100 protein-coding genes (2 of these 100 running past the window's edge) are annotated in these 115343 nt (G+C 71.3%); 47 read left to right on the top strand and 53 right to left on the bottom strand.

Going from position 1 to position 115343, the window contains the following annotated elements:
- From IDM40_RS11265 to IDM40_RS11255, 3 genes are all read right to left on the bottom strand, one after another.
- On the bottom strand, positions 1-556 hold the start of the coding sequence (locus tag IDM40_RS11265; RefSeq protein ID WP_193121904.1) for a serine/threonine-protein kinase. 1148 nt of this gene lie to the left of the window's left edge; only the first 556 of its 1704 coding nucleotides appear in the window; its start codon is at positions 554-556; its stop codon lies beyond the left edge, outside the window.
- A gap of 69 nt (positions 557-625) precedes the next feature.
- Entirely contained in the window at positions 626-2533 is a 1908-nt protein-coding gene (locus tag IDM40_RS11260) for a serine/threonine-protein kinase (RefSeq protein WP_193121903.1), read from the bottom strand.
- Positions 2534-2636: 103 nt separating this feature from the next.
- On the bottom strand, positions 2637-4397 hold the full coding sequence (locus IDM40_RS11255) for a serine/threonine-protein kinase (RefSeq protein WP_235997500.1): 1761 nt from the start codon (positions 4395-4397) through the stop codon (positions 2637-2639).
- Between the two features lie 648 nt (positions 4398-5045).
- Here IDM40_RS11255 and IDM40_RS11250 point away from each other — a divergent pair.
- The 7 genes from IDM40_RS11250 (at position 5046) to IDM40_RS11220 (ending at position 8809) form a co-directional block, all read left to right on the top strand.
- Positions 5046-5444, top strand: a complete 399-nt coding sequence (locus IDM40_RS11250) for a DUF3054 domain-containing protein (RefSeq protein WP_193121902.1) — start codon at positions 5046-5048, stop codon at positions 5442-5444.
- A gap of 36 nt (positions 5445-5480) precedes the next feature.
- A complete protein-coding gene (locus IDM40_RS11245) occupies positions 5481-5870 on the top strand; it encodes a hypothetical protein (RefSeq protein WP_193121901.1) in 390 nt (129 codons plus the stop codon).
- 21 nt (positions 5871-5891) lie between these two features.
- Positions 5892-6620, top strand: a complete 729-nt coding sequence (locus IDM40_RS11240; RefSeq protein WP_193121900.1) for a TrmH family RNA methyltransferase — start codon at positions 5892-5894, stop codon at positions 6618-6620.
- Positions 6621-6703: 83 nt separating this feature from the next.
- Positions 6704-7333: a GNAT family N-acetyltransferase gene (locus tag IDM40_RS11235; protein ID WP_193121899.1), complete on the top strand. Its 630-nt coding sequence runs from the start codon at positions 6704-6706 to the stop codon at positions 7331-7333.
- A 113-nt stretch (positions 7334-7446) separates the two neighbouring features.
- Positions 7447-8088: a GNAT family N-acetyltransferase gene (locus tag IDM40_RS11230; protein ID WP_193121898.1), complete on the top strand. Its 642-nt coding sequence runs from the start codon at positions 7447-7449 to the stop codon at positions 8086-8088.
- A gap of 125 nt (positions 8089-8213) precedes the next feature.
- A complete protein-coding gene (locus tag IDM40_RS11225) occupies positions 8214-8414 on the top strand; it encodes an Arc family DNA-binding protein (protein ID WP_193121897.1) in 201 nt (66 codons plus the stop codon).
- Positions 8411-8809: a type II toxin-antitoxin system death-on-curing family toxin gene (locus tag IDM40_RS11220; RefSeq protein ID WP_193121896.1), complete on the top strand. Its 399-nt coding sequence runs from the start codon at positions 8411-8413 to the stop codon at positions 8807-8809. Before IDM40_RS11225 ends, IDM40_RS11220 begins: the two co-directional genes overlap by 4 nt.
- Positions 8810-8877: 68 nt before the next feature.
- On the opposite strand, the gene IDM40_RS11215 is transcribed toward IDM40_RS11220, so the two are convergent.
- From IDM40_RS11215 to IDM40_RS11205, 3 genes are read right to left on the bottom strand one after another with little or no spacing between them, the layout of a single operon-like run.
- Positions 8878-9624, bottom strand: a complete 747-nt coding sequence (locus IDM40_RS11215; protein WP_193121895.1) for a succinate dehydrogenase/fumarate reductase iron-sulfur subunit — start codon at positions 9622-9624, stop codon at positions 8878-8880.
- Entirely contained in the window at positions 9621-11567 is a 1947-nt protein-coding gene (locus tag IDM40_RS11210; protein WP_193121894.1) for a fumarate reductase/succinate dehydrogenase flavoprotein subunit, read from the bottom strand. The genes IDM40_RS11215 and IDM40_RS11210 overlap by 4 nt, the downstream gene beginning before the upstream one ends.
- Positions 11568-12218 (bottom strand): succinate dehydrogenase cytochrome b subunit, encoded by a 651-nt coding sequence (locus tag IDM40_RS11205; protein WP_328806999.1) that lies wholly within the window; start codon positions 12216-12218, stop codon positions 11568-11570.
- Positions 12219-12349: 131 nt separating this feature from the next.
- Here IDM40_RS11205 and IDM40_RS11200 point away from each other — a divergent pair, with 131 nt between their 5' ends.
- The 5 genes from IDM40_RS11200 (at position 12350) to IDM40_RS11180 (ending at position 18625) form a co-directional block, all read left to right on the top strand.
- Positions 12350-13351 carry a LysR family transcriptional regulator gene (locus IDM40_RS11200; RefSeq protein ID WP_193121892.1) on the top strand — a complete coding sequence of 334 codons (1002 nt, stop codon included), beginning with the start codon at positions 12350-12352 and terminating at the stop codon, positions 13349-13351.
- A 205-nt stretch (positions 13352-13556) separates the two neighbouring features.
- On the top strand, positions 13557-14375 hold the full coding sequence (locus IDM40_RS11195) for a hypothetical protein (RefSeq protein ID WP_193121891.1): 819 nt from the start codon (positions 13557-13559) through the stop codon (positions 14373-14375).
- Positions 14376-14416: 41 nt separating this feature from the next.
- Entirely contained in the window at positions 14417-16300 is a 1884-nt protein-coding gene (locus tag IDM40_RS11190; RefSeq protein WP_193121890.1) for a fumarate reductase/succinate dehydrogenase flavoprotein subunit, read from the top strand.
- Positions 16297-17091 (top strand): succinate dehydrogenase/fumarate reductase iron-sulfur subunit, encoded by a 795-nt coding sequence (locus tag IDM40_RS11185; protein ID WP_193121889.1) that lies wholly within the window; start codon positions 16297-16299, stop codon positions 17089-17091. Before IDM40_RS11190 ends, IDM40_RS11185 begins: the two co-directional genes overlap by 4 nt.
- A 412-nt stretch (positions 17092-17503) precedes the next feature.
- Positions 17504-18625 (top strand): DNA alkylation repair protein, encoded by a 1122-nt coding sequence (locus tag IDM40_RS11180; RefSeq protein WP_193121888.1) that lies wholly within the window; start codon positions 17504-17506, stop codon positions 18623-18625.
- 12 nt (positions 18626-18637) lie between these two features.
- Here the strand turns inward: IDM40_RS11180 and IDM40_RS11175 are convergent, their stop codons facing one another.
- From IDM40_RS11175 to IDM40_RS11160, 4 genes are all read right to left on the bottom strand, one after another.
- Complete coding sequence (locus tag IDM40_RS11175; RefSeq protein WP_193121887.1) at positions 18638-19273, bottom strand: MBL fold metallo-hydrolase; 636 nt, start codon at positions 19271-19273, stop codon at positions 18638-18640.
- Between the two features lie 347 nt (positions 19274-19620).
- Positions 19621-20622 (bottom strand): adenylate/guanylate cyclase domain-containing protein, encoded by a 1002-nt coding sequence (locus tag IDM40_RS11170; protein WP_193121886.1) that lies wholly within the window; start codon positions 20620-20622, stop codon positions 19621-19623.
- 99 nt (positions 20623-20721) lie between these two features.
- Positions 20722-21243, bottom strand: a complete 522-nt coding sequence (locus IDM40_RS11165; RefSeq protein WP_235997499.1) for a PH domain-containing protein — start codon at positions 21241-21243, stop codon at positions 20722-20724.
- Between the two features lie 79 nt (positions 21244-21322).
- Entirely contained in the window at positions 21323-22177 is an 855-nt protein-coding gene (locus tag IDM40_RS11160) for a biotin--[acetyl-CoA-carboxylase] ligase (protein WP_193121884.1), read from the bottom strand.
- 130 nt (positions 22178-22307) lie between these two features.
- Here IDM40_RS11160 and IDM40_RS11155 point away from each other — a divergent pair, with 130 nt between their 5' ends.
- Complete coding sequence (locus tag IDM40_RS11155) at positions 22308-22916, top strand: Uma2 family endonuclease (protein WP_193121883.1); 609 nt, start codon at positions 22308-22310, stop codon at positions 22914-22916.
- Positions 22917-22975: 59 nt separating this feature from the next.
- On the opposite strand, the gene IDM40_RS11150 is transcribed toward IDM40_RS11155, so the two are convergent.
- Positions 22976-25537 carry a phosphoenolpyruvate carboxylase gene (locus IDM40_RS11150; RefSeq protein ID WP_193122000.1) on the bottom strand — a complete coding sequence of 854 codons (2562 nt, stop codon included), beginning with the start codon at positions 25535-25537 and terminating at the stop codon, positions 22976-22978.
- Positions 25538-25888: 351 nt separating this feature from the next.
- On the opposite strand from IDM40_RS11150, the gene IDM40_RS11145 reads away from it, so the two are divergent.
- The 3 genes from IDM40_RS11145 (at position 25889) to IDM40_RS11135 (ending at position 29574) form a co-directional block, all read left to right on the top strand.
- A complete protein-coding gene (locus tag IDM40_RS11145; RefSeq protein WP_193121882.1) occupies positions 25889-27499 on the top strand; it encodes an acyl-CoA carboxylase subunit beta in 1611 nt (536 codons plus the stop codon).
- The gene (locus tag IDM40_RS11140) at positions 27496-27726 is read left to right on the top strand and encodes an acyl-CoA carboxylase subunit epsilon (protein WP_193121881.1); all 231 of its coding nucleotides are present in this window, start codon (positions 27496-27498) and stop codon (positions 27724-27726) included. The genes IDM40_RS11145 and IDM40_RS11140 overlap by 4 nt, the downstream gene beginning before the upstream one ends.
- Positions 27727-27807: 81 nt before the next feature.
- Entirely contained in the window at positions 27808-29574 is a 1767-nt protein-coding gene (locus IDM40_RS11135; protein ID WP_193121880.1) for an acetyl/propionyl/methylcrotonyl-CoA carboxylase subunit alpha, read from the top strand.
- Positions 29575-29626: 52 nt separating this feature from the next.
- On the opposite strand, the gene IDM40_RS11130 is transcribed toward IDM40_RS11135, so the two are convergent.
- Positions 29627-30253 (bottom strand): Uma2 family endonuclease, encoded by a 627-nt coding sequence (locus tag IDM40_RS11130; protein ID WP_193121879.1) that lies wholly within the window; start codon positions 30251-30253, stop codon positions 29627-29629.
- 500 nt (positions 30254-30753) lie between these two features.
- Between IDM40_RS11130 and IDM40_RS11125 the strand changes: the two genes are divergently transcribed.
- Together IDM40_RS11125 and IDM40_RS11120 are read left to right on the top strand one after the other, a co-directional pair.
- Positions 30754-32247 carry a dicarboxylate/amino acid:cation symporter gene (locus IDM40_RS11125; protein WP_193121878.1) on the top strand — a complete coding sequence of 498 codons (1494 nt, stop codon included), beginning with the start codon at positions 30754-30756 and terminating at the stop codon, positions 32245-32247.
- 186 nt (positions 32248-32433) lie between these two features.
- Positions 32434-33717, top strand: coding sequence for a chemotaxis protein CheA (locus tag IDM40_RS11120; protein ID WP_193121999.1), 1284 nt, complete (start codon positions 32434-32436; stop codon positions 33715-33717).
- Positions 33718-33903: 186 nt separating this feature from the next.
- Here the strand turns inward: IDM40_RS11120 and IDM40_RS11115 are convergent, their stop codons facing one another.
- The gene (locus IDM40_RS11115) at positions 33904-35286 is read right to left on the bottom strand and encodes an NAD(P)H-quinone dehydrogenase (RefSeq protein WP_193121877.1); all 1383 of its coding nucleotides are present in this window, start codon (positions 35284-35286) and stop codon (positions 33904-33906) included.
- Positions 35287-35487: 201 nt separating this feature from the next.
- Here IDM40_RS11115 and IDM40_RS11110 point away from each other — a divergent pair, with 201 nt between their 5' ends.
- Complete coding sequence (locus tag IDM40_RS11110; protein ID WP_193121876.1) at positions 35488-36312, top strand: purine-nucleoside phosphorylase; 825 nt, start codon at positions 35488-35490, stop codon at positions 36310-36312.
- A 492-nt stretch (positions 36313-36804) separates the two neighbouring features.
- On the opposite strand, the gene IDM40_RS11105 is transcribed toward IDM40_RS11110, so the two are convergent.
- From IDM40_RS11105 to IDM40_RS11085, 5 genes are all read right to left on the bottom strand, one after another.
- Complete coding sequence (locus IDM40_RS11105; protein ID WP_193121875.1) at positions 36805-37434, bottom strand: PH domain-containing protein; 630 nt, start codon at positions 37432-37434, stop codon at positions 36805-36807.
- Positions 37431-38531 carry an adenosine deaminase gene (locus IDM40_RS11100; protein ID WP_193121874.1) on the bottom strand — a complete coding sequence of 367 codons (1101 nt, stop codon included), beginning with the start codon at positions 38529-38531 and terminating at the stop codon, positions 37431-37433. Before IDM40_RS11100 ends, IDM40_RS11105 begins: the two co-directional genes overlap by 4 nt.
- Positions 38532-38656: 125 nt before the next feature.
- Positions 38657-39895 carry an amidohydrolase gene (locus IDM40_RS11095; protein WP_193121873.1) on the bottom strand — a complete coding sequence of 413 codons (1239 nt, stop codon included), beginning with the start codon at positions 39893-39895 and terminating at the stop codon, positions 38657-38659.
- A gap of 41 nt (positions 39896-39936) precedes the next feature.
- Positions 39937-41097: a glutamate--cysteine ligase gene (locus IDM40_RS11090; protein WP_193121872.1), complete on the bottom strand. Its 1161-nt coding sequence runs from the start codon at positions 41095-41097 to the stop codon at positions 39937-39939.
- Between the two features lie 175 nt (positions 41098-41272).
- Positions 41273-42385: a YihY/virulence factor BrkB family protein gene (locus IDM40_RS11085; RefSeq protein WP_193121871.1), complete on the bottom strand. Its 1113-nt coding sequence runs from the start codon at positions 42383-42385 to the stop codon at positions 41273-41275.
- Between the two features lie 443 nt (positions 42386-42828).
- On the opposite strand from IDM40_RS11085, the gene IDM40_RS11080 reads away from it, so the two are divergent.
- Both IDM40_RS11080 and IDM40_RS11075 read left to right on the top strand, forming a co-directional pair.
- Positions 42829-43950 (top strand): galactokinase family protein, encoded by a 1122-nt coding sequence (locus tag IDM40_RS11080; protein ID WP_193121870.1) that lies wholly within the window; start codon positions 42829-42831, stop codon positions 43948-43950.
- Positions 43951-44122: 172 nt separating this feature from the next.
- Positions 44123-45388: an LCP family protein gene (locus IDM40_RS11075; RefSeq protein WP_193121869.1), complete on the top strand. Its 1266-nt coding sequence runs from the start codon at positions 44123-44125 to the stop codon at positions 45386-45388.
- Positions 45389-45947: 559 nt separating this feature from the next.
- On the opposite strand, the gene IDM40_RS11070 is transcribed toward IDM40_RS11075, so the two are convergent.
- Both IDM40_RS11070 and IDM40_RS28810 read right to left on the bottom strand, forming a co-directional pair.
- Positions 45948-47165, bottom strand: a complete 1218-nt coding sequence (locus IDM40_RS11070; protein WP_193121868.1) for an NADP-dependent isocitrate dehydrogenase — start codon at positions 47163-47165, stop codon at positions 45948-45950.
- Between the two features lie 186 nt (positions 47166-47351).
- Positions 47352-47813: a DUF3017 domain-containing protein gene (locus IDM40_RS28810; protein ID WP_193121867.1), complete on the bottom strand. Its 462-nt coding sequence runs from the start codon at positions 47811-47813 to the stop codon at positions 47352-47354.
- 342 nt (positions 47814-48155) lie between these two features.
- Here IDM40_RS28810 and IDM40_RS11060 point away from each other — a divergent pair, with 342 nt between their 5' ends.
- A complete protein-coding gene (locus tag IDM40_RS11060) occupies positions 48156-48863 on the top strand; it encodes an FHA domain-containing protein (protein WP_216630625.1) in 708 nt (235 codons plus the stop codon).
- Positions 48864-48947: 84 nt separating this feature from the next.
- Here IDM40_RS11060 and IDM40_RS11055 read toward each other — a convergent pair whose 3' ends face one another.
- Genes IDM40_RS11055 through purN form a run of 3 tightly spaced genes read right to left on the bottom strand, consistent with a single transcriptional unit; the run spans position 48948 to position 52038 of the window.
- On the bottom strand, positions 48948-49805 hold the full coding sequence (locus tag IDM40_RS11055) for a bifunctional methylenetetrahydrofolate dehydrogenase/methenyltetrahydrofolate cyclohydrolase (RefSeq protein ID WP_193121866.1): 858 nt from the start codon (positions 49803-49805) through the stop codon (positions 48948-48950).
- Between the two features lie 29 nt (positions 49806-49834).
- Positions 49835-51406: a bifunctional phosphoribosylaminoimidazolecarboxamide formyltransferase/IMP cyclohydrolase gene (gene purH / locus IDM40_RS11050; RefSeq protein WP_193121865.1), complete on the bottom strand. Its 1572-nt coding sequence runs from the start codon at positions 51404-51406 to the stop codon at positions 49835-49837.
- Positions 51403-52038 (bottom strand): phosphoribosylglycinamide formyltransferase, encoded by a 636-nt coding sequence (gene purN / locus IDM40_RS11045; RefSeq protein WP_193121864.1) that lies wholly within the window; start codon positions 52036-52038, stop codon positions 51403-51405. The genes purH and purN overlap by 4 nt, the downstream gene beginning before the upstream one ends.
- A 364-nt stretch (positions 52039-52402) precedes the next feature.
- On the opposite strand from purN, the gene IDM40_RS11040 reads away from it, so the two are divergent.
- From IDM40_RS11040 to IDM40_RS11030, 3 genes are all read left to right on the top strand, one after another.
- The gene (locus tag IDM40_RS11040) at positions 52403-52795 is read left to right on the top strand and encodes a DUF4190 domain-containing protein (RefSeq protein WP_193121863.1); all 393 of its coding nucleotides are present in this window, start codon (positions 52403-52405) and stop codon (positions 52793-52795) included.
- 215 nt (positions 52796-53010) lie between these two features.
- On the top strand, positions 53011-54975 hold the full coding sequence (locus IDM40_RS11035; protein WP_193121862.1) for a hypothetical protein: 1965 nt from the start codon (positions 53011-53013) through the stop codon (positions 54973-54975).
- A 58-nt stretch (positions 54976-55033) separates the two neighbouring features.
- The gene (locus IDM40_RS11030) at positions 55034-56260 is read left to right on the top strand and encodes a phosphotransferase (RefSeq protein WP_193121861.1); all 1227 of its coding nucleotides are present in this window, start codon (positions 55034-55036) and stop codon (positions 56258-56260) included.
- Between the two features lie 259 nt (positions 56261-56519).
- Here IDM40_RS11030 and IDM40_RS11025 read toward each other — a convergent pair whose 3' ends face one another.
- From IDM40_RS11025 to IDM40_RS11010, 4 genes are all read right to left on the bottom strand, one after another.
- Positions 56520-57680 (bottom strand): S8 family peptidase, encoded by a 1161-nt coding sequence (locus IDM40_RS11025; RefSeq protein ID WP_193121860.1) that lies wholly within the window; start codon positions 57678-57680, stop codon positions 56520-56522.
- 389 nt (positions 57681-58069) lie between these two features.
- On the bottom strand, positions 58070-59338 hold the full coding sequence (gene cysN / locus IDM40_RS11020; protein ID WP_193121859.1) for a sulfate adenylyltransferase subunit CysN: 1269 nt from the start codon (positions 59336-59338) through the stop codon (positions 58070-58072).
- 101 nt (positions 59339-59439) lie between these two features.
- Positions 59440-60372 (bottom strand): sulfate adenylyltransferase subunit CysD, encoded by a 933-nt coding sequence (gene cysD, locus IDM40_RS11015; protein WP_193121858.1) that lies wholly within the window; start codon positions 60370-60372, stop codon positions 59440-59442.
- A 50-nt stretch (positions 60373-60422) separates the two neighbouring features.
- The gene (locus IDM40_RS11010; RefSeq protein WP_193121857.1) at positions 60423-61214 is read right to left on the bottom strand and encodes a 3'(2'),5'-bisphosphate nucleotidase CysQ; all 792 of its coding nucleotides are present in this window, start codon (positions 61212-61214) and stop codon (positions 60423-60425) included.
- 326 nt (positions 61215-61540) lie between these two features.
- On the opposite strand from IDM40_RS11010, the gene IDM40_RS11005 reads away from it, so the two are divergent.
- Positions 61541-62650: an endo-1,4-beta-xylanase gene (locus IDM40_RS11005; protein WP_193121856.1), complete on the top strand. Its 1110-nt coding sequence runs from the start codon at positions 61541-61543 to the stop codon at positions 62648-62650.
- A 16-nt stretch (positions 62651-62666) separates the two neighbouring features.
- On the opposite strand, the gene pth is transcribed toward IDM40_RS11005, so the two are convergent.
- From pth to glmU, 4 genes are all read right to left on the bottom strand, one after another.
- Complete coding sequence (pth, locus tag IDM40_RS11000; RefSeq protein ID WP_193121855.1) at positions 62667-63287, bottom strand: aminoacyl-tRNA hydrolase; 621 nt, start codon at positions 63285-63287, stop codon at positions 62667-62669.
- 71 nt (positions 63288-63358) lie between these two features.
- Positions 63359-64003, bottom strand: coding sequence for a 50S ribosomal protein L25/general stress protein Ctc (locus IDM40_RS10995; RefSeq protein ID WP_193121854.1), 645 nt, complete (start codon positions 64001-64003; stop codon positions 63359-63361).
- A gap of 368 nt (positions 64004-64371) precedes the next feature.
- Complete coding sequence (locus IDM40_RS10990; RefSeq protein WP_193121853.1) at positions 64372-65340, bottom strand: ribose-phosphate diphosphokinase; 969 nt, start codon at positions 65338-65340, stop codon at positions 64372-64374.
- A gap of 16 nt (positions 65341-65356) precedes the next feature.
- Complete coding sequence (glmU, locus tag IDM40_RS10985; RefSeq protein WP_193121852.1) at positions 65357-66820, bottom strand: bifunctional UDP-N-acetylglucosamine diphosphorylase/glucosamine-1-phosphate N-acetyltransferase GlmU; 1464 nt, start codon at positions 66818-66820, stop codon at positions 65357-65359.
- Positions 66821-67370: 550 nt separating this feature from the next.
- On the opposite strand from glmU, the gene IDM40_RS10980 reads away from it, so the two are divergent.
- From IDM40_RS10980 to IDM40_RS10965, 4 genes are all read left to right on the top strand, one after another.
- Complete coding sequence (locus IDM40_RS10980) at positions 67371-68333, top strand: acyl-CoA desaturase (RefSeq protein ID WP_193121851.1); 963 nt, start codon at positions 67371-67373, stop codon at positions 68331-68333.
- 14 nt (positions 68334-68347) lie between these two features.
- On the top strand, positions 68348-69007 hold the full coding sequence (locus tag IDM40_RS10975) for a TetR/AcrR family transcriptional regulator (protein ID WP_193121850.1): 660 nt from the start codon (positions 68348-68350) through the stop codon (positions 69005-69007).
- An 86-nt stretch (positions 69008-69093) separates the two neighbouring features.
- Positions 69094-69603 (top strand): MarR family winged helix-turn-helix transcriptional regulator, encoded by a 510-nt coding sequence (locus tag IDM40_RS10970; protein ID WP_193121849.1) that lies wholly within the window; start codon positions 69094-69096, stop codon positions 69601-69603.
- A 91-nt stretch (positions 69604-69694) separates the two neighbouring features.
- Complete coding sequence (locus IDM40_RS10965) at positions 69695-70660, top strand: GDSL-type esterase/lipase family protein (protein ID WP_193121848.1); 966 nt, start codon at positions 69695-69697, stop codon at positions 70658-70660.
- Between the two features lie 67 nt (positions 70661-70727).
- On the opposite strand, the gene IDM40_RS10960 is transcribed toward IDM40_RS10965, so the two are convergent.
- Positions 70728-72068 carry an MFS transporter gene (locus tag IDM40_RS10960; RefSeq protein ID WP_193121847.1) on the bottom strand — a complete coding sequence of 447 codons (1341 nt, stop codon included), beginning with the start codon at positions 72066-72068 and terminating at the stop codon, positions 70728-70730.
- Positions 72065-73288 carry a M20 metallopeptidase family protein gene (locus IDM40_RS10955; protein ID WP_193121846.1) on the bottom strand — a complete coding sequence of 408 codons (1224 nt, stop codon included), beginning with the start codon at positions 73286-73288 and terminating at the stop codon, positions 72065-72067. Before IDM40_RS10955 ends, IDM40_RS10960 begins: the two co-directional genes overlap by 4 nt.
- Before the next feature lie 127 nt (positions 73289-73415).
- On the opposite strand from IDM40_RS10955, the gene IDM40_RS10950 reads away from it, so the two are divergent.
- The gene (locus tag IDM40_RS10950; RefSeq protein ID WP_193121845.1) at positions 73416-74438 is read left to right on the top strand and encodes an Lrp/AsnC family transcriptional regulator; all 1023 of its coding nucleotides are present in this window, start codon (positions 73416-73418) and stop codon (positions 74436-74438) included.
- Between the two features lie 220 nt (positions 74439-74658).
- Positions 74659-76035, top strand: a complete 1377-nt coding sequence (locus tag IDM40_RS10945; protein WP_193121844.1) for an SLC13 family permease — start codon at positions 74659-74661, stop codon at positions 76033-76035.
- Positions 76036-76051: 16 nt separating this feature from the next.
- Here IDM40_RS10945 and IDM40_RS10940 read toward each other — a convergent pair whose 3' ends face one another.
- Positions 76052-76762 (bottom strand): FadR/GntR family transcriptional regulator, encoded by a 711-nt coding sequence (locus tag IDM40_RS10940; protein WP_328806992.1) that lies wholly within the window; start codon positions 76760-76762, stop codon positions 76052-76054.
- Between the two features lie 127 nt (positions 76763-76889).
- On the opposite strand from IDM40_RS10940, the gene IDM40_RS10935 reads away from it, so the two are divergent.
- Entirely contained in the window at positions 76890-78110 is a 1221-nt protein-coding gene (locus tag IDM40_RS10935) for a CaiB/BaiF CoA transferase family protein (protein ID WP_193121843.1), read from the top strand.
- The gene (locus IDM40_RS10930) at positions 78107-78946 is read left to right on the top strand and encodes an enoyl-CoA hydratase/isomerase family protein (protein WP_193121842.1); all 840 of its coding nucleotides are present in this window, start codon (positions 78107-78109) and stop codon (positions 78944-78946) included. The genes IDM40_RS10935 and IDM40_RS10930 overlap by 4 nt, the downstream gene beginning before the upstream one ends.
- A 60-nt stretch (positions 78947-79006) precedes the next feature.
- Here the strand turns inward: IDM40_RS10930 and IDM40_RS10925 are convergent, their stop codons facing one another.
- Positions 79007-79984 (bottom strand): NAD(P)/FAD-dependent oxidoreductase, encoded by a 978-nt coding sequence (locus IDM40_RS10925; RefSeq protein ID WP_193121841.1) that lies wholly within the window; start codon positions 79982-79984, stop codon positions 79007-79009.
- 81 nt (positions 79985-80065) lie between these two features.
- Here IDM40_RS10925 and IDM40_RS10920 point away from each other — a divergent pair, with 81 nt between their 5' ends.
- Complete coding sequence (locus IDM40_RS10920) at positions 80066-80656, top strand: helix-turn-helix domain-containing protein (protein ID WP_193121840.1); 591 nt, start codon at positions 80066-80068, stop codon at positions 80654-80656.
- Between the two features lie 3 nt (positions 80657-80659).
- Here IDM40_RS10920 and IDM40_RS10915 read toward each other — a convergent pair whose 3' ends face one another.
- The 3 genes from IDM40_RS10915 to IDM40_RS10905 form a co-directional block, all read right to left on the bottom strand.
- A complete protein-coding gene (locus IDM40_RS10915) occupies positions 80660-81142 on the bottom strand; it encodes a GNAT family N-acetyltransferase (RefSeq protein ID WP_193121839.1) in 483 nt (160 codons plus the stop codon).
- Complete coding sequence (locus tag IDM40_RS10910; RefSeq protein ID WP_193121838.1) at positions 81142-82905, bottom strand: ABC-F family ATP-binding cassette domain-containing protein; 1764 nt, start codon at positions 82903-82905, stop codon at positions 81142-81144. The genes IDM40_RS10915 and IDM40_RS10910 overlap by 1 nt, the downstream gene beginning before the upstream one ends.
- 143 nt (positions 82906-83048) lie before the next feature.
- Positions 83049-83858, bottom strand: a complete 810-nt coding sequence (locus tag IDM40_RS10905; protein WP_193121837.1) for a VanZ family protein — start codon at positions 83856-83858, stop codon at positions 83049-83051.
- A 650-nt stretch (positions 83859-84508) separates the two neighbouring features.
- On the opposite strand from IDM40_RS10905, the gene IDM40_RS10900 reads away from it, so the two are divergent.
- The gene (locus tag IDM40_RS10900; RefSeq protein ID WP_193121836.1) at positions 84509-84832 is read left to right on the top strand and encodes a hypothetical protein; all 324 of its coding nucleotides are present in this window, start codon (positions 84509-84511) and stop codon (positions 84830-84832) included.
- 26 nt (positions 84833-84858) lie between these two features.
- Positions 84859-85164 (top strand): type II toxin-antitoxin system PemK/MazF family toxin, encoded by a 306-nt coding sequence (locus IDM40_RS10895; protein WP_328806991.1) that lies wholly within the window; start codon positions 84859-84861, stop codon positions 85162-85164.
- Positions 85165-85173: 9 nt separating this feature from the next.
- On the opposite strand, the gene IDM40_RS10890 is transcribed toward IDM40_RS10895, so the two are convergent.
- The 3 genes from IDM40_RS10890 to IDM40_RS10880 form a co-directional block, all read right to left on the bottom strand.
- On the bottom strand, positions 85174-86073 hold the full coding sequence (locus IDM40_RS10890; protein WP_193121995.1) for a transketolase family protein: 900 nt from the start codon (positions 86071-86073) through the stop codon (positions 85174-85176).
- A gap of 80 nt (positions 86074-86153) precedes the next feature.
- Positions 86154-86864 carry a thiamine pyrophosphate-dependent enzyme gene (locus IDM40_RS10885; RefSeq protein ID WP_193121835.1) on the bottom strand — a complete coding sequence of 237 codons (711 nt, stop codon included), beginning with the start codon at positions 86862-86864 and terminating at the stop codon, positions 86154-86156.
- A 47-nt stretch (positions 86865-86911) separates the two neighbouring features.
- Positions 86912-87931 carry a sugar-binding transcriptional regulator gene (locus IDM40_RS10880; protein WP_235997512.1) on the bottom strand — a complete coding sequence of 340 codons (1020 nt, stop codon included), beginning with the start codon at positions 87929-87931 and terminating at the stop codon, positions 86912-86914.
- Positions 87932-88132: 201 nt separating this feature from the next.
- Between IDM40_RS10880 and IDM40_RS10875 the strand changes: the two genes are divergently transcribed.
- Genes IDM40_RS10875 through IDM40_RS10860 form a run of 4 tightly spaced genes read left to right on the top strand, consistent with a single transcriptional unit; the run spans position 88133 to position 92338 of the window.
- Entirely contained in the window at positions 88133-89143 is a 1011-nt protein-coding gene (locus IDM40_RS10875; protein WP_193121834.1) for a zinc-dependent alcohol dehydrogenase family protein, read from the top strand.
- Between the two features lie 20 nt (positions 89144-89163).
- Complete coding sequence (locus IDM40_RS10870) at positions 89164-90522, top strand: ABC transporter substrate-binding protein (RefSeq protein WP_193121833.1); 1359 nt, start codon at positions 89164-89166, stop codon at positions 90520-90522.
- Positions 90519-91481, top strand: coding sequence for a carbohydrate ABC transporter permease (locus IDM40_RS10865; protein ID WP_193121832.1), 963 nt, complete (start codon positions 90519-90521; stop codon positions 91479-91481). Before IDM40_RS10870 ends, IDM40_RS10865 begins: the two co-directional genes overlap by 4 nt.
- Positions 91478-92338, top strand: a complete 861-nt coding sequence (locus IDM40_RS10860; RefSeq protein WP_193121831.1) for a carbohydrate ABC transporter permease — start codon at positions 91478-91480, stop codon at positions 92336-92338. Before IDM40_RS10865 ends, IDM40_RS10860 begins: the two co-directional genes overlap by 4 nt.
- Before the next feature lie 58 nt (positions 92339-92396).
- On the opposite strand, the gene IDM40_RS10855 is transcribed toward IDM40_RS10860, so the two are convergent.
- On the bottom strand, positions 92397-93347 hold the full coding sequence (locus tag IDM40_RS10855; protein ID WP_328806990.1) for a 4-(cytidine 5'-diphospho)-2-C-methyl-D-erythritol kinase: 951 nt from the start codon (positions 93345-93347) through the stop codon (positions 92397-92399).
- 259 nt (positions 93348-93606) lie between these two features.
- Between IDM40_RS10855 and IDM40_RS10850 the strand changes: the two genes are divergently transcribed.
- The gene (locus tag IDM40_RS10850) at positions 93607-95586 is read left to right on the top strand and encodes a serine/threonine-protein kinase (protein WP_193121829.1); all 1980 of its coding nucleotides are present in this window, start codon (positions 93607-93609) and stop codon (positions 95584-95586) included.
- 84 nt (positions 95587-95670) lie between these two features.
- Here the strand turns inward: IDM40_RS10850 and guaA are convergent, their stop codons facing one another.
- The 4 genes from guaA to IDM40_RS10830 all read right to left on the bottom strand — a co-directional run bounded on the left by guaA (position 95671) and on the right by IDM40_RS10830 (position 101716).
- The gene (gene guaA, locus IDM40_RS10845) at positions 95671-97251 is read right to left on the bottom strand and encodes a glutamine-hydrolyzing GMP synthase (protein ID WP_193121828.1); all 1581 of its coding nucleotides are present in this window, start codon (positions 97249-97251) and stop codon (positions 95671-95673) included.
- 92 nt (positions 97252-97343) lie between these two features.
- Positions 97344-98372 carry a UDP-glucose 4-epimerase GalE gene (galE, locus tag IDM40_RS10840; RefSeq protein WP_193121827.1) on the bottom strand — a complete coding sequence of 343 codons (1029 nt, stop codon included), beginning with the start codon at positions 98370-98372 and terminating at the stop codon, positions 97344-97346.
- Positions 98373-98507: 135 nt separating this feature from the next.
- On the bottom strand, positions 98508-101048 hold the full coding sequence (locus IDM40_RS10835) for an ABC transporter permease (RefSeq protein ID WP_193121826.1): 2541 nt from the start codon (positions 101046-101048) through the stop codon (positions 98508-98510).
- Complete coding sequence (locus tag IDM40_RS10830) at positions 101045-101716, bottom strand: ABC transporter ATP-binding protein (protein ID WP_328806989.1); 672 nt, start codon at positions 101714-101716, stop codon at positions 101045-101047. The genes IDM40_RS10835 and IDM40_RS10830 overlap by 4 nt, the downstream gene beginning before the upstream one ends.
- A 213-nt stretch (positions 101717-101929) precedes the next feature.
- On the opposite strand from IDM40_RS10830, the gene IDM40_RS10825 reads away from it, so the two are divergent.
- Together IDM40_RS10825 and IDM40_RS10820 are read left to right on the top strand one after the other, a co-directional pair.
- The gene (locus IDM40_RS10825) at positions 101930-102112 is read left to right on the top strand and encodes a hypothetical protein (RefSeq protein WP_193121824.1); all 183 of its coding nucleotides are present in this window, start codon (positions 101930-101932) and stop codon (positions 102110-102112) included.
- Positions 102113-102197: 85 nt separating this feature from the next.
- Entirely contained in the window at positions 102198-102923 is a 726-nt protein-coding gene (locus IDM40_RS10820; RefSeq protein ID WP_193121823.1) for a polyamine aminopropyltransferase, read from the top strand.
- A gap of 57 nt (positions 102924-102980) precedes the next feature.
- Here IDM40_RS10820 and IDM40_RS10815 read toward each other — a convergent pair whose 3' ends face one another.
- A complete protein-coding gene (locus tag IDM40_RS10815) occupies positions 102981-104924 on the bottom strand; it encodes an endonuclease/exonuclease/phosphatase family protein (RefSeq protein ID WP_216630623.1) in 1944 nt (647 codons plus the stop codon).
- A 360-nt stretch (positions 104925-105284) separates the two neighbouring features.
- Here IDM40_RS10815 and IDM40_RS10810 point away from each other — a divergent pair, with 360 nt between their 5' ends.
- Entirely contained in the window at positions 105285-105521 is a 237-nt protein-coding gene (locus IDM40_RS10810; RefSeq protein ID WP_193121821.1) for a hypothetical protein, read from the top strand.
- A gap of 39 nt (positions 105522-105560) precedes the next feature.
- Here the strand turns inward: IDM40_RS10810 and IDM40_RS10805 are convergent, their stop codons facing one another.
- A complete protein-coding gene (locus tag IDM40_RS10805) occupies positions 105561-106385 on the bottom strand; it encodes an alpha/beta fold hydrolase (protein WP_193121820.1) in 825 nt (274 codons plus the stop codon).
- 285 nt (positions 106386-106670) lie between these two features.
- Here IDM40_RS10805 and IDM40_RS10800 point away from each other — a divergent pair, with 285 nt between their 5' ends.
- Positions 106671-107030, top strand: a complete 360-nt coding sequence (locus tag IDM40_RS10800; RefSeq protein ID WP_193121819.1) for a hypothetical protein — start codon at positions 106671-106673, stop codon at positions 107028-107030.
- 75 nt (positions 107031-107105) lie between these two features.
- On the opposite strand, the gene IDM40_RS10795 is transcribed toward IDM40_RS10800, so the two are convergent.
- On the bottom strand, positions 107106-107897 hold the full coding sequence (locus IDM40_RS10795) for an SAM-dependent methyltransferase (protein ID WP_193121818.1): 792 nt from the start codon (positions 107895-107897) through the stop codon (positions 107106-107108).
- Between the two features lie 104 nt (positions 107898-108001).
- Here IDM40_RS10795 and IDM40_RS10790 point away from each other — a divergent pair, with 104 nt between their 5' ends.
- Positions 108002-108565 (top strand): NADAR family protein, encoded by a 564-nt coding sequence (locus IDM40_RS10790; protein ID WP_193121817.1) that lies wholly within the window; start codon positions 108002-108004, stop codon positions 108563-108565.
- Positions 108566-108585: 20 nt separating this feature from the next.
- On the opposite strand, the gene IDM40_RS10785 is transcribed toward IDM40_RS10790, so the two are convergent.
- The 4 genes from IDM40_RS10785 to IDM40_RS10770 form a co-directional block, all read right to left on the bottom strand.
- A complete protein-coding gene (locus IDM40_RS10785) occupies positions 108586-111168 on the bottom strand; it encodes a polynucleotide kinase-phosphatase (protein ID WP_193121816.1) in 2583 nt (860 codons plus the stop codon).
- The gene (locus IDM40_RS10780) at positions 111165-112604 is read right to left on the bottom strand and encodes a 3' terminal RNA ribose 2'-O-methyltransferase Hen1 (RefSeq protein ID WP_193121815.1); all 1440 of its coding nucleotides are present in this window, start codon (positions 112602-112604) and stop codon (positions 111165-111167) included. The genes IDM40_RS10785 and IDM40_RS10780 overlap by 4 nt, the downstream gene beginning before the upstream one ends.
- Positions 112605-112703: 99 nt before the next feature.
- A complete protein-coding gene (locus IDM40_RS10775; protein WP_216630621.1) occupies positions 112704-113744 on the bottom strand; it encodes a hypothetical protein in 1041 nt (346 codons plus the stop codon).
- Between the two features lie 174 nt (positions 113745-113918).
- Positions 113919-115343, bottom strand: partial view of a TRAP transporter permease gene (locus IDM40_RS10770; RefSeq protein ID WP_193121814.1) — the 3' portion only. It continues 786 nt past the right edge of the window; the window shows 1425 of its 2211 coding nt (coding positions 787-2211); its start codon lies beyond the right edge, outside the window; the stop codon is at positions 113919-113921.

Here is a 115343-nt window from a genome sequence, read left to right as displayed (position 1 = left end):
GCCCGCTGTCCGCGAGGGCTTTGGCGATCCCCAGGTCGAGCACGCGGGGGCCGTCCGGAGCCAGGACCACGTTGCCGGGCTTCAGGTCGCGGTGGACCACGTCCGCCGCATGGATCGCCACGAGCGCCTCGGCGGCCCCGAGCGCGAGACCGGCCACGTCCGCCTCGTCGAGCGGGCCGCGGTCACGGACCGCGGCGGCAACGGTCGGTCCGGGCACGTACTCGGTCGCCAGCCACGGGACCTGGGCCCGCGCGTCGGCACCCACGAACGCGGGCACCGCCGCCGACCGCACCCGCCGCACCACGGCGGCCTCGCGTGCGAAGCGGGCCCGGAACTCGGGGTCGCGGGCGTACGCGCGGTGGGCGCACTTGACCGCCACACGCCGGTCGGCGTCGTCCAGCGCCGCGTACACCACACCCATCCCTCCCGAACCCAGGCGCCCCACCAGGCGGAACGGCCCCACCCGGCGCGGGTCGCGCGCGGTGAGCGGCTCCACCCCGGGCGGCAGGGGCGGGGGCGCAGGGTCGGTGTCCGTGGGGGACGGTCGGGGGATCATTCCGGAACCGATCGGTCACTCGGGGGCAGGGGGTCCGTCCTGTCGGACGCGTGGGTGCGGCGTTCGGTTCTAGGGCGTCTCCTCGGTCTCCGGCGCTCCCTCCCCGCCCGGGATCCCCGACTCCGGGGGCTCACCGACCTCGGACTCGTCGGGCACCTCGATCTCCACGGGCTCACCGAACTGCACGAAGAAGACCTGCTCACCCATGGCGTCGGCGGGGATGTCGAGCTCCGGCACCGCCTCGTCGGGCCCGCCGGACTCCATGATCCGCTCGTACCGCAGCGGGTACCCCTCGTCGTCGATCCACAGGCCGAACTCGACCTCCTCCTCGACCTCGGCACCCTCGGCGTCGATCGCCCGCCCTTCGGTGAAGGTGCCGGTGTAGTAATGGCCGCTGCGGCCGCTCAGGTCCATGTCCATGCCCTCGACCTCGGGCTCGTCGCCGCTGGTCACCTCCTGTTCGCCCTCGTAGGTGAGGTCGTCGGCCTCCGCGACGGTCTCGAAGTCCTTGTAGAAGTTGTCGCCGCCCAGGTACCCCTCGTCGCGTGACGGGTCGCGGAACCACTGGGCGTCGCCCGCGATGGTGTCGTGCTGGGGGATCACCCGGTACAGGAAGTCCGCCGGGTCGGGGTCCTCGCCGACCTCCAACCGCTCGTGGTCGGTCGGACCCTGTTGGGAAGCGGTCTCGCGCACCGGTTCGGGGTCGGAGGTGAAGCGGTAAGTGGTGTGGTAGTTGGCCGGCGGCACACCCGTGAACTGGTGGACCGCCTCGCCGCTGTCGGCGGACTCGATGAGCTCGACCGCCTCCGACACGACGGCTGCCCCGTTCTCGGGGTCGGACTCGACCGCGAGAGTGTCGTCCTCGGCCGTGTTCCCGCCGTCCCCGCCGGGACCGGGCTCGGGCTCGTCCCCGCCGCCCCCGGGCAGAAGTCCGGGGCGCACGTAGAGCAGCCCGGCGACCAGGGCGGCGACGAGCACCACCGCGGCGCCGGCCCACACGAGCGGGTGCGGGCCGCGGCGGACCCGGCGGGCGGCAGGTGCGGACATGCCCCGCCATTCACTCGCCAGCAGGGCGGGCACGACCTCGGTGGGCTGCTCGGCCACGACCGGCTGGACGCGGGTCGCGTTCCACCCCTCGGTCAGCTCGGCGAGGGCCTGCTCCGCGGCCGGGCGCTCCGCCTCTTCCTTGGCCAAGGACCGGCGGACCAGCGGGAGGAGGTCATCGGGCACCCCGTCCAGATCCGGTTCCTCGTGGCGGGCACGGTGGGTGACCGCGTCAACCGCCCCGCGGCCGAAGGGGTCGCGCCCGGTCGCGGCGAAGGCGACGAGCCCGCCCCAGGCGAACATGTCGGAGCGCCCGGTGGCGTCCTGGCCGAGGTAGCGCTCGGGCGCCACCCAGCCGGGGGTCCCGACGAGGCCGCCGGTCGCGGTGAGCGCGGTCTCCTCGGCGGCGCGGGCGATGCCGAAGTCCAGCACCTTGGGGCCGTCCGGGGCCAGGATCACGTTGCCCGGCTTGAGGTCGCGGTGCACCACACCCACCGCGTGGATCGCCACGAGAGCCTCGGCCAGACCGGCCGCCAGCGCGGTCAGCACCCCGCCGGTGAGCGGGCCGTGGGTGCGCACGTACTGGCGCAGGGTCAGGCCCGGAACGTACTCGGTCGCCAGCCACGGCGTCGACGCGTGCACGTCCGCGCCCATGAACCCGGGCGCGCAGGTGGCGCGCACGCGCGAGACCAGGTCGACCTCACGGGCGAAACGGGACCGGAACTCGGGGTCGGTGGCGTACTGGGGATGGATGACCTTGACGGCGGCGCAGGCGCCCTCGGCGGTGAGCCCGGCGTAGACCGCGCCCATACCGCCGGCACCGATGCGGCCGACGACCTCGTAGGCGCCGATCCGGTCGGGGTCGTCGGGGCCGGGGCCCTTGACGCCGTCGGGCAGGCGGTCGCGGGCGAACGGGGGGTTGTGGGAGCTCATGGCTGGGGCCTTTCGGTGTGTGGAGGGGGTCGTCGGGCGGGCGTCGGGCGTCACTCGCGGGCGGAGCGCCGCGGGGCCGACCGTCGGGGGCGGCGGGGGTCGGTCACGCACCGCCCTGCGGGTCGTAGGCGCAACTGTCGGCCGGGACCCCGTCGGTCAGGGTCCCGTCGTGCGGTTCGAACACCGTCAGGTCGGCGGCGTCCGGCTCGGGCAGGCAGAACGCGCCGGGTGCGTCGACCGGCCACTGCCCGTCCCCGTCCCGGACCTCCTCCGGCGCGTACAGCACGGCGCTGAAGGGGTCGACGCCGTTGGTGCGGAACACGACGGTGAAGGTCTCGGAGGGTGTGGACGGGTCGAGCCGGGCCAGGGCGCCGGGGCTGTCCGGGGACTCGGGCTGCACCTCGGCCCCGTCCCCGATCGTGGCCAGGGCGCCGAACGCGTCGCTGTGCAGGGTGAACTCCCCGAAGTCCGGCAGGTACTCGGCGGTGGCCCCGACGATGACCATCCCGAACTCGCCGTAGGAGACCTCGTCGAAGGTGATGCGGACCTGGTCCAGGCCCTCGCCTCCGCCGTCGGCCGGGGCCAGGGAGTGCACCACGGTGGCGCCGTCCCCGTCGTCCTCTCCCCCGCCGTCGGCCGCGACCTCGACCGTGCCGTCGGTGTAGAGGCCGTGGTACTCCTCGGGCACGTCCTCGGGGATCCCGGCGGTGTCGGCCGCCTCGCCCCCGTTCTCACCGGGTTGCGGGAGCGGTTCGGGCTCGCCGCTGCCGCCCTGCAGGGTGAGGAACGCGCCCCCGCCGACCAGAACGGCGAGCGCCGTCGCGCCCGCGCCGATGGACAGGGCTCTCCCGTGGCGGCGGACCCACGGTCGCCGGGGCGGGGCGTGGGCGGCCCAGGCCCCGGTTCCGTCGTCGACCGCGTCGGGGGCCGACCAGGCGCCGTGCATCACGGCCGTGGCGTCGACACCGCCGCCGTCGGTGCGGACGCCGGCCCCTTCGGGCAGGAGTTCGGAGGCCGCGCTCAGCAGTTCGCCGGCGCCGGGGCGTGCGTCGGGGTCCTTGGCCAGGGCGCGTTCCAGGAGCACCGCGAGCGGGCCGGGGACGCCGCCCAGGTCCGGCGGATCGTCCAGGACCCGGGCCACCAGGGTGTCGGTGTTCCCGCTGCCGAACGGTCCGCGTCCGAGGGCGGCGAAGCACACCAGCCCGGCCCAGGCGAAGACGTCGGAGCGGTCGCTCGCCGGGCTCCCCCGGTACTGCTCGGGCGAGATCCAGCCCGGGGTGCCCACGAGCCCGCCCGTTCGGGTCAGCGCGGTCTCCTCGACGGCGCGGGCGATCCCGAAGTCCAGCACCTTCGGCCCGGCCGGCGACAGGATCACGTTGCCCGGCTTCAGGTCGCGGTGCACCACACCCACCGCGTGGATCGCCGAGAGGGCCTCGGCCACCCCGAGCGCGAACGCGACCAGCGAGGGCCCCGTCAGCGGTCCCCGGTCGCGCACGTGCTCGCGCAACGTCGGGCCCGGAACGTACTCGGTGGCCAGCCACGGGACGTCGGCGCGGGTGTCGGCGCCCACGAAAGCGGGGACACACGCGGCCCGGACCCGCCGCACCATCGCGACCTCGCGGGCGAAGCGGGCCCGGAACTCCTCGTCCCCGGCGAAGGGCGGGTGCACACGTTTGACCGCCACGCGCCGGTCGGCGTCGTCCAACGCCGCGTACACCACACCCATGCCGCCCGCGCCCAGGCGCCCGGCCACCCGGAACGCACCGATCCGCCGCGGCTCCCCGGGTTCCGGCGCGGCCAGGCCCGGGGGCATGGGCGGGTCGGCGGGGAGCGGGGTTCCCGAGGGATGCGGAGGAGGGGTCATGCCGCTGCCGTTCTCTCACAGGTGGTCCGGATGGTCGGAGCGCCGGGTGGGACGCCCGAACACTCGGATGTACCCGCGGCCCGATCGGTTCACCTCACCCGCCCCGGAGATCGGCAAGGACCGCGCATGCTGTCGGCGCTCTCCGCCGGTCAGGCGCCGACCGGCCCCGCCGGAGCAGCCCGGTCCGGAAGGACGCTGCCCTCCACCCCGGCCACACCACCGGCCCGAGCATCCCGTACCCCCTCGGGCACGGCCCGGAGGGCCGTACCACCGCGTCGGGTCCGCCGGGCCCGAGCCCGCTCGCCGGAAGCGTCCCCCATGCCCGCCACCTGTGTCGGGCCGGGCAGAGCCCCGCCGACCCCGCGGCGAGGTCGAAGCCACTCGCCGAAGGTTCCCGTGAGGCCGTGTCGTCCACGTCGGACCGGGTGGAGCCCAGCAGCACCCGGCCCAGGCCCCAGCCCTCAGAACCTCCACCGGCAGCGCATGCCGTCCTTGTTCCGCTCCGGACAGGTCGGTACGCCCTCCGGCGCAGCCGGAGAGCCCGGACGGCCCCGGGCACGAGCGGTCCGCCCCCTCCCTTCGGGAACGGCTCGCAGAGCACACCGACCCCGGGGCGGGGCTCCGCGGGAGGGGTCCTAGCCTGGGCGTATGCGTTCGTATGCGGCGCCGCTCGCCTTCGCGGCCGATCTCCTGTGTGTGCTCGTCTTCGTCGTGGTCGGCAAGATCGACCACGAGACCGGGACGGCCGTCGCCGCGGTCGCGGGCACCGCCTGGCCGTTCCTGGGCGGGCTGGTCCTCGGCTGGGCCGTCACCCTCGCCTGGCGCACCCCTGTCCGGATCTGGCCATCGGGTGTGTTCATCTGGGCGATCACGGTCGCGGGCGGCATGGTGTTGCGCCTGCTCACGGGTGAGGGGGCCCCGACGAGCTTCGTCGTGGTCACCGCCACGTTCCTCGCCGTGACCCTCCTCGGGTGGCGGGCGATCGCACACCTGATCTCCCGCAGGCGCCACAGGGCCACACTTTCCGGGCAGACTGGGGTGGGCTGACCCCCGACCCGAACCCCCGACCCCCTGGAGGAGACCGTGTCCGACCCGGCAGGCATCGCCATCGTCACCGCCCTCGCCACCGGCGCCGTCCAGAAGATCAGCGAGACCGCGACCGACGACACGATCACCTCCTTCAAGGAGTTGTGCAAGCGGGTCTTCGCGCGCTTCCGCGGGACCCCCGAGGCGCAGGAGGCGCTCGACGACGCGCGTGTGGAGAGCGACGACACCGCCGCCCTGGAGAAGGTCGCCGTCCACCTGCACCGCGCCGAGCAGGAGGACCCCGAGATCGCCCGCCTCATGGCCGAACTCCGCCGCGCCGCGGAGCCCGGAACCGGCGGGTCGGTCACCAACACCATCCACGGCGACGTCTCCGGCCGCGCCCGGGTCGTGCAGGCCCGGGACATCGACGGTGACGTACGGCTCTGAGCTGTCCGTAAGCTGGATGTGATGAACGAACGACCCGCGCCCGGGAGCGACCCGATCCCCACGGCCAACGGTGAGGACGAGGCCCGTGAGGTCGGTGTGGGCCCGTGGGTCGGCCCCTGGCCCGAGGGCGAGCACTACGACCCAGAACTCCTGGCACAGGGCGACCGCCGCAACGTCGTCGACCGGTACCGGTACTGGCGGCGCGAGGCGATCGTGGCCGACCTCGACACGGTGCGCCACCCCTTCCACATCGCGGTGGAGAACTGGTCGCACGACTTCAACATCGGTTCCGTGGTGCGCACCGCGAACGCGTTCAACTGCGCGGGTGTGCACATCGTCGGCCGCCGGCGTTGGAACAAGCGCGGTGCGATGGTCACCGACCGCTACCAGCACGTGCACCACCACCCCGACACCGCGGCCCTGCTCGAGTGGGCGCACGAACGCGGGATCCCGCTCGTGGGCGTGGACAACCTTCCGGGCGCCGTGCCGCTCGAGAGCCACCCCCTGCCCCGGTCGGTCGTGCTCGTGTTCGGGCAGGAGGGGCCTGGGCTGTCGGAGGAGGCGCGCCGCGACTGCGAGGCGGTGCTCTCCATCGCCCAGTTCGGGTCGACGCGCTCCATCAACGCCGGCGCGGCGGCAGCCATCGCCATGCACGCCTGGGTGCGCGCGCACGTGTACGACCAGCCCGTCGACGGCCCGATCCTGCGCACGGAGGGCACGGGACACGCGGAGTACCCGACCCTGTCGTGACACCCGCGCCTTCCGTGACACCTTCGTGATCTAAGATGGGCGCGTCCCCCGAACGCGTCCACCCCCGAACCGGAAAGGCCCGTATGAGCGCCACCGTGCCCGCGTCCGCCCGCCCCGCCACGACCGACGACGTGAGTTCGGTGGCCCGAGTCCTGAGCCGGGCGACCCACGGAGACCCGCTCTTCGGATGGCTGTTCCCCGACGAGCAGACCCGCATGGCCAAGATCCGCCGCTTCTACGCCATGGCCGCGGGTTTCGGCTACGTCCCCCACGGCGACACCCGCGTCACCGAGTCAGTGGGGTCCACCGCCGGCGCACCCGTGGTCCGGGCCGCGGCCCTGTGGGCACCGCCGGAGAGCAACCCGGAGGGCCCGCTCGTCTCGCCCCGCCTGTGGCCGCACTGGGGCCCGCTGCTGGGACGCGGCCGCATCAGCCCGTTCGTCCGGGTCTTCGCGGAGTGGAAACTGGCCGCCCCGCAGGAGCCCCACCTCTACCTCGCCGCCCTGGGTGTGGACCCCGCCGTGGCCGGAACCGGTGTCGGCGGCGCCCTGCTCTCCGAGGGCCTCGACCGCGCCGACGGCCAGGGGCTGCCGGTCTTCACGCAGACGATGGACGACAAGGCGGTCGGGTTCTACGAGCGCTTCGGCTTCGAGGTGGTCCGTGAGGTCGACCACCTCGAGGACGGCACGACACACTTCCTCCGGCGCGGGTGAGCTGCGACGACGCACCGGTCCCGGCGCACCGCGCGGAAACCACGGCCGCACGGCGCTGACCTGGGCTGATCTACCATGAAGGGCACGATCCCCACGCCTGAGAGGTGCCGTTCATGAGCCCCGAAGCGCCGGCCCGTACCGTACGTTCGGCGACGATGGAGGACGTGCCCGGTGTGGCCCGGTCCCTCGGCCGCGCCTTCTGGGACGACCCGCTGTACCAGTGGCTGTTCCCGGACGTCATCACGCGTCGGGCCCGCACCCTGCGGTTCCACGCGGTCTTCGCCGGGTTCGCCTACGTTCCGCACGGCGTCGTCGACGTGGTCGAGGACCTCGTGGAACCGCCGCCGCGGCCGGTCGTGCGCGGGGCCGGTTGGTGGGACGCCCCGGGCCACGAAGCGGAGTCCCGTCCCTCGTTCCTGCTGCGCAGCCTGCCGCACCTGGCGGGGATGATCGGTGCGTCCCGCCTGCCGGAGGTCTCCCGCTTCTTCGCGCGCGTGGGCGACGCGCGCCCGCTCGAGCCGCACTGGTACCTCGCGGCCGTGGGCGCCGACCCGGTCGCCCAGGGCACCGGGGTGGGTTCCGCGCTCATGCGCACCGGCCTGGAGCGCGCCGACGCCGACGGTGTGCCCGTCCACCTGGAGACGATGAACGCCGACAACCTCGACTTCTACGAGCGCTACGGGTTCCGGGTCACGAAGGTGATGGACGAGACCGGCACCCCGACCACCTACAGCATGCTCCGCCCCGCCGGCTGATCCTGCCCGGCCGACCATGACGAAGGGCCGCGTCCCCCGCAGGGGGCGCGGCCCTCGTCAGAGCGGGCTCGAAACTTCGAGCCGATCCACCACTTTTTGGTATCAAAGATCGGTACCATCGGGCCATGAACATGAACCTGCGCCTGCCCGAAGACGTGCATGCACGCCTCAAGGCAGCAGCCGACGAGGACGGTACAAGCACCAACTCGGAGGCCGTCACCGCCATCTCCGACTACCTGGACCGACGGCAGACGAAACAGGTGAGCGATCTGGCCGGCGAGATCGCGCGCGAGGACGCCGAGCTTCTCGCAAGGCTCGCGGAGTGAGCGGCGAGGCGGTCCGCTACCTGACCAGGAACGATTTGCTGGCCGTCATCGAAGCCGCGCTGCCCGCGTCCACCCGGCTCAGGGACCCCGGCCAGCTCCAGTCAGCCATGGTCCGGCCACAGACGACCGCGTTCGGGGAGGACGCCTACCCGGACCTCTGGGAGAAGGCAGCTGCCCTCATGCAGTCGCTCCTCATCGGGCACCCGCTCAACGACGGGAACAAGAGGTTGGCCTGGGTCGCGGCCAAGACCTTCCTCCGCCTCAATGGCACGAAAACGGGAGCTGCGCCGACCGACGCCTCCTACGACCTGGTCATCTCCGTGACCACCGGAGAAATCATGGACGTCCCTACGATCGCTGCAGAGTTGAGGACACTTCTGAGCACAACCGAGTGAGGCCATGACGAAGGGCCGCGTCCCCCGCAGGGGGCGCGGCCCTCGTCGTGTCCCTATGGGTGCCGGTGTCAGCCGACGCCCTTGCTGAGCGAACCGAGCAGGTCGGTGTTCAGCTGGGAGATCGTGTCCAGCGGGATGCCCTTCGGGCAGACCGCGGCGCACTCACCGATGTTGGTGCAGCCACCGAAGTCCTCCTCGTCCTGCTGGTTCACCATCTGCACCACGCGGGCGGCCCGCTCGGGCTGGCCCTGCGGGAGCATGCCCAGGTGCGTGACCTTGGCGGCGGTGAACAGCATGCTGGAGGCGTTCGGGCAGGCCGCGACGCAGGCGCCGCAGCCGATGCAGGTCGCGGCGTCGAACGCGCGGTCGGCGTCCGGCTTCGGGATCGGGTTGGCGTGGGCGTCCGGCGCGGTACCCGTCGGGGCGCTGATGTAGCCGCCCGCCTGGATGATGCGGTCGAACGCACCGCGGTCCACGACCAGGTCCTTGACGACCGGGAACGCGCTGGCCCGCCACGGCTCGACGGTGATCGTGTCGCCGTCGTTGAAGCTGCGCATGTGCAGCTGGCAGGTGGTCGTGCGCTCCGGACCGTGCGCCTCGCCGTCGATCACGACACCACACGCACCGCAGATGCCCTCGCGGCAGTCGTGGTCGAACGCGACCGGCTCCTCGCCCTCCAGGGTGAGCTTCTCGTTGAGAACGTCGAGCATCTCCAGGAAGGACATGTCGGCCGAGACGTCCGTGAGCTTGTAGGTGACCATCCGGCCCTCGTCGTCACGGCCCTTCTGACGCCATACGCGCAGAGTGATGTTCACTTGTAGCTCCGCTGCTTCATCTCGACGTACTCGTACTCCAGGTTCTCCTTGTGGAGCACGGGCTTGCTGTCATCGCCGCCGAATTCCCAGGCCGCGACGTAGGCGAACTCGTCGTCGTGACGGAGCGCCTCGCCGTCCTCGGTCTGGCTCTCGGCGCGGAAGTGTCCGCCGCAGGACTCGCGGCGGTGCAGGGCGTCGATGCACATGAGCTCGCCCAGCTCGAGGAAGTCGACCACACGGCCGGCCTTCTCCAGGGCCTGGTTGAGCTCGTCGTTGGTGCCGAGCACCTTGACGTCGCGCCAGAACTCGTTGCGCAGGTCGCGGATGAGCTCGATGGCCTTGCGCAGGCCCTCCTCGGTCCGCTCCATGCCGCAGTACTCCCACATGATGTGGCCGAGCTCCTTGTGGAAGGAGTCGACGGTGCGGGAGCCCTGGATGGACAGGAGCTTGTCGATCCGGGAGGTGACCTCTTCCTTGGCCGCCTGCGCGTCCGGGTGGCTCTCGTCGATCTTCTCGAACGGGCCGCTCGCCAGGTAGTCGTTGATGGTGTTCGGCAGGACGAAGTAACCGTCCGCCAGACCCTGCATCAGCGCGCTGGCACCCAGGCGGTTGGCGCCGTGGTCGGAGAAGTTGGCCTCACCGGTCACGAACAGGCCCGGGATCGAGCTCTGCAGGTCGTAGTCGACCCACAGCCCACCCATGGTGTAGTGCACCGCCGGGTAGATGCGCATCGGAACCTCGTACGGGTTCTCGCCGGTGATGCGCTGGTACATGTCGAAGAGGTTGCCGTACTTGGCCTCGACGGCGTCGCGGCCCATGCGGCCGATGGCGTCGGCGAAGTCCAGGTACACACCCAGACCGCTGGAGCCGACACCGCGCCCCTCGTCGCACACGTTCTTGGCGGCGCGGGAGGCGATGTCACGCGGCACGAGGTTGCCGAAGGCCGGGTACTTGCGCTCCAGGTAGTAGTCGCGCTCGTCCTCGGGGATCTCGCGCGGGTCGCGCTTGTCGCCGTGTTCCTTGGGAACCCAGATGCGGCCGTCGTTGCGCAGCGACTCGCTCATCAGGGTCAGCTTGGACTGGTAGTCGCCGCTGACCGGGATGCAGGTCGGGTGGATCTGCGTGTAGCACGGGTTCGCGAAGTGCGCGCCCTTGCGGTGCGCACGCCACGTCGCGGTGACGTTGCTGCCCATGGCGTTGGTGGACAGGAAGAAGACGTTCCCGTAACCACCGGTCGCCAGGACGACGGCGTCGGCGAAGTGCGTCTCGATCTCACCGGTGAGCATGTCGCGCACGATCACACCGCGGGCCTTGCCCTCGGAGATGATGAGCTCGAGCATCTCGTGCCGGGTGTTCATCTGGACGCTGCCGGCGGCGATCTGCCGCTCCAGGGCCTGGTAGGCGCCGATCAGCAGCTGCTGACCCGTCTGGCCGCGCGCGTAGAAGGTACGCGAGACCTGCACACCGCCGAAGGAGCGGTTGTCGAGCAGACCGCCGTACTCACGCGCGAAGGGCACACCCTGGGCGACGCACTGGTCGATGATCTCGACACTGGTCTGGGCCAGGCGGTACACGTTCGACTCGCGCGAACGGAAGTCGCCGCCCTTGACGGTGTCGTAGAACAGCCGGTGGATGCTGTCGCCGTCGTTGCGGTAGTTCTTCGCCGCGTTGATACCGCCCTGCGCGGCGATGGAGTGCGCGCGCCGCGGGCTGTCCTGGTAACAGAACGAGGTGACGTTGTAGCCCGCCTCGCCCATGGTCGCGGCGGCGGCGGCACCGGCCAGGCCGGTCCCGACGATGATGACGGAGAGCTTGCGCCGGTTCGCGGGGTTGACCAGCTTGGCCGAGAAACGGCGCTTGTCCCAGCGCTCGTTGATCGGCCCCTCAGGGGCCTTCTCGTCCCGGATCGGGGCGCCCTCGATGTAAAGGTCGTTCTCAGACAATTAACCCACCAGTCCAAAGGTGACCGCCAGCGGCGGAAGCAGGAAGCCGACGGTCACGATCAGCGCGATGCCCACTGCAGCAGCGTTGATCTTGCCCTGGCGGCTCGCCTTGTTGAGGCCCAGCGTCGCCATCCCGCTCCAGATGCCGTGCCGCAGGTGGAAGCCCACGGCGATGACGGCCGCGACGTAGAAGAGCGTCACGTACCAGAACTCGGGCTGGAAGCCGTTGACGAGCCGCTCGTAAGGGCTGTCGGAGGCACCGCCCGGAGCGATGGCGTTCACCGTCAGGTGCAGGATGTGGAAGACGACGAAGAGCGCGATCAGCACGCCGCCCCACCGCATGGTGTAGGAGGAGTAGGTGCGCTGCACCCGCTTCGTCACCACATAACGCTGCGTGCGTGCCTTGCGCGCGCGGATCGTCAGGACCGCCGCGGAGTAGATGTGGATCAGGACGCTCGCCAGGAGGACGAGGCGGAAGACCCACAGGAATCCTTCTTCGGGCAGCAACGGGTAGCCCAGCTCGCGGAGGCCGTGGGCATAGCCGTCGAAGGCCTCCTGGCCCGAGAAGACTTTCAGGTTGCCGTACATGTGCGCGATCAAATACAGCACGAGGACCGCACCGGTGACAGCCATCGCTGACTTGAGCGCCACCGTGGACCCGTAGGCCGTAGACCGCTTCTTGGTCAAGGTACTGTTCGCCACAGCCTGCCACTTTAAATTCGAGTTAAGACCGACGTCCAAGTCATCAGGACCCTGGTGTCCATAGCCGTAAGCTATGGAGCATGCAGTTCCAACAGCTCTCGTACTTCGTCGCTGTGGCCCGCACGCGCCATTTCACCCGCGCAGCCGAGCTTTCACGCGTCGCACAGCCGAGCTTGAGCAAACAGATTCGTGCCCTTGAGCGCGAGTTGGGTGCGCCGTTATTCAGTCGTGCCAGGGGGAACATCACACTCACGCCGGCCGGGGAGGCCTTGCTTCCCCTGGCCCAGCGCATGCTGACCGACCTGGAGACGGCCCGCCGCGAGGTGGCAGAGCTGGCCGGCGTGCGCCGCGGGCGGGTACGGCTCGGCGCGACGCCCTCCCTCTGCGCGGGGCTGCTCGCCGACGTCCTTGCCGACTTCCACACCCGCTACCCCGGCATCGAACTGCACGTGGAGGAGAGCGGCTCTCGCGACCTGATCCGGGACCTCGGCCGCGGTGAGCTGGACCTGGCGCTGATCATCCTGCCCCTGCAGAGCAGCGACCCGGACTTCATCACCACCCCGATCCTGCGGGAGAACCTCGTGGTGGCGAGCTCGATGGCCGACCCCTCCCCCAACGGCCGGGCCTCGATGCGCATCACCGAACTGCGCGAACGCCCGCTGGTGATGTTCCGGCGGGGTTACGACGTGCGCGAGGCGACGCTGCGGGCCTGCCGCGCCGCCGGGTTCGAGCCCGAGCTCGCGGTCGAGGGCGGGGAGATGGACGCGGTCCTGCGTTTCGTGGAGGCCGGGCTGGGCCTGGCCGTGGTGCCGAGCATGGTGCTCAAGAGCCGCCCGGGCCTGCGCGGGACCCCGTTGGCGCGGCCCCGGCTCCTGCGCACCGTGGCGCTGGCGCGGCGGCGGGACGTGGAGCCCTCCCACTCGGCGGAGGCGTTCCGGCGCCACCTGAACACCTACCTGTTGGACCTGGCGCCGGACGAGCTGGGACCGGACCTCGAGGTGCTCATCTCGGCCGCGGACGCGGGTGCGCCGGACCGGAGCCGGTTGTCGCTGCCGGACGAGGACACCGACGGCGAGCTCTGACCCGTCCGCGCCTACCGCGGCAAGGCCGACCGACCCCGACCGAATCACCCCTCGGGACACCCGCGACCGACCACCGCGCCCACGACACAGAACGGGTGTCAACGGTGGCCCATGTCACACTGATTTCCCGAGGTTTTCTCGGAACTCGTGGTGTGACCGCGATCACAGAGCCTTACCGTGGCCTCCTGGATCGATTCGCCAGGAGGTGGAGACCACGGTGACGTCCACTCGCAGCCCGCACACCGGGCGGGCCCGTATCCCCCGACGAACCCTCCGGACCGACCGATGGTGGCTCGGCCCCGTGCTCACGACACTGGGTCTGGCCGCCTTCGTCGTCTACGCGACCGCACGCGTCTTCCAGCAGGACCACTACTGGGTCGGTGAGTACCACTACCTGACGCCGTTCTACTCGCCGTGTCTGGCGGCGCAGTGCGTACCCGAGGCCTCGCTCTTCGGCCGGATCCCGGTCGAGTTCCCGCCGCTGGTCCCCTACGCGCTGCTCAGCCTGCCGATCCTGCTGCTGTTCCGCGTGACCTGCTACTACTACCGCAAGGCCTACTACCGCTCGATCTGGCAGGCGCCCACCGCCTGCGCCGTGCAGGAACCCCACCGCACCTACACCGGCGAGACGCGGCCGCTGATGCTCGGCCAGAACGGCCACCGGTACTTCTTCTACCTCGTCGTCGCCATCACGCTCATCAACACGTGGGACATGGCGGTCCCCTTCTTCCACGGCACCGACGGCGGCTTCGGCGTGGGGCTGGGCAACATCATCATGTTCGTCAACGTGCTCATGCTCTGGGCCTACACCCTCGGCTGCCACTCCTGCCGCCACGTCATGGGCGGCCGGCTCAAGAGCTTCGGCAAGCACCCCGTCCGCTACTGGCTGTGGTCGCGCATCTCGGTGCTCAACAGCCGGCACATGCTGTTCGGCTGGCTCAGCATCGCCACCCTCATGACCACGGACTTCTACGTCTCGCTCATGGCGAGCGGGACCATCACCGACCTGCGCCTCTTCAACTGACGCACCGGGCCCGCACCCGAGTCCACGGAGGAAAGGCACACATGCCCCCCACACCCGAGGCCGACATCACCCGGTACCGCTACGACGTGGTGGTCATCGGTGCGGGCGGAGCCGGGCTCCGCGCCGCGATCGCCGCCCGCGAGCAGGGCAAACGCACCGCCGTCATCTCCAAGTCGCTCTTCGGCAAGGCCCACACCGTCATGGCGGAGGGCGGCGCGGCCGCGGCCCTGGGCAACACCAACGCCGACGACACCTGGCACACCCACTTCCGCGACACGATCCGCGGCGGCAAGTTCCTCAACGACCCGCGCATGGCCGAACTGCACGCCCGCGAGGCCCCCGACCGGATCCTCGAACTCGAGTACTGGGGCGCGCTGTTCGACCGCACCGGCGACGGCCGCATCAGCCAGCGCAACTTCGGCGGCCACGAGTACCCGCGGCTGGCCCACGTCGGCGACCGCACCGGGCTGGAGATGATCCGGACCCTGCAACAGCGGGTCGTGGCCCTGCAACAGGCCGACGCCGCCGAGCTCGGCGACCCCGACGCCATGCTGCAGGTCTTCGCCGAAACCGCCGTGACCGAGCTGGTCACCGACGACAGTGGCGCGATCGCGGGCGCGTTCGGGTACCGCCGCGTCGACGGGGGTTTCGTGCTGTTCGAGGCGCCCTCGGTCGTGCTGGCCACCGGCGGGATCGGCAAGGCGTTCAGCACCACGTCCAACTCGTGGGAGTACACCGGCGACGGGCACGCGCTGGCCCTGCGCGCCGGGGCCTCGCTCATCAACATGGAGTTCGTGCAGTTCCACCCGACCGGGATGGTGTGGCCGCCGTCGGTGCGCGGCATCCTCGTCACCGAGTCGGTGCGCGGCGACGGCGGGGTGCTGCGCAACTCCGAGGGCGAGCGGTTCATGTTCGGTTACGTGCCGGACGTCTTCCGCGCCCAGTACGCCGAGACCGAGGCCGAGGCGGACGGGTGGTACGAGGACCCGTCGAACAACCGCCGCCCGCCGGAGCTGCTGCCCCGCGACGAGGTCGCCCGCGCCATCAACACCGAGGTCAAGGAGGGCCGGGGCTCGCCCCACGGCGGGGTGTTCCTCGACGTGTCCACGCGGATGCCGGCCGAGGAGATCCACAAACGCCTGCCGTCGATGCACCACCAGTTCAAGGAGCTGGCCGACGTCGACATCACCGCCGAACCCATGGAGGTCGGCCCCACCTGCCACTACGTCATGGGCGGGGTGCGGGTGGAGGCCGAGACCGGCGCCTCCGACGTGCCCGGCCTCTTCGCCGCGGGCGAGGTGGCCGGGGGCATGCACGGTTCCAACCGGCTGGGCGGCAACTCGCTGTCCGACCTGCTGGTGTTCGGCCGGCGCGCCGGTCTGGGCGCCGCCGCCCGGGCCGACGACCACCAGGGCTCCGGGGTGTCGGAGGAGCGCGCCTCGGCGTCGCTCGCGCGGGCCCTGGCCCCGCTCAAGCAGGGGCAGGGGGTCAACCCCTACACCGTGCACACCGAACTGCAGGAGACCATGAACGACCTGGTCGGGATCGTGCGCAAGGGCCCGGAGATGGAGGAGGCCCTGGAACGCCTCGCGCGGATGCGGGAACGCACCGACATGCTCAGCGCGCCCGGTGACCGTGTGTACAACCCGGGCTGGCACCTGGCGTTGGCGCTGCCGAACATGGTGCTGGTGTCGGAGGCGGTGACGCTCGCTGCTCTGGAACGCACCGAGTCCCGGGGCGGGCACACCCGCGACGACCACCCGGAGATGTCGCCGCAGTGGCGGAAGGTCAACCTCGCAGCGCGCCACGGCGACGACGGGGTTTCGCTGACCAGGCAGCCGCTGGCCGGGATCCCGTCCGAGCTGCTCGCGCTCTTCGACGACGACGAACTCGCCAAGTACCTCACCGAGGAGGAGCTGTCATGACCGAACGCACCTTCCGCGTGTGGCGCGGTTCCGGGGAGAACGGGGAACTCACCGACTACACGGTCGAGGTCAACGAGGGCGAGGTGGTGCTCGACGTGCTCCACCGGCTCCAGGCCACCCAGGTCCCGGACCTGGCCGTGCGGTGGAACTGCAAGGCCGGCAAGTGCGGCTCGTGCTCGGTGGAGATCAACGGGATGCCGCGGCTGTCGTGCATGACCCGCATGAGCGTGTTCGGGCCCGACGAGACCGTCACCGTCACCCCGATGCGGACCTTCCCGGTCGTGCGGGACCTGGTCTGCGACGTCTCGTACAACTACGAGAAGGCCCGCGAGATCCCGGCGTTCACCCCGGACCCGAAGACCTCGCCCGGGGACTTCCGGATGCAGCAGCAGGACGTGGAACGCTCACAGGAGTTCCGCAAGTGCATCGAGTGCTTCCTGTGCAACAACGTGTGCCACGTGATCCGCGACCACGAGGAGAACAAGGAGCACTTCTCCGGGCCGCGGTACCTCATGCGCGTGGCCGAGCTGGAGATGCACCCGGAGGACACCGCCGACCGGAGGCAGATCGCCCAGGACGAGTTCGGCATGGGGTACTGCAACATCACCAAGTGCTGCACCGAGGTGTGCCCCGAGGGCATCCGGATCACCGACAACGCGCTGATCCCCCTCAAGGAGCGGGTGGCCGACCGCAAGTACGACCCGCTGGTGTGGCTGGGCAACACCATCGGGCGGCGTCCGAAGGACACCCCGATCGTGCCCAACACCCGGCGCCCCGCCGAGGAGGAGTGAACCGGGCAGGCTGACCGGGTCGGCCGCGGTTGCGGCGCCTTCGGCGCCGGTCCGACCGGTCATACGGAGACCGCCGCGGCCGGCGGCCCACGCCGGCCGCGGCGGCAGGACCTGCCAGGTCGGCGCCACGGTCGATCCGCCACCACGGCGGCGCCATGGGCGTCTACGCCTCGGCCGGGCGATCTTCAAGCCGTCCCGTGGTTCGCGGCCGGCACCCGCTGGTCGGTCCGGGCCTGTGGAGGCCCGTCGGCACCTTCGGCGACCGACCCGTGATGGCAAGGGCCTGCGGCCCGCCGAGGACGGGTGAACCGGGCCCCTTCTGTCGGTGGTCCGGGGTAGCGTCGTGGCGCCCGGCCGGGGTTGCGGCCCGGCCGGGCGCGAGCGGGCCGGTGCGACAGGGAGAACAGGGGCCATGGCCGAGGACACCAGTTTCAAGCGGCACTTCGACGGCGCGTCCGCGCGGCGGCTGGGAGAGCGCATCCGCGTGATCCACCCGGCCTTCGACGTGGACGGTTACGCCGCCGAGGTCGCCTCCCGGGTGGGTCCGCTGGAACTCAAGGACCGGGTGCTGGTGATGGCCGAGGGGCTGCGCGGCCGGCTTCCGGAGAGCTACGCCGAGGCGGTCGGGATCCTCGTGGAGTCCCTGCACCTGCGGCTCGGTGACGACGAGGACACCTTCCACGACCGGTACCTGCTCATGCCGGTGGCGCGGTTCGTGGAGGAGTACGGGACCGATCACCCGCAGGCCTCGTTCCCGGCCCTGGTCGGGATCACCAAACGCCACACCAGCGAGTTCGCGGTCCGCCCCTTCGTGCGGCGCCACCCCGAGGCGACCATGGCGCTCATGCGCGCCAGTGCCCTGGACGCCGACGAGCACGTGCGCCGGTTCGCGAGCGAGGGGATCCGGCCGCGGCTGCCGTGGGCCTCCCACCTGGCGGAGTTCATCGCCGACCCGGCCCCGGTGCTGGAGGTCCTGGAACCGCTGCGCAGCGACCCGTCGGCCTACGTGCGCACGTCGGTGGCGAACAACCTCAACGACATCGCGCGCGACCACCCGGGCCTCGTGCTGGACGTGGCCGAACGGTGGACGCGGGAGAGCCCCACCCCCGAGACCGCCCGGATCGTCAAGCACGCGCTGCGCACCCTGGTCAAGAAGGGCGACCCGCGGGCGTTGGCGCTGCTGGGTGCGACCGGCGGCGAACACGTCGTCGCTCAGGGCCTCGCCGTGAGCCCGCACGTGCTGGACCTGGGCGGGACCCTGACCCTGGAGGTCGAACTCACCAACACCGACACCCGGGCGCACACGGTCGTCGTGGACCACGTCGTGCACCACGTGCGCGCCAACGGTGCCCGCAGCCCGAAGGTCTTCAAGTGGACCCGCGTGGAGCTCCCGGCCGGGCAGAGCCGCACGCTGCGCAAGCGCCACGCGATCCGGCCGATCACCACACGCACGTACCACCCCGGTGAGCACCTGGTGGAGGTGCAGGTCAACGGGGTGATCAAGGCGTCGGGCGGGTTCGAACTGCGCGTGTGAGGGTCGGCGGGATCAGAACCCGCGGCTGGCCCACACCTCGAGGTTCTCGGCCGCCTCCGCGATGGTCGTGGACTCACCGTGGCCCGGGTGCACGACGGTGTCGCCGGGCAGGGTGACCAGGTGGTCGCGGATCGAGGCGATGATCCGCGGGAAGTCGGAGAAGGCCTGGCCCGTGGCGCCCGGGCCGCCGGGGAACAGGGTGTCCCCGGTGAAGACCGTCGACAGCTCCGGCGCGTACAGGCACACGCCGCCCGGGGTGTGCCCCGGGGTGTGCAGCACCTGCAGCTCGACGTCGCCGGCGCGCAGCATCTCGCCGTGCAGCAGCGGGGCGTCGGGCTCGCGCCCCGGGTGCACGTGGTGCCACAGCTCGGTGTCGTCGGGGTGCAGCAGGATCGGGGAGTCGGTCAGGTCTGCGAGGTCGGCCGCGGCGTTGACGTGATCGCTGTGCCCGTGGGTGCAGACGATCGCCATGAGCTCGCGGTCGCCGAGACCCCGTGCGATCTCCTCGTGGTCGTGCGAGGCGTCGATGACCACGGCGCTCTCGTCGTCACCGACGATCCACACGTTGTTCTCGAGGTCGAACTCGCCGCCCTCCAGGCTGATGACACCCGAGGTGCGCAGACGTTCGACAGGGGAAGGGGAGTGCACTCTCTCACCACCAAGACACGTCTTGCGGTCGGACACGGCGTGGGTCGAGCTTATCCCGACGGACCCCGGGCGGTCGTGCGTGTCGGGTAAGAGCAGCGTTTGACTTTGATCCGGAACCGGCTCTTCCCGAGCGCACTCGCCCAGGGCCTGTTTGGTGGACGCCTTCCGTCGCTTCAACGAATACCGCGCCGAAGGCGTCCGTTGAGGGTGGTGGCGGGTGACGGGTGGGAACTGCGCCGAAGGCGTCCGTTGAGGGCGGTGGCGGGTGACGGGTGGGCACTGCGCCGAAGGCGTCGTTTGAGGGTTGGTGGCGGGCGACGGGTGGGCCGGTGTTCGCCAAACAGGTCCTAGGCCTGGGGGTGTCCCCCGGGTTCGAAGTTGCGGCGCAGTGCGTAGGGCTGGATCAGGCCGAGGCCGTGGGCGTGTCGTGCGCGCACCTTGACCACCTGGAGCCCGTCGGCGCCCTCGAGGTCGCCGGCGAGCGTGTCGTCGATGAGCACGGTCCCGGGCCGGGCGAAGGAGGTCAGGCGGCTGGAGCGGTTCACGGTCGTACCGAACACGTCGCCGTGCAGAGTCAGTACCGGGCCGGAGGCCACACCCACGCGCACGTCGGGGACCTCCACGTGCGTGCGGATGCCCGAGGCGAGCCGGAGCGCGATGTCGGCGGCCTCCGCGGCCGAGTCGGCCACGTACAGCACCTCGTCGCCCAGGGTCTTGACCACACGGCCGCCCCCGGAGGCGACGATGTCGGCGGCCGAGGCCTCGAAGGACTCCACCACCCCGGCCAGCTCCACCTCGTCGAGCTCACGGCTGAGCGTGGTGAAGGAGACCAGGTCGGCGAAGCCCACGATGAGCGGATAGTAGTTCGGGACGATGTCGTTGCCGTTGGACATCACCGCGAGCGTGCGGGAGGTCGAGGCGGCCAGCTGGCGGCGCCAGATGTGCAGCAGCAGGCGCTCGACGTCGGGGAGCAGCTCCTTGACCTGGCCCATGAGCGGGTTGTCGGGACCGCCCTCGCCGTCCTTGAAGATGAGGGTGCTCAGGATGCTGGTCTGCCAGTCGGCCAGGCGGGCCATGGTCTGGCCCATCGCCCGGGCGAAACGGACCACACCCTCGTCGTCGAGCACGCCCTCCTGCAGCAGGGAGTTGGTGATGCGCAGGGCCTCGACGTCGCTCTCGGCGAAGATGACCTCGTCGTCGCCCTGGGTCGGGAAACCCAGCGCGCGCCAGACGCGGCCGGCGAGTTCGGGGTCGGCGCCGGACAGCTCGATGGCCTGGGCCCGGGTGTACACCGCCTCACCGCCGAGGAGGACGGCCTCGATCTCGTTGGGGTCAGGGGTCGGCGGCATACGTTCTCTTTCACGGACCGTCCCCGCGAGCACGCGAGGAGCACGTTCTTCGGTCGACGGCTCGTACCGGGGGCGGCAGTGCACCCCGGCGGGCCCCGATCAGGCCGGTGGGCCCGACGGGTACCCGGGTGTCTGGGCCGAGCTCACCTGACGGTAGATCTCGGCCTGGAACCACTGGGGACGGGGCACGCGCTGGAGCGTCATGCTCTCGTTCTCCGAAGCCGACTGCACTGACAACGTTCCGTACCGCATCAGGCGTTCCCACAGAGAGATGTTGTACGAGACGTCGTTCACCCGAGTGAGGGGCATGGAGCGGCCCTGCTTGGAGACGAGGCCCTCGTGGGTCATCAGCCGCTGGTTGGTGAGGATGTAGACGGTCGTGGACCAGCGCAGCATCGGGATCACGCAGAAGACGAGGGCGGCGAGCACACCCACGCCCCCGATGACCAGGGCGGCGATGGTGGACCATTCCTCGTTCCACGGCAGGAACCACAGCCCGGCACCGACCACGGCGAGGATGAGCACCAGCGCCACGAACTCGCCCACCAGGACGGTCCAGTGCTGACGGGCGACGTGGACGAGCTCCTCGTCGTCGGCAAGATAACGGTCCGCGATAGCCATACCGGTGATCATGGCACAAGGCGGACGGGGCCGTGAAGGCGAAGTCGTACGCCTGTGGACGAACGCGGTACGGCCGGTCTCAGGCCCTGGGGCGCACGTGCACGACGTCGCCCACGCTCAGGGCCCGCTCCCCGTCGGGGCCGGACACCAGCAGGCGCGCCCCGTCGTCGATGCCGGTCGCGGTGGTCTCCAGGAGCTCGCCGTCGGGCAGGTGCACGGTGACCTCCCGGCCCACGGTCGAGCACAGCTCCCGGTAGAGGGAGGCGAGCCCGCTCGCCTCGGCGTCGCCCTTCGCGGCGGTCCAGACGGTGTAGAGCTCCTCGAACTCGCCGAGCACCGCGCCCAGGAGCACGGAGCGGTCGAGCTCGGCAGCGCCCTCGCCGAGCAGGGAGACCGCGGTGGGGACCGGGAGCTCGTCGCGGGTCTGCGACACGTTGAGCCCCATGCCGATGACCACGGCCGAGGATCCGGAGGACAGGTCGGTCTCGGCGAGGATGCCGGCCAGCTTCCCGTCGGCCTCCGCGGGCTCCGCGCGCCGGTCGGCGGGCACGATGAGGTCGTTGGGCCACTTGAGCGCGGCGTCGACCCCGGTGGTGCGGCGCACCGCGCCCACGGCGGCCACGCCCATGAGGGCGGACAGCCACCCCAGCCGGGCCGGCGGCACCGGCGGGCGCAGCAGCAGGGAGAAGGTCAGCGCCGACCCCTTCGGGGTCTCGAACCCGCGCCCGAGTCGGCCCCGCCCGGCGGTCTGGTGCTCGGTGACCAGCACGGTGCCGTCCTCGCCGCCGTCCCTGGCACGGGCGGCCAGCTCGCTGTTGGTGGAGCCGATCGCCGGCAGCACCTGCACGTGCTGCCACGGTCCGCCGGGCCGGAGGAGCGCGGCGGCCAGCGCGGCCTGCGAGAGCGGGGTCCGAGTGGTCTGGTCCGGTTGCATCCACCCATTACAGCACCCCCGGAAACCCCGCCCGGAACCCCCTGTGGACGGAGAGGCACCGGGTTACGCCGAAACCATCACAACGGTGCCCGTGTCGCACTACGTTCGGTGACCGGAGGTGACGTCACACATGACCATCGCGGAGCGTGATTCCTGCCCCGGGACGGAATCCCGCTGGGAGGTCACAGTGGGCATCTGGGAGTCGACCGACCTGCCGGAGGGTTGGCGGGCCGAGATCATCGAGGGCGGGCTCTTCCTCACGGGCCTCACTGATCAAGTGCACGCCCACATCGTCTCCCTGATCCAGAAGGAGCTCTTCCGCGAGTCCTTCCGGGAGGAAAGTGCTCTCTCGGGGAGCACTTTCCACCAGTTCGTCGATGTGCGGGAGCCTGGTGTTGAAGCCCTCTTCGTCCCTGATCTGGTGGTCCTTCCGGGCCGCCTCATACATCGCCACCCCGAGCACTTCGCGGGCGAGGCCCAGCTCGTGGTGGAGGTGACCTCCGAGAGCACGGCGGGCAAGGACCGCGGGCCGAAGCTGCACGGGTACGCGCGCGCCGAGGTCCCCCTCTACCTGCTCGTGGACCGCTGCGACCCGGACACGCAGCAGGGGGAAGCCACCCTCTACTCCGATCCCCGCAAGGGTGCCTACACCAGCCACACCAAGGTGCCCTTCGGCAAGGAGATCCACCTCCCCGAACCGTTCGACCTCCGGATCGACACCTCCGCCTTCCAGCTCTGAGGCCGCAGTACACAACAGGCCCCGGGACGTCTCCCGGGGCCTGCGTGTGCGTCAGGGGGTCAGCCGGTGTTCTGCAGGCCGGCGGCGACGCCGTTGACGGAGAGCAGCAGCAGGCGTTCCAGGTGCTGCTCGTCCTTCTCGGAGAGGTTGTCGGCCTCCTCGCCGCGCAGCGCCTCCAGAGCGCGCAGCTGCAGGTGGGAGAGCGCGTCCACGTAGGGGTTGCGCAGGTCGACGGCGCGGGACAGGACGGCGCGGTTCTCCAGCAGGCGGTCGTGGCCGGTCACCCGCAGCACGAGGGTGCGGGTGAGGTCGTACTCGTCCAGGACCTTGCGGGTGAGCTCGGGCCGCCCGCCGAGGGCGAGGTAGCGCTCGGCGATGGTGCGGTCGGTCTTGGCCAGGCTCATCTCCGCGTTGTCCAGCAGGGACGCGAACATCGGCCATTCGCGGTAGGCGCGCTGCAGTAGCGGCAGGTCCGGCACGGCGGCCAGGCCGGTACCCAGGCCGAACCAGCCCGGCAGGTTGACGCGGGTCTGGGTCCAGGCGAACACCCACGGGATCGCGCGCAGGTCGCCCAGGCCCTTGGCGGCCGAACGGCGCGAGGGGCGGGAGCCCAGGCGCAGCTCTCCCAGCTCCTCCAACGGGCTGACCTGCGAGAACCACACCGCGAAGTCGTCGGTCCCGATGAGCTCGAGGTAGGCCTCCTGCGCGGCCGCGGCGATCGTGTCGGCGTGGGCGCGGAACTCCTCCGCCGCCGAACGCTCCCGCTCCTGCACCCCGTCGGTGGAGGCCAGCAGCACCGCGTGGCCGACCTGCTCGATGTGGCGGCGGGCGATGGCCTCCTGGCCGTACCGAGCGAAGATGACCTCGCCCTGCTCGGTGACCTTGAACCGTCCGTCGACCGACCCCGGCGCCTGGGCGAGCAGCGCCCGGCTGGCGGGCCCGCCGCCGCGGCCCAGGGAACCGCCGCGGCCGTGGAAGAGCGTGAGCACGATGTCCTGCTCCCGCGCCCACTCCGACAGTCGGGCCTGCGCGTCGTACAGGCGCAGGGTGGCGCTGACCGGGCCGACGTCCTTGGCGGAGTCGCTGTAGCCGAGCATGACCTCCAGGCGGCGCCCGGTCTCGTCCAGGCGGCGCTGCACCTGCGGCAGTTCCAGCATCCCGGCGAGCACGTGCGGGGACGCCTCGAGGTCCGCGCCGGTCTCGAAGAGCGGGATGACGTCGAGGACGGGCCTGCGGTCCTCCGGCAGCGCGTACCCGGCCAGCTCGTGCACGGCCGACATGTCCTCGGCCGAGCGGGTGAAGCTGACGATGTACCGGCGGCACGCGTCGACACCGAAGCGTTCCTGGATCCAGGAGATGACCCGGATCGTGGCCAGGACCTCCTCGGTGCGCTCCGAGAGGGCCCCGCCGGCGCGCAGTTCGGCCAGCGCGGCGGCGTGCACCTCGCTGTGCTGGCGGATCTCCAGCTCGGCGAGGTGGAACCCGAAGGTCTCGGCCTGCCACACCAGGTGCTGGAGCTCGCCGTAGGCCTGGCGGACCGCGCCCGCCGCGGCCAGCGACGACTGCACGGTGCGCAGGTCGTCGAGGAAGGCGTGCGCGTCGGGGTAGGCCAGGTCGGCGTCGCGCTCGCGGGTGGCGCGCAGGCGCGCGGTGGCCAGCATCAGCAGCTGGCGGTGGGGTTCGTTGGGCGAGCGGTCGGTGATCTCGGCGAGGAGCCCGGGGTGCCCGGCCTTGGCGGTGGCCACGGCCTCCAGCAGCTCCTGGCTGGCGGGGGTGAGGTTGGAGTAGGCGGTCAGGGTGCGCGCGACGTGGCCGCACGCCCTCTCGAGCCCGCGCAGCACGTGCTCGGACTGGATCGTCATGGCCTCACGGGTGACGTCGTGGGTGACGAAGGGGTTGCCGTCGCGGTCGCCGCCGATCCAGCTCCCGTACCGCACGAACGGCAGGGCGCGCGGCGGCCGGGTGCCGGTGCCCTCGGGGTCCACGGCCGCGTCGAGGGAGCGGTAGACCTGCGGGATCACCGAGAAGATGGTCTCGTCGAAGGCCGACAGGGCGGTACGCACCTCGTCGAGCGGGTCGAGCTTGGTGTAGCGCAGCTGCGAGGTGCGCCAGAGCAGGTCGACCTCCTCGAGCAGGCGCCGGTGGGCCTCGCCGGCGGCGCTGCTGCCCTCGTGCGCGGAGTGCCAGGCCTCCAACTGCGCGCTGATGCGCAGGATCGAGGTTGACACGGCGCGGCGCCGGGCCTCGGTGGGGTGGGCGGTCAGGACCGGGTGGAACTCCATGCCTTCGAGGAGGCCGTCCAGGCGTTCCTCTCCCCCGCCCTCCTCGCGGACCGCGCGCACGGCCGCGGCGAGCGACTCCGCCGGCGGGTTCGCGGCGTCGTCGCGCTCGCGCAGGGCCCGCATGCGCTGGTGTTCCTCGGCGAGGTTGGCGAGGTGGAAGTACACGGTGAAGGCGCGGGCCACCTGCTTGGCGCGTTCGAGGGGCCAGGCCGCCACGAGGGACGTGATCTCCTCGCCGTCGACCGTCCCCTCGCGGGCCCCGATCACCGCGTGCCGGAGCTTCTCCACGTCAGCGAGGAGGTCCGATCCCCCGCTCTCGGCGAGGATCGTCCCGAGCATCTCGCCGAGCAGTTTCACGTCGTTGCGGAGTTGCTCGGGGACTTCCTGCCGTGCACTGTCGCGTTCCGCGTTCACCGCTGTCATGAGGCCGACCCTACAGAGATCTTCCCTGCGTAATACGGGCGGGGGTGCATTTCCAGCATTTGTCAATGGCGTGAATTCATGTGATTGTTCGCGGCTTTCGCACAGGAATCGCGCCCCATTCCGCTGCCCGGCCCGCGTTCATGCCGTCCCCTCGGAGGCAGCGGGGGCCGCCCGGACCGGCTTCCACCAGGCGCAGGACCGCATACGTTCAGGTAACGGAGGGCCGCTTGCGAGCCGCTGTGAGGCTCGGAGCTAACCTGCGTAGTTATGGCCACCGAAGCCCCTGAACCACTCCCCGCGGACGAGATCGACATCCACACCACCGCGGGCAAGCTCGCCGACCTGCAGCGCCGCCGGTACGAGGCGGTCAACGCAGGTTCGGACCGAGCCGTGGAGAAACAGCACGCCAAAGGCAAGATGACCGCGCGCGAGCGGATCGACGCCCTGCTCGATCCCGGCTCGTTCGTCGAGTTCGACGCGCTGGCCCGGCACCGCTCCACCAGCTTCGGGCTGGAGAGCAAGCGCCCCTACGGCGACGGTGTCGTCACGGGCCACGGAACGGTGGACGGCCGGCCCGTCGCCGTGTTCAGCCAGGACGTCACCGTGTTCGGCGGGTCCCTGGGCGAGGTCTACGGCGAGAAGATCGTCAAGGTCCTCGACCACGCCCTGCAGAACGGCTGCCCCGTCGTGGGCATCAACGAGGGTGGCGGCGCCCGTATCCAGGAGGGTGTGGTCGCGCTCGGCCAGTACGGCGAGATCTTCCGCCGCAACACCCACGCGTCCGGGGTGATCCCGCAGATCTCCCTCATCATGGGCGCGACCGCGGGCGGGCACGTCTACTCCCCCGCGCTCACCGACTTCACGGTGATGGTCGACCAGACCTCGCAGATGTTCATCACCGGACCCGACGTCATCAAGACCGTCACCGGCGAGGACGTGTCGATGGAGGACCTGGGCGGCGCGGCCACGCACACCGCCCGTTCCGGCGTGGCCCACTACATGGGCTCCGACGAGCAGGACGCCATCGACTACGTCAAGGACCTGCTCTCCCACCTGCCCGACAACAACCTGGACGAGGCTCCCCCGGTCGCACCCGAGGAGGCCCCGGCCGAGGAGACCACCGACACCGACCTGGCCCTGGACACGTTCGTCCCGGACTCGGCCAACCAGCCCTACGACATGCGCACGGTGCTGGAGTCGGTGCTGGACGACGGCGAGTTCCTGGAGGTGCACGCCCGGTTCGCGGCCAACATCGTGGTCGGGTTCGGGCGTGTGGACGGGCAGTCCGTCGGCGTGGTGGCCAACCAGCCCCAGAGCCTGGCCGGCTGCCTGGACATCGACGCGTCGGAGAAGGCGGCGCGGTTCGTGCGCACCTGCGACGCGTTCAACGTTCCGGTGCTGACCTTCGTGGACGTGCCCGGGTTCCTGCCCGGCACCGACCAGGAGTGGGACGGCATCATCCGCCGCGGCGCGAAGCTCATCTTCGCCTACTCCGAGGCCACGGTCCCCCTCATCACCGTCATCACCCGCAAGGCGTTCGGCGGCGCCTACGACGTCATGGGCTCCAAGCACCTGGGCGCCGACGTGAACCTGGCTTGGCCCACCGCCCAGATCGCGGTCATGGGGGCGCAGGGCGCGGTGAACATCCTGCACCGGCGCACGCTGGCCGAGGCCGACGACGTGGAGGCCGAGCGCAACCGCCTCATCACCGAGTACGAGGAGACCCTCCTGAACCCGTACTCGGCGGCCGAGCGCGGTTACGTCGACGACGTCATCCTGCCCTCGGAGACCCGGGAGCAGGTGGCCAAGGCCCTGAAGGCGCTGCGCAACAAACGAAAGCAGCTCCCGCCCAAGAAGCACGGGAACATCCCGCTGTGAGCGCGCGAGAACAAGCGCCGCACCTGGCCGTGGTCAGGGGCGAGCCCACCGCAGAGGAACTCGCCGCGCTCACCGCGGTGCTCAGCGCCCGCGCCGCCGCTGCCCGGGCGGCCGAGGGCGCCGAGCAGCCCGAACCCGTGTCGGGCTGGCGCGACCGGGCACAGGGTCTGCGGGGCCGTGTTCCCCCCAGGCCCGGTCCGGGCGCGTGGCGCCTGAGCTTGCGGTGATCAACCGCCTTCGATGTCCAGTACCCCCGTCGAGCGGTCGGCGCGTCGCCGTTCCACGTTCCTGCAGGAGGATTTCCCACCGTGCGTAAAGTTCTGATCGCCAACCGCGGCGAGATCGCCGTGCGCATCGCCCGCGCCTGCCGCGACGCGGGCCTGGCCAGTGTCGCGGTCTACGCCGAGCCCGACCTGGACGCCCCCCACGCCAAGATCGCCGACGAGGCACACGCCCTGGGCGGGCAGACCCCGGCCGAGTCGTACCTGGACATCGGCAAGCTCCTGGCGGTGGCCGAGGCCGCGGGCGCCGACGCCGTGCACCCCGGTTACGGGTTCCTGGCCGAGAACGCCGACTTCGCCCGCGCCGTCATCGACGCCGGCCTGACCTGGATCGGGCCGCCCCCGTCGGCGATCGAGTCTCTGGGCGACAAGGTGCAGGCCCGCCACATCGCGCAGAAGGTCGGTGCCCCGCTGGTGGCCGGCACACCCGACCCGGTCGAGTCGGCCGAGGAGGTCGTGGCCTTCGCCGAGCAGCACGGCCTGCCCATCGCGATCAAGGCCGCCTTCGGTGGCGGCGGGCGCGGCCTCAAGGTCGCCTACGCCATGGACGAGGTGCGCGACGCCTACGAGTCGGCGGTGCGCGAGGCCGTGACCGCGTTCGGTCGGGGCGAGTGCTTCGTGGAGCAGTACCTGGACCGGCCCCGGCACGTGGAGACCCAGTGCCTGGCCGACACCCACGGCAACGTCGTGGTGGTCTCCACCCGTGACTGCTCGCTGCAGCGCCGCCACCAGAAGCTGGTCGAGGAGGCGCCGGCGCCGTTCCTGTCCCAGGACCAGAACGAGCGCCTGTACGCGGCGTCGAAGGCGATCCTGGCCGAGGCCGGTTACGTGGGTGCGGGCACCTGCGAGTTCCTGGTCGGGACCGACGGCACGATCTCGTTCCTGGAGGTCAACACACGCCTGCAGGTCGAGCACCCGGTCACCGAGCAGGTCACCGGCATCGACCTGGTGCGGGAGATGTTCCGGGTCGCCGACGGCGAGGAGCTGGGCTACACCGACCCGCAGGTGCGCGGGCACTCCTTCGAGTTCCGGATCAACGCCGAGGACGCCGGCCGCAACTTCATGCCGGCGCCGGGCACCATCACCGAGATGTCGCTGCCGGGCGGGCCGGGCGTGCGTGTGGACACCGGCTGCGAGGCGGGCTTCACCGTGCCGCAGGCCTTCGACTCGATGGTGGCCAAGCTGGTGGTGACCGGCCGGACCCGCGCCGAGGCGCTGCAGCGTTCCCGTCGGGCTCTGGCGGAGTTCACGGTCGGCGGCATGCCCACGGTGATCCCGTTCCACCAGGCGGTCGTGCAGGACCCGGCCTTCGCCCCGGCCGAGGCCGAGCAGCCCTTCGCGGTGTACACACGCTGGATCGAGACCGAGTTCGACAACCGGATCGAACCCTGGGCGGGCGCCCCGGGCGAGGCCGAGGAGGGCGAGCGCGAGCGGGTCACCGTCGAGGTGGGCGGCAAGCGTGTGGAGGTCGTGCTCCCGGCGTCGCTGGGCGCTGGGGCCGCCCCGGCCCCGCAGGCCGGCGGGAAGAAGAAGCGTGCGAGCCGGAAGGGCGGCGCGGGCGCGAGCGCCGCAGGCGGCGACGCGCTGGTCTCGCCGATGCAGGGCACGGTGGTCAAGCTGGTGGCCGAGGAGGGCGCGACCGTCGCGGAGGGCGACACGGTCGTGGTCATCGAGGCGATGAAGATGGAGCAGCCGCTGACCGCGCACAAGGCCGGGACCATCGCCGGTCTGAAGGTCGGCTCCGGCGAGACCGTCGGCAACGGCGCCGTGGTCTGCGAGATCAAGGACGCCTGACGGCCGGGAAGCACGGGGGCGGGTGCGGCCGGCGCCCGCCCCCGTGCGTGTTTCAGCCTGGCCTACCCGTCCGACGCAGCTGTGTGAGCCCGATGTCCAGTGCGCATGGTGCCTCCACCTTCATGTGCTCCCTGTAGGCGCCGACCATGGTGTAACCCCCGTTGATCGGATCGAGCTCGTAGGTATACACCACGAGAGTTTCCGTGCCTTCCAGCTCGGCGAGCCAGAAGTGAGGGATGCCGGCCCTGGCGTACAACTGGGGTTTGCGCTCGTGGTCACGCACCTTCGAATCGGGCGAGACGACCTCCACCACCAGCTGGACCGCCTCGGGGGCGACCCATGTGTCGTCCATGCTGGTGAACGCTTCGGAGCCCACCAACATCATGTCGGGCTCAGGACGCTGGCGTTCCCCGAGCACAAGGGAGAACGACCTGCAGGTGAGCATGCCGGCGGGGATCTGCCGGTCCATCTCGTCCTCGAACCGGCGGAGCACCAACATGTGGAACACGCTCTGGGGGCTCTTCGGAACGAGCGCGCCGTCAATGAGCTCGGTGTGCGGCGGGAGGTCCGGGATCCGGTCCAGGTCCTCGGCGGTGAAACCGGTGTACGGAGCCCGCGGGAGCACCACCCAGTCATCGAACCCCTGGCCGTGTGGGGGCACCTCGGGGTGAAGAGACATGTCCCTGCCTTCCGCTCGCACATCGACCTGATGACTCACAGTATCCGGACACCCCGGAGCGTGACTGGAGTTGGTCGAATTCGCTCGAAGGGCTTCCGGCGGGCGCTCCCGGTGATCCTCGACTCACGCTCCACCGGGAAGAAGCACGTGGAGCCCGGAGCGACAGGGGTCGTGGCCGCATGCCTCTCCCAGCCACTGACACCGGTGTATGGAAAAGGTAAGAAAACCGGGCTATCGTGCCTAATCGTGACGAACATCTGGGGACTGACGCGACGGTGGCACATCGACCTGTGCCGCCTCTGCAGCCACGCGTGTAGCTGACCGCGGCCCGAGCCCGCCCGCGCGCCCGACCACGGGCAGCGCAGAGGCGCCCTCGCCGGCCGCTCCCGTCCCACGTCACCCGACGGTGATCCCCTCTCCGACCCCCCGCGCCGAAGCACACCCGATGAGGCCCTGCCCCGCGTGTGCCCTCGGCCCCGCACACCACCTGGAGCAACACCGTGTCCGCACAGACCACCACCGAAGCGTCCCCGAGGCGCAGGACCTGGATCCCCTCGTTCACCGTCCAGGTCTTCATCGCGCTCTTCCTGGGCGTGGGCCTGGGCTTCCTCGCCTTCCAGATCAGCCCGCCCGACGGCGAGGGCGAGGCCACCAACGGCCTGGCCACCGCGCTCGACCTGTTCGGCAGCACGTTCGTGACGCTGCTGCAGACGGTCGTCCCGCCGCTGATCGTGCTCGCGGTCGTCTCCTCGATCGCGAACCTGCGCAACGTCACCAACGCCGCCCGGTTGGCCGGGCAGACCCTGCTGTGGTTCGCGATCACCGCGCTCATCTCGGTCTCCATCGCCATCGTGCTCGGCCTGACCATGCGGCCGGGCGTCAACAGCGGCGTCGACCCCGGCACCCAGGAGGGCCCGGACCGCGACGTGTCCTGGCTGGACTTCCTGGAGGGCCTGGTCCCCGCCAACATCCTGGGCCTGGAGGCCGAGACCACCGGCGCCGGCGACGACCTGTCCACGGGGCTGTCCTTCAATGTCCTGCAGCTCATCGTCATCGCCGTCGTGCTGGGCATCGCCGCCGTCAAGGTCGGCAAGCCCGCCGAGCCCTTCATCAACTTCATGCACTCGGCCCTGCAGGTCGTGCTCAAGGCGCTGTGGTGGATCATCCGCCTCGCCCCGATCGGTACCGTCGGCCTGCTCGGCAACGCGGTCTACAGCTACGGCTGGCACACCATCGGCGCGCTCGGCCAGTTCGTGCTCACGATCTACGTCGGCCTGGCGCTGGTGCTCTTCGTCGTCTACCCGGTACTGGCCCGCCTGCACGGGCTGTCCCCGGCCAAGTACTTCTCCGGGGTCTGGCCGACGGTGCAGCTCGGCTTCGTCTCGCGCTCCTCGATGGGCGTCCTGCCGATCACCCAGAAGGTGACCGAGCAGAACCTGGGCGTGCCGCGCTACTACTCCGCGTTCGCGGTTCCGTTCGGGACCACCACGAAGATGGACGGCTGCGCCGCGATCTACCCGGCGATCTCGGCGATCTTCATCGCGCAGTTCTTCCCCGGCATCAGCCTGGGCCTGACCGACTACCTGCTCATCGCGCTGGTCTCGGTCATCGGCTCGGCCGCCACCGCCGGCACCACCGGCGCGGTCGTGATGCTGACGCTGACCCTGTCCACGCTGGGTCTGCCGCTGGAGGGCGTGGGCCTGCTGCTGGCCGTCGACCCGATCCTCGACATGGGCCGCACCGCCGTGAACGTGGCCGGCCAGGCGCTGATCCCCGCCATCGTCGCCAAGCGCGAGGGCATCATCGACCTGGAGCGCTACAACGCACCGCGCGGCCGGACCGGGTTCGTCCCGACCGACGAGGAGCTCGCGGAGGAAGCCTCCGAGGGTTCCGATGAAGGGGACGCCGACGGTTCCCCGGGCTCGGACGGCGAACAGGGTTCCGAGTCCCGGGACAAGGAACCGGAGGCCTCCGTGTCCCCGGCCAAGGACTGACGAGGACCGACACAGAACGACCACGGCGGCGGCCCGGGACCCCGGTTCCGGGCCGCCGCTGTGTGTACGCAACCCCCGGTGGCGAGATACCGGGCACACCTGGGAACTGTGAGGATGCGCGGTTCGTCCTCGTGGTTGAGGGAGGCGAGAGGAACGATCATGTTGCGCCGCTTGGTAACACCCACAATGCTCACCGCCGGGATCGCCGCCGCGGTGATGACCGCCGCCGCGGCACCCGCTGCCGCCGACACCGATGAAGCCACCGGTCTGCCCGACACTCAGGACATCGTCAGCGATCTCGAGAACGAGGGCGTCTACGTCGATCCCGCGATCGATGTCGGCACCGGCGAGGGCGCGATCCCCGAAGGGGAGATCGCCGTCCTCGAGAACGCGGCCGCCCAGGCCGACACCCCCGTCTATTACGTTCTCGTCCCCGAGGGCAACACCACGTCCGAGGCCGGCGTGAACGCGTTCATGGAACCCGTCATGGCCGAGGTCGGCGACGGGGTCTACGGGGTCCTTTCCGGTTCCGACAATTTCGAGGTCACCTCACCGAACATCGAGGAGACCCAGGAGATCCGCGAGCTGTCCCTCCAGGAGGGTGGCGCCGACACCGGCAACGCCAACCCGATCGACACACTCGCAGCTGTCCCCGACGCTGCCACGGAGCTCGAGGAGGCCCAGGACGCCAACGCCACCTCCGGCTTCGTCCTGCTCACCATCCTCGTACTGCTCGCCGCGGCCGGCGGCTGGTACGTCTACAACCAGCGCAAGAAGCGCGAGGCCGAGAAGGCCAAGCAGCTCGAGGAGATCAAGCAGATGGCCACCGAGGACGTCGTGCGCCTCGGCGAGGACGTCTCCCGGCTCGAGATCGACCTGTCGAAGGTGGACGAACCGACCCGCGAGGACTATACGCGGGCCATGGACTCCTACGACCAGGCCAAGTCCCTCCTCGACACCATCCAGGAGCCCGAACAGGTCCGGATGGTCACCGGCGCCCTCGAGGACGGCCGGTACTACATGAAGGCCACCCGTGCGCGCCTGCGGGGCGAGGAAGTGCCCGAGCGCCGCGGCCCCTGCTTCTTCAACCCGCAGCACGGCCCCTCCACGCAGGACATCAGCTGGGCCCCGCCCGGCGGCAGCCCGCGTGAGGTCACCGCGTGCGACCAGTGCGCGGAGGCCGTCCGCGTCGGCGGCCAGCCCGACGTGCGCATGGTCGAGGTCGACGGCGAGCGCCGCCCGTACTACGAGGCCGGCCCCGCCTACTCGCCCTACGCCAACGGCTACTTCGGCATGACCATGATGATGGGCATGTTCAGCGGCATGATGATGGGCTCGATGATGGGGTCCATGATGGGCGCCGGGATGATGGGCGGCGGAGCCGAGGACATGGGCGACGCCGGCGGCGACTTCGACGGCGGAGGCTTCGACGGAGGGGACTTCGGCGACTTCGGGGGCTTCGACTTCTGACGCCGGGCCCCACAGGCCGTCCCCGTACCCCACGCTCCCTCACGGGCGCGTCGAGCAAGGCTCGGCGCGTCCGTTCTTCGTGTGCGGGCCCCTCCGTGCCCGGCCCCGCTCCCCCGAACGCGCGGCGGCCCCCGTCCCGCGCCGGGAACGGGGGCCGCAGTGAGCCCTGGGGGGCGGAGCGCCGTCCTACTCCGGGGAGGCCAGCATGAGGGAGCGGGCGGCCTCGGTGACACTGCCGGACAACGACGGGTACACCGCGAAGGTGTGCGCGAGGTCGTCCACGGTCAGGCGCTGCTGCACCGCCACCGACACCGCGAGGATGAGCTCGCTGGCGCGCGGTCCGACGATGACACCGCCGAGCACGATGCCGGTGTGCTGGCGGCAGATGAGCTTGACGAAGCCGTCGTCGACCTCGTTCATCTTCGCGCGGGGGTTCGTGTTGAGGGGCAGGGTGACCGAACGCCCGTCGATACGGCCGGTGCGCACGTCGTCCTCGCTGGCGCCGACGGCGGCCAGCTCCGGGTGGGTGAAGACGGTGGAGGCGACCGTGGACAGCTTCAACGGGGCGACGGCCTCGCCGAGCGCGTGCCACATGGCGATGCGGCCCTGCATGGCGGCCACGGAGGCGAGCATGTTCACGCCGGTGCAGTCGCCCGCCGCGTACACACCCGGGACCGTGGTGCGGGAGACGCGGTCGACGTCGATGAACCCGTTGTCGGCCAGGCGCACCCCGGCCTCCTCCAGGCCCAGGCCCTCGGTGTTGGGGATCATGCCGACGGTCATGAGGCAGTGGCTGCCCTCGACCACACGGCCGTCGGAGAGCGTGACCTCCACGCCCTCCCCGGTGTTGACGACCGACTCGGCGCGGGTGCGGCTGAGCACGGTCATGCCGCGGCGGGCGAAGACCTCCTCCAGCACCTCGGCGGCGTCGGAGTCCTGGGTCGGCATGACCAGCTCGCGCGAGGAGACCAGCGTGACGTCGGAGCCCAGCGACTGGTAAGCGCTGGCGAACTCGGCGCCGGTCACACCGGAACCGACGACGATGAGGCGCTCGGGCAGCTCGTCCAGGTCATAGAGGTGGCGCCAGGTGAGGATGCGCTCGCCGTCGGGGCGCGCGGTGGGGAGTTCACGCGGGTGGGCACCGGTGGCCAGCAGGACCACGTCGGCGCGCATGCGCTGGTCGTCCACGGCGACGATGTGCGGGTCGACCAGCCGCGCCTCCCCGCTGATGACCTTGACGCCCTCCTTGACGAGGCGGGCGTGCGTGTCCTCGGACTGCGCCTCGGCCAGGCGTTTGATCCTGGGGTTGACCTCGCTGAGGTGCACCTCGACGTCCGACTTGTCCTCGTGCATCACGGGGATGTGGATGCCGAGGTGGTCGGCCTCGCGTACGTAGGTGGTACGGGTCGAGGTGGCGATGAGGCTCTTGGACGGGACGCAGTCGGTGAGGACGCAGGCGCCGCCGATACCGTCGCGCTCCACCACCGTCACGTCCGCGCCGAGCTGCGCGGCGACCAGCGCCGCCTCGTAGCCCCCGGGACCGCCTCCGATGATCACGACCTTCGTCACGCTGCTTCACTCCCTCTGCGGGCGGCCCGCACACCCGTTCCCGGTCAGGGTCGATGTTCGGGCATGGCCGGGCTCCACCTGGTTTTATCGCTTCCTCCCATTGTCAGCCATGCGGACGCCCCTTCCGCCCGCCTGACACCCGATCGCCATCCAGCGTTGCGCTCCGGAAAAATACGATTACACAGCGGTAGCATCCGTCCCGTGAGCGATACAGAGCAGCCGCCCCGGACCACCGAACAGGCGAAGGAACTGGCGGAATCGGCCGCACAAGAGCTGCTGTCGCGCGCCGGCGCCGATTCCTTCGACGCCGTGGTGGTGCTCGGCTCGGGCTGGGCCGGCGCGGCCGAGACGCTGGGCACCCCGGACATCGAACTCGACGTGACCGATCTCCCCGGTTTCCACGAACCTTCCGCGGAGGGGCACACCCCCGCGGTGCGCAGCATGTGGGTGGGCGAGAAGCGTGTCGTGGTCTTCATGGGCCGGGTCCACCTCTACGAGGGGTACGACCCGATGGACGTGGCGCACGCGGTACGCACCGGCACTGCCGCGGGCGCGCGGACGGCGGTCCTGACCGGATCGGCCGGTTCGCTCCGCGCCGACATCGCGCCGGGCCAGCCCGTCGTCGTGCGCGACCACATCAACCTGACCGGGCGCTCACCGCTGGTGGGCGCCGATTTCGTGGATCTGTCCGGCACCTACACGACACGGCTGCGGGAGGTCACCCGCGAGGTGGACCCGTCGGTGGCCGAGGGTGTGTACGTGTCGACGGTCGGACCCCAGTTCCAGACCCCGGCGGAGCTGAACGTGCTGCGCCAGGCGGGTGCGGACCTGGTGGGCCGGTCGATCGCACTGGAGGCGATCGCGGCGGTCGAGGCCGGGGCCGACGTCCTGGGCCTGGCGATCGTCAGCAACGACGCCCTCGGGGCGGTCTTCGAACCGTTCGAGTCCGAGCGTGCCCTGGAGGTGGTCACCCAGCGGGCGCACCGCCTCGGGGAGCTCCTCAACAGGGTGCTCTCGCGCATCTGAACCGGGGAACCACACACCGTCGGCCCGGCCGGGGAGAGAGATCCGGCCGGGCCGACGGCATGTGTGCGCCAAGGAGGGACGCGTTGGTGTGCGTGCCCCACTCATCGGGGGAGGCCCCGCCCTGGCGGCACCGGCGTCCGGCGTGGCGAGCATGCACCCCGAGGCCGTGGGGTGGACGGCGCCGGGCGCTGCCAGGGCGGGTCGGGCACTCGTGTCCCGGGTGGCGGCCGCCGTGCAGGGTCCCCGCAGACCCCGTTGGACTCACGGCGGGCGTCACCTTCTCTTCCCGTTGAGCGGACGAACCGCACGTGCCTGAGGGGGGTTGCTCCGGAACGGGCCATCCGCGCGAAGCCCGCCCCGGAGCAATGTCCCCTTAGGCATGCCTTACCTAACCAGAGCTGGGGGTACGGCGTCAACCCTTCTCCCCATATGCGTCGGACCCGGCCCCCGAAGTCGGGAACCGGGTCCGGCACGGGCTTGCGGAAGCCCAGGTCAGGCCAGGAGGAACACCGCCACGAGCAGCGCGGCGGTCAGGCTCAGCACCAGGATCACCTCGACCGGCACCATCGCCTGGGGCCGGTCCTCGGCACCGATCGCGGCGGGCCCGGCCTCGGCCGCGTCCCGGATCGGACCGCTCAACGGGCGGGCCTTGTGCCGCTCGGCGTCGCGGCGCAGCTCGCGCGCCATCAGGTCGACCGGGCGGGCCTGCGTCGGGTCGTCGTCCACGTCGGTGTCGATGTGTCCGGCGTCCCGGCGCATGTTCTCGCGCACCTTGGACCGCTTGGACTCACGCAGCGGCCAGGAACGCACCGGCCCCGCGGGGGTGTGCACGCGGAGCACGTCCACGACGTCGATCCACGAGACCGCGTTCCAGGGCACGAAGACCTCGCGCAGCGGGTTGATCACCCGGATGCCGCGTTCGGTGGAGACCACCCGCGGCCGCAGCCACACGAGGTACACGCCGGCGATGCTCGCGACGAGGAAGGCGCCGGCGATCCACGCCATACGCCCCTCACCGCGCAGCAGCACGTCGGCCAGGAGCAGCAGCGCGATGACCGTCCACACGATCCCCATGACCCGTGTGGACGTGGCGTAGTGCGTGGTGCTCTTCTGCTCGGTCACTGGTCGGTCGCCCACTTCAGGCGGGCGTAACCCGGCTTGATGATGCCGTTGATGAGGGACAGGCGCTCGTCGAAGGAGAGGAACGCCGACTTCATCGCGTTGACCGTGAACCACTGCAGGTCGTCCCAGCCGTAGCCGAAGGCCTCGCTCAGCTTCGCGAACTCCCCGGACAGGTCGGTCCCGCTCTGCAGCCGGTTGTCGGTGTTGACGGTGACGCGGAAACGCAGATCGCGCAGCATGCCGATGGGGTGCTCGGCGATGGAGGACGCCGCACCGGTCTGCACGTTCGAGCTCGGGCACATCTCCAGGGGCACACGCTTGTCGCGCACGTACTGCGCGAGGCGGCCCAGGGTCGGGGCGCCGTTCGGGTGCGCGGTGATGTCGTCGACGATGCGCACACCGTGGCCGAGCCGGTCGCACCCGCACCACTGCAGGGCCTCCCAGATGGAAGGCAGCCCGAAGGCCTCACCCGCGTGGATCGTGAAGTGGAAGTTCTCCCGGCGCAGGTACTCGAACGCGTCCAGGTGGCGCGTGGGAGGGTTCCCGGCCTCGGCACCGGCGATGTCGAATCCCGCGACCCCGGCGTCGCGATAGCGCACCGCGAGCTCGGCGATCTCGGAGGAGCGCGCCGCGTGCCGCATGGCGGTGACGAGCTGCCCCGTGCGGATGGGGTTGCCCTGCTCGGCGGCGCGCTTCTCACCCAGTTCCAGGCCCTCCTGGACGGCCTCGACGACCTCCTCCAGGGAGAGCCCGCCCTCCAGGTGCTGTTCGGGGGCGTAACGCGACTCCGCGTAGACGACGCCGTCGGCGGCCAGGTCCTCGGCGCACTCGGCGGCCACGCGCACCAGGGCCTCGCGGGTCTGCATCACCGCGGTCGTGTGCGCGAAGGTCTCCAGGTACCGCTCCAGGGACCCGGAGTCGGAGGCCTCGCGGAACCAGTTGCCCAGCTCCACGGGGTCATAGGTGGGAAGGCCGGTGTAGCCGGTCTCCCGGGCCAGGTCGACGACGGTCTCGGGGCGCAGCCCGCCGTCGAGGTGGTCGTGCAGGAGCACCTTCGGCGCCCGCCGGATCTGCTCAACAGTCAGTGGCTGGTTCATGGTCCACAGCATGCCACCCGCCGCCGGACGCGCCCGCCACCCCCGGGTGGAAGTTACCGAAAATCCGGCAGATGGGGCGGTCCGCGCCGTCGGGGCACCGCGCGGACCCGCCGCCGGCCGCCGGGTCAGGCCATGGCACCGCTGTCGACGCGCTCCCCGCTCCGCGCGGCCTCCCACAGGGCGGTGAGCGCGGTGGTGGCGGCGAACCGGGTGCCGACACCGATGGCGCGCTCGTCGACGTCGAAGGTGCCGCGGTGCAGGTCGAGCATGGGCCCGTCCCAGTCCGGGGAGTGGGTGCCCAGGCGCGCCAGGGCGCCCGGCGCGTGCTCCAGGTACCAGGCGAAGTCCTCCCCGCCCAGGCTCTGCGGGGTGGAGGTGACCGCGTCCGGACCCAGGGCGCGGGTGACGGCCTCGCGCATGACCTCGACGCTGGTGGCCTCGTTGACCGTGGGCGGGACCCCGCGCCGGTACGTCACCTCGGGGCGCGCGCCGTACGCGGAGGCCACCGACTCCACCAGGCCCTTCACGATGTCGGGCGCCTCGTGCCAGGCCTCGTCGTCCAGGCAGCGCACGGTGCCTTCGGCCACGGCGTCGTCGGGGATGACGTTGGGGGCCGAGCCCGCGCTGACGCGTCCCCACACGAGGCTGAACCCTGCGCGGGGATCGACCAGGCGGGACAGCGCCGCCGGCAGTTCGGTGACGATCTTGCCCAGGGCGTAGACCAGGTCGGCGGTCAGGTGCGGGCGGGCCGTGTGGCCCCCGGGCCCGGAGAGGCGCACACGCAGCTGGTCGCAAGCGGCGGTGATGCCGCCGGTACGCAGCCCCACCTTGCCGACGGTGAGACGGGGGTCGCAGTGCAACGCGAAGACGCGGTCCACGCCCTCCATCCCGCCGGCCTTGACGACCTCCACGGCGCCGCCCGGCAGCTCCTCGGCCGGCTGGAAGAACAGCCGCACCCGCCCCGGCAGGGCCCCGGCCCGCTCCTGTTGGGCCAGGAACAGGCCGGTCGCCAGCAGCACGGTGGTGTGCACGTCGTGCCCGCACGCGTGCGCAACCCCCGGCACGGTGGAGCGGTAGGGCGAGCCCTCCTTCTCGTCGGTCAGCGGCAGCGCGTCGATGTCGGCGCGCAGGGCCACGACGGGCCCGGGGCCGGAACCGACGTCGCAGACCAGACCGGTGCCCACGGGAAGGACCTGGGGCTGCAGGCCGGCTGCCCGGAGGCGTTCGGCGATGCGGCCGGTGGTGCGGTGTTCGGCGAAGGCGAGTTCGGGGTGCATGTGCAGGTCCCGGCGAAAGCCGATGAGCTCTCGCTCGTTGCGGGCCAGGAAGGCCGTCAACTGTTCCGGCAGGTCATGTCCCTGCATGCGAGGGTCCCCTCTTCGTTCACGTCTTACCGCGCAGCCGGCTACGTCGCCGGCACGGACACAGCGCGAGTGGGATCACCGCTGCGGAGTTCGGCGGCGAGCAGATCCACGACGTCGGAGATCGACCCGCCGTCCGCGACGACCGCGCGCTGGCGTTCGTAGGAGGCGCCCTTGTCCAGGATCTCGGAGACCAGGTCCAGGTCCTCGGCGCAGCCCAGGCGGGCAGCGGTCGGCCGCAGCTCCCGAACCAGCTCGTAGAGGTCGTCGCGGAGCGGCACGGTGGTTCCGTGTGTGTCCGTGATGACCCGGGCGTCGAGTCCGTAGCGGGTGGCCCGCCACTTGTTGTCCTTCACGACCCAGGGGGGCGGGCTGGGTAGCCCGTACCCGCGGTCGAGCTGGGTATCGAACAGCTCCACCAGGCTCTGGGAGAGCGCGGCGGCCATTCCCACCTCGCGCAGCGTGGGAATTCCGTCGAACATCCGGATCTCGATCGTGCCGAAATCGGGGTGCGGACGGATGTCCCACCACACTTCCTTGATAGAGGCGATGGTACCCGCCCTGAGTAGTGTTTCGAGGTAATCCTCGAAAGCTCGCCAGTCCGGAAGGTTGGGCGGCGGGCCGGAGGTGGGTAGGGCTCCGAAGATGATGGACCGTGCCGACGCGAGCCCTGTGTCTCCCCCGGTCCAATAGGGACTGGAAGCGCTGAGGGCGAGGAAGTGCGGCAGGTAGTGGGAGAGCGCGTTGACGATGGGCACGGCCTTCTCCCGGTCGCGGACCCCCACGTGGACGTGCACGCCGCAGGTGAGGATGCGCCGCGCGAGCCACTGCATCTGGTCGACGAGCTCGACGTAGCGTTCCCCGGGGCTGAGCTCCTGGTCGCGCCAGTCGTCGACGGGGTGGGTTCCCGAGCAGGTCAGGGTGGTGCCCCACGGTTCGAGGACCTCGCGCATACGGGCGATCGTGCGGGACAGGTCGCCCTTGGCCTCTTCGACCGTCTCGCAGATGCCGGTGACCACCTCGATCTGCGACTGCATGAGTTCGTGGCGCAAGGGAGGGTGCGCACTTCCGGAACTGAGATCCGGAAGTGCGGTGAGAAGTTTGTTCGCTTCCTGACGCAAGTGTCGGGTTTTATGGTCGACGAGTTGGAGTTCCCATTCCACTCCGATCGTCGGGCGTTCGGATGACGTGAACGAAATGGCCATCTTCCGTCCTCCAGGGGGGTCGTGCAGCCTTTTCCCGGCCGCTTTTCCCGGCGAACCGGGACAGAGGAGGACTACCCCGCCGGAGCCCGCCGCATACGGAGCGAACACACCGTGGAGGACGAACGACCCTTGTCCTGCACGGACCGGGCGGGCTCGGGCTCGGAACGGACGGGCCTCAGCCCCGGTCGCCCCCGCCGCGGCGGGTGAGCACCGCGGCGGCGCCTGCAGTGACCGCCGCCGCCACGGTCGCCATGAGCGCCGCGAGGATCCGCTGGGCCAGGCGGCGCTCGGCCAGGGCCTCCGGCGAGGGGCGCAGGACCTTCACACGCCGGGTCCAGTCCAGCCCGTTCTCCTCCGGCAGGGGCAGGGACCCGGTGTAGGGCGGCATGACCGGCAGCCACGTCGCCGTCCACGCGGCGCTGAAGAGCACCAGGCGCATGACCAGGTTGATCCACACCAGCAGACCGACCAGCACCGCGAAGGACGCGTAGACCGGGTTGGTGAGCGTGCCGGCCAGCAGCAGCGTGGCGGCGCTCTTGAGCAGTTCGAACCCGACGGCGCCGATGAGCGCGCCCCACCACATCGGGCGGGTGGGGCGCCCCGCCCCCGACAGCAGCGAGAAGGCGAGCACGAAGATCAGCACGTTCATGGCGGTCGCCACCGCCAGGGCCAGCAGGCGCAGGGCCAGCCCGGCGATCACCGATCCGTCCAGACCCACCAGCGAGAGCATCCAGTACGTCGCCGTCTGGCCCACGCTGGTGAGGGCGACCGTGAGCAGGAGGCCGGTGCCCAGGCCCGCCATGACCAGCAGGTCGGCGCCCTTGCGCACGAAGAAGTTGGGGCCCTGGCGCAGGCTGTTCAACCAGATCGCGTGCAGGGCCTCGCGCGCCGCCGCCACCGAATTCAGGCCCGCGTAGAGCAGACCCAGACCACCGATGAGCCCGGCACCCACACGCGCGTCGGCGATCTGCTCCACCGGCAGTTGGTCCGACAGCCCCGGCAACGCCTCGTCCAGGGCATCGTTCAGGTACTGCTGCAGCTCGACGTCGACCGCGGTGAGGTAACCGACGACCGCGAAGGCCAGAGCGAGCAGCGGGAAGAAGGACAGGAACGCGAAGTAGGTCACCGCGCCCGCGAGCTGGTTCCCGTTCTGGTCGGAGTACCGCTCGTAGGCGCGCACCAGGTGGTCCGCGGCGGGGCTGCGCTGCCGCAGCTCCCAGTAGGTGTCCATCGCGGTGTTCTGTGCGCGTTGCGCAGCTCCGCGGGCCCGCTCGGCCACCGACGTCATCTGTCCCCTCCTCCGTCCCGGGCGGCTCCGCTCCGGGCACGGCGCTCGGCGTTCTCGGGAGCCACACCCTATGGCCCTGCTTGGCGAACGCCCAGTTACCTGCTGCGCGTCGCCCCAGCGGCACTCTCGCTGCGTTCTCATCAGTCAACGGCACATCCGGGCCGGGCCCCCGCTGTGCGATATTGCTGAGCTTGCGAAGCAGTGCACAGTAGGGGCCTCCTTCTTCGGCCTTGCGATAGCACCACTGTCCCGCCCGTCGCCCGCCACCACCCTCAAACGACGCCTTCGGCGCAGTAGTTGGTCGAAGCGACGGAAGGCGTCCACCAAACAGGCCCGGCCCTGCCTTCCCGCCCTCGAAGTGACCACGCCCACGCACGGGCCGCGCCCGGGGCGGTGCATCCTGGAGGGTGGACGGGGGACACAGCGGGAGAAGGGGACGTGCGGTGGGGGGCGCGGGGACACGGTTGCGCGCGGCGCTGGGCCTGGGCCCGGCCGGACCGAGGGGCGCCTGGCCGCGGAACCCTCCCGACCCCGACGCGCTCGCGCAGGCGTTCACGGAGCGCTTCGGCGTACCCCCCGCGGGGGTCTGGCACGCACCCGGCCGCCTGGCGCTCATGGGCGAACACACGGCCGTGAGCGAGGGCGCCGGCCTGTACGCGGCGCTGCCCTGGGGTGTGCGGGTGGCTCTCGGGCCCACCGAGGACGCCCAGGTGCACGCCGCCACCCCCGAAGGCCCTCTGCGCGCGCGTTCCGCGATCGCCGCCGAGATCTCCGCCGCCGTCGACCGCGCCCGCCGCGACGCGGTGCTGGCGCCCGGGGCCGGGGTCCGCGCCGTCGTCGCCGCCGACCTGCCCGACCACGCCTCCCTGGGGTACACGTCCGCGCTCCGGGCCGCCACGGCGCTGGCCCTGGCCGACCTGGGCGGTGCCCCGCCTCCGGAGGGTGCCGACGCGGGCGAACGGGTCGCGCTGGTGGCCCGCCCCGGGTGCGCGGTCCGGGTCAACCACAAGAGCCTGCGCACGACGGTGCTGCCCTTCGACCTGGCCGCCGAGGACCTGCACCTGCTCGTGGCCGACACCGGGTCCCGCCACCGCCGCGACCTGCGCCGGGCACGGGAGGACGAGCTCCGCCGGGCCGCGGGGATCCTCGGTCCCCTGCGCGCGGTGCAGGACCTGCCCGCGGCGCTGAACCGGATGCCGAACGCGGCGATGGCCCGCCGCGTGGAGTACGCGGTCACCGAGGTCCACCGCCTCAACGCAGCCGTGGGCCTGCTGCGCGCCGACCGGTTCGGGGAGGTCGGCCCGATCCTGTCCGCCTCCCACCTGTCCCTGCGCCGCTTCGAGCTGCCCACGGCCGACGTGGACCTGGCCGCCGAGTCCGCTTCGCGCGCGGGCGCCCGGGGTGTGCGCATGAGCGGCTGGCACGGGACCGCGTTCGCCCTGGTCGGCGACGACCGGCTGGAGCGGGTACTGACCGGCGTGGAGCGCGCCTTCGCAGGCCGGGGGGACCGCGCCCCGCACCTGCGCACGGCCCGGCCGGCCGCCGGTGCACACCGCCTGCGCTGAACCGGACATCCCGGCCGTACTCGGCGCACAGAACCCGGATCGCCCGCGTGGCAGGAGATATGCGCACCGACAGGGCCGAATCCGGAAACAGGTGCGAACCCGGCTACGCTGTCTGGCGATCCCACAGGGGTGAAGGCGAAGGCATCACGCGGAACGGGGACGGGCAGAATCCATGGCTGATCGACGAGACCCGGGCGGGCACGGTCCGACCGGGGAGCACGACCGGGGCGGGGTGTTCCGCCGCGGCGGCGGAGGAGGGCCGGGCGCCCCCGACGAGTTCGAGAAGCTCTACCGCCCCCGCGAGTCCGAGCAGCGGGTGGTCGGCGAGACCCGGCGGATGCCGTCAGCCGACGAGATCCCGCCGGCGGGCCGGGAGAAGCGGCGCCGCCGCACCCACTCCGATGCCCGCGAGTACGACGGGCGCGGCATCAAGCGCAGGGCCCGCGAGCGCCGCAAGCGCCGGTTCACGACCGTGCTGGTCATGATCCTGGTCGTCGTGCTGATCGTGCCGCTCGGTTTCTACCTGTGGGCCGACTCGCGGTTGGACCGGGTCGAGGCGCTCCAGGACTACGACGGCCGCCCGGACGAGAGCCGCGGGGACCTCTACATGATCGTCGGCTCCGACAGCCGCGACGGCATGGACGACGACCAGATGGAGGAGCTCGCGACCGGCAGCGCCGAGGGGCAGCGCACCGACACGATCATGCTGCTGTACACCCCGCGCGACGGCGATCCCACCATCGTCAGCGTGCCGCGTGACTCCTACGTCCCCATGGCCGTGCCCGGCTACGCGGACAACAAGATCAACACCGCCTACGCCGACTCGGTGTGCGGCACCGACGAGGAGGGCGAGGAGGTCTGCGGCGGGCCCGCGCCCCTGGTGGAGTCCTTCGAACGCGCTTCTGGTGTGGCGGTGGACCACTACGTCGAGATCGGCATGGGCGGGTTCGTGGACCTGGTCGACGCGGTCGGCGGCGTGGAGATGTGCCCCGAGGAACCCATCGCCGACCCCAAGGCCGGCCTGGACATCGAGGCCGGTTGCCAGGAGATGGACGGCGGGACCGCACTGGGTTACGTGCGCACCCGCGCCACCCCGCGCGCCGACCTCGACCGCATCCAACGCCAGCGGGAGTTCTTCTCGGCGCTGATCGAGGAGGCGAGTGCGCCCTCCACGATGTTCAACCCGTTCCGCGCCGGTCCGCTGGTGATCGCGGGGACCGACACCTTCACCGTCGACGAGGGCGACAAGCTCAGGCACCTGGCGAGCATGCTCCTGGCCATGCGCGGCGGTATCGAGACGACGGCGATCCCGGTCGGCGACACCCCGACCATGCCGGACGTGGGTGCGGTCGTGACCTGGGACGAGCAGCGCTCGGAGATGATGTTCGAGGCGATGCGCGAGGGCGAGCCCATCCCCGAGGAGGCCATGGAGGACTAGCTCCTCCCCGGTGGACGCCTCGTGGGTCCAGCCGTCCCCGGCCCCGGTGACACGGGGGCCGGGGGCGGGGTTCTCCCGCCGGGCGCCTCGGCGTGAAGGACCCCTGACAAAGGCGAAGGGCCCGCCACCGGAGTGACGGGCCCTTCTGTGACGTTCCGAGCTGTGCGCGCCTACCCCCCAGCGGGCGCACTGCCGGCACGTCGGTCTGTGACCTGCGGGTCGAAACCCGCTCTGGCCTGCCGGTTCTCACCGGCGTGTCTCCACAATAAGTCAAAGTTCGCCAAAGACGCGAATCGTATGCACGTGTCATACGTCGCATCGGCGGGGAGCGGGGGTCGAGCAACACCCTCATCGTGGCACCGAACCGCCCCGCATGCCCGCCGAACACGGAAAACGCGCCCGGAAAATCTCTGAGGGCCACCCGGGCCGCACACACGCGTGCGCCCGGCCGAACCCCTCTCAGGGGCCGACCGGGCGCACGAAAGCGGCAAAGGGATGACCATCCGCCGCCAAGAGATCAGACCCCGTCCGGAGCCCGGTCCCCCTGTGGAGTGCGTCCTCAGGCGAGGCGCTTGCTCAGGTTCTCGTCCAGCGCGGCGAGGAACTCCTCGGTGGTGAGCCAGTCCTGGTCACCGCCGACGAGCAGGGCGAGGTCCTTGGTCATCTGACCGCCCTCGACGGTCTTGACGACGACGTCCTCGAGCGTCTGGGCGAACTCGACCACCTTCGGGGTGTTGTCGAGCTTGCCGCGGTGCTCCAGACCGCGGGTCCACGCGAAGATGGACGCGATCGGGTTGGTCGAGGTGGGCTTGCCCTGCTGGTGCTGGCGGTAGTGGCGCGTCACGGTGCCGTGGGCGGCCTCGGCCTCGACGGTGCTGCCGTCGGCGGTGCGCAGGACCGAGGTCATGAGGCCGAGCGAGCCGAAGCCCTGCGCGACCGTGTCGGACTGCACGTCGCCGTCGTAGTTCTTGCAGGCCCAGACGTAGCCGCCCTCCCACTTGAGCGCCGCGGCGACCATGTCGTCGATCAGGCGGTGCTCGTAGGTCAGGCCGGCGGCCTCGAACCGCTCCTTGAACTCGTTGTCGTAGATCTCCTGGAACACGTCCTTGAACATGCCGTCGTACGACTTGAGGATCGTGTTCTTGGTGGACATGTAGACCGGGTAGTTGCGGTCCAGGCCGTAGTTGAGGCTGGCGCGCGCGAAGTCCTCGATCGACTTCCGGTAGTTGTACATGCCCATGGCCACGCCGCCGGCCTCGGGGAACTCGGCGACGTCGAACTCGATCGGCTCGCTGCCGTCCTCGGGCGTGTAGGTCATGGTGACCGTGCCGGGGCCGGGGACCTTGAAGTCGGTGGCCTTGTACTGGTCGGCGTGGGCGTGGCGGCCGATGATGATCGGCTGCGTCCAGCCCGGCACCAGGCGCGGGACGTTCTCGGCGATGATGGGCTCGCGGAAGACGACGCCGCCGAGGATGTTGCGGATGGTGCCGTTGGGCGACCGCCACATCTTCTTCAGGCCGAACTCCTCGACCCGGGCCTCGTCCGGGGTGATGGTGGCGCACTTGACGCCGACGCCGTGCTCCTTGATGGCGTGGGCCGCGTCGACGGTGACCTGGTCGTCGGTGCGGTCGCGCTCCTCGATACCGAGGTCGTAGTACTTGAGGTCGATGTCGAGGTAAGGCAGGATCAGTCGGTCCTTGATGAAGGACCAGATGATCCGGGTCATCTCGTCACCGTCGAGCTCGACTACGGGGTTCTCGACCTTGATCTTGGCCATGGCTGTGTGGCTGTCCCTTCAGTCTCGGCAACCGCCTCGTGCAGCGGGTGCCGTGCCCCGGCTCGTGACCGGGGCGCGGCGGCTCTCCGCGCACGGCAATCCCGTGATCCCTCCCGGTGTCCGTGCACACCGGGGAGGCGGTGTCTTGTCGTTTCGCGGTATCTCGACATCAAGCTTATTCGACGCCTAGACGGACAGTTGCGGCGCCACCCACGCGAGCACGATGAGCAGGCACGCCATCCCGACCAGCACGGTCAGGTCGACCCACCTGCGGCGCACCGCGAGCATGCCGATCCAGTCCTTGGGCAGGACCAGCCGGAACACCGCCGCGAGCATGAGCGCCCCGGCGATGATGGCGGGGCCGCGTTTGAAGTAGGCGAACCCGACGACCGCGATGCCCGCCGCGAGGCCGGACAGCACGAGCGCGTACGGCACCTGGGTGAGCCACGGGGGGATCTTCGACGGAGCGGGCTCGTCGGCTACCGGCCCCTCCGTCTGCTCGGCGCCCGTCTCCGGTGCCCCTTCGGGGGTGTTCTCGTTCTCCTCCGGGACGACCTCTTGCCCCGGGGTGACCTCGGCACGGCCCTCGCCGTCGCCGGGGGTGCTCTCCTGGGGGACGTCGCCGTCCGGGGTGCCCGAGTCCGCCACTTGCGTCTGCTCCGCCCTGTCCACCGCGTACCGACCCGTTCGGTTCGTGTGCTTGGCCGCCGCGCGGCTCGTTCCACGGTCGCTTCCCGAGGCCGTCGACGGACCGTGGCGGCCGGGGAGGACCACGGTCATTGTATTGGCCCGCGTCACCCAGGCCCCCGAGCTCACGGTAACGGTCCGGTCCTGTCCGGAGCGACCGCAGACCGTTTCCAGGCCCGCCACGGCCACAGACCCGTATTTGCCGCGCCTTGTCCGCCTAACTCCGGAGTAAGCGCGTAGAACCAGTGCAGCCCGGGTAACCCAGGAGGTGTTCCAGTGCCACGGTGAGCGAGGACCACCCCCATGAAGCCCACTCCAAGCGCGGACCAGACCACCACCCCCCGACCGTCCTTCCCCCACCGTCGTCAGCACCCCCGGACCCCGGTCACCACGACGGAGGACACCACCGCAGAGGGCCCCTACCTCAAGATCGACTCCTCCGGTGACGTGCGCTCCCTGGCGGGCGAGGTCACCACCGTCGGCCGGGGCGAGGGCGCCGACATACACCTGCGCGACCTGACCGTGTCTCAGCTGCACGCCGAGCTGGTGCGCCGCGGGCCCTACGTCTACGTCGTCGACCTGGGGCTGTCCCGCAACGGCACCCGGGTCAACGGGCGCCCCGTCGCCCGCCGCGTGCTCAAGGAGGGCGACGTCCTCACGTTCGGCACCGCACGCTGCCGGGTGGGCGGCCTGCCGCGCGAGCAGCTGCGGCCCGACCTCGAACTGCGGCGCGAGTCCGTGCCCGACCTCACCCGGCGCGAGCTCGACGTGCTCACCGTCCTGTGCCAGCCGGCGCTCTCCGACGAGGCCTTCGTCGCCCCGGCCACGGCCCGCGACATCGCCGAGGCGCTCGTGGTGACCGAGGCCGCGGTCAAACAGCACCTGCTGCGGCTGTACCAGAAGTTCCGTATCCCCGAGGGCCAGAACCGGCGCACCCGGCTGGCCAACGAGGTGGTCTCGCTGGGACTGGTGCGCCCGATGCCGGAGGGCACCGCACGCTGGGCCAGTTGAGCCGCGTTCGGGTGGGACCGCAACGGCGGGATCCTGCTGCCGGGTCGAACGGTCGGACCCGGCAGCAGGAACAGGATCCGGTGTCTACAGCGCGGCGGCCTGGCGCTCGGCGTTCTCCACCACGTTGACCAGCAGCATCGCGCGGGTCATCGGGCCCACACCGCCCGGGTTGGGCGACAGGAACCCGGCAACCTCGTCCACACCCGCGGCGACGTCACCGGCGAGGCCCTCGTCCGTGCGTGTGACACCGACGTCGAGCACCGCCGCGCCCGGCTTGACCATGTCTGCGGTGACGAGTCCGGGAACACCGGCGCCGGCCACGACGACGTCGGCCTTGCGGGTGTGCTCGGCCAGGTCACGCGTACCCGTGTGGCACAACGTGACGGTCGCGTTCTCGGAACGGCGGGTCAGCAGCAGGCCCAGCGGACGGCCCACGGTCACACCGCGGCCGACCACGACGACCTCGGCGCCCCGGAGCGGAACGTCGTACCGGCGCAGCAGCTCCACGATCCCGCGCGGGGTGCAGGGCAGCGGCGCCTCCTCCATGAGGACGAGCTTGCCCAGGTTGGTGGGCTGCAGGCCGTCGGCGTCCTTGGAGGGGTCGATGAGGTCCAGCACCCGCCCCTCGTCGAGACCGCGGGGCAGGGGCAGCTGCACGATGTAACCGGTGCAGGCCGGGTCCTCGTTGAGCTCGCGCACGGCCTGCTCCACCTGCTCCTGGGTGGCGTCGGCCGGAAGGTCGCGGCGGATGCTGGCGATGCCCACCTGCGCGCAGTCGCGGTGCTTGCCGCGCACGTAGGTGTGGCTGCCCGGGTCGTCACCGACCAGCACGGTGCCCAGCCCGGGGGTCACACCCTTGGCGTGCAGCTTGGAGACCCGCTCGGCCAGGTCCTCCTTGATGGCCTTGGCGACGGCCTTGCCGTCGAGCACGGTCGCGCTCATGGTGCCTCCTCGTGTTCGATGCGAATGGCCTAGTGGAAGAAGTGCCGGGTGCCGGTGAGGTACATCGTGACGCCGGCGGCCTTCGCGGCGGCGACGACCTCGTCGTCCCGCACCGATCCTCCGGGCTGCACGACCGCGCGCACACCGGCGCCGGTGAGGATCTCCAACCCGTCGGGGAAGGGGAAGAAGGCGTCGCTGGCGGCCACGGCACCGCGCACGCGGTCCCCGGCGCGGTCCACGGCCAGACGGGCGGAGTCGACCCGGTTGACCTGCCCCATGCCCACACCGACGGTGGCGCGGTCCGAGGAGAGCAGGATCGCGTTGGACTTGACCGCACGCACCGCACGCCAGGCGAAGCGCAGTTCGGCGAGGGTCTGCTCGTCGGCGGGCTCGCCGGTGGCCAGGGTCCAGTTCTCGGGGTCGTCGCCCGGGGCGTCGACGGCGTCGCGTGACTGCACGAGCAGGCCGCCGCTGATCTGGCGGCGCTCCACACCGCCGGTCACACCCTCGGCGCCCTGGACCACGAGCAGCCGGATGTTCTTCTTCCGGGTGAGCACGTCCACGGCCTCGGGGGAGAACGCGGGCGCCACGACCACCTCGGTGAAGATCTCCACGACCTGCTCGGCGAGGGTGGCCTCGACCGGGCGGTTGGTGGCGATCACACCCCCGAACGCGGAGACGGGGTCGCTGGCGTGGGCCTTGCGGTGCGCCTCGGCGTTGTCGGCGCCGACCGCGATCCCGCAGGGGTTGGCGTGCTTGATGATGGCCACGCACGGCTCGGTGAAGTCGTGGGCGGCACGCAGGGCGGCGTCGGCGTCGACGTAGTTGTTGTAACTCATCGCCTTGCCGTGCAGCTGCTCGGCGCCGGCCAGCCCGCTCCCCGCGGACTCGGAGGCGGTGTACAGGGCCGCCTTCTGGTGCGGGTTCTCGCCGTAGCGCAGCACCTGCTCGCGCTCGAAGTCCTCCCCGAAGAACGCCGGCCATCCGGACTCACCGGACTCGGCGTCGGGGGCGTAGGACTCGGCGAACCAGGTCGCCACGGCCGCGTCGTAGGCGGCGGTGTGCTGGAAGGCCTGCCCGGCCAGGCGCTTGCGCTGGTCCAGGGTGAACCCGCCGCCGCTCACCGCCTGCAGGGTCTCGTCGTAGGCGCCGGGGTCGACGACGACGGCGACACTGCCGTGGTTCTTCGCGGAGGCCCGCACCATGGCGGGCCCGCCGATGTCGATCTTCTCGACACAGTCGGCGTCGGAGGCGCCCGAGGCCACGGTGTCGCCGAAGGGGTAGAGGTTGACCACGACGAGGTCGAAGGGTGCGATGCCCAGGCCCTCGATGGTCTCCACGTGCGCGGGGTCGTTCTGGTCGGCCAGGAGCCCGCCGTGGATGTGGGGGTGGAGCGTCTTGACGCGCCCGCCCATGATCTCGGGGAAGCCGGTGACCTCCTCGACGGGCGTGACCTCGATGCCGGCCTCGCGCAGTTTCGCGGCGGTGGAGCCGGTCGAGACGATCTCCACGCCTGCCTGGGCCAGCCCGGCGCCCAGGCCCTCCAGACCGGTCTTGTCGTACACGCTGATCAACGCACGCCTGATGGCCCGCTGGGTCACGGGGTCTCCTTCGTCTCGCTCGCGTTCGTGGGGGTCGGGCCGGTGCGGCCCAGCCGCACGTGCCTGCCGTCGACGGTCCAGCCGCGCCGCGCGAGCTCACCGACCGTGTCGACGAGCATGCGCCGCTCCACGGTCTTGATGCGTTCGTGCAGCGCGGCCTCGTCGTCGCCGTCCTCGACGGGGACCGGGACCTGGTCGATGATCGGTCCGGAGTCGACCCCTTCGTCGAGGAAGTGGATGGTGGTGCCCGTGACCCGGACACCGTGGGCGAGCGCGTCGCGAACCGCGTGCGCGCCGGGGAAGGAGGGCAGCAGCGCCGGGTGGATGTTGACCGCGGCGTGGCGGCCCACGACGGCCGGACCGAGGATGCGCATGAACCCGGCCGAGACCACCAGGTCGGGGGCGAAGTCGGCGATCCGGTCGGACATCGCGGTGTCCCACTCGGACCGGTCGGCGTAGTCGCGGAAGGGGACCACGAACGCGGGGACGCCCTCTTCCTCCGCTGTCTCGAGCCCGCCGGCGCCGGGCCGGTCGGATCCGACGGCGACCACCTGTGCCCCGTACTCGGGGGACCTGCAGGCGTCCAACAGGGCGGCCATGTTGCTGCCCGTGCCCGATATGAGAACCACCACTCGCGCGGACAGTGTGCTTCTCCCTCGTGTGTAGAAGAACAGCACGGGAGCCGTGCTCCCGCTCCCGGGGTCGCTGGGGGACAGCGCGGCATCCGGGGAAACTCGTGCGCGCCGCACACGGGCGGCGCAAGAACCGGGACCACAGGGGCCCCGTCCGCTTTCCCACCCTATCGGTCCGGGTAGCGTCGGACCGACGGGGACCTGGGGTTGTGCGACGGCTCTCCCGGCTCCCGTCCCGCTGCCCGCAGACCGTGACCGGGTACGCTCCGCCCGTGCGCGATCGGTGGACCCCCGCCGAACGCCGCACCAGAGCGAGCCGGCCACACACGGCGCACTCCCACGCGCCACCGAAGGAGAGTCACCCGTGAGCGAGAACAGCCCGGAGCCGCAGAACGACGGGCAGCCGCCCAAGTCCGAGAGAGGCGGGCTGTGGGGCCTGTTCTTCGGCGCGGTCGGCCTGTTGCTCCCGCCGTACGGGATCTTCCTGTCGGCCTTCGGTCTGATCCAGGGTTTCCGCGCACGCCGTGCCGCGCGCCGCCGCAGCGTGACCGCGCCGATGGCGATGGCGAGCGTGTTCGTGGGGTCGGTCGGCATCGTGCTGTCGGTGGCGATGGCGGCGGTGCTCTTCCTCTACCAGGACCAGGTGGCCGACTACCGGGACTGCTCGGCCCGGGCGCAGACGGTCTCGACCCAGGACGCGTGCGACCAGGCGTGGGAGTCGGGGACCGGGTTGCCGCCGGAGGTCATCGGCGGCTGACCGTTCCGGCCCGGGCGGCCGGACAGCGAACTCTTGGAAGGGGTGGCGGACCGGTTCCGCCACCCCTTCCGTCGTGTCCGGGGCGGGGCCACTTTCCGGTCGCTTGGCCTTGAAGAAACGGCCGCTTCGCAAACCAGCGGGCACACCCAAAGGGATTACACTTAGTATGCAATCGTTCACTAAAAGTGCTCCGATCTCCGCCCGGAGGGGACCCGATGGACACCGACGCCCCCGGCTCCGCAGGTCCGGCCCCGAAGGACCGCACCGCGCTGGTCCGTCGCCGCCGCACGATCGTCCTGACCGGCCTGCTGGGCGGCCTGGCCGTGGCCGTGGCGGCCCTGGCGGCCCTGCCCTCCGCCTACACCGCGACCACCACCGTCCAGGTGCGGCCGCCGGGCGCGGCCGAGGCCGGAGGGGTGCCCGACGACGCCCCCGGGCGGGACCTCGACATCGCGGCCGAGGTGCAGCTGGCCGGGTCCGAGCTCACGGCCGCGGTGGTGTCCGAAACCCGGGGCGAGGACGGCCTCTCCCCCGCCGAACTGGCGGACCGTGTGCACGTGGAGGCGCCCTCCGACGGCGACGTGCTCGAGATCGCCTACACCGCGCCCACCCCGGAGCAGGCCCGGGACGGCGCCGACGGGTGGGCCGAGGCCTACCTCGCCACCCGTGCCCAGCAGACCCAGGCCCTGCTGGCCACACACCTGGAAGCGCTGCGCGACGAACAGGAGGTCCTGTACGCGCAGCTGACACAGGTCGAGGGCGACGCCGCACGCACCGAGGCGCTCCAGCAGGAGGTCGCCGACCTGAGCGGGGTCGTCGCGTCGCTGACCGCGATGGCGCAGACCGCCGACCCCGGCACGGTCGTCGACCCCGCGGACACCCCCGGTTCGGCCTCCGCGCCCTCGCCGCTGTTGTGGCTGTTCGGCGGGCCCGCGGCCGGCCTGGCGCTGGGGCTCGCGGCGGCGTACGTGCGCGACCGCCTCGACCCGCGGGTGCGTGACGGCGTGCAGGCGGCACGGCTGTCCGGGAGCCCGGTACTCATGGAAATGCCCGTGCCCGCGCGCCTGGACGAGCTGTTGTGCGAACCCTTCGACGAGCACAGTTCGGGCGGGCAGCGCGCCAACGCGTGCGCACACCTGTTGCGGTCACGGCTGGGCGTGCGCAAGGGCGCGGACGAGGAGGAGCAGCCCGAGGGGGCGGAGGGGGCGCAGGTCGTCCTCGTCACCTCGGTCACCCCGGGGCGTTCCGGGCCCCGCGCCGCCGTCGACCTGTCCGCCGCGCTGGCCCGCACCGGGTCCGAGACGCTGCTGGTGTGCGCCGACCCCTCCCCCGCCCCGCTCGGGCTGCCCGAGGGGCCCGGTCTGGCCGAGGCGCTCGTGGACGGTGAGGACCCGGGCGCGCTCACGGTGCGTCCGGACTCCGTACCCCGCCTGCGTGTGCTGCGGCACGGGCGGCCCGGGACCAGCGCACCCGTCCAGGCCACCGTGGTGCACGACCTGTTGGAGCTGCTGCGCCCCGACGCCGACCACACGGTCCTGACCAGTACCGCCGGGACCGGGCGCGCCGACGTCGAGGCCCTCATGGGTGTGGCCGATGCCCTCGTGCCGGTGGTGGAGCTCGGACGCTCGCGCCGGGAGGACCTGGCCTCGCTCGTGCGGGCCGCCGAGCTCAGCGGGACGGCGGTGCCCGGCGTCGTGGTCCTGGTGCACGCGGACGCCCCCGAGGTTCCGGTTCCCCCTCCCGCGTCGGTGCCGGCGTCGGAGGCCGCTCCGGCCGGGGCCGTGCCGGCCTGCAGGGTCGCCGAGCACGACCGTGCGAAGCACGACCCGAGCGGCGGGGGGCCAACGGGTTCCGAGGGCCTGACCGGCGCAGCCGGCGCGCCCGGTACCCGCACCGACGTGGGCCGTGAGGCCGTGGACGCTTCCCGCGTCCGCGCCGACGGCACCCTGAGGCAGGCCGAGACCCCGGCAGGCACGGACGCCGGTCCCGGCGAAACCGCGGGCGGCTCCCCCGTCGACGCGAGAGCGGAGGCCCGAGCCATGGGGGACAGCGACGCCGTCGCGCTCGGAGGAACCGGAACCGGGGCCCGCTCCGAGCCCGACGGCGGCATGGCGGGGGTGCCCGACAACACTTCGGACGCCGGTCCCGGGTCCGACGCCGCCACGGGGGCAGGGCGCTGATGCCGCGCACCCGCCTCCACGTCGCAGCTCTGTCCGTCCGTGCTCGCGGGGGTGTCCGGTGAACAGTGAATCCACGTATCTGACCGACCTGGCGGCCGTGCTGTGGCCGTGCGGCGGGTTGCTGGGGCCCGGGGAGTTCGCCGGCGCCCGGCTGGCCCGGCGCGAGCGCGGCAACCAGTACCTTCCGGTGCCCAACGCCCGGAACCCGCGCATCATCCTGCCCGCGCACGACCGCACCGCCGCCACCCGGGGGATCGCGTCCTTCTCCCAGGACCACTCGATCGCCGAGCGCCTGCGTTCCCTGGTCCTGACCGGGGCGTTCGCGACCGGGTTGGCTCCGTTGCTGCTGCGCGACCGCCTGTACGTGGGCGCGGGGCCCGGTATCGAGCACGCGCTCGCCTCTGCGCTGGACCGGGAGGTGTCGGTGGCGATCCACCTCGGCCCACCCCGCGCCAACCGCAAGCCCGTCCTGCTGCTGCTCACCCCGGGCGGGCGCACCATCGGGTACGCGAAGGTCGCCACCAACACACTGACCTCGCGCCTGGTCCGTGCCGAGACCCGGGCGCTGCGGCACCTGGACGAGAGCCCGCTCCCGGACGTGACGGTCCCGCGCCTGATGCACGAGGGCGAGTGGAACGGCCAACCGCTGATGGTCCAGGAGGCGCTGCCGGTCGGCGACCAGACCGACCGCCCCACCCGGCGCCAGCTCCTGCGGTGCGTCGCCCAGATCGTCGGGCTGGGAACGGTGCGCACACGCCGGCTGTCGGAGAGCCCTTACCGGCGTTCGCTCGAGGAACGCATCGTCATGCTCGGCGCCCGCCCCGAGGCCGCTCCCCTGCGCGCCGCACTGCGCCGGCTCCCGGACGTGCAGGTCCCCTTCGGCGCCTGGCACGGCGACCTGACCAGGTGGAACGTGGCCAGCACAGCCCGCCGCGCGTTCGTGTGGGACTGGGAACGCCTCGCCCTGGACGCCCCCGCCGGTTTCGACGCGCTGCACTACGACCTCAACGAGAGCGTGCAGGCGGGCGTCCACCCGGGTGTGCACCGGTGGTTGGAGACCGGGTCACGGCTGTTGCGCGACCCGCTGATGGCCGAGACCGGTCTGCGCCCGCACACGGTGTCCACCGTCATGGCCCTGTACCTGATCGACCTGGCCACGCGTTTCCTGGCCGACCTGCAACCGGGCCACGGCGGCCCCGCCATGGCCGCGGTCGACGACTGGCTGCTGCCCGCCCTGGAGGGTCTCCAGGTCCGGGCCGGCCACGAAGCCGCGCACACCGACTGAGCCGACCGACCTGTCCCCCTTTTCGTCCCGACCGATCCAGAGGTGAGGAGCCGATGCCCGCACCACCGCCACGCCGCCCGCAACCCGGCCCCGTCGTCCCCCGTCCGAGGCCCGGCACCGCCAACACACCGGGCAGGTTCCGCACACGGCAACGGCCCCGAGCCGGAGGGTCCGGTCGGCTCGGGGCCGCGGTGCGGGGTCCGGGGGCGCGGGGGCCGCGCTCCCGTGTCAGGTCACGCCGGGGGCACCGGCGTGGTGTTTACAGGCCCTCGACGTTGAGCAGCAGGTTGACGGTGTCGGAGGGCACGCTGTCGAGCTTGTCCTCACCGGCGTTGTCGACCAGCCAGCTCAGGACGGTGTCCTGGTCGGCGGAGCCGTTGGCGTCCTGGTAGAGCGCCGCGGCACCGGCCACGTGCGGGCTGGCCATGGAGGTGCCGGACATGGTGTCCGTGCCGCCGCCCGGCACGGTGGACTCGACGTCCTCGCCCGGCGCGTAGATGTCCACGGCGCTGCCGTAGTTGGTGAAGAAGGTCGAGCCGTCGTTCTCGTCGGAGGCGGCGACGGTCACGACGCCCTCGGCACCGCCCGGGGAGACGTTGCCGGCGTCCTGGCTCTCGTTGCCCGCGGCGACCGCGACGAACACACCGGAGTCGGCGAGCGCGTTCACGGCCTCGTCCAGGGCGGGCGACTCGGGGCCGCCGAGCGAGAGGTTGGCCACCGAGCTGTCGTCGGCGTTCTCGGCCACCCACTCGACACCGGCGATGATGTCGTCGTACTCACCGGAGCCCTGGTCGTCCAGCACCTTCACACCGACCAGGCCGGTGCCGGGGGCGACACCGTAGCTGTCGGAACCGATGGTGCCGGCCACGTGCGTGCCGTGGCCCTGGACGTCCTCGGCGTCGCCGCCGTAGGCGTCCCAACCGGCCTCGGCACGGTCGCCGAAGTCGGGGTGGTCCACGTCGATGCCGGTGTCCAGGATGTAGGAGGTGGTCCCGGAACCGTCCGCCTCGGTGGAGTACTCGCCGTCCAGCGGCAGGTCCTCCTGGTCGATGCGGTCCAGGCCCCACGGCACGAAGGCCTCGGCCTGGCCGACCTGCTCGATGTAGGCCACGGAGGACTCCGCGCGCAGGTCCTGCACCTCGGACTCGCTCAGGGAGGCCGAGTAACCGTTCAGCACCTCCTCGTAGGAGTGGTTGACCTGGTCAGCGGAGATCCCGAGGGCGGAGGGGGTCACCGAAGCGGTACTGACGCCGTCCTCGAGGACCACGAAGTACTCGCCGGCCACCGCGTCCGCACTCGTGTGCAGGGGTGCCAGGTCATCGGCGCCGGCGGCGGCAGCACCGCCGAGGGCGAAGGGGACCGACAGGGCGCCCGCCGCGACGAAACCGACCACGGCCTTGCGGGTTGGGTGCTTCTTCAAGGTGTTTCTCCTTGAGGGGGTTAGCGGGGATATGAGCACCTTGGGCACTACGGTACGTATTCGCACTGTTGCACCTTTAGTGCAGTTCGACACTTTAGTAAGAAGATCGGCGGATTGCCATACTTGGGTCGAATTTTTCTCCGATTCAAGGTCGAACTGCATGTCCGGGCGGGGTTCCGGTTCGACAGTCACACAAGGGACACACGACCGTCATCGAACCCTCCGTACACAACTCGGGGCCGCCGCACTCGAAAGTGCGAGCGGCCCCGAATCGGGATGAGGTCCCATCACCCGAGGACTATCTTCTCCCCCCGGAAGCCCCGCCGATCATTCAACCCCGGTGGGGATACAGTTTTCTCACCCCTGAGAATGTTTGATGATTTCTCAGGTCATTCTGCGTTCACGACCATCCCCGCACCGACCGTGGTGTTGGTGGCCTCGTCGATGAGGATGAACCCGCCGGTCTGACGGTTCCTGGCGTACTCGTCCACGAACAGCGGCTGGGTGGAACGCAGCCGCACCCGGCCGATCTCGTTCAGCTCCAGGTGCTCGGCCTCCTGGTCACGGGAGAGCGAGTTGACGTCCAGGCGGTAGTAGAGGCCCTTGACCATCACCTTCGCCGTGCGCGTCGTGTGCTTGACCAGGAGCCGCGAACGGGGCGTGAGCTTGCGGCTGTCGGTCATCCAGCACACCATCGCGTCGACGTCCTGCGCCGACTCGGGACGGTTGTTCACTCGCGCGATCATGTCGCCGCGCGAGACGTCGATGTCGTCCTCCAGCAGGAGCGTCACCGACATCGGGTGGAAGGCCTCCTCCAGCTCCCCATCGGCGGTGACCACCTTGGCGACCCGGCTCGTGTACCCGGACGGCAGGTGCACGACCTCGTCGCCCGGACGGAACACCCCGCCGGCCACCTGTCCGGCGTAACCCCGGTAGTCGTGCAGCTCGGGGTCGTCGGACTTCTGCGGCCGGATCACGTACTGCACGGGGAAACGTGCGTCGACGAGGTTGTCGTCGGAGGCGATGTGCACGTTCTCCAGGTGGTGCAGCAGCGAGGAGCCCTTGTACCAGGGCATGTTCTCGGAGGTGGTGACCACGTTGTCGCCGTGCAGCGCGGAGATCGGCACGAACGTCACGTCACGGGTGTCGAGCTTGGCGGCGAACTCGGAGAACTCGCGGCGGATCTCCTCGAAACGCTCCTCGGAGTAGTCGACCAGGTCCATCTTGTTGACCGCCAGCACCAGGTGCGGGACCTGGAGCAGGCTCGCCAGGAACGCGTGCCGCCGGCTCTGCTCCTGCAGGCCCTTGCGCGCGTCCACGAGGATGACCGCGAGGTCGGAGGTCGAGGCGCCGGTGACCATGTTCCGGGTGTACTGCACGTGCCCCGGGGTGTCGGCGATGATGAAGGTGCGCTTGGGCGTGGCGAAGTAACGGTAGGCCACGTCGATGGTGATGCCCTGCTCGCGCTCGGCCCGCAGGCCGTCGGTGAGCAGCGCCAGGTTGGCCCGCTCCTCACCGCGTGCGGCGCTGGTGCGCTCCACCGCGTCGAGCTGGTCCTCGAAGATGGACTTGGAGTCGTACAGCAGCCGCCCGATCAGGGTGCTCTTGCCGTCGTCGACGGAGCCCGCCGTGGCGAACCGCAGGATGTCGTTGTTCATAGCTGGACCGGGTCCTGTGTGCGAAGGGGACTGATGGTGGGGCCCACGAAGGGCGGAGGGGCGCACCGAGAGGGAGCGGGAGCCCTGAGAAGGCACGCCCGCTAGAAGTAACCCTCGCGCTTGCGGTCCTCCATGGCCGCCTCGCTCGCGCGGTCGTCGGCCCGGGTCTGACCCCGTTCGGTGAGCCGGGTCGCCGCGATCTCGGTGATGATGTCGTCGATCTCCACGGCGTCGGACTTGACCGCGCCGGTGCAGGTGAGGTCGCCGACGGTGCGGTAGCGGACGGTCTCGGTGAACACGTCCTCGCCCTCGCCCCGGTTGATGATGGGCGAGTCGGAGAGCAGGATCCCGTCGCGCTCGAAGACCTCGCGTTCGTGCGCGAAGTAGATGGACGGCAGCTCCAGGCCCTCACGCTTGATGTAGGCCCACACGTCGAGCTCGGTCCAGTTGGAGATGGGGAAGACCCGGATGTGCTCGTCGCGCTCGATGCGGGTGTTGAACACGCTCCAGAGTTCGGGACGCTGGTTCTTGGGGTCCCACTGGCCGAACTCGTCGCGGAAGGAGAAGACACGCTCCTTGGCGCGGGCCTTCTCCTCGTCGCGCCGGGCGCCGCCGAAGGCGGCGTCGAACTGGTTCTCCTCGATCGCCTCCAGCAGCGCGGAGGTCTGGAGGCGGTTGCGGCTGGCCCAGCGGCCGGTGGGCTCGCTGACCTTGCCCGCGTCGATCTGCTCCTGGACGGAGGCCACGACCAGGCGCACCCCCGCCTCCGCGACGCGGCGGTCGCGGAACTCGATGACCTCGGGGAAGTTGTGCCCGGTGTCCACGTGCATGACGGGGAACGGCACGGCCCCGGGCCAGAAGGCCTTCTCCGCGAGGCGGAGCATCACGATGGAGTCCTTGCCCCCGGAGAAGAGCAGCACGGGTCGCTCGAACTCGGCAGCGACCTCGCGCATGATGAAGATGGCTTCGGCCTCCAGGACGTCCAGCTGGGAGAGCTGGTGACGCCCGGGTGCCTGCTGACTCGCCTGACCCATGAATCCGCCTTCGTGTTACCGACTCGGCCGACGGCGGTGGGGCGTACGGGTCAGCCCCCCGCGTGCGGCCCGGCGTTGTCCAGATCCGCGCCGTCGCGGATACTCGCCAACAACATACCCGACAATTCCGATCGACATACAAGGATATCCGGGAGCCGGGGGTCGGCCCGGTTGTAGAGCAGCTCGGAACCGTCGATGCGGGAGGCGTGCAGACCGGCCGCACGCGCCACTGCGACGGGCGCCGCGCTGTCCCACTCGTACTGTCCGCCGGAGTGCACGTAGATGTCGGCCACACCGAGCAGGACCGCGCAGATCTTCGCGCCGGCCGAACCCATCGGCACCACCTCGGCGCCCAGCTGGTTGGCCATGCGCTGCACGAACTCCGGCGGCCGGGTGCGGCTCGCGGTGATGCGCAGGCGCTGATCGGAGGGGCGCTCCTCGGGCAGCCACGGCGGGTCCACCGAAGAAAGCGTGCTGCCCTGCGCGGGCAGGGCGACGGCGCCGGCGACCAGCTCGCCGTTCTCCCACAGTGCCACGTGCACGGCCCAGTCGGTTCGGCCGGGCTCGGCGAACTCGCGTGTTCCGTCCAGCGGGTCGATGATCCACACGCGCCGGGAGCTCAGCCGCGCCTCGTCGTCCACACCTTCCTCGGACAGCACCGCGTCGCTCGGACGCAGGCGCCCGAGGGCGGAGAAGAGGAATTCGTGCGACGTGCGGTCCCCCAGCGTCCGCAACACCTCGGGCTCGTCGAAGCCGTGCCGGGCGCGCAGGCGCAGTAGCAGCTGCCCCGCCTCGCCCGCGAGGTCACGGGCCACCTCATGATCGTTCCGGATGCTTTTCACCGACTCGTCTGCTCCCGCCCCACGGATGGTCCTCGCCGGCCGCGTCGTCCACTGGTTGTGAAGGCCTGGCGTCGGCGCCCAGTTTTCCACGTACGCGGGCCCGGACGGCCCGAATCCTCCCAACAGGGTCCGGAACCTCCGCCGACCCGCACAGCCTCGAACGCGTCCGTTCCGGGCACCATCGTACGGAACCCGGAACCGGCCCTCGGGGGGCAACCCCCGGTCACAGGCCCGCTCGACGCTGAGAATAGTAACTGAAAGTAATCAGAACATCGCTTTAAGTACCGGCCTGTTGTGCGGGCCGGGCGCACGAAACCGGAGGCACCATGCCGAGGCCACGCCTGACCACCTCGCTCACCGCCACCGCGGCGGCAGTCCCGCTCGCCCTGCTGCCGATCTCACCCGTGGCCGTCCAGGAGGCCGCGCAGGACACCCTGCGCGACGCCGCGCCCGAGGGGTTCCACATCGGGAGCTCCGTCGCGGGCGGCGGCCACCACGACGCCGAGCCGTACCCGGATCCCTTCACCCACGACGAGGAGTACACCGACGTCCTCGCCCGGGAGTTCGCCTCCCTCACGCCGGAGAACCGGATGAAGTGGTCCGAGATCCACCCCGCCGAGGGCTCCTACGACTTCGACGCCGCAGACCGGATCGTGGAGTTCGCCGAGGCCAACGGCCAGGAGGTGCGCGGCCACGCGCTGCTCTGGCACGACCAGAACCCGGACTGGTTGGAGGAGGGCGACCACACGGAGGGCGAGCTCCGGGAGATCCTGCGCGACCACGTCACCACGGTCGTGGGGCGGTACGAGGGACGGGTCCACCAGTGGGACGTGGGCAACGAGCTCATCGGCGACGACAACGAACTGCGCACCGAGGAGAACTTCTGGCTGCGCGAACTCGGCCCGGAGATCATCGGGGACGTGTTCCGGTGGGCGCACGAGGCCGACCCGGCGGCGGAGCTGTTCCTGAACGACTACAACGTCGAGGACGTCAACGACAAGAGCGACGCCTACCTCGCCCTCGTCGAGGACCTGCTCGCCGACGGGGTCCCGGTGCACGGGTTCTCCGCGCAGGCCCACCTGAGCACCGCCGCCGGCTACCCGGGGTCGCTGGAGGAGAACCTCGACCGGTTCGGCGACCTCGGGCTGCGCACGGCGCTCAGCGAGGTGGACGTGCGCGTGGAGACACCGCACGAGGGCGCCGGGGCGACGGAGGAACAGCTCGCGGAACAGTCAGACTTCTACACACGCGCCCTGCAGGCGTGCCTGGACGCCGAGAGCTGCACGTCCTTCACCGTCTGGAGCTTCACCGACCGGTACTCGTGGATCCCGATCGCCTTCCCCGGGGAGGGCGCGGGGTCGATCATGGACGACGACCTGAACCCGAAACCCGCCTACGACGCCCTCCGGGAGACCCTGCAGGCCCACACCGGCTGACGCCGCGGGGATCGGTTCAGGCGGCGGTGTGGAAGATGTTCTGCGCCTTGGCCAGGCCGTCGGTGAGCACCGTCCGGACCGCGTCGGCCGCCCGCTCCACGTTGAGGTCGAGCTCGGCCCGCTCGGGGGAGGCGAAGTCGCGCAACACGTAGGCGGCAGGGTCCATCCGGCCGGGCGGGCGGCCCACACCGAAGCGCACCCGCAGGTAGTCGGGGCCGGACAGGGAAGCGGTGAGGGACTTGAGGCCGTTGTGGCCGCCCGAGCCGCCGCCCTTCTTCAGCTTGAGCGCCCCGTAGTCCACGTCCATCTCGTCGTGCACCACGACGATGCGCTCGGACGGGATCTTGTAGAACCGCGCCAGCGACGCCACCGGGCCGCCCGACAGGTTCATGAACGTGCGCGGCTTGACCAGGATCGCCGGGACCCCGTCGAGGCGGGTCTCGGCGATCTCGGCGTTGGACCGGTGCGCCTTGAACCGCTCGTTCTCGGCGGCGGCCAGCGCGTCCACCACCATGAACCCGGCGTTGTGCCGGTTCCCGGCGTACTTCGGCCCGGGGTTTCCCAACCCCACCACCAGCCAGCGCTCGGTCATGTCCTCGGTCTTCCTGATCCCCAGTGCTTCCAGCAGGCGCTTCATGGAACCCGACCCTACGACGAACGCGCGGTCCCGGAAGCCGGAACCGCGCGTCTCGCGTTGGTGCAGGCGCCTTACTCGGCGGCCTCGGCCTTCTCGCCCTCGGCCTCACCCTCGGACGCGGCCTCGCCCTCGGCGGCGGCCTCCTCCTCGGCGGCCTCCTCCTCGGCGAGCTCGTCCTCGGTCTGCGGCGTGTAGACCGTCAGAACGGTGGTCTCGGCGTCGGTCACCAGCGTGGTGCCGGCGGGCAGCTTCAGGTCACCCGCGGTCCGGATCTCACCGGACTCCAGGCCCTCGACGTCGATCTCGACGCCCTCGGGGATGTGGGTGGCCTCGGCCTCGACGGCCACGGCGACGAGCTCCTGGTTGAGCACACCCGGGGTCTGGACCTCACCCGTCACGGTCACGGGGATCTCGACCTCGACCTTCTCGCCCTTGGCGACGACCAGCAGGTCGACGTGCTCCACGAAGCCCTTGATGGCGTCACGCTGAACGCTCTTCGGCAGGGCGAGGTTGTCCTTGCCCACGCCGTCGATACGCATCAGGACGTTCGGGGTCTTCAGGGCGAGCATGAGCTCGTGGCCCGGCAGGTTCAGGTGGCGGGGCTCGGTGCCGTGGCCGTAGAGGACGGCCGGCACCTTGCCCGCGCGGCGGACGCGACGAGCGGCGCCCTTGCCGAATTCCGTGCGGGGCTCGGCAGCGATACGTACCTCGGACACGACAAAACTCCTCGGGTTCAACCCCGCAGCACGGGGAACACGACTCCAGTAGTACGAACGAATCCCGCCGCGGCGGGGATACGGCGGGGTCACCCCGTCCGGGGGACACGACCACCCTGGTTCCAGGCGTGCCCGGCGAGCCGTCACCGGACCCGTCCGGCCCGGGAACGCTCGTCGCGCACCCCTGCCCGCGCTCTATCGCGCAGCCCGAACGGACTCCGCTGGACACGGGGACACTCGGCCAAGTCTACTGGCTTCACCGACGACTCCGTACACACCCACCGGCGGGCTCCCATGAGGGGGGACGCCCGCCGGCGACAGTGTGTGGCTACGCCTGCTCGGGGGGTGGCTCGACTCTCGGGGAGAGGCTACTCGAACAGGCTCGTGACGGAACCGTCCGTGAAGACCTCACTGACGGCGCGGGCCACGAGCGGGGCGATCGAGAGCTGAGTGAGCTTCTCGAAGGAACGCTCCTCCGGGATCGGCAGCGAGTTGGTGACGATCACCTCGGAGATCCGCGAGTTCTGCAGGCGCTCCGCGGCCGGACCGGACAGCACACCGTGGGTGGCCGCGGCCACGACCTTGTTCGCGCCCTGCTCGAAGAGGGCCTCGGCGGCCTTGACCAGGGTCCCGCCGGTGTCGATCATGTCGTCGACCAGCACACAGGTGCGCCCCTCGACCTCACCGACGACCTCGTGGACCTTGACCTGGTTGGCCACGTCCGGGTCGCGGCGCTTGTGGATGATCGCCAGCGGCGAGCCCAGGCGGTCGGCCCAGCGGTCGGCGGTGCGCACACGGCCGGCGTCCGGGGAGACCACGGTGATGTCGGACAGGTTCAACTGCCCGCCGACGTAGTCCGCCAGGATCGGCAGGGCGAACAGGTGGTCCACCGGGCCGTCGAAGAAGCCCTGGATCTGGTCGGTGTGCAGGTCCACCGCCATCATCCGGTCCGCGCCCGCGGTACGGAAGAGGTCGGTCATCAGGCGGGCCGAGATGGGCTCGCGCCCGCGGTGCTTCTTGTCCTGGCGCGCGTAACCCAGGAACGGGGTGACCACGGTGATGCGCTTGGCGGAGGCCCGCTTGAGCGCATCGACCATGATCAGGTGTTCCATGATCGACTCGTTGACCGGGTCCGAGTGGGTCTGGAGGACGAAGGCGTCACTGCCGCGCACCGACTCCAGGTAACGGACGAAGATCTCGCTGTTCGCGAAGGTGTCGAACCGGGTGGGAACCACGTCGATCCCCAGTTCCTTCGCCACTTCCTCGGCCAGGGCCGGGTGCGCGCGCCCCGAGAAGAGCATCAATTGTTTCTGGCCGGTGGCCTTCATCCCGGTCACGTGTTTTCCCCCACACTCACTGCTGGTTGTCGTCGGCTCTGTGCCGATCAGCTTGGTCCGCCGCGTCCGCGGCGGCCGTCCCGGGCCGCTTGCGCTGGGTCCAACCCTCGATGTTGCGCTGTCGGTGCCCTTCGGAAACCGCCAGTGCCCCGGGCGGGACGTCCTCGCGGACGACGCTCCCCGCACCGGAGTAGGCTCCGTCGCCCACGTGCACCGGGGCGACGATCGTGTTGTCGCTGCCGATACGCACGTGGTCGCCGATGGTGCTCCGGGACTTGTTGACCCCGTCGTAGTTGACGAACACCGAGGAGCAGCCGATGTTGCTGCCCACACCGATGTCGGCGTCACCCACGTAGGTCAGGTGCGGAACCTTGGATCCGGCGCCGATCGTCGCATTCTTGACCTCGACGAAGGCACCGGCCTTGGTCCGCTCGGCCAGGCTGGTGCCCGGCCGGAGGTAGGTGTAGGGGCCCACGCCGGCCCCGGGGCCGATCTCGGCCCGGTCGGCGGTGGTCTCCCGGACCTCGGCGCCGTCGCCGACGGTCGTGTCGGTGAGTACGGCGCGGGGCCCGACGAGGGCGTCCTCGCCGATGACGGTCTCGCCCATGAGCCGGCAGCCCGGCTCGACGGCGGTGTCGGCGCCGATGCGCACCTGGACGTCGATCCAGGTGGTGGCGGGGTCCACCACGGTGACGCCGGCGCGCATGTGCTGCTCGACGATCCGCTCGTTGAGCAGGCGGCGGGCCTCGGCGAGCTGGACCCGGTCGTTGACGCCCTGGACCTCGTGCCGGTCGCCGGCGGCCCAGGCTCCGACCCGGTGGCCGTCGCCGCGCAGGATCGACAGGGCGTCGGTGATGTACTCCTCGCCCTTGGCGTTGTCGGTGGACAGGCGCTGCACGACCTTGGTCAGCAGGGAGCCGTCGAAGGCGTACATGCCGGAGTTGATCTCGTCGATCGCGCGCTCGTCGTCGGAGGCGTCGGCGTGCTCGACGATGCCGGTCACCGAGCCGTCGGCGTCGCGCACGATGCGCCCGTAACCGTGGGCGTCGGGCACGCGCGCGGAGAGCACGGTCACGGCGTTGCCCTCGCTCTGGTGGGCGGCGACCAGCTCACCGAGGGTCGCGCCGCGCAGGAGCGGGGTGTCACCGCAGGTCAGGACGATGGTTCCGGAGAGGTCGGCGCCGGTCTCGGCGAGGTGCTCGACCGCCATGCGCACCGCGTGGCCGGTGCCGTTCTGTTCCTCCTGGACGGCGGTGTCGACCCCGGGGGCCACCTCCGCCAGGTGTTCGCGGACCTGCTCACGTGCGTGGCCGACCACGACGACCGAATGCTTCGGGTCGACGTCCCGGGCCGCCGCGACGACGTGGCCGAGCATGCTGCGGCCGCCGATCTCGTGGAGGACCTTGGGAAGTTTCGACTTCATACGGGTGCCCTCGCCCGCTGCGAGGACTATGACGGCAGCCGGTCGGTTCACGCTCACAGAAGGAGACCCCTCGTGATAGCTGGCGGTTGACGTGTCGGCTCACCCTTCGGCGGCGCGCGACCCGCGGGTGCCGCACGGGCGGCCGTCGAGACCTGCGGCCAACATGGGAAGGATACATGCGCGTCACATCCGCCCCAGCGGGCGTCACGCCCGGTGGGAGGGGGATCCGGCCGCCCTCGCCCGTCGCGGGGCGTTCGGCGTGCGCAGTGTGAGATGGGCCGCGTCGGCTGTGCCGCCGGTGCCCGCGCTCGGGGCGGCGGCCTTCCCAGCTCCCGGACCAGGACTCGAACCTGGACGATAGGGACCAAAACCCCACATGCTGCCATTACATCATCCGGGAAAGCGGCGGGCGAGAAGTCGCCACATCCGTCTGCTCCGGACCAAACATAGCGCGTCCTCACGGGGGCTTGCCAAACCTACGCCTACGTAGGTTACGGTTACGTAGGTATAGGTTGGGACGCCGCGAGGGGCTGGGCCCGCCCGGCCTGAACCCTCCCCAACTGGGAAAACTCTGTCGACCGGCCCCCGGCAACGAGGTATGTGAACCATGACCGCTGCTCCTGACATCCCCATCGGCGAGACCAAGAAGAAGCGCGAGCCGATCCCCGAGTACGAGCCCGAACCCCGGGGCAAGGCGGAGCGCTACACGGTCTTCGCCTTCGTGTTCATCCCGCTGATCGCGCTCCTGGCGTCCGTCCCCTTCTTCTGGGGCTGGGGCCTCAGCTTCGTCGACATCGCGATCGCCGCGGTCTTCTACCTGATCAGCGGCCTGGGGATCACCGTCGGCTACCACCGCCTGTTCACCCACGGCTCCTTCCGCGCGAAGCGGCCGCTCAAGATCGCCATGGCGGTCGCCGGCTCCATGGCCATCGAGGGCAGCGTCATCAAGTGGGTGGCCGACCACCGGCGCCACCACAAGTACGCCGACGCCGAGGGCGACCCGCACTCGCCGTGGCGCTTCGGCGACGACTGGAAGTCGGTCGCCAAGGGCCTCTACTACGCCCACATGGCGTGGATGTACCTGGACGAGAAGAAGACGTCGCCGCGCAGGTTCGCCCCCGACCTGCTCAAGGACAAGGACATCGTCCTCATCGACCGGCTCTTCCTGCCGATCGTGCTCTTCTCCCTGTTCGCCCCGGCGCTCATCGGCGGCCTGATCACCATGTCCCTCTGGGGCGCCTTCACCGCGTTCTTCTGGGCGAGCCTGGTGCGCGTCGCCCTGCTGCACCACGTCACGTGGTCCATCAACTCCATCTGCCACACCATCGGCGAGGAGAACTTCGAGGTCCGCGACCGCTCCCGCAACGTCTGGTGGCTCGCCATCCCCTCCTTCGGCGAGTCCTGGCACAACCTGCACCACGCCGACCCGACCTGCGCGCGGCACGGTGTCCTCAAGGGCCAGATCGACATCTCGGCCCGCCTCATCTGGATCTTCGAGAAGTTCGGCTGGGCCACCAAGGTCCGCTGGCCCAACAAGGAACGACTCGCCGCCAAGCGCGTGACGGTCTAGGATCGGTAGCCATCATGGGAGCAGCCGACAGCGATCAGAAGGTCCGCGTGCGCCGCAAGCGCATGACGGGCAAGGAGCGTCGGCAACAGCTGCTCGAGATCGGGCGCGAGCTGTTCGCCGAGCGCGGCTACGACGCGAGTTCCGTCGAGGAGATCGCTGCGCGTGCCGGCGTGTCCAAGCCCGTGGTCTACGAGCACTTCGGCGGCAAGGAGGGCATCTACGCGGTCGTGGTCGACCGTGAGATGCGCACCCTGCTGGACATGATGGGCGAGGCCCTGACCGCCGACCACGCCCGCAGCAAGATCGAGAAGGCGGCGCTGGCCCTGCTGCGTTACGTCGAGGAGAACACCACGGGGTTCCGGGTCCTGACCCGCGACTCCCACGTGGCCTCCGGGACGGGCAGTTTCGCCAGCCTCATCAACGACATCGCCAGCCAGGTCGAGCACATCATGGTGGCCGAGTTCGAGGAGCGCGGCTACGACCCCGCTCTGGCCCCGATGTACGCGCAGGCGCTGGTGGGCATGTGGGCCCTGACCGGCCAGTGGTGGCTCGAGGTGCGCAAGCCCCGCCGCGAGGTGGTGGCCGCCCACCTGGTCAACCTGGCCTGGAACGGGCTGTCCAGCCTGGAGGCCAAGCCCCAGCTGGAGAGCAAGGAGCGGCGTTCGAAGCGCTGAACCTGACGGAACGAAGCCTTGTGGGGCGGGTGTGCACTTCGCATACCCGCCCCACTATCTTGATGTCAAGAGATAGGCTGGGACCCATGCGCGATGAGGTGGATGGGTTGATCGAGGCGTGGCGGACCCAGCGTCCGGACGTCGACGTGCGGCCGCTGGAGGTCTTCAGCCGTGTCTCGCGTCTGTCCCGGCACCTGGACCGTGCCCGCCGGACCGTCTTCACCGAGCACGCCATCGAACCGTGGGAGTTCGACGTGCTGGCGGAGCTGCGCCGCTCCGGCCCTCCCTACGAACTCAGCCCCGGACGGCTCCTGCGCGCCACCCTGGTCACCTCCGGCACCATGACCAACCGCGTGGACCGCCTGGCCGCGGCCGGGCTCGTACGCCGCCGCCCCGACCCCGCCGACAAGCGCGGTGTGCTCGTGCGGCTCACCGACAAGGGGGCCGAGCGCATCGACGCCGCGCTCGCCTCCCTCGTCAGTTACGAGGAGGGCCTGCTCTCCCCGATGGAGGGCCAGGACCGCGAGCAGCTCGCCGCGTTGCTGCGGAGTCTGCTCGCACCCCTGGACCAGGGGCCGGAGAGTCCGAAAAGCTAGGCACTGTCGGCGGTACGGCGTCCTTCTCACCGGCGCCTGCCCCAGGCGCAACCCCTTCCTCGAGCACGCCGGTTGGAGTTCGACAGTGAGAATGCGATGGACGGTGCTGGCCGCCACGGCCGCGACGGCCCTGGTCGCCGCGGGCTGCGGCGGTGACGACGGCGACGAGGCGGCCGGCGACGGCCCCCGCCACTACTTGTCCTTGGGGGACTCCCTCACCGTGGGTGTGCAGCCCGACGACAACGGGACCCTGCAGGAGACCCGGGACGGCTACACCGACGTGCTGTACCGGACCCTCTACGACGCCGACTCCACGCTGCAGCACGAGCGCATGGGATGCGGCGGCGAGGACACCACGTCCTTCCTGGAGGGCGGCGAAGGCCTGTGCGAGGGCGAGTACGAGGGGATGTCCCAGCTGGGCGCCGCAGAGAACTTCCTCGCCGAGAACGGCGACCGGGTCGAACTCATCACGCTCACCATCGGCGGCAACAACTTCACCGGGTGCGTCGAGGACCTCGACATCGACGGGGAGGACGGGCCCACCCTCGACGTCGACTGCGTCGACGACGGCCTCGAACGCATCGATTCGGAGCTGCCCGAGATCGCCGACCGGCTGCGCGCGGCCGCAGGCGAGGACACCCAGATCGTGGGGATGACCTACTACAACCCCTTCCTCGCCGCCCTGTTGCTGGAGGACGAGGGCGAGCTCGAGGAGGACGTCACCGACGAGGAGACCCCCGAGGGCACCGCGGAGGTCGAGGGCGACCTGCCCGGCGGAGAGGGTGTGGTCGAGTACGCCACCGGGGTCCTGGAGGAGATGAACGAGTCGATGCGCAGCACCTACGCGGACGCCGGCATCGACGTCGCCGACGTGGAGGTCTTGTTCGACTCCACCGACTTCGAGGTCCCCGAGGCCAGCGCGACCGGCATGCCCGCGAACGTGCAGGCGGTCTGCGACTGGACGTGGATGTGCGACACCGCGGTCGGACCGGACATCCACACCAACCAGGCCGGCGCCCAGGAGATCGCCGGGCTGTTCGAGGACCAGCTGCGCTGAGCCGCATACGGGCGGGCGCGGCGGGGCCGCCGTTCGTGCCCGCCGCGCCCGCGTCTGCCCCGTCCCCTCAGGAGGACCGTCCCGGGGCAGGTTCCGGCTCGGCCTCGGTCTCGGCGTCGGGGACCGGCTCGCGGAAGAGCGCCGCCGCCACCACCGAGACCACCGCCGTGGCCATGAGGTAGTAGGCCGGGCTCATGAGGTCCCCGGTGCCCTCGACCATCGAGGAGAGCACGAGCGGTGTGAACCCGCCGAAGATCGAGACCGCCAGGCTGTAGGCCAGGGACAGCCCGCTGTAGCGCACCGCGGTGGGGAAGGAGTCGGCCATCGCCGTGGCCAGGACGCCCATCATCGGCGAGCCGGCCAGGGCCACCAGCAGGTACCCGGCGAGCGTCGTGGCGAACTCGCCCTGCAGGAGCAGCCAGTACACGGGCACGGCCACGAGCAGGAGCAGCACCGGGGTCGCCACGAGGAAAGGCTTGCGGCGGCCGATGCGGTCGGAGACCACCGCCCACAGCGGGATCAGGACCAGGTTCGCGCCGATGCCCGCGGCCATCGCCCCGTACATGTCGCTGTGGCGCATCCCGACCTGTTCGACCAGGAACGCCGGCCAGAACGCCTGCATCATGTAGATGGTCGTGGTGCCGGTGATCATCATGCCGATGAGCGTGACCAGGCTGCGCCAGTGGTCCCGCAGGGCCACCAGGATCGGGGTGCGTCCCGGCGCCTCCGACCGCGGGGCCTCGCGGCTCTCGGCGAACTCGGGGGTCTCGTCGAGCTTGAGGCGCAGGTACAGGCCGATGAGCCCGAGCGGCAGGGTCAGGACGAACGGGACCCGCCACCCCCACTCGACCAGGTCGGCCTCGGTGAGCACCGCGGCCAGCCCGGCGCCGGTCCCGGCGGCGCACAGGCCCGCGAACAGCTGGGTGAAGAACTGCCAGCTGCCGTAGAAGGCCCTGCGGTCCTTCGGTGCGTACTCGACCATGTACGACGTGGCGCCGCCGAACTCCCCGCCGGCGGAGAAGCCCTGCACCAGCCGGGCCAGGACCAGCAGCACCGGGGCGAGCACCCCGGCGGTCTCGTAGCTGGGCGCCACACCGATCGCGAAAGTGGCCAGGGACATGCTGATCACGGCCACCGACAGGGTGGTGCGCCGCCCCGTCCGGTCGCCGAAGTGTGCGAAGACGACCGCGCCCAGGGGCCGGAAGACGAAGGAGACGCCGAAGGCCGCGAACGTGGCCACCAGCGAGGGCTCTCCGCCGTCGAAGGTGAAGAAGTTCAGCGCGATGATCGCGGCGAAGAAGCCGTAGAGCGTGAACTCGAACCACTCGATGAAGTTGCCCAGGGACGCGGCGAACACGGCCTTGCGCCGCACGCGCAGGGGGACGTCGGTGGCGCTCGCGGTGCTCATCGGCGCTCCCCCTCGGCCGCGGCGGACGCGGTGGGTTCGGCGAAGCGGCGCAGGGCCAGCTCGGCGTACAGGGCGGCGCCGACCGGCAGCACCCCGTCGTCGAAGACGGCCAGCGGCGAGTGGTTGAAGGGCGCCTCTTCGAGGTCGGCGCCGACCGGTGCGGCGCCGAGGCCGATGAAGCTGCCGGGGACGGCCTGCATGACCCGGGAGAAGTCCTCCGAACCCATGAGCGGTTTCTCGAGGGTGTGGTGCCGCTCGTCCCCGAACAGGCCGGCGGCGGTGTCGGCGGCGAACGCGGTCTCGTCGTGGTCGGTGACGGTGACGGGGTAGCCGGGCAGGACCTCGACGTCGGCCCCGACACCGTGGGCGGAGGCGATGCCGTGCACGAGACGCGGTAGTGTGCTCAGGAGGCGGTCGCGTGTGGTGTCGGAGAAGGTGCGGACGGTGGCCGCGAAGCTCGCCGTGTCCGGGATGACGTTGGCGGCAGAACCCGAGTGCAGGGACCCGACGGAGAGCACCGCGGGGTCGAGCACATCGAACTCCCGGGTCATCATGGTCTGCAACGACACGATCATCTGGCTGACCGCGGTGACCGGGTCCTTGGCGCGGTGCGGGGTGGAACCGTGGCCGCCCGCGCCGTGGACCGTCACGCGCACCTCGTCCTGGGCGGCCAGGATCGGGCCCGGCCGGGTGGCGATGTGGCCGTGCGGCAGGACCGCGGAGAAGACGTGCATCCCGAAGGCGGCGCCCACGCGCGGGCCGGCGGCGTCCAGGACGCCCTCCTCCAGCATGACGCCGGCGCCGTCCCAGCCCTCCTCCCCCGGCTGGAACATGAACACGACGTCACCCGGGAGTTCGCCGCGGCGGTCGGCGAGCAGGCGTGCGGCCCCGGCCAGCATCGCGGTGTGCAGGTCGTGGCCGCAGGCGTGCATGGCGCCGTCGACACGGGAGGCGTACTCGACCCCGGTGCGTTCCTGCACGGGCAGCGCGTCCATGTCGGCGCGCAACAGGACCGGCGGTGCGTCGCCCCCGCGCATCACGGCGGTGACCGAGGAGCACGCGGTTCCGGTGGCGGTCTCCAGGGGCAGGCCGTCCAGGGCGCGCAGGACCCGTTCCTGTGTCCGTGGCAGGTCGAGCCCGATCTCGGGGTGCCGGTGCAGGTCGTGGCGCAGGGCGACCAGGTCGTCGCCCAGTTCCGCGGCGTCGTCGTACGTCGTCATTCGGTGCTCTCCCTGTGTGACCTGGGTCATCGACGGAAACGGGTCACCGGGTATTTTGCGAACACGAGAAGAACGATGGTGGATTCTGGACGATTCGATCATCGAAGGGCGCCCGAGGAGGGTTTCTGTGCAAGGTCCGCTGGAGGAACGGGACCGGGCCCTGGTGCACGCCCTACAGATCGCGCCGCGTGCCACCTGGACCGAGATCGGCCGGACCCTGGGCGTGGGACCCGCGACCGCTGCCGCGCGATGGGAACGCCTGCACGAGCAGGGCGTGGCGTGGATGAGCGCCTACCCGACCGGGACGGCCGAGGACCTGCACCTGGCGTTCGTCGAGGTGGACGTGGAGGCGCCGCTCCGGCACGCGGTGCGCGAGGCGCTGTGCCGCGATCCGCGGGCGGTGTCGGTGGAGGAGACCGCGGGTGACCCCGACCTGTTCCTGACGGTGATGGTGCCCGACCAGGGGGCGCTCTCCCGCCTGGTGCTGGACGACCTCCCGCGGATCCCCGGGGTGTCCGGGTGCCGCACGCACGTGGCCTCGCGTGTGCACTGGGAGGGCAGCCGGTGGCGGTTGGACGCACTCGACGCCCGCCAGCAGGCACGCCTGCGCCCGTCCGCCCCCGACCCGGGACCGCCCGGGCATCCTCGGCGCGGCCGGATGAACCGCGACGCACCCCTGGTGGAGGCGCTCTGCCAGGACGGCCGCCGCAGCGCCGCGGAGATCGCCCGACGGCTGGACCGCAGCCCGGCGACCGTGCGGCGGCAGGCGGCGCGCCTGCTGTCGTCGGGACACCTGTCGCTGCGGTGCGAGCTGGCCCAGCCGCATTCGGGGTGGCCGCTGGTGTGCACGTGGTTCGCCCGGGTGCCCGGCGGGGAGATCGCGCGTACCGTGCGTTCGCTGACCACACACCCCCAGCTGCGGTTGTGTGTGTCCACGGTGAGCGGGTCGAACCTACTGTTCACGTTCTGGGCACGCAACCCGGAGGACCTGGGCCGCCTCGAGTCGGTGCTGGAGGAACGCCTTCCGGCGATGACGCTGACGCGGCGGGTGCTGACGCTGCGCACGCGCAAGCGCATGGGGTGGATCCTGGACGGTTCGGGGCGCAGTACGGGCGAGGTCGTCACACCCGACCCCACGTTGGTGGCCTGACCCGGGCCCCTGCCCCCGCAGGCCGGCGCGCGGCCACGACGGAGCGTATTCGGCCCCGTACGCATCGCGTGCGCGAGGGACGTTTTTTCACGGCGGGGAAACCTCTGTGCCAAGAGATCTTGACGTGAGATCTGAGTCACCCGCAAAGTGGACTATCCAGTAATCCACTGTGCCGAAAGAGGCGCACGTGGCACTGGCGATTCACGTGCAAGGAGAATCGATGTCGATCGTTTGGGTGCCGGTCCTCGCCCTGGTGGTGATCTTCGTGATCGCCATCGCGTTCCCCGTGAACATGGGCGCGCTGGCCTTCGTGGCGGCCTTCCTCGTAGGAACGCTCGCCCTGTCCATGAGCACCGCCGAGATCATCGCCGGGTTCCCCGGGGACCTCGTGCTCATCCTCATCGGGGTGACGTACCTGTTCGCCATAGCGCAGGGCAACGGGACCGTGGACCTCTTGGTACGCGGCGCGGTACGCGCGGTGGGAGGACGCGCCGAGGCCCTCCCCTGGGTCATGTTCTTCCTGAGCGCCACCTTGACCGCGATCGGAGCACTGAGCCCGGCCGCGGTGGCGATCATCGCGCCGATCGCCCTCGGCTTCGCGGCGCGCCACGCGATCAACCCGCTCCTGATGGGGGCGATGGTGGTGCACGGGGCCCAGGCGGGAAGCTTCTCCCCCATCAGTGTCTACGGCGGGATCGTCAACGGGCTGGAACAGAACCTGCCCATCGCGAGCAGCACCATGACGGTGTTCCTGCTCAACTTCGTGTTCAACCTGTTCTTCGCGTTCGGCCTCTATCTCCTGCTCGGCAACAGCAGGATCACCGCCGTGGTCATGAGAAGGGTCAACGGCTCCACCACACGCTCGGCGACCCCGGTCGGCGCCGGCGTGCGCAGCGGCGGCTCCGGCGGGGATGCCGGAAGCGTTCGGCCCTCGGACGGTTCGGGCCCGACCACGGCCGACGGGGACGACAGCGAGCTCGACGGGGTTGGGCCGAAGCGCATCTCCATCGATCAGGCCCTGACCCTGCTGGGCCTGGCCACCCTCATCGTGCTCACCGTCGGGTTCGACATGGACCTCGGGTTCGTCGCCATGAGCGTCGCGGTCACCCTCGCAGTCCTCTTCCCGCAGTCGCAGAAGGACGCGGTCTCCAAGATCAGCTGGTCGACGGTCCTGTTGCTCGCCGGTGTGCTGACCTTCGTTGCGGTCCTGGAGGAGGCCGGAACCATCGACCACGTGGGCTCGATGGTCACCGGGATCCAGTCGGCCATGCTGGCTGCGTTCCTGCTCTGCGTCATCGGAGCAGTGGTGACCGTATTCGCCTCGACCACGGCCATGCTCGGGGTGGTGATCCCCCTGGCCGTGCCGTTCCTGATGCAGAGCGACGTCAGCGCCACGGCGATGGTGGCGGCGCTGGCCATCGCCATCACCCTGACCGACATCAGCCCGTTCTCGACCAACGGCGCCCTTGTGCTGGCCAACGCCAAGGTGTCCGACCCCGGGCAGTTGTACCGCAGCATGCTCCTCTACACCGGGACCCTGTGCGTCCTGGCCCCCTTGGCCGCGTGGGGATTCATCATTCTCCCGGGCTCACTGTGAGGGTCGTGCCAGGGCCTCAGTCGTCGTCCGGCTGCCAGGTGAGCAGGCGGACCCGGCTGACCGACTGCAGGTGCGCGCGCATGGCGGCGACGGCGGCCTCCGGGTCCTGCGCCCGGATGGCGTCCACGATGTCGCGGTGCTGGCGCAACGACTGCGCCGGGCGTTCGGGCTGGTGGAGCGATTCCTTGCGGGTCTCCGCGATCTGGTCGGAGAGCTCGGACATGAACGCCGCCAGGAGCTCGTTGCGCGCGGCCGCGGTGATGGCGGCGTGGAACCGGTGGTCGCCGTCCTCGCCGAGTTCACCGGAGGCGATGTCGGCCTCCATGACGTCGAGCGCTCCGTCGAGCGCCGCGAGGTCGTCGTCGGTCCTGCGCTGGGCGGCGAGCTCGGCGAGCTTGGTCTCGAGCGCCTCGCGGGCGTCGAGCACGTCGGGCAGGCGCCGCTTGCGGTCGACGAGGATCGACACAGGTTCCGGCCTGAGGTGGTCGGTGCGCAGGTACGTGCCGCCGCCGTGCCGGATCTCGACGAGCCCCTGGACCTCGAGCACGACGATGGCCTGCTTGATGGAGGCGCGGCTGACCCCGATGCGTTCGGAGAGCTCGCGTTCGGAGGGCAGGCGGTCACCGGTCTTCAACCGGGCGCGTGTGACGTGCTCACGCAGTTGATCGATCACCTGCTCGTACAGGCGTGATCGTACTGCGGGCTTGAACGAGCCCGTGTCGGTCACCTGGCACCCCCCTTGACATCGCCGCGCCAGATTAGCAAACTAGCGGCCCACACAGCTATTGGATTACTGGATAGTCCAATAAGTGGATCATCCACTTATCCAGTGATCCAAAGTGAGGAGTGACGGAATGGACCACGAGCGCTCACCCTGGATCGAACACGGAGGAACCCTCGGCGGGCTCCGCGTGCTCGACTTCTCGCGCATCCTCTCCGGACCCTTCTGCACCATGGCCCTCGCCGACCTCGGAGCCGACGTCATCAAGGTCGAGGACCACCGCAAGGGCGACGACACCCGCAGTTGGGGCCCGCCCTTCCAGGGCGACGAGGCCTCCTACTTCCTGAGCGTCAACCGCAACAAGCGCTCCGTCGCCGTCGACCTCAAGGACCCCGAGTGCGCCGCCCTCGTGCGCCGGCTCGCGCTCTCCGCCGACGTCGTGGTCGAGAACTTCCGCCCGGGCACGGCCGAACGGCTGGGCATCGGGTACGAGGAACTCAGCGCGCACAACCCCGGCCTGGTCTACGCCTCCATCAGCGGGTACGGGCAGACCGGCCCCTACCGGCTCGAACCCGGCTACGACGCGATCGCCCAGGCGATCTCCGGGATGATGAGCATCACCGGCGAGCGCGACGGCGAACCGGCCCGCACCGGCAACTCGATGGCCGACCTCACCGCGGGCATGTGGGCGACGATCGGGGTCCTCGCCGCACTCCGCGAGCGCGACCGCAGCGGTCAGGGCCAGTGGGTGGACGTCTCCCTGCTCGACGGCCAGATCGCCTCGCTCACCTATGTCGCCGGCGGGTACTTCACCACCGGCAACGTGCCCCGGCGCCACGGGGCCGCGCACCCCACGATCGTGCCGTACCAGGCCTTCCCCACCTCGGACGGCCGGATCATGGTCGCGGCGGGCAACGACACCCTGTGGAAGCGCTTCGCCGCGGCGATCGGGCTCGGGCACCTCACCGATGAGCCCCGCTTCGCCACCAACCCGGACCGTGTCGCCCACCGCGACGAGCTCCTTCCCCTGATCGAGAAGGCCATGGCCGAGCGTGGCTCAGCCGAGTGGGAGGAGGTCCTCGCCGGGGCCGGGGTCCCCGCGGGCCCCATCAACACCGTCGACCAGGCCCTGGAGCACCCCCAGGTCGCGGCCCGGGAGATGGTGGCCGAGACCGAGCACCCCACCGCCGGGCGCGTGCGTGCCCTGTCGAGCCCGGTGAAGCTCTCCTCCCACCCGTCGTCGGTGCGCACGCCCCCTCCCACCCACGGCGAGCACACCGACGAGGTGCTCACCGCGCTCGGTGCGGACGCGTCGGAGCGGAGCCGCATGCGGGAGACGGGGGTCGTGCGATGACCGCGGAACTGGACCACGGGGCGGACACAGCCGTGAACCCCGGTTCGGACGCCGGGACCGGGACCGGCGGCGCGACGGACGGTACGGGTTCCGGGGCGCGGTCGGCGCACGTCGAGGTCCTGCGGGACGGCGGCACGGCGCACGTCGTGATCGGCGACGGGCGGCGCCGCAACGCCCTGACCTCCCAGGGGTGGACGGCGATCCGGGACGCCTTCGTGGGCCTCGCCCAGGACCCGGACGTGCGTGCGGTCGTCGTGCGCGGCGCCGGGGACACGTTCTGTGCGGGTTCGGACCTGACCGAGTGGGCCGGGGTCGACGAGGCGCACGTGGAGGACTCCTTCGCGCGTATGGAGTCGGCCTTCCGGGCGGTCGAGGCGTGCCCGGTGCCGGTGATCGCGCAGGTCTCCGGGGTCGCCGCAGGGGCCGGGTGCCAGCTCGCCCTCGCCTGCGACCTGCGGGTGGTGACCGGTTCGGCCCGGGTCGGTATGCCCATCGCCCGCTTGGGGATCCGGACGAGCCCGTCGTTCGCGGCACGGATGAGCACGCTCGCCGGGCCGTCCGTGACCCGGGACCTGCTCTACACCGGACGCCTGCTCCACGGGGCCGACGCTGTGTCGGCGGGGCTGGCCGACCGGTGCGTGGCCGAGGACGAGTTGTCGGCCACCGTCGGCGACATGGCCGCGAGCATCGCCCGCCAACCGGCCGAGGCCGTGCGCGCCGCCAAGAGCGCCGTCGAGACGGCGCTGGCCCCCGTGCGGACAGCCACGCTGCACAACACCGGGCCTGCCGTGGCCTTCGACCGGTTCAGCGGGGCGGTGGCGGACTTCGTCCGCTGACCTGCCCAGACGCCCGGGCCCGGCGATCCTCCCCGCCGGGCCCGGACGCCCGTCCTCGATTCAGGCGGCGCTGGTGGCGCGGGCGGCCACCGCGGCGGCGGTCTCGGCCTCGATGAGGTCGGCGTTGATCCCCGCCCCCGCCCGGGTTCCGGCGGCCGCCGCGGCGATGATCTGCGCCGACGGGTCGGTGACGTTGCCGGCCGCGTAGACACCGGGCACCGAGGTGGCGCCCATCATGTCGACGGAGACCTTGCTGCCGAAGACCTCGCCGCCCGCATCCAGGGGCTCGGCGGCCACACCCAGGGACTCCAGAACCTCGGAGCGGGCGTTCATCGCGGTTCCGACGACCACCGCCTCGACCGGGAACAGACGCCCCTCGGCCGCGCGCAGCCCGGTCACCCGTCCGCCCGAGGACTCCACCGCGGTGACCGCGCCCTCGACCACGGCCACCCCGCGGGCGGCCAGGCGTTCGTGCTGGTCGTCGGTGAGCTCGCGCCCGTCGTGCAGGAAGAGTGTCACGTCGTCGGTCCACTGGCGCCACATGAGCGCCGAGTGCACCGCCATCGGGTTGCTCGAGATCACGCCGATCCTGCGGTCGCGGACCTCCCACCCGTGGCAGTAGGGGCAGTGGAGCACACCGCTCCCCCAGTGCTCGGCCAGGCCGTCGATGTCGGGGAGCCCGTCGACCAGGCCCGCGGTGACCAGCAGGCGGCGGCCGCGGACCGCGCTTCCGTCACCGAGCCCGACCGTGAAGGTGTCCCCGTCGCGTTGGGCGCGCACGGCCGTCCCCCGCCGGAACCGTGCCCCGTACCCCTCGGCCTCTGCGCGGCCCAGGTCGAGGATCTCGTCGGGCGCCGCGCCCTCGCGGGTCAGGTAGGCGTGGGCGTGCTCGGCCGGTGCGTTGCGCGGGGTGCCGTCGTCGACCACCAGAACCGTGCGGCGGGCCCGCCCGAGGGTGACGGCGGCGCTGAGCCCTGCGGGGCCGCCTCCCACGATCACTGTGTCGAAGACGTCCGTGCTGCCTCGTGTCGTGTCCATGTCATGACCTCCCGTGACACGCAGCGTCGGCGAGAGTTCCCCGACTTGACAATCTTTGTTGCCGGTGCGGCAATAGCGGCCATGAACGACGACGACCTCGCCCGTGTCCTCGACGTGGTCGGGCCCCGGCTGCGCGACCTGCGCAAGGAACGCGACCTGACGCTCGCCCAGGTCTCCGCGGACACGGGGATCTCCACCAGCACCCTGTCCCGGCTGGAATCGGGCGGGCGGCGGCCCACCCTGGAGCTGCTGCTGCCGCTGGCGAAGGTGTACGAGGTTCCGCTGGACGAGCTCGTGGACGCGCCCCGCACCGGGGACCCGCGGGTGCACCCCGCCCCGGTCACGCGGGACGGCATGACGGTCGTCCCACTCACGAACGACCTCAGCGGCCTGCGCGCGTACAAGTTCGTCGTGCCGCCGCCCGAGGGGCCGCTTCCCCCTGCCGACCTGCAGACACACGAGGGTTACGACTGGCTGTACGTGCTCTCCGGCCGGTTGCTGTTGAACCTGGGTGACCAGGAGACGGTGTTGAAGGCGGGCGAGGCAGCGGAGTTCGACACCCGCATGCCGCACGCGATGCGCAACCCGGGCCCGACCACCGCCGAGTACCTGACGCTGTTCGGGCCCCAGGGCGAACGCATGCACGTGCGTGCCCGCACCGTCAAGAAGTGAGCGTCAGCCGCGCGGCAGGTCCAGCGTCATGAACACGCTGTGCGGGTCCTCGCTGTAGTCGGCGAACGGCGCGCAGTACTCGAACCCGAAGCGGGTGTAGAGCGCACGCGCGGGGGCGAAGAACCCGAAGGATCCGGTCTCCAGGCTCACGCGTTCGAACCCCCGGGCCTCCGCCTCGCCGAGGATGTGCGTGAGCAGGGCCGAGGCGATGCCGCTCCGGACCCTCGTGGGGCTGGTGCGCATCGACTTGAGCTCGGCGTGGCCGTCCCCGAGGTCCTTGAGCGCCCCGCAGCCCACGAGCGAGCCGCCGTCCGACACCCGCCAGAAGGAGACCTCCGGGGCACGCAGTGCCTCCAGGTCGAGGGCGTGGCTGCTCCCCGGTGGTGACAGCTCCCGGAGCTGCGAGACGTGGTCCTCGAGGAACGCGGCGATCTCGGGGCCGGACAGGTCGTCCGTCTCGATCGCGAACGCGGTGGGGGTGCTCATCAGTCACCCGCCGCTTCGGCCTGCTCGAGCCAGGACTCCTCGAGCTCCTCGCGCTCGGCGGCGAGCGTCTTGACCTCGGCGTCCAGCTCGGCGAGCTTGGCGTAGTCGTCGGCGGCCGCGGCCATGAGCTCGTGGAGTTCGGTCTCGCGCTTGGTGATGCGGTCCATGCGGCGCTCGACCCGCTGCATCTCCTTCTGCGCGGCGCGGCGCTCGGCGGCCGAGACCTTCGGCTGCTCCTTGGGCGCCTGTTCGGTCACCCCGGGGACCTCGGCCGGGCCGGCGGTCTCCTCGCGGCGCTGCAGGTACTCCTCCACACCGCCGGGCAGGAACGCCAGGCTCCCGTCGCCCATGAGCGCCATGACCTTGTCGGTGATGCGCTCCAGGAAGTACCGGTCGTGGCTGACGAGCACGAGCGAACCCGGCCAGCCGTCGAGGAGGTCCTCCAGCTCGGTGAGCGTCTCGATGTCGAGGTCGTTGGTGGGCTCGTCCAGCAGCAGCACGTTCGGCTCGTCCATGAGCAGGCGCAGGAGCTGCAGGCGGCGGCGCTCACCGCCGGACAGGTCGCCGATCGGGGTCCACTGGCGCTCGCCGCGGAACCCGAAGCGCTCCAGCATCTGCCCGGCCGTGAAGTCGCGCTTGCCGATGGTGACGTGTTCGCGCACGTCCTTGACGGCCTGCAGCGGGCGCTGGGCGGGGTCGAGCTCGGTGACGTTCTGCGACAGGTGGGCGAGCTTGACCGTGCGGCCCACCCGGACCGTCCCGGAGTCGGGTCCGCGCTCCTCCGCCAGCAGCTTGAGCAGGGTGGACTTGCCCGCGCCGTTGATGCCGACCAGTCCGACGCGGTCGCCCGGGCCGAGCTGCCAGGTGAGGTGGTCGAGCAGGGTGCGGTCCGGGACGGAGTAGGAGACGTCCTTGAGGTCGATGACGGTCTTGCCGAGGCGGGAGCTGGCGAAGGTCACCAGTTCCACGGAGTCGCGCACCGGCGGCTCGTCGGCGATGAGCTGGTTGGCGGCCTCGACGCGGAACTTGGGCTTGGAGGTGCGCGCGGGGGCGCCCCGGCGCAGCCACGCGAGTTCCTTGCGCATGAGGTTCTGGCGGCGTTCCTCGGCCGCTGCCGCCTGGCGCTCGCGTTCGGCCTTGGCGAGCACGTAGGCGGCGTACCCGCCCTCGTAGCGCTCGACGGTGCCGCGGCCGACCTCCCACGTGCGGGTGGTGACCGCGTCCAGGAACCAGCGGTCGTGTGTGACGACCACGATCGCCTCGGAACGGCCGTTGAGGTGCTGGGCGAGCCAGGCGATGCCCTCGATGTCGAGGTGGTTGGTGGGCTCGTCGAGCGCGATGAGGTCGTGGTCGCCGACCAGGAGGCGCGCCAGCCCCGTGCGCCTGCGCTCACCGCCGGAGAGTTCCGACATGGGCAGGTCGAGGTCCCACCCGCTGAGCAGGCCGCGGAGGATGTCGCGGATGCGGGCGTCACCGGCCCACTCGTGCTCGGCCCGGTCGCCCAGGACGAACTGCCCCACGGTGGAGTCGGGGAAGTCGTCGCGCTGGTGCAGGAAACCGACGCGGAGGCCCCGGTTGTGCACCACACGGCCGGAGTCGGGCTCGGTCAGGCCGGAGATCACCGAGAGCAGCGTGGACTTGCCGCCTCCGTTGCGGCCGACCACGCCGATGCGTTCACCCGCCTCGATCCCGAGCGAGACGTCGTCGAGGAGCACGAGCGGCCCGTAGGCCAGGGACACGTCCTGAAGATTGACCAGATTCATCGCCTCCCATTGTGGTACCACCGCTGCAGTGCCCGCGCCCGAGGAGGGGTGGCGGGCGCAGGCGTGCGGTGCGGGAAGGCGGCGCCGGAGGAGGGTGCCGTGCCCGCGGAGCGTCCGGGGGATCCGCTCCACGGGCACGGGCGTCACCCGGAACCCCGGCCGACCGGGCTCACCGAGCGGTCCGGGCTCTCGGGGTGCACCCAGCGGGCGGCGCCCAGCGAGAGCGCGGCCACGACGGTCCCGGCCAGGGCCCCGGAGGTGCTGACCACCACGTCCCCGGCGTGTGCGATGTTGCCCGCGGCCATGGCCCACTGGATGGTCTCGATACCGACCGACAGGGCCGCACCGAAGAAGACCCGCGCCGACCACCGGATGAAGGCGTGGAACGCGAGGACGCCGATGGGGACGAACAGGACGAAGTTGAGCAGGCGTTCCTCGAGCACGTGCGCGGCCTGCCCGATCGCACCGCCGTTCCCGTCCAGGCCCCCGCCCATGTCGGCGAGAACGAGGGCGGTGTCGCGGCCGGGGACCGGGTTCCCATGTGCGTCCACGACCTCGGGCCTCGCGGTGTCACCGTGCAGGAAGAGGTCCGTGCCCTCGGAACGGCGCAGCTCCTCGCGTTCGTCCACGGGGAGTTTCTCGGAGGTGTAATGGGCGATACGGCCGTCGTCGAGTTCCGTGGTGAGTTCTCGTTCGGGTTCTTCGCTGATGTCGCCGACGACCGCTGTGGGGCGCCATTCGACGCCGCGTGCGTAGGTGCCCACTTGGTCCCATTGCCCGACGGGTGCGGCCAGACCCAGCAGGAAGAGGAGGGTGCACGCGGCGAGGAGGCCCCGCGGGAGCCCGGACGGTGAGCGCAGTTCGTGGCGCGCCAGGTAGAACGCCCCGACGAGCAGCACCACCAGTGCGATCCCCACCATCAGGGGTTCGACGTAGAAGAGCGACTGCCACATGCGTCCTCCGTGCGGAGAGAACCGGGTTCGCCGAGTTCGTCGAGTTCCCGGACCGGACTCTGGAACTGTACACACGGAGAATCCCCGGACCCGAGGCTTTTCCCGGATTCCTGTCGGCGGAATGCCCGGACACTCCCGACCGAATTCGCTCGCCCCTTCCACACAAAATCGGAGGAATTCTCACGGCGGCGACGTAATGCTCTCATGGTTCATATCGATGGAACCCGGACGCATCGCCCCCACGTCCGTCGGGGAGCCCCGGCCACCCGGACGCGGGGCCTGCTCTCCCTCACCCGGGCCGGGCAGCAACCCGCAGCAGACAGGCGGACCCGGGGGTCGATGCAGGTGGAAGAGGCACCGAACCAGCGCCACGGACCTCCGCCGCAGCGCCCCGACACCCCGCCCGACCCCGGAGATTCCCGCCGGAGATTCTCCCCGCACCGCCCTCCCACGCACCCACGCGGGCCCGCGCACATAATGCGCACGGAAATCGGTGCCTTAAGGGACAGCCGGCAAGCGCCCGCGTGCACCCTGTCGAACGACCGATACCTCCACCGCCCGCCGTTCGAGACGGACGTCGAGGAGGAAAAGACGTCTGGCACACTGAAAGCGGCAGACATTGCTGCGGTTGTCGCTGCACCATGGGAGGCATGACGATGGCCCATCAACGCAAGTCCATCCCTGTGGACACCGAGACCCAGGAACTCCTCCGGGCCTTGAGGGAGAACGACTCCCGTGAGCACGCCGCCCTCACCTCCCTGGCCCGCGGCGCCGAGGCCGAGGCCAACGGGCGCTGGTCGGAGGCCGCGGTCCTGGCTGCCCTGATCGATCTGGGCAAACAGGCCCTGCAGGAGAAAGTCCTCGAACTCGAGTACCGGGCCATGGCCGCGGAACAGGGCGAGGCCGACGAAGAACGCACCGCCCGTGATGCCCTGCGTCGCCGTAGGCGCCTCTCTCCTCGGGCAGGCGAGTGATCGCCCCGGCCCCGGTGCGGGGCTGTGTGTACTGGATCTACCTGGACACCGGAGAGCAGCTCGAGCGCAAGCCTTTCCTGGTGGTCTCCAACAATCAGCGCAACACCCACCTGGGGGACTGCCTGGCGGTTCGGTTGACCACCACCCGAAAGGAGGCGCGCACCACGGTCGTGCCCCTGGGACCCGCTGATCTGCCCCTGCACGGGTTCGTCCTGTGCGACGAGATCACTCTGGTCTTCCGCGATGAGGTCCTCGAACAGGCCGGGGCCCTCAGCCACGCCACGATGGGCCAGGTGGCCAAGGGCCTCAGCGCCGCCCTGGCCCTCTCCTGAACCGACCGGTCACACGAGGAAGAAGTCCCGCGCGGCCTTGGCGATGCCCTCGGCGTCGAGGCCGTGGGCGCGGGCGTGCTCGGCCGGGGTGCCGTAGGCGCGCAGCTCCTCGGCGCGGGACACCCCGAGGCCGAGCTGGCGGTGGCGGCGGTCCGCGAGCGCGGCGGAGACCTCGTGCGCCGAGGTGCCCTGCAGGTAGGGCTCGACGACGAGGACGTCGGCGCTGCCCGCGGCGGCCACGATCCGGTTCAGCCCTTCGCGATCGAACGGCCGCACGGTCGAGGCGTAGGCGACGGTCACGTCGAGGCCGGCGGTCGCCTCCAGGGTCCGGTCGAGCATGGGGCCGACGGCGACCACGACGCCGGCCGAGCGGCCCGACCCCCGGCGCACGACGGTCAGCTTCTCCGAGACGGGCACCGGCGCACGGTTGGCCTCCGACGACAGGCGCAGGTAGACGGGCCGGTCGCGGGGGATCTCCTGCAGCAGCAGCTGCCGCACCTCGTCGGGGTGGCCGGGCACGTGCACGGCCCACCCGGGCAGGCTGTCCAGGACGGCGACGTCCCCGGGCGCCTGATGGGTGCGGCCGGCGAAGGAGGCGTCGTAGGAACCCCCGATCCCGACCAGGATCGCGCCCACACCCTGGTGCGACAGGGAGATCTTGAGCTGCTCGAACGGCCGCTCCACGAGGAACGGCGCGTAACTGTGCACGATCGGGCGCATCCCCGTCAGGGCGAGGCCGCCGGCGACCCCGACGAGCGCCTGCTCGCGGATGCCCACGTCGATGACCCGCCCGGGGTGGCGCGCCCCGGGCTCGCGGAACTTGTCCCCGGAGATCACGGCGAGCACGACCGCCACCCGGGGGTCGTCGTCCAGCGCCCCGCGCACGGTGGCGGCGAAGGCCTCGCGCATCGAGGCGCCGGAGGCCTTGTGGATGTCCATGTTCTGGGCCGGGATCTGCGACTTCACGGGTGCGTTCACGGCGGGACTCCCTAGCTCTCGGAGGGGGTGGTGACGACGACGGCGAGCGGCCGTCCCGGGTGCGGGTCGGTGAGGGCGCGGTGCACGGCGTCGTGGTGGCGCCCGCGTTCGCTGCGCACCTCCCACCCCTCGACCTCGAAGCGGGCCCCGACCCCGCCGGGCCAGGGCGGGGTGGCCGACCGGTTGTCGACCACGACGGCCGTCAGGTTGTCGGCCCCGAGGCGTGCGGCGGCGGCGATGGCCTCGTGGTTGCTGCCCTCCTGGAGCTCCCCGTCGCCGACGAGCACGACGACCCGGGGTTCGGTCCCGTCGGCGCGGCGGATCCCCTGGGCGCGCACCCCCAGGGCGCTGCCGAGGGCGAGGGGCAGTCCGTGCCCGAGTGAGCCGCTGCCGATCTCGATCCCCGGAACCAGGGTGCGGTCGGGGTGGAACCCGAGCGGCGAGTCGTAGGTCCCCCACGTGCGCAGGGTCGGCACGTCGAGGAAACCCTTGGCGGCGAGCACGGCGTAGTAGGCGGCCGGCCCGTGCCCCTTGGAGAGCAGGAACCGGTCGCGGTCGGGTGCGTCGGCGGTGTCGGGCGCCACCCGGAGCACACGGTCGTAGAGCGTCCAGATGACGTCGAGCGTGGAGTGAGCGGCCTCGGAGTGCTTCTCGTCGCCCTCCATGAGGCCGATCAGCGCGGGCAGGTCGGCGTAGCGGCTGAAAACTGCTGCGGTCGTCATACGCACCAGTCTTCGACCTCAATTTAGGTTGAGGTCAACCGGTGGGCTCAGATCTCTTCGGGACCCGTGTCCCCGGCATCCGCGCCCTCAGAACCCTCGCCCCCGGAACCGCCTTCCGCGCCGTGCTCCTGCTCGGCCAACAGCACCCGCGCGACCTCGCCGTCGGTCACCAGGGTCGACACCAACCCGCTGCGCAGCGCCGCGCCGACGGCCCGCGCCTTGGCCGCGTCCCCGGCACCCGCCACCGCGACGACCTCCGGGACCCGCCGCAGCTGCTCCGCCCGCACGCTGATGATGCGCTCGGCCAGGTCGCTGTGGATCTGGTTGCCCTCGGGGTCGAAGAGCTGCGCCGACATCTCCGCGCACACCCCGAGCGCGCTGTACCGCTCGCGCGCTTCGGGATCGAGCGCCTGGTACACGGTGGAGTTCCGCTCGTCCCACCCGCCGATGGCCACCACCGCGGTCGTGAGCCGGTCGTAGTGGGCGAAGGCGCCGGCGATCCCCGGGTCGGAACGCAGGGTGGCGGCGGTCGCGGCGTCCGGCAGGATCAGCGGGGCGTAGATGGGGTACGCGGGCCCGCCGCTCAGCGCCGCGGCCCGCCGTACGGTCTCCACCGATCCGCCGTCGTCGGCGTGATCGGAGAGCACCCCGTTGAGCTGCACGACCGTGCACTCGGGCAGGTCGACCAGGTCGGACCCCATCACCTGCAGGGCACGGCTCCACGCCAGGCCCAGCACCTCGCCGGGGCGCACAATCTCGCCCAGGAGCCGGGCGGCTGCGGAGCCGAGCACGCGCCGGGTCTCGGCCACGTCCGCGCTGCCGTCCGTGTCGACGGGGGTGTCCACGACGACGGCGCGGCGCAGCCCGTAGGCGGAGCGCAGCCGCTCGGAGAGCTCCCCGTCCAGGCGCGCGGGCAGGCGGATGTCGATGTGCACGATGCCGCGCTCGCGGGCGGCGTCGAGGTCGCGGGCGATCTTGAACCGGCTGAGCCCGAACTCCTCGGCGATCTCGACCTTGGAGCGCCCGTCCAGGTAGAAGCGCCGCGCCACCGCGGCCAGCCTCAGCATCTCCGCGGGCCCGAGGGGTGCTGCCTCGGTGCCCTGGGTCCCGGTCTCCTTCACGTCGTCCCCCCGCTTGCTCATATGTGCGGGAGTCTACTCGGTTGAGCTACACCCATTGACACCAGGTTTCACGTGGGTTTTCAATGTTCGAAACAAATGTGATCCAGGTCGCTCATCTGAGCACCACGACGATTCCGGGAGTACCCCGTGCGTGCCGCCATCATCAACGAGCCGGGTTCCGTCAGTGTCGGGGACCGGCCCGAACCCGCCCCAGCCCCCGACGGGGTGGTCGTCCGCGTCGGGGCCTGCGGGATCTGCGGGACCGACCTGCACATCGCCGACGGCGAGTTCCCACCGAGCCCCTATCCCCTGGTCCCCGGGCACGAGTTCGCCGGAACCGTCACCGCCGTCGGCGACCGCGCCCCCGGCGGCCTGCAACCGGGCGACCGTGTGGCCGTCGACCCCTCGCTCTTCTGCGGCCACTGCGAGTACTGCCGGGCCGGACGCGGGAACCTCTGCGCGAACTGGGGCGCCATCGGCGACACCGTCGACGGCGCCTTCGCCGAGTACGTCGCCGTGCCCGCGGCCAACTGCTACCGGCTTCCCGACTCGGTGAGCATGCGCGAGGGCGCCCTGGTCGAACCCCTCTCCTGCGCCGTGCACGGCATGCGCCGCATCGGGGTCGAGGCCGGCGAGCACTTCCTCGTCGTGGGCGCCGGGACCATGGGCCTGCTCCTGCAGCAGCTCCTGCAGAACTCGGGCGCGCACGTGACCGTCGTGGACCGCAACCGCGACCGCCTCGCCATCGCCCGCGACCTGGGCGCCGCGGCCACCGCCGCCGACACCGCCGAGATCACCCCCGGCACCTACGACGCCGCCGTCGACGTCACCGGTGCTCCCCCGGCGATCGAGGCCGCCTTCGACGCGGTCCGCAAGGGCGGCCGACTGCTCGTGTTCGGGGTCGCCGACGAGGACTCCCGGATCTCGCTGTCGCCGTTCCGTATCTACAACGAGGAGATCACCGTCGTGGGCTCCATGGCGGTGCTGCACAGCTTCGGCGCGGCGGTCGACCTCATCGCGTCCGGGACCGTCGAGACGGCCCCGCTGCTCACCGACGCCGTGCCGCTCGAGAAGTTCCCCGAGGCCCTGGCCATGATGCGCGCCGGTACCGGTGTCAAGGTCCAGGTCGTGCCCGACCCCGCCGACGCGGACTCGTGAGCCGGGAAGGGAGCACGGCCATGCGCAGCACACCGGGCCTACCGCTGATGGCCACGGCCGCGGCGGGGCTCCTGCTGACCGGGTGCGCCGGTGCGGGCGCCACCGCCTCGGGCGACGACACCGTCCGGCTGACCGTGGCGATCGTGTCGAACCCGCAGATGCAGGACGCGATCTCCCTGCAGTCGGAGTTCCGCGAGCAGTACCCCGGCATCGAGGTCGACTTCGTGTCCCTGCCGGAGAACGAGGCCCGCGCCAAGATCACCACGTCGGTGGCGACCGGCGGGGGCGAGTTCGACGCCGTGATGATCAGCAACTACGAGACCCGCCAGTGGGCCGAGTACGGGTGGCTGGAGAACCTGCAGCCCCACATCGACGGCTCCGAGGGCTACGACCACGAGGACTTCATCCCCTCGATCCGCGACGACCTGTCCTACGACGGCGACATGTACTCGGTGCCGTTCTACGGGGAGTCGGCGTTCGTGGCCTACCGCGAGGACCTCTTCGAGGAGGCCGGGGTCGAGATGCCCGAGGAACCCACCTGGGAGGAGATCGCCGCCATCGCCGAGGAGATGGACGGCGTCGAACCCGGGGTGTCCGGCATCTGCATGCGCGGCCTCGCCGGGTGGGGCGAGATGCTCAGCCCGTTCAACAGCGTCCTCAACACCTTCGGCGGCCGCTGGTACGACGAGGACTGGAACGCCGAGCTCGACTCACCCGAGTTCCGTGAGGCCGCCGAGTTCTACGTCGACCTGGTGCGCGAGAACGGCCAGCCCGGCGCCGCCAACAGCGGGTTCGGCGACTGCCTCAACCAGTACGCACAGGGGCGGTCGGCGATGTTCTACGACTCCACGTCCATGGTCAGCACGATCGAGGACGAGAGCGCCGGGACGGTCGCCGGCCTCAACGGCTACGCCCCCGCGCCCGTGTCCGAGACCGACTACGGCGGCTGGCTGTTCACCTGGTCGCTGGGCATCCCCTCCACCTCCGAGCACAAGGAGGAGGCCTGGGCGTTCCTGGAGTGGATGACCGACAAGGAGTACGTGCGCACCGTCGCCGAGGAGTACGGCTGGCAGCGGGTCCCGCCCGGCAACCGGCTCTCCACCTTCGAGGAGCCCGCCTACCGCGACGTCGCCGGCGCCTACGCCGACCCGATGCTCGACGGCATCCAGGACGCCGACCCGGCCGACCCCGGGACCCGGCCCGTGCCCTACGAGGGCATCGGGTTCCTCGCCATCCCCGAGTTCCAGGACCTCGGAACCCGGGTGAGCCAGCAGCTCAGCGCGGCCGTGGCCGGACGCGTCACCGTCGAGGAGGCGCTGGAGCAGAGCCAGGAGTACGCCGAGACCGTCGGCGCCACCTACAGGGAGGACGAAGGATGAGCGCCGCGACCGCCCCCGAGCGCGAGGAGGCCCCGGCGCGTCCGCCCCGGGAACGCCGGCGCCCATCCGCCGCGGCACGCCGCGAGGGATGGGTGCGGCGCGCGCCGCTGCTGCCCGCCCTGGTGTTCATGCTGGTCGTGACCCAGCTGCCGTTCCTGGCCACGATCGTGTACTCGCTGCGGTCGTGGAACCTGCTGCGCCCCGACTCGCAGGCGTGGGTGGGCCTGACCAACTACGCGGCCGTGTTCACCGACCGCCAGTTCCTGGGCGCGGCCGCCAACACGGTGCTCATCACCGCGTCGTGCGTGATCGTGGCGATGCTGCTGGGCATCGGTCTGGCGCTGCTGCTGGACCGCAAGTTCTGGGGCCGGGGTGTGGTGCGCACGCTCATCATCACCCCGTTCCTGATCCTGCCCGTTGCCACGGCGCTGCTGTGGAAGCACATCATGCTGGAGCCGGTCTTCGGCCTGCTGAACTTCGTGCTGGCCCCGTTCGGGTTCGCCGACTTCGACTGGGTCTCGCAGGCCCCGGTGCTGTCGGTGGTCATCGCCCTGGTGTGGCAGTGGACGCCGTTCATGGCGCTGCTGGTGCTCGCGGGGCTGCAGAGCCAGAGCGCGGACGTGCTGGAGGCCGGGCAGGTCGACGGCGCCTCGAAGTGGCAGATGTTCGTGTGGATCACCCTGCCGCACCTGCGCCGCTACATCGAGCTGGGTGTGCTGCTCGGGTCGATCTACGTGGTCAACACCTTCGACACGATCTACATGATGACGCAGGGCGGTCCGGGCACCGACAGCTCCAACCTGCCCTTCTACATCTACCAACGGACCTTCCTCGGGTTCGACATCGGACAGTCCGCGGCCATGGGCGTCGTGGTGGTGGTCGGCACCATCCTCGTGGCCCTGCTGGCCCTGCGGCTGATCTTCCGCACGTTCATGGACGCACAGGAGGCCCGATCGTGACCGCCCCAGCCGCCGAACGGCCCGCACGCCGCCGGGCCCCGGACGCCGCGCGTGTGCGCGGTGGCGCCCTGACGGTGTTCACGTGGGCCGTGGGCCTGCTCTTCGTCTCCCCCGCGCTGTGGCTCGTTCTGACGGCCTTCAAGGAGGAGAACCAGGCCGCCACCGACCCGCCGACGCTGTTCTTCCAGCCGACCCTGGACCGGTTCCGGGCCGTGCTGGAGTCGGACTTCGCGCCGTACCTGGGCAACTCGCTGATCGCGACCCTGGCGTCGACGGTGCTGGTGCTGCTCCTGGGGCTGCCGGCGGCCTACGCGCTGTCGGTCGCGCCGGTCAAGCGCACCAAGGACGTGCTGTTCTTCTTCATCTCCACGAAGATGCTGCCGGTCGTGGCGGTCGTGGTGCCGATCTACGTCGCCGCCGCGCACCTGTCGGTCCTGGACAACGTCTGGACCCTGGTGGTGCTCTACACGGCGATGAACCTGCCGATCGCGGTGTGGATGCTGCGGTCGTTCTTCCTGGAGGTACCGACCGCGATCGTGGAGGCCGCCAAGGTCGAGGGCGCGGGCCTGACGAGGATCCTGTGGTCGGTGATGCTGCCGGTCATGGCACCGGGCATCGCCGCCACGGCGCTGATCTGCATGATCTTCGCGTGGAACGAGTTCTTCTTCGCGGTGAACCTGACGGCGGCCCAGGCGGCGACGGTCCCGGTGTTCCTGACCGGGTTCGTCACCAGCGAGGGCTTGTTCGTCGCGCAGCTGTCGGCGGCGGTGGTGATGGCCTCGCTGCCGATCGTGATCGTGGGCTGGACCGCCCAGCGCCAGCTGGTGCGCGGCCTGTCGATGGGTGCCGTGAAGTGATCGGCCGGCCGGGCGCCCGCCCCGTGCAGGGGTCGGCGCCCGGCCGTGCACGGCGGGTTCAGAGGACGGTGGCGCCGGGGACGTCGCCCTCGGCGGTCACGACCCGCTCGCAGAGCCCGCCGGCCTCCAGGGCCGCCACGACGGCGGCGCTGCGGTCGGCGACGGTCCGCGCGGGTTCGTCCCCGCCGCCGACGAGGAAGGCGCACGTGGGCCCGGAACCGGACACGAGGGCACCGACCGCACCGGCCGCGCGCCCGGTCTCCAGCGTGCGTTCGAGCTCCGGCAGCAGCGACAGCGCCGCCGGCTGGAGGTCGTTGTCGAGCGCCCGGCCCAGGGCGGCGGTGTCGGCCGCGGCCAGCGCCTCCCGCAGGGCAGGGCTCTCACGCGGTTCGGGTGCGCGGGGGAAGAGCCGGTCGTACTCGCCGAAGACCGCGGGCGTCGAGAGCCCGTGCGGGGACAGCGCAAAAACCCAGTGGAACCGTCCGGGGCTGTGCATCGGGGTGAGGATCTCGCCGCGCCCGGTGCCCACGGCGGTCCCGCCCACGAGCCCGAAGGCGACGTCGCTGCCGAGGCGGGCCGCGAGGCCGAGCAGCTCCTCCCGGGCCAGACCGCTGCCCCACAGCCGGTCACAGGCCACCAGGGCCGCCGCGGCGTCGGCGCTGCCGCCCGCCATGCCACCCGCAACGGGGATCTGCTTGAGCAGACTCAGATCGACTGGCGTAGCCTTCCCCGTGGTCTCAGCGAGGAGGCCGGCCGCCCGGGCCGCAAGATTCGACGAGTCGAGGGGCACCCGTGCAAGGTGGGACCCCACGTCACCGTCGGCAGTGAGTTCGGTGAGGGGCCGCGAGCGACGCGCCGACGCGTCCTTGGCGGTAACCTCGTCGAACAGCGAGACGGCGTGGAACACGTTGACGAGGTCGTGGAACCCGTCCTCACGTCCGGGCCCCACCGCCAACTGGAGGTTCACCTTCGCGGGAACCCGCACGGTTACGGTGGTATCAAAGGTCACGAGTCCCCAATCGTAAAGGAACCCCCACCTTGCGTGAACACGAGCCCCCACAGGGGCACACGCGTGTTCACCGCCTCCCACCGGCGGTGACACCGCCGCACGGGAACCCGGGGCCCTTCACTTCGGGGACCGTCACCACTGTCATGTCAGTCAACGCCCGTCCCCTGCGGGGCCCGATCCGGCCTCCGAGTGGGAATCCGGGCACAAACACCGCTACCTTGGGGCAAGGCGGAGTTTGGACACCGTCGGGGAGGGTCGCTTGCCGTCGGATGGGCTCCCGAAGAACCTGGAACCGCTGGCTGCCGGAGATCCGGCCACCATCGGTCCTTATGTGCTGTCCGGGAAACTGGGCAGCGGAGGCATGGGGACCGTCTACCTCGGCAGCATGCCGGAGCGCAACAACCAGGTAGCCATCAAGGTCATCCGCCCGGAGCTCGCGTTCGACGAGCAGACCCGGGCCCGGTTCCGCGACGAGATGGAGAACGCCCGCAAGGTCGCCTCCTTCTGCACGGCCAAGGTCCTGGACCACGGGACCTTCGAGAACCGGCCGTACATGGTCACCGAGTACATCGCCGGGACCGCGCTGGCCGAACACGTCGCCGAGAACGGTCCCCTGGACCCCTCGACACTGCACGGGTTCGCGCTCGGTGTGGCCGCGGCGCTGGCCGCCATCCACCGCACCGGGCTGGTCCACCGCGACCTCAAGCCCGCCAACGTGCTGCTGTCGCTGTCCGGACCGCGGGTGATCGACTTCGGTATCGCCCGGGCCATGAACACCGCCACGAGCCACACCCAGACCGGCATCGTCATGGGCAGCCCAGGGTGGATGGCGCCCGAGCAGCTGCTGGAGGAGCAGGTCACCACCTCCGCGGACATCTTCGCGTGGGGCTGCATGGTGGCCTTCGCAGGCAACGGCACACACCCGTTCGGCAACGGCGACGCGATGACGCTCGGCAAGCGGGTGCTGTTCGCCGAGCCGCAGCTGGGCAACCTCGACAGCCCGCTGGACCGGCTCGTCGCCCAGGCCCTGGCCAAGGAGCCCGGGCGCCGCCCGACGGCGCAGGACCTGTTGCTGGAGCTCACCGGCGGTGAGGACAACAGCAACGACATGGTCTCCGACGCGCTGAACCAGTCGTGGCACCCGAAGCTGCCCCCGATCCCGCCCGGCCCCGGGGCCCCGCCCCAGCCGCCGCAGGGTGCGCACCAGACGGCGAGCGGCATGCGCCGTCCGCCGCCGGGGCAGTTCCAGCAGGCCGGTCCTCCGGTGCCGCAGGCCCACCAGACCGGAAACTTCGCGCACCCGCAGCCCGGTCCGCACGGCGGCCCGCAGCCGGCCGCGCACCCGTCGGGGGCGCCGCCGCAGGCCCAGCAGCACCCGGGCGGGCCTCCGCCCGCGCAGCACCCGGCCTCCACGGGCCCGATCCCGATGGTGGCGCCGGGCGACCAGCAGAACCCGCAGGCGCAGCAGGCCCAGGCACAACAGGCCCAGGCCCACCAGGCGCAGGCGCAACAGGCCCAGGCCCAACAGCCACGGCCCAGCTCGCGCCCGTACGTGCCTCCGGTCCCGCCGCCCCCGCACCGTCCGGCCGAGCCCGGGCGCCGCAGGGGTCTGTTCCTGGCACTGGGGCTGGGCGGGGTCGCGCTGGTGGCGGCGATCCTGTTCCTGCTGTTCACCGTGCTCAACCCGGGGTCCGGGCCGCTGTGGTTCGGTGCCGACGACGCCTCCGAGAGCCAGGACTCCGCCGAGGACTCCCCCGACAACGAGGCCGATGCCGGGCCCGACGACCCGCAGGGCCAGGCCGGCACCGGTCCGGTCGAGTTCGATGTCATGGCGGTCGTGTGCGGCATGAACCAGGTGGGTGTGCACTCCGAGGCCCAGCTCGACCGGGGCGAGTACTGCGTGGCCGAGCTGTCGGTCACCAACAACGGCGACGAGCCCGTGCGGATCCGGGCCGAGAACCAGGTCATGGTCACCGACCGGTCCGACGAGCCGGCGCGCAAGCCCTCCACCTCCGAGGAGGACGCCCCGCTGTGGGAGTCCGCGATCGCGCCCGGCCAGGAGGTCGGGGGTCCGGTGGTCTTCCTGATCCTCAGCGACCACACCCCCGAGACGCTGTTGCTGACCGCCGAGGAACTCCCCGAGGGCGAGCAGGCCGGCCAGGACCTGGACCGCTACGAGGAGGTCCCGATCGGCGACCTCGTGGAGCGCTCCGACGACTACGAGTTCCAGGACTACTGAGCCCGCACGCTCCTACCCCACGCACGTGGAAGGGGGTCGGCCCGCTGCCCGCGGACCGGCCCCCTTCCTACGTTCCGGGAGCGTCTACTCCCACTCGATGGTGCCCGGGGGCTTGCTCGTGACGTCGAGCGTGACCCGGTTGATCTCGCGCACCTCGTTGGTGATGCGGTTGGAGATCTGCGCCAGGACGTCGTAGGGGACCCGCGACCAGTCGGCGGTCATGGCGTCCTCGCTGCTGACGGGGCGCAGGACCACCGGGTGGCCGTAGGTGCGGCCGTCGCCCTGAACGCCGACCGAGCGCACGTCGGCCAGCAGCACGACCGGGCACTGCCAGATGTCGCGGTCCAGGCCGGCGCGGGAGAGCTCCTCGCGGGCGATCGCGTCGGCGTCGCGCAGGATCTCCAGGCGCTCGCGGGTGACCTCGCCGATGATGCGGATGCCCAGGCCGGGGCCGGGGAAGGGCTGGCGCCACACCATCTCGGAGGGCAGGCCGAGCTCCTCGCCGACCTTGCGGACCTCGTCCTTGAACAGCTCGCGCAGCGGCTCGACGAGGGTGAACTGCAGGTCCTCGGGGAGACCGCCCACGTTGTGGTGCGACTTGATGTTGGCGGTGCCGGTGCCGCCGCCGGACTCCACGACGTCGGGGTAGAGGGTGCCCTGCACCAGGAACTCGACCTCGCTGTCGCCGTCCCCGCTCTCGGCGACGACCTCGCGGGCCGCCTGCTCGAAGACGCGGATGAACTCGCGGCCGATGATCTTGCGCTTCTCCTCGGGGTCGCTGACACCCGCGAGCGCGTCAAGGAACTGCGCCTGGGCGTCGACCACCTTGAGCTTGGCGCCGGTGATGTTGACGTAGTCCTTCTCGACCTGCTCGGCCTCGCCCTTGCGCAGGAGGCCGTGGTCGACGAAGACGCAGGTGAGCTGCTCGCCGACGGCGCGCTGGACCAGGGCGCCGGCGACCGCGGAGTCCACGCCGCCGCTGAGGGCGCAGATGACCTGCTTGTCGCCGATCTGCCCGCGGATGCGGTCGACCTGCTCCTCGACGATGTTGACCATGGTCCAGGTGGGGCGGCACCCGGCACCCTCGTACAGGAAGCGGCGCAGCACCTCCTGGCCGTGCTCGGTGTGCATGACCTCGGGGTGGAACTGCACGCCGAACAGGCGGCGGTCGGTGTCCTCGAAGGCAGCCACGGGGGCGCCGGCGGTGTGTGCGGTGGTCGCGAACCCTGCGGGGGCCTCGACGACGGAGTCACCGTGCGACATCCACACCAGCTGGTCGGCCGGCATGCCCTCGAACAGCACCGAGCCGGACTCGGCGGTGAGCTGGGTGCGGCCGAACTCGCTGAGCTCGGTGCGGGCGACCGTGCCGCCCAGGGCGCGGGTCATCGCCTGGAAGCCGTAGCAGATGCCGAAGGTCGGGACCCCGGTCTCGAACAGCTCCGCGCCCACGTTGGGGGCGCCTTCGGCGTAGACCGAGGAGGGCCCGCCGGACAGGATGATGGCCTTGGGTTTCTTCGCGAGCATCTCCTCGACGGGCATGGTCGAGGGCACGATCTCGCTGTGCACGTGCGCTTCCCGCACCCGCCGTGCGATCAGCTGCGCGTACTGCGCGCCGAAGTCGACGACGAGGACGGTGTCGAACGTGGTGTCAGCACCAACGGACACGACGGAGGACCTTCCGCAGGGATAAAGGGATCTCCCCCAAGTCTAGGGCGTTCCCGGTGTTCAGGGGGCCGCTCCGGGGTGTGCGCTCCGGCTCAGCCCTCGGAGGGTTCTCCGGCGAAGCCGCGGGGGTTGCCGTCCTGCCAGCGCCAGGTGTCGGCGCAGGCGTCGGCGACGGTGAGCTGGGCCTTCCAACCGAGGTCGTGGGCGGCGGCGGTGGGGTCGGCGTAACAGACCGCGATGTCGCCGGGGCGGCGGCCGGTGACGCGGTACGGCACGTGTACGCCGGTGGCCTCCTCGAACAGGCGCACGCACTCCAGCACCGAGGTCCCGCGTCCGGTGCCGAGGTTGTAGACGCGGTACCCCTCGCGGTCGGCGAGGTGGTCGAGGGCGGCGGCGTGCCCGCGGGCGAGGTCGACGACGTGGAGGTAGTCGCGGACCCCGGTTCCGTCGGGGGTGTCGTAGTCGTCGCCGAAGACGCTGAGGTGGTCGCGGCGTCCGGCGGCGACCTGCGCGATGTAGGGGAAGAGGTTGTTGGGCACCCCCTGCGGGTCCTCGCCGATGAGGCCGCTCGCGTGGGCGCCGATCGGGTTGAAGTAGCGCAGGGAGATGATGCGCAGCGACGGGTCGGCGGCGGCCAGGTCGCGCAGCATCTGCTCGATGAAGAGCTTGGTGGTGCCGTAGGGGTTGGTGGTCTCCAGCCCGGCGGACTCGGGGATCGGCACGGCCTCGGGATCGCCGTAGACGGTCGCGGAGGAGCTGAAGACGAGGTCGCGCACCCCGAACTCGTTCATCACCTCGGCCAGGGTGAGGAGCGCGTCGAGGTTGTTGCGGTAGTAGCGCAGCGGCTGGTGGACCGACTCCCCGACGGCCTTGAGCCCGGCCAGGTGCACGACGGCGTCGATGTCGTGCGCGGAGAACACGTCGCGCAGGGCGTCGGGGTCGGTGCAGTCGACGCGGTGGAAGGCGGCCCCGCGGCCGGTGATGCGCTCGACGCGGCGCAGGGCCTCCTCGTGGCTGTTGACGAGGGAGTCGGCGACGACCACGTCGTGCCCGGCCTCGAGGAGCTCGACCGCCGTGTGGGTACCGATGTAGCCGGCACCTCCGGTGAGCAGCACGTTCATCCTTGGTCCCCTCGCTCGTGGCCGGGTGCGGGCGCAGTGTCGGGTGTGGCCCGGCCCGCGGACGCCCCCAGCATAGGACCCGCCCCGCCCTGCCCGGTGGTGAGCCCTGACACGGGGGTTCGGGGGGACCGCCCTCTACACGGGGAGGGAACGCAGCAGCCCGCGGGTGGCCGCCCGTGCACCCGCCACCGCGACCGTCAGACCGAGCACACCCACCGCGGACAGCACCGCCCACGGGAACGCCCACAGAGCAGCACCGACGTCGCCGCCGGCCATCGCGAGGGCCATCCAGGCGGTCGCCGCCGTGCCGAGCAGCCAGGCGGGGACCACGGTCAGGGCCATCTCCCAACCGACCATGGCGTTGATCTGCCGTGTGGTCAGGTCGAGCCGGCGCATGGAGGCCAGTTCGGACCTGCGGGCGGAGGCCGAGACCGCCAGGGCGTTGACCGCCGCCAGGACGAGGAAGACGCCGACGAGCGCGGTGGCGACGGTTCCGAGGTTGTCGATCGCACCCTCGCGTTCGTGCACGTAGGTCGTGTGGAAGCGTTCCGGGTCCTCGGCCCTGGCCTCACCGGTGACCGGGGTGGCGGCCGCGGCGCTGTCCTCGGCGGCGAGCACGAAGTCGTGCCGGCCGCCGGCGACCTGCCCCTGCAACGCGGAGGCGGAGGCCAACAGCCCGTCCTGCCCGCCGTCGTCGTGTTCGTACACCGCCACCACCGGGTGGACCGAGACCTCGGTGGCCCCGGAGACCCGGAGCTCGACCTCGTCGCCGAGTTCCAGCCCGCGGTTGCCCGCGTGGGACGCACCGACGGCCACGCCCTCGCCGGTCTCCACGAGTGCCAGGTCACCGTCGACCGCGCCGAGGTCCAGCAGCCCGCTCGCCTCGCCCTCGACCAGTGTCAGGCGTGTGATCTCTCCTGCTCGGACAGGGACCTCGCTGTCGTCCGCGCGCACGTGCGCCCAGGTCTCCCGCAGGCCGGCGGTCGCGGTGACACCGTCGTCGGCCGCGACCCGGTTCCGTGTCTCCTCGGACAACCCGAGGTGCTGATCGCGCACGACGGGGGTGTTCAGGACCCGGTCGGCGTCGAAGCGTTCGGCGACCTGGTCGGCGTTGCCCAGCGCGAACAGGGGGAGCCCGCTGAGCGCCCACCCCGCGATCGCGACACCGACGGCCAGGGGCGCGGCCACCCCTGCGTACCGGCGGAAGTAGAAGCGCACGTTGGCGGCGGCCAGGTGTCCGCCCACGCCCGCGGCGGCCGCCACCGGACGGCGGAGTGCGCGGGCGCAGGCGTGGATGGCCCAGGCGCCCAGGAGGCCGATACCGGCGATGATCAGGCCCGCGGCGATCATGCCGTAGCTCGCGTAGAGCACCGGCGGGACGAGCCCCGCCATCCCCAGGGCCTGGAGGGTCCCGGCGGCGACGAGCAGGAGCACGCCCGAGCCCATCTGGATCCGGGTGCGCCACGGGCCGCGGCCCCGCACCGGGGTTCCGCCCAGGGCATCGCCCGGACGGATGCGCAGGGCCGAACGCGAGGCCGCCCACGACGCGACCTGCGCGACCAGGACGGTCACGGCGGGGGAGGTGATCAGGGGTTCGGCACCGATCCGCAGGGCCAGGACGGAGCTGACGAGGCCGAGCTCGCGGAAGACCCCGACCATGGCCTGCGCGAGCGCCAGACCGAGCAGGCAGCCCACGGCCGCCGCGACGACCGAGATCAGCAGGGCCTCGCCGTGGCACAGCAGCCGGACCTGCCGGGGTGTCGCACCGATCGCACGCAACAGGGCGACCTGCTCGGCCCTGCGCCGCACGGACGTGATGAGCGCGCCGGCGATCACCGCGGCCGCCATGAACGCGACGATCCACACGAGCAGTGTCAGGGCCGCCGCGGTGGCGCTGTGGTCGGGCCAGGTGCCCTCGAGCTCGCCGCGGTCGGCGCCGACGGCCACATGGAAGGGCTCGGAGCCGGACGGGACCGGCGCATCGCCCGCCAGCCCGTCGGAGACCAGGGTGCGGGCGCGTGCCGCCGTTTCCGAGGCGTCGGCGCCGGGTTCGAGGGTCAGTCCGGCGGCGTCGACACGGCCGTCCCCGCGCTCGGCGAGGCGCTCGGCCTCCTCGGGGTGGAAGTACAGCGTGTGCTGGTGGGCGAGGTCATCGCCGTCGGGGCCGGTCGCCAGGCCCGCGAGTTCGTAGGTGCGGGCGGTGCCCGCGACGTCGACGGTGAGGTCGTCGCCCACCTCCGCGCCGGCGGCCTCGGCGAGCGCGCGGTCGACGACGACCGCGCCGTCCGTCCGGGGTCCGGTTCCCTCGTCGGCCCGCATCGGGGTGAGGGACGCGCTGGTCCAGGCGTGGCCGGTCTGGGGGCGTTCCTCCTGGGCGATGAGCGGTGCGCCGTCGGTGTCCAGGACCGAAGCGGGGAAGGAGAGTTCGGGGACAGCCTCGTCGACGCCGGGCAGGTCGGACAGGGAGTCGACCAGTTCGGCGGTGAGGAGACCGTCCTCCCCCGCCACCACGACGTCGGCGCCGGCATAGCGTTCCACGGGCGCGCGGGTCCGGTCGATCGAGTCGTGCAGCACCAGGAACGCGCTCAACAGGGCGGAACCGAGGGCGGTCATGACCAGGGCCCCGGCGAGCGTGCCCGGGCTGCGGCGGAGGATGCGCCAGGCGATCCGGATCATGACGCACCCGCCAGGACGGCCATGCGCTCGGCAACGTTCCGGGACGTCGGCGCATCCATGGTGCCGGCGATCGATCCGTCCACGAGGAAGAGCACCCGGTCGGCGTAGCTCGCGGCGAGCGGGTCGTGCGTGACCAGCACCAGTGTCTGCCCGAAGTCGTCGACCGCTTCCCTGAGCAGGTCCATGACCTGCCGGCTCGAACCGCTGTCCAGGGCACCGGTGGGTTCGTCCGCGCAGACGAGGTCGGGGGCGGTGATGAGGGCCCGGCAGAGGGCGACGCGCTGTTGCTGGCCGCCGGAGAGCTGGTCGGGGCGGTGGGAGAGGCGGTCGTGGATACCCGCGCGCCGGGCGATGCGGTCCAGCCGCGCCGTGTCGACCGGGCGACCCGCCAGGCGCAGGGGGAGTTCGATGTTCTCCCGCGCGGTCAGTGCGGGGATCAGGTTGAATTCCTGGAAGACAAAGCCGACACGTTCTCGGCGAACGACGGCGAGTTCATTCTCCGGAAGGGCGTGAATCGCGGTTCCGCCGAGAAACACGGTGCCCTCGCTCGGGCGTACGAGGCCGGCCGCGCACGTGAGCAGGGTGCTCTTCCCCGAACCCGACGGACCCATCACAGCGGTGAACGAACCCTCGCCGAAGGTCCAGCTCACGCCGCGGAGCGCGGCCACCGCCGTGTCTCCTTCGCCGTACGTACGACCGACACCGGACATCACGACCGAACCCATGGAGGAATGCCACCGTTCTCGGAGGGGAATGGATCTGCCTTTCCAATGACACCGAGAACGCTACGGATCCCCTGATTCCCCGGCACTACCCGGGAACACCGTTCCGGGGTAGGGCGAGCCATACCCCGGGGGAAAGGCACACCCTGGGGTGGGGCCATGCCCTCCGACGCCATCTCCTCCCTGGCCCTCACCGTCGTCTTCATCGCTCTCGCTCTCTACGCCGCCCACCACGTGGTCAAGGGAGGGGTGCTGGCCGCGCTGCGGCAGCACGCACACGAGCAGCGCGACCTGGAGGAACGCCGCGCCCGCCGGGACGCCGGACCGGGCTCCGGGGCCTGACCACGGCGGAACGCACTCGGGTGTTCCGCGGCCGCGCTACGGTCGGGGCGGACCGCACGACCGACCGCCGACCGCAGGAGACGACATGAGCGCCCGCTTCCAGGAGCTCGACTGGCGACAGACCCCGATGGGTGAACTCAGCCTGCGCCGCCGCTACGACCCGCTGTTCCGGGCGGAGGTCCACGAGATCAAGCTCGGCGACGAGTTCCTGATGTCGAGCCTGTTCACGGCGGCGGAGATCGAGATGTCCCGGCTGGCCCTGGCGCAGACCGGGGGCACGGACCTGCGGGTGGCGGTCGGCGGCCTGGGTCTGGGGTACACCGCCGAGGCCGTGCTGGAGGACGACGCGGTCGGATCGCTCGTCGTGGTCGAGGCCATGGCCGAGGTGATCGACTGGCACCGGCAGGGGCTGATCCCGCTCGGGCCGACGCTGACCGGCGACCCCCGCTGCCGCCTGGTGCACGGGGACTTCTTCGCGATGGTGGGTGCGGGGTCGGGCCCCGCCCCGGAGCCGGAGCCGGAACCGTTCCACGCGGTGATCGTCGACATCGACCACTCCCCCACGCACGTGCTCGACCCGGGCCACGCGGGCCTGTACACACCCGAGGGCCTGCGCCACCTGCGCGACCACCTGCTCGTGCCCGGCGGGGTCTTCGCCCTGTGGTCCAACGACGCACCGGACGAGGGTTTCACCGAACTGCTCGGCGGCGTCTTCGACCGCGCGTGGGCGGAGGTCGTCAGCTTCCCCAACCCGATCCAGGGCGGGGAGTCCAGCAACTCCGTCTACCTGGCGATCGCACCCGGGGCCTGAAGCACGGCGGGCCCCGGCGGTGAGGGAACCGCCGGGGCCCGTTCGTTCGGGGGCGGGTCAGTCCCGGGTGTCCAACCACAGGACCTGCGGGTCGTGGTCGCTCACCTGGTCGTGGAACTCGGAGTTGATGCGCACGATCTCGTAGTCCACGCGGTCGGCGAGGCCGCCGGCGACGAGGATGTGGTCGAGCGCCTGCGAGTTGCCGTCGAACACGTAGTTGTACTGCTCTCCGGCGTCCAGGTCGGTCATCGGGTTGTGGAGCGGCCCGTCGTCGGTGAGGATCTCCAGCGTCCGCGAGAACTGGAAGTCGTTGAGGTCGCCCATGACGACGAGGTTCGCCTCCGGGTCCGCGGCCAACAGCTCGTCGGCGAAGTCGCGCACGACCTCGGCCTGGTCGTTGCGCTGCGGTTCGGTGACCCGCTCCGGCGGCTGGTTCACGCCGTGCAGGGGCTCGTCGGGACCCTTGGAGCTGAAGTGGTTGGTGACCACGTACAGGTCCTGGTCCTGCGCCCGGAAGTGGCCCACCAGCGGTTTGCGGGTCTCGTCCCACGCCTCGTGCTGCGGGTCGATGCGGCCCGGGGAGACGCTCAGTTCCGCGCCGCTGTCGCCCTCGGCCACCTCGACGGGGGTCGTGGCGTCGCCGCCCTCGACGTCGACGAAGTCCGCGCGTTCGGGGTCGAACAGGAACGCGTTGCGGATGTTGCCGCCGGGCACACCGCCGTCCGCGTTGTCCTCCGGGCTGATCTGGCGCCATTCGTACTCGGGCCCGCCCTGGTCGGCGATGGCCTCCACCAGGCGGTCGAGGGTGAGGTCGGCGTCGACAGTGCCGTCGTCCTCCTCGCTGCTGTTGTCCTGGATCTCCTCCAGGCCGGCGATCGCCGGGTTGCCGAGCGAGGAGACGAAACCCTCGGCGATGCGGTCGAAGTCCTCCTGGTCGTCGGCGCCGCCCAGGTTCTCGACGTTGTAGGTGGCCACGGAGACCTCGTGCGGTTCGGCCTCACGGACGGGCTCGCGCTCCAGGTCGCCGGGCACGTGCTCGCCCATCTCGGTGGCGCGCACCAGGTATCCGCCGAACTCGCTGTAGTAGACCGGCCCCTCGATCGCGCCGGACATGGTGTCGCCGACGTTCACCTCGGGGAACGGTTCCTCGTCGTGGTCGATGAGCGACTCGACCTTCACCCGTCCCGGGTTGGGGTCGTCGTAGGAGGAGTAGACCGTGCCGCCGTTGACCGAGGGGTTGTCGTCGGGGCGGGTGGTGACCCAGAACGCGTCGTAGGCGTCGGTGGGTGCGACCACCGGGGCGTCCTCGACACGGACGCGCATGTGTTCGTGCGCGGCCCAGAAGTCGAGCGCGTAGGTGTCGGGCTCGAGCTCGCGGTCAGTGATGTCGCCGCCTTCGGGCGCGTACCCCTCGGGGAGGGTGTCCTCCTCCAACAGGACCGCCTCGGGCAGGTCGTTGCCCTCCGAGACGATGGTCCAACTGCCCTGGTCGAGCTGGGTGATGCTCTGCGCGCCCTCGGCGGGGCGGTACTCGCTCACCCGTCCGGAGGCGAGGATCTCGTCGCCGACCCGGACCTCGGGGGTGTCCTCGCCCGTGAAGACGAACAGGCCCTCGCTGGTGCGCGGATCGCCGTCGCCCTCGGTGTCCTGGAACCAGAACCCGCGGGCGCTGCCGAACTCGGCGACGGCGGTGACCACACCCGGGACGCCGTCGACGAGCTCGCCGACGATCGGGGACTGCCGGGTGGTGCCCTGGATGTCGTGGATACGCACGTCGCCGGGTTCGATGGGGTCGGAGGAGGCGCCGTACACGCCCCCGACCTCGGGCGCGGGCTCCGCACCGTTCTCGGCGGAGGCGGGGAGGGCCGCGGTGAGCCCGGCGCCGAGGGCCAGCGCCGCAGCGGCCGACAGGGAGAGGGTCAGGGGGTTGCGGGGGATGGGGAATGCTCGTGGCACGCCTTCGTCACTTCCCAGTGCGTGGGGGTCAGCGGGCCCGCACATCATGCCGCCCTGCGATGTCCGGGGGAAGGACCCGGCGTGAAGATTCCGGGTCGCCCGCGGGGGTTGGTGGGATGCGCCAAGCGGGTCGAGCGGGGGCGTTCGTGTGTTCGCACCAAGGCCCGGCGGGCCCCGGAGCCCCACCGCCGACCGGATCCCCTGGTGGCCGGGATCCCCGGCCCCGTGGCCGCATGTGGCCCCCACAGCAGGGTTACCCAGCGTTATGCCCCGACGTACGATACCGGCACCCCCACACGTCGTTGGAGCACACATTGAGCAGCCCACCCCCCCGGGCCGCAGGGGTCCTCACGCGGAGCGCTCGACTTCATCGTCATCGGCGGCGTCGTCGCCCTGGTCGCGGGCGTGGCCCTCGGCATCCTGCCGGGGTCGGCCGGAAACACCGACTGCGGATCCGTGTTCAACCCGGCCTACAACCTGGAGCCCTCGTTCGGCGACTGGATGTTCGGCAACCCGGCCCGCGACGCCTGCGTGGAACTGCACAACGGGTTGCGCACACCGATGCTCGTCCTGCTGATCGTCGGCGGGGCGGCCACCGTCGTCGGCGGCATCGTGAAGGCCTACCGCAACAACTCTTCGTAGGGCCGGTGAGCACCGGGGCCGAGGCTCGCGGCCCGCGCCTCAGCCCTGTCCTGCGCTGAGCCCGGTCACGGCGTCGTGGAACCCCTCGACCAGGTCGGCGACCCGTGCCGGCCTGAGCCGGTTGGCCATGTGCCCCTGCCCGGGCAGCACCGAGACCCTGGCCCCCGGGATCGCGCCACGCAGCGCCTCGGTCCGGCGGTGGAGGTGGGACGGGCTGCGTTGCCCCAGGAGGAAGAGCACCGGAACCCCGATCCCGGAGTACTCCGCGGTGCGCACGCCGGCCCGGTCCATGGCCTCGCAGTCGACGAGCTGGCGCCGCGCGCGGGGCCGCAGGTAGGGCACGGCCCCCACCATGAGCCCGAAGACCCGGGCCGGCCACCCGGGATACCGGACGATGTCGCGCATGAAGATCGTGATCGCCCGCCCGGTCCTGCCCCGGGCCAGCTCGGCTTCGGCCCGTCGGAGCGCCTCTCCCCCGAGCGGGATGCCCTCGACCGGCGCGGGCGGTTCGTAGAGCACTGCCCCCGCGAACGACGAGGGCGAGGCCGCCATCGCCTCCAACGCCACGACCGCGCCCGAGGAGTGGCCGACCAGGACCGCACGCCCGCCCAGGGCCCGGGCGGCCGCCGCGACGTCGTCCGCTTCCTGGCCCAGCGAACCCCGGGGATCCACGTGCAGGTCCGTCCGGTAGGTGCGCCGGTGCAGGCGCACGACACGGAAACGCGGGGCGAGCCGCGCGCTCACACGGTCCCACGAGGTTCCGTCGTCCATCCCCGGGTGCAGAACGATCACGGGCGGGCCCTCGCCCTCGTCGAAGCCGCGGATGTCAGATCCGTCCGCTGCGGTGGCGATCCTCTCCGTCACGGGTCTCTCCTTCGATCGGTGAGAGCGGCCGGCGGGCACCCTCGTGGCTTCCCCGGATTCTTCGAACGTCGAACATGAAATGCACAAGGGCGACACATCGTCAGCATTCACCGGAAACCGTGATCGAATTCGGACGCCCCGTGGCCGCATGTGGCCTGACCAGCATGGACTCCCCGGATCCGGGCTATGTTCGAACCGGCGCCGGCGAACTGATCACTCGACGGCACCGAAATCAGCGGGCCCGCACTCCTTTTTCACATCTCCCAACTCGGAACGAGGGTTTTCATGCGGAATCGACACGGCCTTCTCCCCCGTGCCACCACGGCTGTCGCATTGGGGGCGGCAGCGGTCCTCGGCAGCACGCTGCTGGCCACCCCGGCCCAGGCCTTGCCGTTCACGGCGAGCGACGGCGCCTGCCCCTACGTCGTCACGGCGAACGTGGCCAACGTCCGTACCTCACCCAACTCGACCGCGAACAACGTCTCGCACCATCTCTACGCGGGCGACGAGGTCGTGGCCACCGAGAGCACCTTCGCCGACGAGGGCTCCGGCAACGTCGTCTTCCGCCGACTGGCGACCGACGAGTACATCGCCGTCACCAACCTCGGGCCCGTGGAAGGGGCCTGCGCCTACCCGCCCAACTGACGGACCCGTGCCCGTGGGGGACGAACGCGCCCTGCCCGGACCCGGATCCGGGCAGGGCGCCCGCTGCGCCCCGGGTCAGGGCTTGCGGGCCACCCCGCAGTACTGGTCCATGCCGCGGAGGTTGCCGACCTCGACGGGGCGCGGACGCCACAGGGGGCAGGGCACGACGCCGGGGTCGAGGAGCTCCAGCCCCTCGAAGCGCGCCTCGATCGCCTCCGGGCTGCGCAGGAGGTAGGGCACGTCGCCCTGTTCGTTGCCGATCTCGATGGCCCGGTTGTAGGCCTCGCTGGTGTTCGTGCCGTCGTAGATCGCCAGGTAGCTGCCGGAGGGCAGGGCGTCCAGGAGTCGGTGCACGATCGGCAGGACCTCGTCCTCGGGCACGTGGCCGAGGATGCCCAGGAGCATGAGCGCGACCGGCTGGTCCAGGTCGAGGGTGCGGGAGGCGTGCTCCAGGATCGTGTCGGGGTCGCGCACGTCGGCGTGCACGTAGTCGGTGGCGCCCTCGGGGGCGCCGACCAGGAGCGCACGTGCGTGGGCGAGCACCAGCGGGTCGTTGTCGACGTAGACCACGCGGGACTCCGGGGCGATCGACTGGGCGACCTCGTGGGTGTTGTCGGCGGTGGGCATCCCGGTCCCGATGTCGAGGAACTGGCGCACCCCCGCTTCCCGGGTCAGGTGGGTGACGGCGCGGATGAGGAACTCGCGGCTGCTGCGGGCCAGGTCGACGATCTCCGGGAAGTGCTTGATCACCTGGTCCCCGGCCTCGCGGTCGACGGGGTAGTGGTCCTTGCCGCCCATCCAGTAGTTCCAGATGCGCGCGGAGTGGGTGCGGGTGGTGTCGATCTGCGGGGTGGGGCCGTCGGGCATGGGAGGTACCTCGATCCGTGGGGGCGGGGTGGTGGGGCGGTGTGCCAACGCATCGTAGTGGAAGCCCTGTTCCGCGGGGATTCCCGTGCTGCATACTGCGTTGCATGGCACCGACGACCCCCGCCGACGCCCGTTCCGTCGACGATCTGCTGTCCCTGTCCCGCGAGGCCGACGCCGCGGAGTACCTGTTCTTCTGGGGGCACCGGAAGCCGCCCTCGGGGGTGTCGGCGAGCTGCCTGTCGCAGTGGTGGGAGGCGCCCTTCACGGTGGACGGGAAGACCTACCGGACCGCCGAGCACTACATGATGGCCGGGAAGGCGCGGCTGTTCGGCGACGTCGGGAGCGAGCGCAGGATCCTCGCCGCGGAGCATCCGGGGGACGCCAAGGCGCTGGGCCGCGGCGTTGCCGGGTTCGAGCAGGGGGCCTGGGAGGCCGCGCGGTACGGGATCGTCGTGGAGGGCAGCGTCGCGAAGTTCGGCCGGCACCCGGAGCTCGCGGCGTTCCTGCTGGGCACCGGGGCACGGGTGCTGGTGGAGGCGAGCCCCGGCGACCGGGTCTGGGGGATCGGGATGGCCAAGGACGACCCGGACGTCGGGGACCCGCGGTGTTGGCGGGGACTGAACCTGCTCGGCTTCGCCCTCATGGAGGCCCGGGCCCGGCTGCGGTGAACCGGGACCCGGGCAGACCGTCACAGTCGCGGGTCGACCGGTTCGCTCTCCAGCGCGAGCGTGGCGAAGACCGGCTGGTGGACCCGCCACAGGGGCTCGCCACGCGCGTGGCGGGCCAGGGCCTCGAGGCCGAGCTTGTGCTCGCGCATCGCCATGCCGTTCTTGCGCCCCGGGTTCCGGCGCTCCTTCAGTACGGCCAGGCGCTCGGGGTCGGTGTAGTCCGCGCCGTAGATGATGCGCAGGTACTCCGGCCCGCGCACCTTGAGCCCGGGCTGGGTCAGGCCCTTGCGCCCACGCGCGCGGGCACCCACGACCGGCTTGACGACCGCGCCCTCGCCCCCGGCGGCCACCAGGTCGGTCCACCACGCGGCGGCGTTGTCGCAGTCCTGCGGGTCGGTGGTGTCCACGGTCCGGTAGCGGGTGGGGTGCACCATGTCGCCGGCCTCGGCGAGCTTCTCGGCCATGGCCATGTGCCACAGGTGGTCGGCGTCGGAGTACTCCCGCCCCTCGGAGGCCAGCACCATGAACGGTGCGTAGCGGAGCCCGGCAGCCCCGTCGGTGTCCCAGGTGTACCGGCGGTAGACGCGGCTGAACCCCTCCATCTGGTCGATGCGGCGCTCGACGGCCCCCTGGAGCCCGTCCACGCCGGCCCCGCGCGCGGCGGCCGCGGCGAGGGCGTCCCGGGCCGCGGGGAGCGAGGCCCGGGCGGCCGCGCCCACGGACGCGTACTGGTCGCGGATCAGCCCGTGGGCCTTGGCCGACCAGGGCAGCATCTCTCCGTCCAGGGCGATCCAGTCGGTGCCCAGGAGTTCCCACAGGCCGGCGCCGGTGACGGCGGCCCGCAACCGGTCGACGATCTCCCGGCCCACGTCGGGGTCTGCGAAGAACGGCCGCCCGGTGCGCGTGTACACCGTGCCCAGCTCACCCGGGACGAAGCGGCGCTCGGCGGCTGCCGCGTCCCGGCACAGCACCGCCACGGCGCGCGATCCCATGTGCTTCTCCTGGCACACCACCTGCTCGACCCCGGAGCCCCGGAACGCAGAGAACGCCTCCGCCGGGTGTTCCAGCAGAGTGGGCGAGGCCGCGGACGGCGCGGGCGCCATGGTCGGCGGCAGGTACAGCAACCAGCGCGGGTCGACGGCGAAGCGGCTCATCGCCTCGAACGCGGCCAGCGTGCTGCCCTCGTCGGCGCGCACGGCACCGTCCGGGGTCTCCACGTGCAGGCCCCGGCCCGAGTCGATGCCCAGGTCGTGCATGTCGATGACCGCCGGGGGCGGGCCGTCGGACGCGGGTTCGGGCACGGCGGGGCGCACCGGCTCGAACCAGGTCTGTTCGGCCGGCACGGCGACGGTCTCCTTCTCGGGCCAGCGCAGGGCGGTGAGCTCGCCGCCGAAGACACACCCGGTGTCGATGCACAGCGTGTTGTTGAGCCACTCCGCGTGCGGAACGACGGTGTGCCCGTACACGACGGCGGCCCGGCCGCGGTAGTCGCGCGCCCACGGCAGGCGCACGGGCAGCCCGTACTCGTCGCTCTCGCCGGTGGTGTCGCCGTACAGGGCGAAGGAACGCACCCGCCCGGAGGCCCGCAGGTGGTAGTCCTCCTTGAGCCCGGCGTGGGCGATCACGAGCTTGCCGTCGTCGAGCACGAGGTGGCTGACCAGGCCGTCGCAGAACGAGAGCACCCGGTCGCGGAACTCGGGGGTCTCCTTCTCGAGCTGCTCCACGGTGCGGTCGAGCCCGTGCGTGAGGCGCGCGGTGCGGCCCTTGAGCACGCGCACGAGCTTGTTCTCGTGGTTGCCGGGCACGCACAGGGCGTCGCCGTCGTCGACCATGTTCATGGCCAGGCGCAGCGCCCCGGGACTGTCGGGGCCGCGGTCGACGAGGTCGCCGACGAACACGGCGGTGCGGCCCTCGGGGTGGCGGGCGCCCACGGCACGGCCGTCGGTGTCGCGGGTGAGCGCGTACCCGAGGCGTTCCAGGAGTGTCTCGAGTTCGGAGCGGCAGCCGTGCACGTCACCGATGACGTCGAAGGGGCCGGTGAGCTCGCGCTTGTCCGGCCAGGGGCGTTCGAGGCCGATGCGGGCGCGCTCGATCTCCTCGGGCCCGCGCAGCACGTGCACCTTGCGGATGCCCTCCTTGTCGAGCCGCTTGATGGAGGAGCGCAGGTCGCGCCGCTGACGGTGGATCACGTGCGGCCCGAAGTCGCGGTCGGGGCGTTCCTCGTTGCGTTCGCGGGCCAGGGCCTCGGGCACGTCGAGCACGATCGCGGTGGTCAGGAGGTTGTTGGCCTTGGCGATGCGCACGAGCTCACCGCGGGCGTGGCGCTGCACGTTGGTGGCGTCGACGACGGTGAGCAGGCCGCGGCGCAGCCGGATGTCGACCATCGTGTGCAGGAGCGCGAACGCGTCGGCACTGGCGGACTGGTCGTCGGGGTCATCGCTGACCCGCGCCCGGCAGTCGTCGGAGCTGACGACCTGGGTGGGCAGGAAGTGCTGCGCGGCGAAGGTCGACTTGCCCGAACCGGAGACCCCGATGAGCAGGACGAGGCCCATTTCGGGGACCCCGAGCACGCGCGGCTCGGTGCCGGTGGTGTCGGTGGTCATGAACCTGCCCCCTCTTCCGGGTCGTGGCGGGTGAAGACGGCCAGCTGGGTGGGCGCGCCCGTGTCGCGGTGGTCGGGGCCGACGGGCAGCCGCCGGACCGTGTAGCCGTGGGTCCGCGCGACCCGGTCGGACCAGGCCCCGAACTCGGCGCGGGTCCACTCGAACCGGTGGTCGCTGTGGCGGAAGGCGCCCTCGGCCAGGCCTTCGTAGTGGGTGTTGTACTCGGCGTTGGGTGTGGTCACGACGGCGACCCGGGGTGCGGCGTCGCCGAACACGACCTCCTCCATGGCGGGCAGCCGCGAGGGGTCCAGGTGCTCGATCACCTCCATGAGCACGGCGGCGTCGTGGCCACGGAAGCGCGGATCGCGGTGCACGACCGAGCCCACGAGGAGTTCCGCGCGGCTCTCACGCACGCGGGCGAGGGCGCCGGTGCTGACGTCCGCGCCGGTGATGCGGCGCAGCGCTGGTTCGCGCACGAGGTGGGTGAGGAGCGCCCCGCTGCCGCAGCCGAGGTCGACGACGCTGTCGGCCTGCTCCGAGCGCAGCACGGAGAGCACCGCGCCGATGCGCTGCTCGGCCAGGTCGGGTGCGCGCTCCTCGACGGCCGGGTCGTCCTCGGCCTCGGCGGGGAGGACGCTCTCGGCCTCCTGCAGCCGGCCCAGCGCCGTGCGCACGTAGCGCTGTCGCCGGTCGAGGAAGCGCCGGGTGATCCAGGAACGCTCGGGGTGCGTGGCCAGCCACCCGGGTTCCTCGGCCGGTTCTTCGGGCTCCTCCCCCGCCGCCTCGGCGACCCCGCCGGCCCGCAGGAGCTTGTCGACCTCGGTCTCGTCGACCCAGTAGTGCTTGCGGCCGCCGTCCATGGCGGGCAGCAGCACGTACAGGTGGTTGAGCGCCTCCGACAGCCGCAGGGTTCCGGTCAGGGTGAGCGACAGGTAGTGGGAGTCGCCCCAGCCGGGCAGTCCGGGGTCGAGCGGGACCGGCTCGGCGCGCACCGTCCACCCCAGCGGCTCGAACAGGGCGCGGGCGCGTTCGGGGCCCGGGCGGCACGGGACCGCGGGCAGGTGGAGCTCGAGCGGCAGGGGTGTGCGGGCGAGTTCGGGGCGCTGCTCGCAGCGGCCGCGCAGCGCCGTGCGCATGACCCGGCCGAGCGCGGCCGTGAACAGCGAGGACGTGGCGTAGGGCCGGTCGTTGACGTACTGGGCGAGGGCGAAGTCGGGTGTGCTCACCGACGTGCGCGTCCGCAACAGCGCCTGCGGGTCGACCTCGAGCAGGAGCGCGGCGGTGCAGCGTTCGTCCCCGGCCTCGGGGTAGAACACGTGCGCCGTGCCGAAGGACTGCTCGAAGCGCTGCGCCCGGTCCGGGTGCTTGTGCAGCAGGAAACCGAGGTCGCTCGCGGGGGCGGACGGGGTCTGCGTGGTCGTGATCGTCAGAAGCACGCCAGCATTCTCACGGTGGCCCGCCCGCAAAAACCAGTGCTTTTCCTCCGCCTGTGGACAACCCTCGCACCCCGCTGCACAGTGCCGCCGAGGCCCGCTCTAGCTCTCGCGGTCCGGGTCGGCGCCGTCGGTGTCGTGGGCGGTGGGGTCGACGCCGAGCTCGGCCATGGCGCCGGCGATCTCGACGCGGGGTGCGCCGAAGAACGACCACGGCAGGTCGCACGCGTAACGGCCGACGGCGCCCAGGTGCCACCGCGCCGGGTCCTGCATGCCGGCGCGGTGGAAGGCCCATCCGAACAGATGATGGGCCTGCACGTCGTAGACGTGCGGGACGGCGTGCTCGGCCCAGGAGCGTGCCAGGTCGAAGAGCTCCTGGACGGGTTCGCCGTGCAGCCGGCCCAGGCCCAGGTGGGCGATGTCGGGGCTCTTGCCCTCGGCGACCAGGCGCTTCTCCTCGCCGCGCAGGTGCTCGGCGTGCGCCAGGGCGAGCACCGCCGGCAGCGGATCGCCCTCGGGTGCGACGTCGGCGGAGGCGCCCGCCGCGGCGAACATCTCCTCGGTGGTGCCTCCCCGTGTGGGCGAGAGCGCGCGCACGCGGGTCATGTGGGCCGGGAAGAGCGCGGGGGCACGGTCGGTGATCTCGCGCCAGAGGCGGTCCTTCTCGTCGCGGTCGGCCCCCAGTCCCATGGCGACGGTCTGCAGCGCCGCCCAGGGCGCCGGGTCGTCGGGGCGCAGCTCGGCCGCGTTGTCCAACGGGATGCGCACCTCGTGCAGGGCCGCCTCCATGCCCTTGCGGTCGGCCTGCGAGGAACCGGCGGGGCGGCGCTGGGCCCCGGACAGCAGCGCGTGGCCCACCCACAGGAGCACGTCGGCCTGGTCGGCGCCGTCCTCGGCGAGTTCGGCGACGTCACCGGGGCGTTCCACCGCGGCGCGCCCCAGCGCTTCGGCGACCTGGACGCGGGCGTGGTGGTCGTCGCGGGTGTCGGCGAGCAGGGTGAGCCCGGGCCCCAGGTCCCCCTCGAGGGCGGCCTCGCACACAGCGCGGACCACGGGGTCGGTCCCGTACCCGGCGGGCACCAGGAGCGCGTCGATGTCGGTGCCGCGCAGCACCCTCTTCCGATTCCATCCGAAACGCCACATGCTTCCCGAGCTTAGGGCCTGTTCGTCGCGCTGCCGTGCGACGGCAGGCGTCCGCCGGCCCGGCCCGGAGCCCTGCTCGGGAAGCACCCGGACAGCAGAGGGCGGCCGCGGCTTCCTCCTGCCCGCGGCCGCCCCACCCGGTGCGCGAGGACGGGAACGCGCACCGGGGGTCGGTCAGTCGGCGCGGACGGCGGACCCGGCCTCGGCCAGCTCCTCACCGCCGCCCGAGCGCTGGGCGACACGGTGGCTGACCACGTGCAGAGTCAGCAGGGCCACGCCGAGCACGGTCCCGGCGAGCACGAACCAGTAGTGGTGGACGCCGAGCGAGAGCACGGCCTGGAAGAGGTCGGTCCACTCGGGCGCGATCATCACCAGCAGCGCGGCCAGGATCAGCCCGAGGCGTTCGACGATCATGACCCTGCGCAGGAGGAAGCCCTCGATCGCCACCGCCGACGCGGCCAGGGCCACACAGCCGGTGACCACGGCGATCACCACGTCGATGACGGGCCCGTCCAGCGCCATGAGCGCGGAGTAGGCCATCAGGAACGGGATCAGGTAGAGGCCCTTGGCGAACTTCCACGCGGACACACCCGAGCGCATCGGCCTCGACCCGGCGATGCCCGCGGCGGCGAACGCGGCGAAGGCCACCGGCGGGGTGACGTTGGAGTCCTGGCTGAACCAGTACACGATCATGTGCGCGACGATCAGCGCCAGGCCGAGCTCCTCCAGGGCGGGGCCGGCCAGGATCACCAGCACCACGTAGGAGGCGGTGACCGGCAGCCCGATGCCGAGGACCAGCGAGGCCAGAGCGACCATGAGCAGCGTCAGGAACAGGCTCCCGGCGAACGCCGTGACGAGCACGTTCGAGAAGACCAGCCCGAGCCCGGTCAGCCCCACCATGCCGACGATGATGCCGGCGACGGCGCAGGCCACCGACACCACCAGGGTGTTGCGCGCGGCCGTCACGAAGACCTCGAAGAAGTCGCGAACACTCAGTCGGCTGCTCACCCGCAGCATCGCGACCACGAGCAGCGAACCGCAGGCGTAGAGCCCGGCCTGCGCGGGATGCACGTAGTTGAGCAGAAGCACGATGAGCAGCACGAGCGGGGCCAGGAAGTGCCAGCCGGCCTTCATGACCGTCCGGAAGCCGGGGACCTCGTCCGCGCCCAGCGCACCGATCCGGTACTTGCGGGCGAGGATGTCCACGAACAGGAACATCACCCCGACGTACATGATCGCGGGGATGATCGCGACCTTGACGATGTCGGCGTAGGGCACACCGAGGCGCTCGGCCATGATGAACGCGCCGGCGCCCATGATGGGCGGCAGGATCTGTCCACCGGTGGACGCGGCGGCCTCGACCCCCGCGGCGTCGTGTTTCTTGTAACCGACCCGCTTCATCAGGGGGATCGTGAACGGCCCGGACGTGACGACGTTGGCGATGGCGCTGCCGTTGATGGAGCCCATGAGCGCACTGGCGAGCACCGCGCCCTTGGCGGGGCCGCCGACCATGCGCCCGGTGAGCACGTAGGCGAGGCCGACGAAGAAGTTGCCGCCGCCGCTCTTGGACAGGATCGCGCCGAACAGGATGAACACGAA

This window comes from Nocardiopsis coralli (genome assembly GCF_014892575.1).
GTDB lineage: Bacteria > Actinomycetota > Actinomycetes > Streptosporangiales > Streptosporangiaceae > Nocardiopsis > Nocardiopsis coralli.
Note: the sequence above shows the minus strand (reverse complement) of the source record. Positions and strands in the feature narration are given on the sequence as shown.

Excerpts from the sequence above, each read along its gene's own strand:
- IDM40_RS11240 (WP_193121900.1), top strand. The coding sequence starts at position 5,892 with ATGAACGAACGACCCGCGCCCGGGAGCGACCCGATCCCCACGGCCAAC.
- IDM40_RS11155 (WP_193121883.1), top strand. The coding sequence starts at position 22,308 with ATGACCATCGCGGAGCGTGATTCCTGCCCCGGGACGGAATCCCGCTGG.
- IDM40_RS11250 (WP_193121902.1), top strand. The coding sequence starts at position 5,046 with ATGCGTTCGTATGCGGCGCCGCTCGCCTTCGCGGCCGATCTCCTGTGT.
- IDM40_RS10905 (WP_193121837.1), bottom strand. The coding sequence starts at position 83,858 with ATGTGGCAGTCGCTCTTCTACGTCGAACCCCTGATGGTGGGGATCGCA.
- IDM40_RS11260 (WP_193121903.1), bottom strand. The coding sequence starts at position 2,533 with ATGAGCTCCCACAACCCCCCGTTCGCCCGCGACCGCCTGCCCGACGGC.
- IDM40_RS11120 (WP_193121999.1), top strand. The coding sequence starts at position 32,434 with ATGCTCACCGCCGGGATCGCCGCCGCGGTGATGACCGCCGCCGCGGCA.
- IDM40_RS10930 (WP_193121842.1), top strand. The coding sequence starts at position 78,107 with ATGACCGCGGAACTGGACCACGGGGCGGACACAGCCGTGAACCCCGGT.
- IDM40_RS10835 (WP_193121826.1), bottom strand. The coding sequence starts at position 101,048 with ATGATCCGGATCGCCTGGCGCATCCTCCGCCGCAGCCCGGGCACGCTC.
- cysN (WP_193121859.1), bottom strand. The coding sequence starts at position 59,338 with ATGAACAACGACATCCTGCGGTTCGCCACGGCGGGCTCCGTCGACGAC.
- IDM40_RS11235 (WP_193121899.1), top strand. The coding sequence starts at position 6,704 with ATGAGCGCCACCGTGCCCGCGTCCGCCCGCCCCGCCACGACCGACGAC.
- IDM40_RS11035 (WP_193121862.1), top strand. The coding sequence starts at position 53,011 with ATGGACACCGACGCCCCCGGCTCCGCAGGTCCGGCCCCGAAGGACCGC.
- IDM40_RS11150 (WP_193122000.1), bottom strand. The coding sequence starts at position 25,537 with ATGCTCGGGACGATCCTCGCCGAGAGCGGGGGATCGGACCTCCTCGCT.
- IDM40_RS10795 (WP_193121818.1), bottom strand. The coding sequence starts at position 107,897 with ATGCCCGACGGCCCCACCCCGCAGATCGACACCACCCGCACCCACTCC.
- IDM40_RS10910 (WP_193121838.1), bottom strand. The coding sequence starts at position 82,905 with ATGAATCTGGTCAATCTTCAGGACGTGTCCCTGGCCTACGGGCCGCTC.
- IDM40_RS10935 (WP_193121843.1), top strand. The coding sequence starts at position 76,890 with ATGGACCACGAGCGCTCACCCTGGATCGAACACGGAGGAACCCTCGGC.
- IDM40_RS11180 (WP_193121888.1), top strand. The coding sequence starts at position 17,504 with ATGGCCGAGGACACCAGTTTCAAGCGGCACTTCGACGGCGCGTCCGCG.
- IDM40_RS10965 (WP_193121848.1), top strand. The coding sequence starts at position 69,695 with ATGCGATGGACGGTGCTGGCCGCCACGGCCGCGACGGCCCTGGTCGCC.
- IDM40_RS10975 (WP_193121850.1), top strand. The coding sequence starts at position 68,348 with ATGGGAGCAGCCGACAGCGATCAGAAGGTCCGCGTGCGCCGCAAGCGC.
- IDM40_RS11095 (WP_193121873.1), bottom strand. The coding sequence starts at position 39,895 with ATGCAGGGACATGACCTGCCGGAACAGTTGACGGCCTTCCTGGCCCGC.
- IDM40_RS10945 (WP_193121844.1), top strand. The coding sequence starts at position 74,659 with ATGTCGATCGTTTGGGTGCCGGTCCTCGCCCTGGTGGTGATCTTCGTG.
- IDM40_RS11190 (WP_193121890.1), top strand. The coding sequence starts at position 14,417 with ATGCCCCCCACACCCGAGGCCGACATCACCCGGTACCGCTACGACGTG.
- IDM40_RS11130 (WP_193121879.1), bottom strand. The coding sequence starts at position 30,253 with ATGTCTCTTCACCCCGAGGTGCCCCCACACGGCCAGGGGTTCGATGAC.
- IDM40_RS10970 (WP_193121849.1), top strand. The coding sequence starts at position 69,094 with ATGCGCGATGAGGTGGATGGGTTGATCGAGGCGTGGCGGACCCAGCGT.
- IDM40_RS11070 (WP_193121868.1), bottom strand. The coding sequence starts at position 47,165 with ATGGCCAAGATCAAGGTCGAGAACCCCGTAGTCGAGCTCGACGGTGAC.
- IDM40_RS11085 (WP_193121871.1), bottom strand. The coding sequence starts at position 42,385 with ATGACGTCGGTGGCCGAGCGGGCCCGCGGAGCTGCGCAACGCGCACAG.
- IDM40_RS11075 (WP_193121869.1), top strand. The coding sequence starts at position 44,123 with ATGGCTGATCGACGAGACCCGGGCGGGCACGGTCCGACCGGGGAGCAC.
- IDM40_RS10960 (WP_193121847.1), bottom strand. The coding sequence starts at position 72,068 with ATGAGCACCGCGAGCGCCACCGACGTCCCCCTGCGCGTGCGGCGCAAG.
- IDM40_RS10955 (WP_193121846.1), bottom strand. The coding sequence starts at position 73,288 with ATGACGACGTACGACGACGCCGCGGAACTGGGCGACGACCTGGTCGCC.
- IDM40_RS11255 (WP_235997500.1), bottom strand. The coding sequence starts at position 4,397 with ATGACCCCTCCTCCGCATCCCTCGGGAACCCCGCTCCCCGCCGACCCG.
- IDM40_RS10920 (WP_193121840.1), top strand. The coding sequence starts at position 80,066 with ATGAACGACGACGACCTCGCCCGTGTCCTCGACGTGGTCGGGCCCCGG.
- IDM40_RS11100 (WP_193121874.1), bottom strand. The coding sequence starts at position 38,531 with ATGAACCAGCCACTGACTGTTGAGCAGATCCGGCGGGCGCCGAAGGTG.
- IDM40_RS10815 (WP_216630623.1), bottom strand. The coding sequence starts at position 104,924 with ATGTGCGGGCCCGCTGACCCCCACGCACTGGGAAGTGACGAAGGCGTG.
- IDM40_RS10890 (WP_193121995.1), bottom strand. The coding sequence starts at position 86,073 with ATGCGCGAGGCCTTCGCCGCCACCGTGCGCGGGGCGCTGGACGACGAC.
- IDM40_RS11225 (WP_193121897.1), top strand. The coding sequence starts at position 8,214 with ATGAACATGAACCTGCGCCTGCCCGAAGACGTGCATGCACGCCTCAAG.
- IDM40_RS10915 (WP_193121839.1), bottom strand. The coding sequence starts at position 81,142 with ATGAGCACCCCCACCGCGTTCGCGATCGAGACGGACGACCTGTCCGGC.
- galE (WP_193121827.1), bottom strand. The coding sequence starts at position 98,372 with ATGAACGTGCTGCTCACCGGAGGTGCCGGCTACATCGGTACCCACACG.
- IDM40_RS11230 (WP_193121898.1), top strand. The coding sequence starts at position 7,447 with ATGAGCCCCGAAGCGCCGGCCCGTACCGTACGTTCGGCGACGATGGAG.
- IDM40_RS11170 (WP_193121886.1), bottom strand. The coding sequence starts at position 20,622 with ATGCCGCCGACCCCTGACCCCAACGAGATCGAGGCCGTCCTCCTCGGC.
- IDM40_RS10790 (WP_193121817.1), top strand. The coding sequence starts at position 108,002 with ATGGCACCGACGACCCCCGCCGACGCCCGTTCCGTCGACGATCTGCTG.
- IDM40_RS10900 (WP_193121836.1), top strand. The coding sequence starts at position 84,509 with ATGACGATGGCCCATCAACGCAAGTCCATCCCTGTGGACACCGAGACC.
- IDM40_RS10980 (WP_193121851.1), top strand. The coding sequence starts at position 67,371 with ATGACCGCTGCTCCTGACATCCCCATCGGCGAGACCAAGAAGAAGCGC.
- IDM40_RS10925 (WP_193121841.1), bottom strand. The coding sequence starts at position 79,984 with ATGGACACGACACGAGGCAGCACGGACGTCTTCGACACAGTGATCGTG.
- IDM40_RS10800 (WP_193121819.1), top strand. The coding sequence starts at position 106,671 with ATGCGGAATCGACACGGCCTTCTCCCCCGTGCCACCACGGCTGTCGCA.
- IDM40_RS10775 (WP_216630621.1), bottom strand. The coding sequence starts at position 113,744 with ATGTGGCGTTTCGGATGGAATCGGAAGAGGGTGCTGCGCGGCACCGAC.
- IDM40_RS11060 (WP_216630625.1), top strand. The coding sequence starts at position 48,156 with ATGAAGCCCACTCCAAGCGCGGACCAGACCACCACCCCCCGACCGTCC.
- IDM40_RS10820 (WP_193121823.1), top strand. The coding sequence starts at position 102,198 with ATGAGCGCCCGCTTCCAGGAGCTCGACTGGCGACAGACCCCGATGGGT.
- IDM40_RS11005 (WP_193121856.1), top strand. The coding sequence starts at position 61,541 with ATGCCGAGGCCACGCCTGACCACCTCGCTCACCGCCACCGCGGCGGCA.
- pth (WP_193121855.1), bottom strand. The coding sequence starts at position 63,287 with ATGAAGCGCCTGCTGGAAGCACTGGGGATCAGGAAGACCGAGGACATG.
- IDM40_RS10825 (WP_193121824.1), top strand. The coding sequence starts at position 101,930 with ATGCCCTCCGACGCCATCTCCTCCCTGGCCCTCACCGTCGTCTTCATC.
- IDM40_RS11185 (WP_193121889.1), top strand. The coding sequence starts at position 16,297 with ATGACCGAACGCACCTTCCGCGTGTGGCGCGGTTCCGGGGAGAACGGG.
- IDM40_RS10785 (WP_193121816.1), bottom strand. The coding sequence starts at position 111,168 with ATGACCACCGACACCACCGGCACCGAGCCGCGCGTGCTCGGGGTCCCC.
- cysD (WP_193121858.1), bottom strand. The coding sequence starts at position 60,372 with ATGGGTCAGGCGAGTCAGCAGGCACCCGGGCGTCACCAGCTCTCCCAG.
- IDM40_RS11145 (WP_193121882.1), top strand. The coding sequence starts at position 25,889 with ATGGCCACCGAAGCCCCTGAACCACTCCCCGCGGACGAGATCGACATC.
- IDM40_RS10885 (WP_193121835.1), bottom strand. The coding sequence starts at position 86,864 with ATGACGACCGCAGCAGTTTTCAGCCGCTACGCCGACCTGCCCGCGCTG.
- IDM40_RS10865 (WP_193121832.1), top strand. The coding sequence starts at position 90,519 with ATGAGCGCCGCGACCGCCCCCGAGCGCGAGGAGGCCCCGGCGCGTCCG.
- IDM40_RS11055 (WP_193121866.1), bottom strand. The coding sequence starts at position 49,805 with ATGAGCGCGACCGTGCTCGACGGCAAGGCCGTCGCCAAGGCCATCAAG.
- IDM40_RS11165 (WP_235997499.1), bottom strand. The coding sequence starts at position 21,243 with ATGGCTATCGCGGACCGTTATCTTGCCGACGACGAGGAGCTCGTCCAC.
- IDM40_RS10880 (WP_235997512.1), bottom strand. The coding sequence starts at position 87,931 with ATGCTGAGGCTGGCCGCGGTGGCGCGGCGCTTCTACCTGGACGGGCGC.
- IDM40_RS11160 (WP_193121884.1), bottom strand. The coding sequence starts at position 22,177 with ATGCAACCGGACCAGACCACTCGGACCCCGCTCTCGCAGGCCGCGCTG.
- IDM40_RS10870 (WP_193121833.1), top strand. The coding sequence starts at position 89,164 with ATGCGCAGCACACCGGGCCTACCGCTGATGGCCACGGCCGCGGCGGGG.
- IDM40_RS11090 (WP_193121872.1), bottom strand. The coding sequence starts at position 41,097 with ATGGCCATTTCGTTCACGTCATCCGAACGCCCGACGATCGGAGTGGAA.
- IDM40_RS11200 (WP_193121892.1), top strand. The coding sequence starts at position 12,350 with ATGCAGTTCCAACAGCTCTCGTACTTCGTCGCTGTGGCCCGCACGCGC.